At 70.3% G+C, this 114,113-nt stretch carries 100 protein-coding genes, 1 tRNA gene and 3 pseudogenes (2 of these 104 running past the window's edge); 45 read left to right on the plus strand and 59 right to left on the minus strand.

The features are described from left to right. From AB0K67_RS19990 to purD, 4 genes are all read right to left on the minus strand, one after another. A protein-coding gene (locus AB0K67_RS19990; protein WP_364061881.1) for a GTP cyclohydrolase IIa crosses the window boundary here: on the minus strand, window positions 1-391 show its start. The gene continues 899 nt to the left of window position 1, outside the view; 391 of the gene's 1,290 nt are visible here — the first part of the coding sequence; its start codon is at window positions 389-391; its stop codon lies beyond the left edge, outside the window. A 200-nt stretch (window positions 392-591) separates the two neighbouring features. After that, window positions 592-1,857 (minus strand): UDP-N-acetylglucosamine 1-carboxyvinyltransferase, encoded by a 1,266-nt coding sequence (gene murA, locus AB0K67_RS19995; protein ID WP_364061884.1) that lies wholly within the window; start codon window positions 1,855-1,857, stop codon window positions 592-594. Window positions 1,858-1,933: 76 nt separating this feature from the next. Beyond that, window positions 1,934-2,770: a phosphoribosylaminoimidazolesuccinocarboxamide synthase gene (locus AB0K67_RS20000; RefSeq protein WP_364061887.1), complete on the minus strand. Its 837-nt coding sequence runs from the start codon at window positions 2,768-2,770 to the stop codon at window positions 1,934-1,936. 133 nt (window positions 2,771-2,903) lie between these two features. Continuing rightward, window positions 2,904-4,124: a phosphoribosylamine--glycine ligase gene (gene purD, locus AB0K67_RS20005; RefSeq protein WP_364061890.1), complete on the minus strand. Its 1,221-nt coding sequence runs from the start codon at window positions 4,122-4,124 to the stop codon at window positions 2,904-2,906. A 974-nt stretch (window positions 4,125-5,098) separates the two neighbouring features. Here purD and corA point away from each other — a divergent pair. Continuing rightward, window positions 5,099-6,139 carry a magnesium/cobalt transporter CorA gene (corA, locus tag AB0K67_RS20010; protein WP_364061893.1) on the plus strand — a complete coding sequence of 347 codons (1,041 nt, stop codon included), beginning with the start codon at window positions 5,099-5,101 and terminating at the stop codon, window positions 6,137-6,139. A gap of 25 nt (window positions 6,140-6,164) precedes the next feature. Here the strand turns inward: corA and AB0K67_RS20015 are convergent, their stop codons facing one another. After that, on the minus strand, window positions 6,165-7,130 hold the full coding sequence (locus tag AB0K67_RS20015) for a glycerophosphodiester phosphodiesterase family protein (protein WP_364061896.1): 966 nt from the start codon (window positions 7,128-7,130) through the stop codon (window positions 6,165-6,167). Between the two features lie 49 nt (window positions 7,131-7,179). Here AB0K67_RS20015 and AB0K67_RS20020 point away from each other — a divergent pair, with 49 nt between their 5' ends. Beyond that, on the plus strand, window positions 7,180-7,827 hold the full coding sequence (locus AB0K67_RS20020) for a GNAT family N-acetyltransferase (RefSeq protein ID WP_364061899.1): 648 nt from the start codon (window positions 7,180-7,182) through the stop codon (window positions 7,825-7,827). A gap of 4 nt (window positions 7,828-7,831) precedes the next feature. On the opposite strand, the gene AB0K67_RS20025 is transcribed toward AB0K67_RS20020, so the two are convergent. From AB0K67_RS20025 to fbaA, 3 genes are all read right to left on the minus strand, one after another. After that, a complete protein-coding gene (locus tag AB0K67_RS20025) occupies window positions 7,832-9,115 on the minus strand; it encodes an adenylosuccinate synthase (protein ID WP_364061902.1) in 1,284 nt (427 codons plus the stop codon). 99 nt (window positions 9,116-9,214) lie between these two features. Further along, window positions 9,215-9,625, minus strand: coding sequence for a DUF3151 domain-containing protein (locus AB0K67_RS20030; RefSeq protein ID WP_364061905.1), 411 nt, complete (start codon window positions 9,623-9,625; stop codon window positions 9,215-9,217). A 34-nt stretch (window positions 9,626-9,659) separates the two neighbouring features. Next, on the minus strand, window positions 9,660-10,682 hold the full coding sequence (gene fbaA, locus AB0K67_RS20035) for a class II fructose-bisphosphate aldolase (RefSeq protein ID WP_364061908.1): 1,023 nt from the start codon (window positions 10,680-10,682) through the stop codon (window positions 9,660-9,662). Between the two features lie 187 nt (window positions 10,683-10,869). Here fbaA and AB0K67_RS20040 point away from each other — a divergent pair, with 187 nt between their 5' ends. Both AB0K67_RS20040 and AB0K67_RS20045 read left to right on the plus strand, forming a co-directional pair. Continuing rightward, window positions 10,870-11,583 (plus strand): DedA family protein, encoded by a 714-nt coding sequence (locus AB0K67_RS20040; protein ID WP_364061911.1) that lies wholly within the window; start codon window positions 10,870-10,872, stop codon window positions 11,581-11,583. Between the two features lie 73 nt (window positions 11,584-11,656). Beyond that, on the plus strand, window positions 11,657-12,124 hold the full coding sequence (locus tag AB0K67_RS20045; RefSeq protein WP_364061914.1) for a hypothetical protein: 468 nt from the start codon (window positions 11,657-11,659) through the stop codon (window positions 12,122-12,124). Window positions 12,125-12,293: 169 nt separating this feature from the next. Here AB0K67_RS20045 and pyrE read toward each other — a convergent pair whose 3' ends face one another. Then, window positions 12,294-12,827 carry an orotate phosphoribosyltransferase gene (gene pyrE / locus AB0K67_RS20050; protein WP_364061917.1) on the minus strand — a complete coding sequence of 178 codons (534 nt, stop codon included), beginning with the start codon at window positions 12,825-12,827 and terminating at the stop codon, window positions 12,294-12,296. Between the two features lie 688 nt (window positions 12,828-13,515). Here pyrE and AB0K67_RS20055 point away from each other — a divergent pair. Beyond that, window positions 13,516-16,065: a sigma-70 family RNA polymerase sigma factor gene (locus AB0K67_RS20055; RefSeq protein ID WP_364061920.1), complete on the plus strand. Its 2,550-nt coding sequence runs from the start codon at window positions 13,516-13,518 to the stop codon at window positions 16,063-16,065. 180 nt (window positions 16,066-16,245) lie between these two features. Further along, window positions 16,246-17,748, plus strand: a complete 1,503-nt coding sequence (locus AB0K67_RS20060; protein ID WP_364061923.1) for an NYN domain-containing protein — start codon at window positions 16,246-16,248, stop codon at window positions 17,746-17,748. 35 nt (window positions 17,749-17,783) lie between these two features. On the opposite strand, the gene AB0K67_RS20065 is transcribed toward AB0K67_RS20060, so the two are convergent. Both AB0K67_RS20065 and AB0K67_RS20070 read right to left on the minus strand, forming a co-directional pair. Next, window positions 17,784-18,413 (minus strand): response regulator, encoded by a 630-nt coding sequence (locus tag AB0K67_RS20065; protein ID WP_364061926.1) that lies wholly within the window; start codon window positions 18,411-18,413, stop codon window positions 17,784-17,786. A gap of 3 nt (window positions 18,414-18,416) precedes the next feature. After that, complete coding sequence (locus tag AB0K67_RS20070; protein WP_364061929.1) at window positions 18,417-22,637, minus strand: HAMP domain-containing protein; 4,221 nt, start codon at window positions 22,635-22,637, stop codon at window positions 18,417-18,419. Window positions 22,638-22,826: 189 nt separating this feature from the next. On the opposite strand from AB0K67_RS20070, the gene AB0K67_RS20075 reads away from it, so the two are divergent. After that, entirely contained in the window at window positions 22,827-24,305 is a 1,479-nt protein-coding gene (locus tag AB0K67_RS20075) for a SpoIIE family protein phosphatase (protein ID WP_364061932.1), read from the plus strand. A 126-nt stretch (window positions 24,306-24,431) separates the two neighbouring features. Here AB0K67_RS20075 and AB0K67_RS20080 read toward each other — a convergent pair whose 3' ends face one another. The 3 genes from AB0K67_RS20080 to rho all read right to left on the minus strand — a co-directional run bounded on the left by AB0K67_RS20080 (window position 24,432) and on the right by rho (window position 28,542). Beyond that, on the minus strand, window positions 24,432-26,198 hold the full coding sequence (locus AB0K67_RS20080) for a prolyl oligopeptidase family serine peptidase (RefSeq protein ID WP_364061935.1): 1,767 nt from the start codon (window positions 26,196-26,198) through the stop codon (window positions 24,432-24,434). Window positions 26,199-26,342: 144 nt separating this feature from the next. Continuing rightward, entirely contained in the window at window positions 26,343-27,383 is a 1,041-nt protein-coding gene (locus AB0K67_RS20085) for a putative RNA methyltransferase (RefSeq protein WP_364061938.1), read from the minus strand. A gap of 37 nt (window positions 27,384-27,420) precedes the next feature. Continuing rightward, window positions 27,421-28,542: a transcription termination factor Rho gene (gene rho / locus AB0K67_RS20090; RefSeq protein ID WP_364061941.1), complete on the minus strand. Its 1,122-nt coding sequence runs from the start codon at window positions 28,540-28,542 to the stop codon at window positions 27,421-27,423. A gap of 458 nt (window positions 28,543-29,000) precedes the next feature. Between rho and AB0K67_RS20095 the strand changes: the two genes are divergently transcribed. Both AB0K67_RS20095 and AB0K67_RS20100 read left to right on the plus strand, forming a co-directional pair. Beyond that, window positions 29,001-29,144, plus strand: coding sequence for a hypothetical protein (locus AB0K67_RS20095; protein WP_364061944.1), 144 nt, complete (start codon window positions 29,001-29,003; stop codon window positions 29,142-29,144). A gap of 9 nt (window positions 29,145-29,153) precedes the next feature. Continuing rightward, on the plus strand, window positions 29,154-29,897 hold the full coding sequence (locus tag AB0K67_RS20100) for an MBL fold metallo-hydrolase (RefSeq protein WP_364061947.1): 744 nt from the start codon (window positions 29,154-29,156) through the stop codon (window positions 29,895-29,897). A gap of 143 nt (window positions 29,898-30,040) precedes the next feature. Here the strand turns inward: AB0K67_RS20100 and AB0K67_RS20105 are convergent, their stop codons facing one another. Beyond that, window positions 30,041-31,945: a nitrate- and nitrite sensing domain-containing protein gene (locus AB0K67_RS20105; protein WP_364061950.1), complete on the minus strand. Its 1,905-nt coding sequence runs from the start codon at window positions 31,943-31,945 to the stop codon at window positions 30,041-30,043. 62 nt (window positions 31,946-32,007) lie between these two features. On the opposite strand from AB0K67_RS20105, the gene AB0K67_RS20110 reads away from it, so the two are divergent. After that, window positions 32,008-32,433: a hypothetical protein gene (locus AB0K67_RS20110; RefSeq protein ID WP_364061953.1), complete on the plus strand. Its 426-nt coding sequence runs from the start codon at window positions 32,008-32,010 to the stop codon at window positions 32,431-32,433. Here AB0K67_RS20110 and AB0K67_RS20115 read toward each other — a convergent pair whose 3' ends face one another. After that, complete coding sequence (locus AB0K67_RS20115; protein WP_364061956.1) at window positions 32,434-32,790, minus strand: hypothetical protein; 357 nt, start codon at window positions 32,788-32,790, stop codon at window positions 32,434-32,436. A 74-nt stretch (window positions 32,791-32,864) separates the two neighbouring features. On the opposite strand from AB0K67_RS20115, the gene AB0K67_RS20120 reads away from it, so the two are divergent. After that, window positions 32,865-33,392: a DUF6886 family protein gene (locus AB0K67_RS20120; protein WP_364061959.1), complete on the plus strand. Its 528-nt coding sequence runs from the start codon at window positions 32,865-32,867 to the stop codon at window positions 33,390-33,392. Here AB0K67_RS20120 and AB0K67_RS20125 read toward each other — a convergent pair. The 9 genes from AB0K67_RS20125 to xylA all read right to left on the minus strand — a co-directional run bounded on the left by AB0K67_RS20125 (window position 33,367) and on the right by xylA (window position 42,001). Then, window positions 33,367-34,329 carry a 2-dehydropantoate 2-reductase N-terminal domain-containing protein gene (locus tag AB0K67_RS20125; protein ID WP_364061961.1) on the minus strand — a complete coding sequence of 321 codons (963 nt, stop codon included), beginning with the start codon at window positions 34,327-34,329 and terminating at the stop codon, window positions 33,367-33,369. The genes AB0K67_RS20120 and AB0K67_RS20125 overlap by 26 nt on opposite strands. 19 nt (window positions 34,330-34,348) lie before the next feature. After that, window positions 34,349-35,077: a glycosyltransferase family 2 protein gene (locus tag AB0K67_RS20130; protein WP_364061964.1), complete on the minus strand. Its 729-nt coding sequence runs from the start codon at window positions 35,075-35,077 to the stop codon at window positions 34,349-34,351. A 60-nt stretch (window positions 35,078-35,137) separates the two neighbouring features. Next, window positions 35,138-35,680 (minus strand): AAA family ATPase, encoded by a 543-nt coding sequence (locus tag AB0K67_RS20135; RefSeq protein ID WP_364061967.1) that lies wholly within the window; start codon window positions 35,678-35,680, stop codon window positions 35,138-35,140. After that, complete coding sequence (gene lysS, locus AB0K67_RS20140; RefSeq protein ID WP_364061970.1) at window positions 35,677-37,296, minus strand: lysine--tRNA ligase; 1,620 nt, start codon at window positions 37,294-37,296, stop codon at window positions 35,677-35,679. The genes AB0K67_RS20135 and lysS overlap by 4 nt, the downstream gene beginning before the upstream one ends. 47 nt (window positions 37,297-37,343) lie before the next feature. After that, window positions 37,344-37,565, minus strand: a complete 222-nt coding sequence (locus tag AB0K67_RS20145; RefSeq protein ID WP_364061973.1) for a hypothetical protein — start codon at window positions 37,563-37,565, stop codon at window positions 37,344-37,346. A gap of 1 nt (window position 37,566) precedes the next feature. Then, window positions 37,567-38,904: a S8 family serine peptidase gene (locus tag AB0K67_RS20150; RefSeq protein ID WP_364061976.1), complete on the minus strand. Its 1,338-nt coding sequence runs from the start codon at window positions 38,902-38,904 to the stop codon at window positions 37,567-37,569. A gap of 105 nt (window positions 38,905-39,009) precedes the next feature. Continuing rightward, a complete protein-coding gene (locus tag AB0K67_RS20155; RefSeq protein ID WP_364061979.1) occupies window positions 39,010-40,110 on the minus strand; it encodes a Gfo/Idh/MocA family oxidoreductase in 1,101 nt (366 codons plus the stop codon). Continuing rightward, window positions 40,107-40,850: a sugar phosphate isomerase/epimerase gene (locus AB0K67_RS20160; protein ID WP_364061982.1), complete on the minus strand. Its 744-nt coding sequence runs from the start codon at window positions 40,848-40,850 to the stop codon at window positions 40,107-40,109. Before AB0K67_RS20160 ends, AB0K67_RS20155 begins: the two co-directional genes overlap by 4 nt. Then, window positions 40,847-42,001 (minus strand): xylose isomerase, encoded by a 1,155-nt coding sequence (gene xylA / locus AB0K67_RS20165; RefSeq protein ID WP_364061985.1) that lies wholly within the window; start codon window positions 41,999-42,001, stop codon window positions 40,847-40,849. The genes AB0K67_RS20160 and xylA overlap by 4 nt, the downstream gene beginning before the upstream one ends. Window positions 42,002-42,089: 88 nt before the next feature. Here xylA and AB0K67_RS20170 point away from each other — a divergent pair, with 88 nt between their 5' ends. Further along, window positions 42,090-43,202: an ROK family transcriptional regulator gene (locus AB0K67_RS20170; RefSeq protein WP_364061988.1), complete on the plus strand. Its 1,113-nt coding sequence runs from the start codon at window positions 42,090-42,092 to the stop codon at window positions 43,200-43,202. Window positions 43,203-43,232: 30 nt separating this feature from the next. On the opposite strand, the gene AB0K67_RS20175 is transcribed toward AB0K67_RS20170, so the two are convergent. Further along, entirely contained in the window at window positions 43,233-46,238 is a 3,006-nt protein-coding gene (locus AB0K67_RS20175) for a GH92 family glycosyl hydrolase (RefSeq protein WP_364061991.1), read from the minus strand. Window positions 46,239-46,363: 125 nt separating this feature from the next. On the opposite strand from AB0K67_RS20175, the gene AB0K67_RS20180 reads away from it, so the two are divergent. Together AB0K67_RS20180 and AB0K67_RS20185 are read left to right on the plus strand one after the other, a co-directional pair. Then, a complete protein-coding gene (locus AB0K67_RS20180; RefSeq protein ID WP_364061994.1) occupies window positions 46,364-46,792 on the plus strand; it encodes a hypothetical protein in 429 nt (142 codons plus the stop codon). Between the two features lie 260 nt (window positions 46,793-47,052). After that, window positions 47,053-47,652: a dihydrofolate reductase family protein gene (locus AB0K67_RS20185; protein ID WP_364061997.1), complete on the plus strand. Its 600-nt coding sequence runs from the start codon at window positions 47,053-47,055 to the stop codon at window positions 47,650-47,652. A 110-nt stretch (window positions 47,653-47,762) separates the two neighbouring features. Here the strand turns inward: AB0K67_RS20185 and AB0K67_RS20190 are convergent. From AB0K67_RS20190 to AB0K67_RS20200, 3 genes and pseudogenes are all read right to left on the minus strand, one after another. Further along, window positions 47,763-47,882 (minus strand): annotated as a pseudogene (locus AB0K67_RS20190) (hypothetical protein); the annotation flags it as partial. A 126-nt stretch (window positions 47,883-48,008) separates the two neighbouring features. Further along, window positions 48,009-48,245: pseudogene (locus tag AB0K67_RS20195) on the minus strand (serine/threonine protein kinase); the annotation flags it as partial. A gap of 197 nt (window positions 48,246-48,442) precedes the next feature. Next, a complete protein-coding gene (locus tag AB0K67_RS20200; RefSeq protein ID WP_364063230.1) occupies window positions 48,443-48,856 on the minus strand; it encodes a protein kinase in 414 nt (137 codons plus the stop codon). A 266-nt stretch (window positions 48,857-49,122) separates the two neighbouring features. Here AB0K67_RS20200 and AB0K67_RS20205 point away from each other — a divergent pair, with 266 nt between their 5' ends. The 4 genes from AB0K67_RS20205 (at window position 49,123) to AB0K67_RS20220 (ending at window position 55,371) form a co-directional block, all read left to right on the plus strand. After that, window positions 49,123-52,650 (plus strand): serine/threonine-protein kinase, encoded by a 3,528-nt coding sequence (locus AB0K67_RS20205; protein ID WP_364062000.1) that lies wholly within the window; start codon window positions 49,123-49,125, stop codon window positions 52,648-52,650. A 43-nt stretch (window positions 52,651-52,693) separates the two neighbouring features. Further along, a complete protein-coding gene (locus AB0K67_RS20210; RefSeq protein ID WP_364062003.1) occupies window positions 52,694-53,914 on the plus strand; it encodes a sensor histidine kinase in 1,221 nt (406 codons plus the stop codon). Further along, a complete protein-coding gene (locus tag AB0K67_RS20215; protein WP_364062006.1) occupies window positions 53,911-54,567 on the plus strand; it encodes a response regulator transcription factor in 657 nt (218 codons plus the stop codon). The genes AB0K67_RS20210 and AB0K67_RS20215 overlap by 4 nt, the downstream gene beginning before the upstream one ends. Before the next feature lie 111 nt (window positions 54,568-54,678). After that, window positions 54,679-55,371, plus strand: a complete 693-nt coding sequence (locus AB0K67_RS20220) for a hypothetical protein (protein WP_364062009.1) — start codon at window positions 54,679-54,681, stop codon at window positions 55,369-55,371. A 70-nt stretch (window positions 55,372-55,441) separates the two neighbouring features. Here the strand turns inward: AB0K67_RS20220 and AB0K67_RS20225 are convergent, their stop codons facing one another. From AB0K67_RS20225 to AB0K67_RS20255, 7 genes are all read right to left on the minus strand, one after another. Then, window positions 55,442-55,912: a lamin tail domain-containing protein gene (locus AB0K67_RS20225; RefSeq protein WP_364062012.1), complete on the minus strand. Its 471-nt coding sequence runs from the start codon at window positions 55,910-55,912 to the stop codon at window positions 55,442-55,444. Between the two features lie 352 nt (window positions 55,913-56,264). Further along, complete coding sequence (locus AB0K67_RS20230) at window positions 56,265-57,107, minus strand: hypothetical protein (protein ID WP_364062015.1); 843 nt, start codon at window positions 57,105-57,107, stop codon at window positions 56,265-56,267. After that, window positions 57,104-57,610: a SigE family RNA polymerase sigma factor gene (locus AB0K67_RS20235; RefSeq protein ID WP_364062018.1), complete on the minus strand. Its 507-nt coding sequence runs from the start codon at window positions 57,608-57,610 to the stop codon at window positions 57,104-57,106. The genes AB0K67_RS20230 and AB0K67_RS20235 overlap by 4 nt, the downstream gene beginning before the upstream one ends. A gap of 240 nt (window positions 57,611-57,850) precedes the next feature. After that, window positions 57,851-58,462 carry a hypothetical protein gene (locus AB0K67_RS20240; RefSeq protein WP_364062021.1) on the minus strand — a complete coding sequence of 204 codons (612 nt, stop codon included), beginning with the start codon at window positions 58,460-58,462 and terminating at the stop codon, window positions 57,851-57,853. 404 nt (window positions 58,463-58,866) lie between these two features. Beyond that, window positions 58,867-59,640: an MBL fold metallo-hydrolase gene (locus AB0K67_RS20245; protein WP_364062024.1), complete on the minus strand. Its 774-nt coding sequence runs from the start codon at window positions 59,638-59,640 to the stop codon at window positions 58,867-58,869. 548 nt (window positions 59,641-60,188) lie between these two features. Further along, window positions 60,189-60,262, minus strand: a tRNA-Pro gene (locus AB0K67_RS20250). A gap of 65 nt (window positions 60,263-60,327) precedes the next feature. Then, on the minus strand, window positions 60,328-61,191 hold the full coding sequence (locus tag AB0K67_RS20255) for a metallophosphoesterase (RefSeq protein WP_364063233.1): 864 nt from the start codon (window positions 61,189-61,191) through the stop codon (window positions 60,328-60,330). A 109-nt stretch (window positions 61,192-61,300) separates the two neighbouring features. Here AB0K67_RS20255 and AB0K67_RS20260 point away from each other — a divergent pair, with 109 nt between their 5' ends. Beyond that, window positions 61,301-61,759, plus strand: a complete 459-nt coding sequence (locus AB0K67_RS20260) for a GatB/YqeY domain-containing protein (RefSeq protein WP_364062027.1) — start codon at window positions 61,301-61,303, stop codon at window positions 61,757-61,759. A 324-nt stretch (window positions 61,760-62,083) separates the two neighbouring features. Here AB0K67_RS20260 and AB0K67_RS20265 read toward each other — a convergent pair whose 3' ends face one another. Continuing rightward, complete coding sequence (locus AB0K67_RS20265; RefSeq protein WP_364062030.1) at window positions 62,084-64,366, minus strand: transglycosylase domain-containing protein; 2,283 nt, start codon at window positions 64,364-64,366, stop codon at window positions 62,084-62,086. 243 nt (window positions 64,367-64,609) lie between these two features. Between AB0K67_RS20265 and AB0K67_RS20270 the strand changes: the two genes are divergently transcribed. Next, window positions 64,610-64,906, plus strand: coding sequence for a WhiB family transcriptional regulator (locus tag AB0K67_RS20270; protein ID WP_364062032.1), 297 nt, complete (start codon window positions 64,610-64,612; stop codon window positions 64,904-64,906). Between the two features lie 48 nt (window positions 64,907-64,954). Here the strand turns inward: AB0K67_RS20270 and AB0K67_RS20275 are convergent, their stop codons facing one another. Together AB0K67_RS20275 and AB0K67_RS20280 are read right to left on the minus strand one after the other, a co-directional pair. Beyond that, a complete protein-coding gene (locus tag AB0K67_RS20275; RefSeq protein ID WP_364062035.1) occupies window positions 64,955-66,082 on the minus strand; it encodes an ArsA family ATPase in 1,128 nt (375 codons plus the stop codon). Continuing rightward, on the minus strand, window positions 66,079-67,050 hold the full coding sequence (locus AB0K67_RS20280) for an ArsA-related P-loop ATPase (protein WP_364062038.1): 972 nt from the start codon (window positions 67,048-67,050) through the stop codon (window positions 66,079-66,081). Before AB0K67_RS20280 ends, AB0K67_RS20275 begins: the two co-directional genes overlap by 4 nt. Before the next feature lie 106 nt (window positions 67,051-67,156). Here AB0K67_RS20280 and AB0K67_RS20285 point away from each other — a divergent pair, with 106 nt between their 5' ends. The 4 genes from AB0K67_RS20285 to AB0K67_RS20300 all read left to right on the plus strand — a co-directional run bounded on the left by AB0K67_RS20285 (window position 67,157) and on the right by AB0K67_RS20300 (window position 69,429). Continuing rightward, on the plus strand, window positions 67,157-67,312 hold the full coding sequence (locus AB0K67_RS20285) for a hypothetical protein (RefSeq protein WP_364062041.1): 156 nt from the start codon (window positions 67,157-67,159) through the stop codon (window positions 67,310-67,312). Then, complete coding sequence (locus AB0K67_RS20290) at window positions 67,309-67,767, plus strand: RidA family protein (protein ID WP_364062044.1); 459 nt, start codon at window positions 67,309-67,311, stop codon at window positions 67,765-67,767. Before AB0K67_RS20285 ends, AB0K67_RS20290 begins: the two co-directional genes overlap by 4 nt. 64 nt (window positions 67,768-67,831) lie before the next feature. Further along, complete coding sequence (locus AB0K67_RS20295) at window positions 67,832-68,641, plus strand: NUDIX hydrolase (RefSeq protein ID WP_364062047.1); 810 nt, start codon at window positions 67,832-67,834, stop codon at window positions 68,639-68,641. Beyond that, window positions 68,638-69,429, plus strand: a complete 792-nt coding sequence (locus tag AB0K67_RS20300; protein ID WP_364062050.1) for an MBL fold metallo-hydrolase — start codon at window positions 68,638-68,640, stop codon at window positions 69,427-69,429. Before AB0K67_RS20295 ends, AB0K67_RS20300 begins: the two co-directional genes overlap by 4 nt. Here AB0K67_RS20300 and AB0K67_RS20305 read toward each other — a convergent pair. Beyond that, the gene (locus AB0K67_RS20305; protein WP_364063236.1) at window positions 69,426-70,061 is read right to left on the minus strand and encodes a Crp/Fnr family transcriptional regulator; all 636 of its coding nucleotides are present in this window, start codon (window positions 70,059-70,061) and stop codon (window positions 69,426-69,428) included. The genes AB0K67_RS20300 and AB0K67_RS20305 overlap by 4 nt on opposite strands. A 313-nt stretch (window positions 70,062-70,374) precedes the next feature. Here AB0K67_RS20305 and nth point away from each other — a divergent pair, with 313 nt between their 5' ends. After that, window positions 70,375-71,109, plus strand: a complete 735-nt coding sequence (gene nth / locus AB0K67_RS20310) for an endonuclease III (RefSeq protein ID WP_364062053.1) — start codon at window positions 70,375-70,377, stop codon at window positions 71,107-71,109. Between the two features lie 40 nt (window positions 71,110-71,149). Further along, window positions 71,150-71,797, plus strand: coding sequence for a CoA pyrophosphatase (locus AB0K67_RS20315; RefSeq protein WP_364062056.1), 648 nt, complete (start codon window positions 71,150-71,152; stop codon window positions 71,795-71,797). An 8-nt stretch (window positions 71,798-71,805) separates the two neighbouring features. Here the strand turns inward: AB0K67_RS20315 and AB0K67_RS20320 are convergent, their stop codons facing one another. Further along, a complete protein-coding gene (locus AB0K67_RS20320) occupies window positions 71,806-72,297 on the minus strand; it encodes a HEAT repeat domain-containing protein (RefSeq protein WP_364062059.1) in 492 nt (163 codons plus the stop codon). Window positions 72,298-72,400: 103 nt separating this feature from the next. Between AB0K67_RS20320 and AB0K67_RS20325 the strand changes: the two genes are divergently transcribed. Further along, window positions 72,401-73,591 (plus strand): MarP family serine protease, encoded by a 1,191-nt coding sequence (locus AB0K67_RS20325; protein ID WP_364062062.1) that lies wholly within the window; start codon window positions 72,401-72,403, stop codon window positions 73,589-73,591. On the opposite strand, the gene AB0K67_RS20330 is transcribed toward AB0K67_RS20325, so the two are convergent. The 4 genes from AB0K67_RS20330 to acs form a co-directional block, all read right to left on the minus strand. Then, a complete protein-coding gene (locus tag AB0K67_RS20330; protein ID WP_364062065.1) occupies window positions 73,588-74,031 on the minus strand; it encodes a DUF309 domain-containing protein in 444 nt (147 codons plus the stop codon). The genes AB0K67_RS20325 and AB0K67_RS20330 overlap by 4 nt on opposite strands. Then, window positions 74,028-74,948: an alpha/beta hydrolase gene (locus tag AB0K67_RS20335; protein WP_364062068.1), complete on the minus strand. Its 921-nt coding sequence runs from the start codon at window positions 74,946-74,948 to the stop codon at window positions 74,028-74,030. The genes AB0K67_RS20330 and AB0K67_RS20335 overlap by 4 nt, the downstream gene beginning before the upstream one ends. After that, entirely contained in the window at window positions 74,938-75,381 is a 444-nt protein-coding gene (locus tag AB0K67_RS20340; protein WP_364062071.1) for a phage holin family protein, read from the minus strand. Before AB0K67_RS20340 ends, AB0K67_RS20335 begins: the two co-directional genes overlap by 11 nt. Before the next feature lie 373 nt (window positions 75,382-75,754). After that, window positions 75,755-77,728, minus strand: coding sequence for an acetate--CoA ligase (acs, locus tag AB0K67_RS20345; protein ID WP_364062074.1), 1,974 nt, complete (start codon window positions 77,726-77,728; stop codon window positions 75,755-75,757). Between the two features lie 745 nt (window positions 77,729-78,473). On the opposite strand from acs, the gene AB0K67_RS20350 reads away from it, so the two are divergent. From AB0K67_RS20350 to AB0K67_RS20370, 5 genes and pseudogenes are all read left to right on the plus strand, one after another. After that, the gene (locus tag AB0K67_RS20350; RefSeq protein ID WP_364062077.1) at window positions 78,474-79,253 is read left to right on the plus strand and encodes an oxidoreductase; all 780 of its coding nucleotides are present in this window, start codon (window positions 78,474-78,476) and stop codon (window positions 79,251-79,253) included. 1,269 nt (window positions 79,254-80,522) lie between these two features. Then, window positions 80,523-81,566, plus strand: a complete 1,044-nt coding sequence (ssd, locus tag AB0K67_RS20355) for a septum site-determining protein Ssd (protein ID WP_364062080.1) — start codon at window positions 80,523-80,525, stop codon at window positions 81,564-81,566. A 176-nt stretch (window positions 81,567-81,742) separates the two neighbouring features. Beyond that, window positions 81,743-82,870 (plus strand): annotated as a pseudogene (locus tag AB0K67_RS20360) (TadA family conjugal transfer-associated ATPase); the annotation flags it as partial. An 888-nt stretch (window positions 82,871-83,758) separates the two neighbouring features. Next, the gene (locus AB0K67_RS20365) at window positions 83,759-84,472 is read left to right on the plus strand and encodes a type II secretion system F family protein (RefSeq protein WP_364062083.1); all 714 of its coding nucleotides are present in this window, start codon (window positions 83,759-83,761) and stop codon (window positions 84,470-84,472) included. A 678-nt stretch (window positions 84,473-85,150) separates the two neighbouring features. Then, a complete protein-coding gene (locus AB0K67_RS20370; RefSeq protein WP_364062086.1) occupies window positions 85,151-85,672 on the plus strand; it encodes a type II secretion system F family protein in 522 nt (173 codons plus the stop codon). A gap of 115 nt (window positions 85,673-85,787) precedes the next feature. Here AB0K67_RS20370 and AB0K67_RS20375 read toward each other — a convergent pair whose 3' ends face one another. From AB0K67_RS20375 to AB0K67_RS20385, 3 genes are all read right to left on the minus strand, one after another. Further along, on the minus strand, window positions 85,788-86,519 hold the full coding sequence (locus tag AB0K67_RS20375; protein ID WP_364062089.1) for a tyrosine-protein phosphatase: 732 nt from the start codon (window positions 86,517-86,519) through the stop codon (window positions 85,788-85,790). An 80-nt stretch (window positions 86,520-86,599) separates the two neighbouring features. Further along, window positions 86,600-86,971, minus strand: a complete 372-nt coding sequence (locus AB0K67_RS20380; RefSeq protein WP_364062092.1) for a VOC family protein — start codon at window positions 86,969-86,971, stop codon at window positions 86,600-86,602. Window positions 86,972-87,424: 453 nt separating this feature from the next. Further along, window positions 87,425-87,607, minus strand: coding sequence for a hypothetical protein (locus AB0K67_RS20385; protein ID WP_364062095.1), 183 nt, complete (start codon window positions 87,605-87,607; stop codon window positions 87,425-87,427). An 81-nt stretch (window positions 87,608-87,688) separates the two neighbouring features. On the opposite strand from AB0K67_RS20385, the gene AB0K67_RS20390 reads away from it, so the two are divergent. From AB0K67_RS20390 to AB0K67_RS20400, 3 genes are read left to right on the plus strand one after another with little or no spacing between them, the layout of a single operon-like run. Beyond that, window positions 87,689-88,171, plus strand: coding sequence for a DUF4244 domain-containing protein (locus AB0K67_RS20390; protein ID WP_364062098.1), 483 nt, complete (start codon window positions 87,689-87,691; stop codon window positions 88,169-88,171). Continuing rightward, complete coding sequence (locus AB0K67_RS20395) at window positions 88,168-88,548, plus strand: TadE family type IV pilus minor pilin (RefSeq protein WP_364062101.1); 381 nt, start codon at window positions 88,168-88,170, stop codon at window positions 88,546-88,548. The genes AB0K67_RS20390 and AB0K67_RS20395 overlap by 4 nt, the downstream gene beginning before the upstream one ends. Then, window positions 88,545-88,964: an Rv3654c family TadE-like protein gene (locus tag AB0K67_RS20400; protein ID WP_364062104.1), complete on the plus strand. Its 420-nt coding sequence runs from the start codon at window positions 88,545-88,547 to the stop codon at window positions 88,962-88,964. The genes AB0K67_RS20395 and AB0K67_RS20400 overlap by 4 nt, the downstream gene beginning before the upstream one ends. A gap of 2,736 nt (window positions 88,965-91,700) precedes the next feature. Here the strand turns inward: AB0K67_RS20400 and AB0K67_RS20405 are convergent. After that, window positions 91,701-94,406, minus strand: coding sequence for a DEAD/DEAH box helicase (locus AB0K67_RS20405; RefSeq protein ID WP_364062107.1), 2,706 nt, complete (start codon window positions 94,404-94,406; stop codon window positions 91,701-91,703). A gap of 349 nt (window positions 94,407-94,755) precedes the next feature. Here AB0K67_RS20405 and AB0K67_RS20410 point away from each other — a divergent pair, with 349 nt between their 5' ends. From AB0K67_RS20410 to AB0K67_RS20425, 4 genes are all read left to right on the plus strand, one after another. Continuing rightward, a complete protein-coding gene (locus AB0K67_RS20410) occupies window positions 94,756-95,106 on the plus strand; it encodes an STAS domain-containing protein (protein WP_043629845.1) in 351 nt (116 codons plus the stop codon). A gap of 1 nt (window position 95,107) precedes the next feature. Continuing rightward, complete coding sequence (locus tag AB0K67_RS20415) at window positions 95,108-95,554, plus strand: ATP-binding protein (protein ID WP_364062110.1); 447 nt, start codon at window positions 95,108-95,110, stop codon at window positions 95,552-95,554. A gap of 1,442 nt (window positions 95,555-96,996) precedes the next feature. Then, window positions 96,997-99,300 (plus strand): sodium-translocating pyrophosphatase, encoded by a 2,304-nt coding sequence (locus tag AB0K67_RS20420; protein ID WP_364063239.1) that lies wholly within the window; start codon window positions 96,997-96,999, stop codon window positions 99,298-99,300. Window positions 99,301-99,735: 435 nt separating this feature from the next. Then, entirely contained in the window at window positions 99,736-100,203 is a 468-nt protein-coding gene (locus AB0K67_RS20425; protein WP_364062113.1) for a histidine phosphatase family protein, read from the plus strand. A 4-nt stretch (window positions 100,204-100,207) separates the two neighbouring features. Here the strand turns inward: AB0K67_RS20425 and serB are convergent, their stop codons facing one another. From serB to AB0K67_RS20445, 4 genes are all read right to left on the minus strand, one after another. Then, window positions 100,208-101,428, minus strand: coding sequence for a phosphoserine phosphatase SerB (gene serB, locus AB0K67_RS20430; protein WP_364062116.1), 1,221 nt, complete (start codon window positions 101,426-101,428; stop codon window positions 100,208-100,210). Window positions 101,429-101,507: 79 nt separating this feature from the next. After that, complete coding sequence (locus tag AB0K67_RS20435) at window positions 101,508-102,065, minus strand: hypothetical protein (RefSeq protein ID WP_364062119.1); 558 nt, start codon at window positions 102,063-102,065, stop codon at window positions 101,508-101,510. Between the two features lie 98 nt (window positions 102,066-102,163). Then, the gene (locus tag AB0K67_RS20440) at window positions 102,164-103,174 is read right to left on the minus strand and encodes an S-adenosylmethionine:tRNA ribosyltransferase-isomerase (RefSeq protein ID WP_364062122.1); all 1,011 of its coding nucleotides are present in this window, start codon (window positions 103,172-103,174) and stop codon (window positions 102,164-102,166) included. Continuing rightward, a complete protein-coding gene (locus tag AB0K67_RS20445; protein ID WP_364062125.1) occupies window positions 103,171-103,827 on the minus strand; it encodes an SDR family oxidoreductase in 657 nt (218 codons plus the stop codon). The genes AB0K67_RS20440 and AB0K67_RS20445 overlap by 4 nt, the downstream gene beginning before the upstream one ends. A 94-nt stretch (window positions 103,828-103,921) precedes the next feature. On the opposite strand from AB0K67_RS20445, the gene AB0K67_RS20450 reads away from it, so the two are divergent. Both AB0K67_RS20450 and AB0K67_RS20455 read left to right on the plus strand, forming a co-directional pair. Further along, window positions 103,922-105,040 (plus strand): GAF domain-containing sensor histidine kinase, encoded by a 1,119-nt coding sequence (locus AB0K67_RS20450; protein ID WP_364062128.1) that lies wholly within the window; start codon window positions 103,922-103,924, stop codon window positions 105,038-105,040. After that, on the plus strand, window positions 105,037-105,657 hold the full coding sequence (locus AB0K67_RS20455) for a response regulator transcription factor (RefSeq protein WP_364062131.1): 621 nt from the start codon (window positions 105,037-105,039) through the stop codon (window positions 105,655-105,657). Before AB0K67_RS20450 ends, AB0K67_RS20455 begins: the two co-directional genes overlap by 4 nt. A 1-nt stretch (window position 105,658) precedes the next feature. Here AB0K67_RS20455 and AB0K67_RS20460 read toward each other — a convergent pair whose 3' ends face one another. Continuing rightward, a complete protein-coding gene (locus AB0K67_RS20460; protein WP_364062134.1) occupies window positions 105,659-106,375 on the minus strand; it encodes a hypothetical protein in 717 nt (238 codons plus the stop codon). A 68-nt stretch (window positions 106,376-106,443) separates the two neighbouring features. On the opposite strand from AB0K67_RS20460, the gene AB0K67_RS20465 reads away from it, so the two are divergent. From AB0K67_RS20465 to AB0K67_RS20480, 4 genes are all read left to right on the plus strand, one after another. After that, window positions 106,444-107,232 (plus strand): ABC transporter ATP-binding protein, encoded by a 789-nt coding sequence (locus tag AB0K67_RS20465; protein ID WP_364062137.1) that lies wholly within the window; start codon window positions 106,444-106,446, stop codon window positions 107,230-107,232. Window positions 107,233-107,317: 85 nt separating this feature from the next. Beyond that, window positions 107,318-108,241, plus strand: a complete 924-nt coding sequence (locus tag AB0K67_RS20470; protein WP_364062140.1) for an SPFH domain-containing protein — start codon at window positions 107,318-107,320, stop codon at window positions 108,239-108,241. Window positions 108,242-108,305: 64 nt separating this feature from the next. Then, window positions 108,306-109,061, plus strand: a complete 756-nt coding sequence (locus AB0K67_RS20475; RefSeq protein WP_364062143.1) for a sulfite exporter TauE/SafE family protein — start codon at window positions 108,306-108,308, stop codon at window positions 109,059-109,061. Between the two features lie 23 nt (window positions 109,062-109,084). Beyond that, entirely contained in the window at window positions 109,085-109,306 is a 222-nt protein-coding gene (locus AB0K67_RS20480; protein WP_364062146.1) for a hypothetical protein, read from the plus strand. On the opposite strand, the gene AB0K67_RS20485 is transcribed toward AB0K67_RS20480, so the two are convergent. From AB0K67_RS20485 to AB0K67_RS20505, 5 genes are all read right to left on the minus strand, one after another. Continuing rightward, window positions 109,303-110,121 carry an NAD(P)H-binding protein gene (locus AB0K67_RS20485; RefSeq protein WP_364062149.1) on the minus strand — a complete coding sequence of 273 codons (819 nt, stop codon included), beginning with the start codon at window positions 110,119-110,121 and terminating at the stop codon, window positions 109,303-109,305. The two genes, AB0K67_RS20480 and AB0K67_RS20485, sit on opposite strands and share 4 nt — an antisense overlap. A 28-nt stretch (window positions 110,122-110,149) precedes the next feature. Then, the gene (locus tag AB0K67_RS20490) at window positions 110,150-111,007 is read right to left on the minus strand and encodes a Rieske 2Fe-2S domain-containing protein (protein ID WP_364062152.1); all 858 of its coding nucleotides are present in this window, start codon (window positions 111,005-111,007) and stop codon (window positions 110,150-110,152) included. An 84-nt stretch (window positions 111,008-111,091) separates the two neighbouring features. After that, window positions 111,092-111,703: an HD domain-containing protein gene (locus AB0K67_RS20495; protein WP_364062155.1), complete on the minus strand. Its 612-nt coding sequence runs from the start codon at window positions 111,701-111,703 to the stop codon at window positions 111,092-111,094. A gap of 1 nt (window position 111,704) precedes the next feature. Next, window positions 111,705-113,885, minus strand: a complete 2,181-nt coding sequence (locus AB0K67_RS20500; RefSeq protein WP_364062158.1) for a molybdopterin-dependent oxidoreductase — start codon at window positions 113,883-113,885, stop codon at window positions 111,705-111,707. Window positions 113,886-114,073: 188 nt separating this feature from the next. Next, window positions 114,074-114,113, minus strand: the 3' portion of a protein-coding gene (locus AB0K67_RS20505; protein WP_364062161.1) for a hypothetical protein. 608 nt of this gene lie beyond the right edge of the window; 40 of the gene's 648 nt are visible here — the last part of the coding sequence; the start codon falls outside the window, past its right edge — the gene reads right to left on this strand; it ends in the stop codon at window positions 114,074-114,076.

A 114,113-nucleotide genomic window follows, 5' to 3' on the forward strand; every position in this document is an offset into this window, starting at 1 on the left:
CGTCCGTCGCGGGGATGCCGAGGTCGGTGTACGCCTCCTCGACGTCGGCCCTGGTGACCACGTCGATGCTGACCCGTTTCGGGTCGATGCGGGTGTCGAGCGCCGCCTTGGCGAGCGCCGCCACCAGTGCCGCTCCGCCGAGCTGCACGTACGTCGCGGGCATCGTCAGCACGCCTGAACGCCGGGCCAGGTCGTAGGGGACCGGGCTGGCGAACAGGCACGCGTCGACACCGGGACCGAGCCGCGTCACCTTGTCGGGCGCCTCCTGCTCGTCGCGGTAGGCCGCGGCGACCAGGCGACACGGCAGCGGCGCCGCGGCGTGACCCATCAGCATGACTCGCTCGACCAGGTCGTGGGGTCCGACCACGCCGATGGTGAGGTCCGGTGTCATAGCGCCCGGGCGTGACACTCGGGGAGTTTCTTCGGCCCTCTCGACCAATGTTCGTCCCATCCTGCCGTCCGTTGCAGTGCTCTCTTTTGGAACGATCGCTCGCGGGGGCCGTAATGTCACGCCCGACTTTTCCGGAAAGCCGTTCTGCTGGACCGTCCGACTACGTGTTTTGGCAGCTCAACGCCACTTTTCTGGCGTTTTTAGCGCTCAGAAATCTCTCGTGTAATGTCCGCTCCGAGAGCACGCATTCGCGCCGCGAGATGTGCGTGGCCGCGGTCGATCAGGTAACCGGAGTCGATCACCGTCTCGCCCTCGGCGGCCAGCCCGGCCAGCACGAGCGCGATGCCCGATCGCAGATCGTGAGCGGTCACGTGCGTTCCGGTGAGCGGCGTACGGCCACGGACGATGGCCCTGCTGCCCTCCACCTCGACGTTGGCGCCCATCTTGTTGAGCTCGCCGGCCAGCGCGAAGCGGCCGTCGAAGATGCGCTCGTGGATGTAGCTGGTGCCGTCGGCGAGCGCCGCGACGGTCATCATCGGCGACTGCAGGTCGGTGGCGAAGCCCGGGTAGGTGTCGGTGATGATGTTGATCGGGCGCAGCGGGCCGTCGCAGCGTACGTGCAGGACGGCGCCCTGCCGGTGGAACTCGACGCCCATCTGCTCCAGCTTGTAGCGCACGACGCCGAGGTCGAGGCCGGTGCCGACGAGGCTCAGCTCGCCCTGGGTGATCGCCGCCGCCATGGCGAAGACGCCGGCGTCGAGGCGGTCGGGCATGACGGTGTGCTCGACGGCGTGCAGCTCGTCGACGCCCTCGACGGTGATGAAGCCCGTGCCGCCGCCGCTGATGCGCGCGCCCATCTTGCCGAGCATGTCGATGACGTCGAGCACCTCGGGCTCAAGGGCGGCGTTCTCGATCACCGTGGTGCCCTTGGCTAGGCAGGCGGCCATGATGAGGTTCTCGGTGCCGGTGTGGGACGGGGTGTCGAGGTAGAGGGTGGCGCCGGTCAGGCCGGCCGCCTTGACGTGGATGACGGTCTCGCCCTCGTCGACGACCGCGCCCAGGCGCTTGTAGCCGAGGTAGTGGAAGTCGAGGTTGCGGCTGCCGAGGTTGCAGCCGCCGACGCCCTCCACGACGGCTTCGCCGAGGCGGTGCAGCAGTGCGGGGGTGAACAGCACCGACCCGCGGAAGCGCCGGGCGATCTCGGCGGGCAGGACGGGGCTGCTGACCTTGGAGGCGTCGATGACCAGCGTGCGCTCGGCTTCGTGCAGTTCGACGTACGCGCCGACCGCTTCGGCCAGCTCGACCGCGCGGCGCACGTCCTCGATGATCGGCACGTTGCGCAGGACGGTGCGGCCCTTGGCGGCGAGCAGGGCCGCACCGATCATGGGAAGCACGGCGTTCTTCGCGCCCTGGATGAACGCGGTTCCACGCAGTGCGTTGCCACCGCGCACGCGGTAACGGACCATTTCGTGCGGCTCCTTGATTTCCGGTGAGGCTCGGACGGGCCAACAGTAGTCGCTCACACCACTTGGCCCAGCCGAATCATCCGCTAAAGGGAGCCCCCGTGATGCGCTCATACGCTTCTAGGTATCGCTGCCGGGTGCGCTCGACGATGTGGTCCGGAAGGCGCGGTGGGGGGTTTCCGGTGGATTTGTCCCATCCGGATTCGGGCGATAGCAGCCAATCGCGTACAAATTGCTTGTCAAAAGAAGTCTGACTGCGGCCGGGCTGCCACTCGTCTGCAGGCCAGAACCGCGACGAGTCGGGAGTGAGCACCTCGTCGCCCAGCGTGAGCACGCCGTCGGAGTCCCAGCCCAGCTCGATCTTCGTGTCGGCCACGATGATGCCGCGCTCGGCCGCGATCTCCGCGCCGCGCTCGTAGACGGCCAGCGTGATCCGGCGCAGCTCCTCGGCGGTCTCCGCGCCGACCTCCGCCACGACCCGCTCGTACGAGATCGGCTCGTCGTGCTGACCCTGCGGCGCCTTGGTCGACGGCGTGAAGATGGGCTCGGGCAGCCTGGAGCCGTCCTCCAGCCCCGGCGGCAGCGGCACTCCCGACACCGTGCCCGTGGCGCGGTATTCGCTCAGCCCGCCACCCGTCAGATAGCCCCTGGCCACGCACTCGACCGCGACCATCTTCAGCGGCCTGCACACCACGCTGCGGGCGTCGTCGCCACGCTTGACGACGTGGTTGGGCACGACGTCCTTGAGCTGGTCGAACCACCACAGCGAGAGCTGGGTGAGGATGGCCCCCTTGTCGGGGATGTCGGGCTCAAGGATGTGATCGAAGGCCGAGATCCGGTCGGATGCGACCATCACCAGCAGGCCGTCGTCCGTCTCGTAGAGATCGCGGACCTTGCCAGAGTGCACATGCTTCACGGGTCAAGTCTGCCACCGGCCGCCCGCCCCGGCGGGCGAGGGGGCACGTCCGGCGGGCCCGGCGGGCGAAGGGCCATGCGGCCCCTCGCCCGCGGCGTCACATCACTTCACGGTCGCGAAGTTCATGCGGTGGTCACTTCACGGTGGCGATGTCCGTACGGTGGTGCGAGCCGCGCATCTCGATGCGGCCGACCAGCTCGTACGCCGCCCGCCGCGCGCTCTCCTGGTCGGGCCCGTGGCCGATGACGTTGAGCACCCGGCCGCCGGCCGAGACGATCTCGCCGTCCTTCCACGCCGTACCGGCGTGCAGCACGTACGCGTTGTCGGTGGACTGCAGGCCGCGGATCACGTCGCCCTTCACCGGCGAGTCGGGGTAGCCCTCGGACGCCACCACCACGCACACCGCCGAGCCGGCCTTGAAGACCGGGTCGAGCCCCAGCTCACCGGTGGCGCAGGCCATGAGCAGCCCGCCGAGCGGCGTCTCCAGCCGGTCGAGCAGCACCTGGGTCTCGGGGTCGCCGAAGCGGGCGTTGAACTCCACCACTTTCGGGCCCTTCGAGGTGAGTGCCAGCCCGACGTACAGCACGCCCTGGTACGGCAGCCCGCGCCGGGTCAGCTCGCCGATCGTCGGATGCACGATCTCCCGCATGACCTGCTCGGTCAGCCCGTCGGGTGCCCACGGCAGCGGCGTGTACGAGCCCATGCCGCCGGTGTTGGGGCCCTGGTCGCGGTCGTAGGCGCGCTTGAAGTCCTGGGCGAGCTGCAGCGGCACCGCCGTGCTGCCGTCGCACAGCGCGAACAGCGACACCTCGGGCCCGTCGAGGTACTCCTCGATCACCACCCGCTCGCAGGCCCGCGCGTGGGCGAGCGCCTTGTCGCGGTCCTCGGTCACGACGACGCCCTTGCCCGCCGCGAGCCCGTCGTCCTTGACGACGTACGGGGCGCCGAACTCGTCGAGCGCCGCCGCCGCCTCGGCCTCGGTCGTGCAGGTGCGCGAGCGCGCGGTCGGCACGTCGGCGGCCGTCATGATCTCCTTGGCGAACGACTTGGAGCCCTCGATCATGGCCGCGTCGCGCGAGGGACCGAAGCAGGCGAAGCCCGCCTCGCGTACGGCGTCGCTCACCCCGGCCACGAGCGGCGCCTCCGGCCCGATCACCACCAGATCGACCCGCAGTCTGGTCGCCAGCCCCGCCACCTGCTCGGGGTCGAGCGGATCGACGGGATGGACGGTGGCGACCTCCTCGATGCCAGGATTGCCTGGCGCACAGTGAAGCTCGCTGACCTGCGGATCGAGCTTGAGTGAACGGCACAGGGCGTGCTCACGCCCTCCGGAACCAATGACTAGAACGCGCACGCGCCCCATTCTCGCAGGCCCACCACCACCCACGAGTCCCCCGCCCACCCGCCGAGACGCGGCTCTTCGGCGGGGCGGGGTGCGTCCTTCGGTGGGGTCGGGGCTGCTGATCTTCGCTTCGGAGGGGTGTTGCCCCGGCTTCGCCGGGTCTGTCCCGCCGGCGGTGTGTCCGGCGGACTTCGCCGTGGTCGGGTGGGGCCGTCCGGCTGACCCTGCGCTCCGGCGCTCCCGCCGTACTTCGGTGCTGTCCTTCGGGAAGAGGAGGAGGTGGCAGCCGCTGCGTCGGGCCGTCCACGGCCGGGCGCTCGCGGTGGTCGGCGAGGGCCGTTTCGCCGACCCGCCGTCGCGACGCTCCCGCCGTATTTCGGTGCTGTCCTTCGGGAGACGGGGGCGGCAGGGGGGAGCCGTGCGGCTCGGTCGCTTCGGTGCTGCCCGGTGTGCCGGGTTCCGGCCTCGGAGGGGCGCCGCCCTGGCTTCCGCCGGGCCGCCGAGCCGCCGGGTCGGCTCCGTGCTCGGCGGACTTCGCCGGATGGGCCCCGAAGGACAGTACCGAAGTGCGGACAGGCCCTCGCAACGGCGGGCCCCGGGGTACGGCGGCGGGGATGGCGGAATAGGCAAGAAACTTTGTGGAGTTCTACATCGGCGGGGGCCTGGGGGCGAGTATCGTCAGATGGGTTCTTCCCGCCTGTGGTAGGTTAGGGCGGCTCTACGGCGTCTCGTGTGATTGGAGGTGGTCCGGGATGAATCCTGGTGATCCCAGCAGTACGTGCTCGCACACGTACACCGTGCATACCCCCGACCACTCCAATTCGGCAGCCTGATCGTGCCTCCACGCATGTGTGTTTGATTGAGGTGACTTCGTCGCGCGTGGAGCGTGCCTGGTCGGGCGGAAAGGGACTGCCATGCGCTCGTCCACCCTTTTCCGTCGCATCAACCGACACTCGTCCGTACCTACGCGTGCCAAGCATCAGCACGTGAAGCCCCCGGCACCGGTACGCGTGCCGCCGGGCGACTCCGTCGTCGAGTTCGGCGCCTACGTCCAGGGCAAGAAGATGCCCGCGCCCGGCATCGTCGAGGCGCTGGAGCTCGTACGCGAGCACAACGCGACCTCCGACGGCGCGAACGCCTTCGTCTGGGTCGGCCTGCACGAGCCCGCCGCTCCCGAGGTGGAGTGGCTGGCCGGCGTGTTCGGCCTGCACCCGCTGGCCGTCGAGGACGCGGTCAAGGCCCACCAGCGCCCCAAGGTCGAGCGGTACGGCGACTCGCTGTTCATGGTGCTCAAGACCGTCGCCTACCTCGACCACGAGCAGCCGGGCGACGGCAGCGAGATCATCGCCACCGGCGAGATCATGATGTTCCTCGGCGCGGACTTCGTGGTGACGGTGCGCCACGGCCGCCATTGTCCGCTCGGCGGGGTGCGCGAGCGCCTTGAGGACAAGCCGGAGCTGCTCAGCCGCGGCCCCTCCGGTGTGCTGCACGCGATCGCCGACCACGTGGTGGACCAGTACCTCCAGGTGGCCGACCTGATGCAGCTGGAGCTGGAGGAGGTCGAGGCGACCGTGTTCGCCGACGTCAGCTCCCGCGACATCAACCGCATCTACCAGCTCAAGCGCGAGATGCTGGAGATGAAGCGGGCGGTCACGCCGCTCCAGGCGCCGCTGCAGGCGCTGCCCCAGCGCCGCGTCATCCCGTCGGAGATGCGCGAGTACTTCCGCGACGTCGGCGACCACCTGTCCCGGGTGTGCGAGCAGGTGGAGTCGTCGAACGAGCTGTGCAACTCGATACTGCAGGCCGCGCTGGCGCGCTCCAACGCGCTCGCCAACGAGGACATGCGCAAGATCTCGTCGTGGGTGGCCATCCTGGCCGTGCCCACGATGATCGCCGGCATCTACGGCATGAACTTCGACTTCATGCCCGAGACCAACCAGGTGTGGGGTTATCCGGCGGTGCTGGGCGTCATGGTGACGGTCTGCGTGCTGCTGCACCGGGGCTTCCGTCGTAACGGCTGGCTCTGAAGCCTGAGCCACGCCCCGGTGCGGCTCACACGCCGACCGGCTTGAGCGGGCCGACCGGTTCGGGAAGCTCGAGCCCCCGCTCCCGCCACAGCTCCCGCATCCGGTCGGGGTAGTCGGTGACGATCCCGGCCGCGCCCAGATCCAGCATCCGCGCCGCCAGGGCGGTGTCGTTGACGGTCCACACCGCGACGTCGAGCCCGGCGGCCCGCGACTGCGCCATCAGCGTCTCGTCGACCATGATGTGCTCGGGCGAGAGCGTGGTGGCGCCCGCATCGCGCGCCGCCGCAGGCACATCGTCGCCGACGCCCTCGTTCCAGTGCAGGGTGTCGAGCTCGATCAGCGCGAAGCGCCGCGTGCCGGGCGCGAGCTTCTCGGCGTGCCTGATGATCCGCCAGTCGAAGCTGAGTATGGCCGCGTTGTCGAGCCTGCGGTGCCGTTCGAGCTCTTCGAGCACGAGCTCGGTGAACATGTGCGGGTCCGACGTCAGGTGCGGCCGCGTCGGGTCCGACTTCAGCTCGACGTGCACCCGTACGCCATCGGCCTCGTAGGCGTTGATCAGCCCCAGCACCGCGCCGAGCGTCGGCATGCGGGTCTCGGGCATGGGGACCTGAGTCATGGCGAACGGGTCGTTGGGGTGACGCGGCACGCGTACGCCCACGTCGAGCGTGCGCAGCTGTGCCAGCGTCAGGGAGTTGATGGGCTTGCCGACGTAGGGGTAGAGGGGATCGCCGGGATAGGCCGGACGCCGGTCGGCGCTGGTGACGGCCGACACCGTCAGGTCGTGCGTGAGCACGAGGCGGCGGTCGGCGGTGAGCGCGACATCGAGCTCCAGCGCGTGGACGCCCAGCTCCATCGTGCGGCTCATCCCGGGCAGGGTGTTCTCCGGCCAGAGGCCGCGAGCCCCCCGGTGACCATGTATCTCAACGCGCACACCCGGGACCCTACCTGGCCGGAGGCTCTTGAAGGCAGAGCCACGCCGTGTCCTTTTCATCCTGATACGCCCGGTCGGGTGAATCAGGCCAGACAATAGGCTGTTCGTCATGACGGAGGTTCTCAAGTCAGCCCATTTCCCGACAGTACGGGCGTGGGTTGACGGCTGGGTCATCTCCCGCAAAGCCCCCCGGCCCGTACGCGAACCGTGGGGCCTGCGCGTGGACGTCGGGCTGCCCGGCCACGTGGCCCGCCACATCGTCTCGGCGCCGACGCCCGAGATCCTCCGCCGCCTGACGGCCACCATCCGCACCCCGGGCACCTGGCTCAAGCTCTGCGCCCCGCCCGAGGCCGTGGCCCCGCTGCTGCCCGAGCCCTGGGCCGTACAGGACCCGGAGTTCATGATGACCGCCCGCCTGGTCCGCGACCCCGTGCCCGCGCCCGACGGCTACACGCTGGCCGTCACCACCCGCGCCGGCGTCACCGTCGCCAGGGTGCTGACCGCGGCGGGCGAGGTCGCGGCGCGCGGCCAGTTCGCCATCGCGGGCGAGACCGCCGTCATCGACCAGGTGGAGACCGCCGCGAACCACCGCCGCCGCGGCCTCGGCACCGTCGTGATGAAGACGATCGCGACCGCGGCCACCTCGATGGGCGCCACCAACGGCGTCCTGGTGGCCACCGCCCAGGGGCGCGCGCTCTACTCCACGCTCGGGTGGACCCTGCACACCCCCATGACGGCGGCCGTCCTCACGGGGTAGCGGCTCAGACCAGCGGGCGCACCACGATCGTCTGGTCGCGGCCGGGGCCCACGCCGATGGCCGAGATCGGCGCGCCGCTCATCTCCTCGATGGCGCGCACGTACGCCTGCGCGTTCGGCGGCAGGTCCTCGAACGACTTGGCGCTGGAGATGTCCTCCTGCCAGCCGGGCAGCTCCTCGTAGACCGGCACCGCGTGGTGGAAGTCGGTCTGCGTCATCGGGATCTCCTCGTGCCGCACGCCGTCCACGTCGTACGCCACGCACACCGGGATCCGCTCAAGCCCCGACAGCACGTCCAGCTTGGTCAGGAAGTAGTCGGTGATGCCGTTGATCCGGGTCGCGTACCGGGCGATCACCGCGTCGAACCAGCCGCAGCGGCGGTTGCGGCCGGTGGTCACGCCGTACTCGCCGCCGGTCGTGCGCAGCCACTCGCCCATCTCGTCCTCCAGCTCCGTCGGGAACGGGCCGGAGCCGACGCGCGTGGTGTACGCCTTCAGAATGCCGATGATCTTCGTCAGCCGGTTCGGCGGGATGCCCGCACCCGCGCACGCACCACCCGAGGTGGGCGAGGAGGAGGTGACGAACGGGTACGTGCCGTGGTCGATGTCCAGCAGCGTGCCCTGACCGCCCTCCAGCAGCACGAACTTGTCCTCGTCCAGCGCCTTCGACAGCACCAGCGAGGTGTCGGCGATGTGCGGCTTGAGCCGCTCGGCGTAGGCGAGGTACTCGTCCAGCACCGCCGCCGGGTCGATGCCGCGGCGGTTGTAGACCTTGGTCAGCACCTGGTTCTTCTCGGTCAGCGCGACCTCGATCTTCTTCGCCAGGATGCCCGGGTCGAGCAGGTCCTGGACGCGCACGCCCATCCGGGCGATCTTGTCGCCGTACGCGGGCCCGATGCCGCGCCCGGTGGTGCCGATCCTGGCCTTGCCCAGGTAGCGCTCGGTCACCTTGTCCAGGGCCTTGTGGTGCGGCATGATCAGGTGCGCGTTCGCCGAGATCAGCAGCCGCTCGGCGGAGATGCCCCGCTCGGCCAGCCCGTCGATCTCGCCGAGCAGCACACCCGGGTCTATCACCACGCCGTTGCCGATCACCGGTACGACGTCCGGTGACAGAATCCCCGTGGGGAGCAGGTGCAGCGCGTACTTCTGATCACCGATGACCACGGTGTGACCCGCGTTGTTGCCCCCCTGATAGCGGACGACATAGTCGACGTCGCCACCGAGCAGGTCGGTGGCCTTGCCCTTGCCCTCATCGCCCCATTGGGCACCCACGAGTACGGCAGCCGGCATGGTTCAGTCTCCCGAGCACAAAACGAAAACCCCTGGCGCAAGCGCGACAGGGGCTCTTGCGTAGAGAGACTACCCGAACGTGCCTATTCGTCCCAAGGGTCAGCCCTTGGTCAGCGCGTCGTATCCGCTCTCCGTGCTGTCCTTGAGGAACTGCAGGCAGCGTTCGGCCTCGTCCTTCTCGCCGATCGCCTGAGCGGCGCGGTGCAGCGCGTACAGGCAGCGCAGGAAGCCGCGGTTGGGCTCATGCTCCCAGGGGATCGGGCCGTGTCCCTTCCAGCCGTTACGGCGCAACTGGTCGAGCCCGCGATGGTAGCCCGTACGGGCGAAGGCGTAGGAGGTCACGGCGTGGCCCTGGGCGAAGTATTCCTCCGCCAGCGCGGCCCACGCAGCCGGGTAGGCGGGGAAACGCGCGGCCACGTCGGCCGCCTTGGCACCGGATTCCAGTGCCTGCCTGGCCTCGGGCAGGTCCGGCAGCTTGGTCGGGGGCGGCCCGGCGAGAAGGTTTTCCATAGGACAAGTCATACCCGCAGGGCCGCCCACATGACTAGGAGATCTTCGTCCCAGCGCTCTTGAGGTGCTGGCACGCCTCGACCACGCGGGCGGCCATGCCGGCCTCGGCGGCCTTGCCGTACGAGCGGGGGTCGTAGGTCTTCTTGTTGCCGACCTCGCCGTCCACCTTCAGCACGCCGTCGTAGTTGCGGAACATGTGGTCGGCGATCGGGCGGGTGAAGGCGTACTGGGTGTCGGTGTCGACGTTCATCTTCACCACGCCGTACGAGATGGCCTCGTGGATCTCCTCCAGCAGCGAGCCGGAGCCGCCGTGGAAGACCAGGTCGAACGGCTTCTCCTTGCCGTACTTGGCGCCCACCGCCTCCTGGATCTCCTTCAGCACGCTCGGCCGCAGCTTGACGTGGCCCGGCTTGTAGACGCCGTGCACGTTGCCGAACGTGGCCGCCAGCATGTAGCGGCCCTTCTCGCCCAGGCCGACGGCCTCGGCGGTGGCCAGCGCGTCCTCGGGAGTGGTGTAGAGCTTCTCGTTGATCTCGCCGACGATGCCGTCCTCCTCACCGCCGACGACGCCGATCTCCATCTCCATGATCACGCGCGCCTTGGCGCACTTGTCCAGGAGCTCCTTGGCGATCTCCAGGTTCTCCTCGAGCGGTACGGCCGAGCCGTCCCACATGTGCGACTGGAACAGCGGGTCGAGACCCTTGTTGACCCGCTCGATCGAGATGTCGAGCAGCGGCCGCATGTAGCCGTCGAGCTTGTCCTTCGGGCAGTGGTCGGTGTGCAGCGCCACCGTGACCGGGTACTTCGCGGCCACCACCCGGGCGTACTCCGCGAGCGCCGTCGCGCCCGTGACCATGTCCTTGACCGTGCTGCCCGAGAGGTACTCGGCGCCGCCCGTGGAGACCTGGATGATGCCGTCACTCTCGGCCTCGGCGAAGCCACGCAGGGCGGCGTTCAGCGTCTGGGAGGAGGTGACGTTGATCGCCGGGTAGGCGAATCCGCCGGCCTTGGCCCGGTCGAGCATCTCAGCGTAGACCTCTGGAGTCGCAATAGGCATGATTCATCTCCCTGAGAAGTTGCGGCTTCGCGCCAGGGCCCAGTATCCCGGCTCACTACCCGCTGTGGTAGAGACAACGCGCGCTTCATGGTCTGTAGTGGAGACAACACGTCTTTGACGGCAGATGACGGGGACAGCATCCTTGAAGGTCATCTGCCGCATCCCGGCTACAGGTAGGCTCTCCGCCGTGGACTGGCTCTTGAATCTCCTTGACCCGACATGGTGGCTGACCATTCTGGGCGCTTTCGCCACCATCGGCGTTCTCGCCATCATCTTCGCCGAAACGGGTCTGCTCCTAGGGTTCTTCCTGCCCGGCGACTCGCTCCTGGTGGCCGCGGGGATTTTCAGCTCGGCCTCGGTCGCGCAGGGCATGGGCATCGAACCGCTCTCCTTCCCCGTCCTGGTGATCGGCACACCGCTGTGCGCCATCGCGGGCGCTCAGCTCGGACATTTCCTCGGCATGCGTTTCGGCCGCAAGATGTTCGACAAACCCGATTCCCGGCTGTTCAAGCGCGAACACGTCGTCAGGGCCGAGGAGTTCTTCGAGAAGTTCGGTCCCGCCAGGGCGGTGATTCTGGCGAGGTTCGTGCCGATCGTCCGCACGTTCATGAATCCCGTCGCCGGCGTGCTGCAGATGAGCAGCAAGCGATTCTTCATCTGGAACGTCGTCGGCGGCGTCATCTGGGTCGAGGGCCTCATCCTGCTCGGCAACTTCCTCGGCGCCCAGGTCGATCCCAAGCAGATCGACAAGTACATCCTGCCGGGCGTCTTCCTGATCGTGTTCATCTCGCTGATCCCGATCATCGTCGAGGCCATCAAGCACCGCCGCGCCGGCAAGCGGCTCCCCGAGCCCAGCGGCAAGCACCACCGCGTGCCCTCGAGCTTCGACGGCCAATACTGACCGCTCGTGAGCCGGGCGGGGCGGATCGTCTCCAGGTACGCTGCCCCCTGTGGGACGCCACAGGTCTGAACCGATGGGCCTCGCCCGATTAGCGCTCCTCGTCGTGACCGCGCTGGCCGTCGTGGCACTCCTCTTCGTCGGCGGCCGCGCCCTGCTCGGCATGCTCGGCGACGCGGCCGGTGAGACCGCACGCGAACGCTCCTCCCCGGCGCCCGACGGGGGCACGGAGGCGGACACGCAGGCGGACGCAGAGACGGACGCAGAGACGGGCGCTGAGACCCCCTCTGCCAGTGCGCGGGTGCCCACCGTACGCATCGAATGCATCGCCGAGACCTGCCCCCTCGTCACAGTCCGCGTACCGGGTGGGGACGTGCTTCTGTACCGGGACATGGCGCGGGGCGAGGAGGTCAGCTACTTCGAGCCGGAGCTGGACGTGGTGCTGAGCGACGCCGCCACGGTCCGCGTCACGGAGAACGGCGAACTCCGCCCCCAGGGCGCCCCGGGCAAACGCGAAGCCTTCACCGCCACCGCCCCCGACTGACCCGAACCGCTGCGTCGGCCGCGACCTGGCGGTCTCGGCCGTTGTGCGCTCAGGTCCGAGATCGGGCCCCGGTCGGCCTCGGCAGCGGTGTGATCAGAGACCGAGATCGGCCCCGGCCGGGAGCGGTGTGCTTAGAGTCTGAGATCGGCCCTGGCCCGAAGTGGTGTGCTCAAAGTCCGAGATCGGCCAGCGTGTACGCCGAGCGGTATTCGAGCCCCTCGGCCGCGATCCGCTCGGTGGCGCCACGGTCGACGATCGTCGCGACCGCCACCACCTCGGCGCCCGCCTCACGCAGCGCTTCCACGGCCGTCAGCGGGGACGAGCCGGTGGTCGAGGTGTCCTCGACGACCAGCACCCGCCGTCCCTTGACCTCGGGCCCCTCGATGCGCTTCTGCAGGCCGTGCGCCTTCTGCGCCTTGCGCACCACGAACGCGTCGAGCGTACGGCCCCGCGCCGCCGCCGCGTGCAGCATCGCGACCGCCACAGGATCGGCCCCCATCGTGAGCCCGCCGACGGCGTCGTAGTCGAGGTCGCCGGTCAGGTCGAGCATCACGCGGCCGACGATCGGCGCCGCCACGCCGTCGAGCGTGATGCGCCGCAGGTCGAGGTAGAAGTCGGCCTCCTTGCCCGAGGACAGGATGACCTTGCCGTGCACGATGGCCTTCTTCGTGATCTCGGCCAGGAGGGTGTCGCGATCCGTCATGCGTCCAAGCTTAGGCTCCTGATCAAAACGGCCCTCCGCCGGTACGCCGCAGGCGCACCGCCCCCTGCTTCCGCCTGCTCGCCCCCGGTCGGTGACGCCCTCACGCCGCAGGCGCGGATCGCCCGCCCTCGCGGGTGCCCGCCGCCCGCACTCGCTGAGGTGCGCCGCCCGCGTTACGTGCCGCCCGTGCTGCGCGCCACTGCGCTTCGCGGTGGCCCGCTGCTCGCGCTTCTCGCCTTGCTCGGGCAATGGCCCTCGCACTTACCGGTGCCGCACAGCCACGCCTCACCTGCGCCTTCCGCTCACGTTGGCTGGTGTGCGCGGTGGGCGTGCGGTGGGGCGGCTTGTGTCAGCTCGTGTCGGTTCGTGGCGGCTGGCGTGCGCTGCGGGGGCGCGGCTCGCTTGTTCGCGCCGAGGCACGCGCGGCCGCCACGCTGCCTTGCTCGTCGGCGCACGTCCTCGCCACGGCGTGCGCCGGTGTTCGTGCTCGCCGGCGCATGCCCTCGCCACGGCGTGCGCCGGTGCTCGTGCTCGCCGCCCTGCCCGCGCCGCTCTCCCGTGGCCGCCGGTCCGCGGCTCGCCGATAGCAAGGCTGCGGTCGCGCGGAGTAAAGGGCCGTGCGCGGTTTAGTCAACAGGGGGAGTGCGGAATGATTGCGCGGGCAACCCCGCGTAATCGTGAGGTCACTATGGGTACCGTATCGGCACAGAGCGACGCAGAGCTCCTTCAGGCGGTCAGAGAGGGCAATGCCGCTGCTTACGGGCAGCTCTACGAGCGCCACGTGGTAGCGGCGCGTGCCATGGCCCGGCAGCTCGTCAGGAGTGCCGAGGCCGAGGACGTGGTGGCGGAGGCGTTCACGAAGATCCTCGACCTGGTGGGCAGGGGTGGCGGGCCCGACACGGCCTTCCGCACCTACCTGCTGACCGTCGTGCGCCGCACGGTCCACGACCGCTCCCGCGTGGAGAGCCGCCAGGTGAGCTCGGGCGAGATCGAGCAGTACGACCCCGGGGTGCCGTTCATCGATCCCGCGCTGGCGGGGCTGGAGAAGTCGCTGATCGCCAGGGCGTACCTGTCGCTGCCCGAACGGTGGCGGGCCGTGCTGTGGCACACGGAGGTCGAGCGGCTCAAGCCGGCGGATGTGGCGCCGCTGCTGGGCCTGTCGGCCAACGGCGTGGCGGCGCTGGCGTACCGGGCCAGGGAAGGGCTGCGGCAGGCGTACCTGCAGCTGCACCTGGGCGCGCCGCCGCAGCGCGAGTGCCGTCCTGTGCTGAGCAAGATGGGGGCGTACGTACGCGGCGGTTTGGCCAGGCGCGAGTCCAAGGCGGTGGACGAGCACGTCAAGTCGTGCGAGGAATGCAATGGGGTGCTGCTCGAGCTGACCGACGTCAACCGCGGGCTGCGCGTCATGGTGGGCCCGCTGATCGCCGGGCCGATGTTCGGCGGCTACGCGGCGGCGCTGGCCAAGGCCACGGCGACCGGCGGCGCGGGCGGTCTGCTCGGCATGCTGCGGCGGCTGCGGCGGACGCCCAGGCAGCAGCAGGCCATGATGGCGGGCGGCACGGCCGTGCTGGTGGCCACGGCGGCCGGGCTGCTGCTGGTCTCCGACGAACGTCCGCTGCAGGCCGCGCATCCGGCGGCCACGCCGGTCGCGCAGTCGCCGGTCACGCCCGATCCGGTGCCGGTGCCGGTCGATGCGCCATCCGATGCCGAGACCCCCGTGCCGGTACGGGCGCCGAGCCCGAGCGAGGCGCCGGCCAGGGTGCCGCCGCCCGTCAAGACGGCCAAGCCCGGCCCCGCCCGGCTGCGGGTCACGATCGAGCCGCTGGGCGCGCTCGTCCGGGCCGAGACCGGCCTGATCGCGCTGCGCCTGCGCAACTACGGCGGTTCCGCGAGCGCGAGCCTGTCCGCCGACGTACGCCTGCCCTCCGGCGTGACCCTCATCCCCGCCCCGGTGGCCCGCCCCGGCTTCGCGGTCCCGGCGGCTCACCCCTTCACGGGCTCCTCCGGTCGGCCGGCGTCGGGAGTTCCGTCTGCTCAGGGGGCCGCTGTCACGGCTCGTGGCGGGGGTGGTGCGGCGGTTGCTGAGGCGGTCGAGCGGGCGGCCGGGCGGAGGTCCGATGAGGCGGCCGGGGCAAAGTCCGACGGGTCCTCCGGTCCGAAGAGCACGATGGACGGGTGGACCTGCCGGCCGTCCTCCGGCGGGGCCACGTGCACGAGGAGGCCGCTGGCGGCGGGGCAGGGGACGGCGGTGTTCCTGCGGGTCCTGGTGGCCGAGAGCGCGCCCGAGGGCGGTGGCCCCTCGGTCCGGGTCGCGGCCGGGTCGCTGCGTGTGCGGGCTAAGGCCAAGCACGGCGTACGCGCGTCCGGCGCGCCCGCCAGGTTCGCCACCGACGGCCCTGTGACGGTACGCGCGATCGGCAACACCCTGCTGACCTGCCCGCGCGAGGTCGCGAGCTGCGCCGAGGCACGCAGGCGGGCGGGCGCCCAGCGCGACAACGACCTGTGGCCGATGATGGCGCTCGATCTCGACGACCGTTCCGAGACCAAGTCATCAAGCGGCGCGAAGCTGACGCTGCCGAAGGGCGGCAAGGTGGTGTGGGCGGGCCTGTACTGGTCGGCGACCGGCGACGAGGCAGGCCCGATCAAGCTGCGGCCCCCGGGGCGGCGGCGCTACGTGACGGTCAAGCCCGCCGACGTGGCGGTGCGCGAGCTGCCGCTCGGCCCGGTCTACCAGGCGTTCGCCGACGTCACCCACCTGGTCGGCAAGAGCGGCACCTACTGGGCGGGCGACGCCCCCATGGAGGAGGGCCCCGCCCGCCACGCGGGTTGGAGCCTGGTGATGATCGTCAGCGACCCGGACGAGCCGTACGGCCAGGCCATGGTGCTCGACACCGCCACCGTGATCGGCGGCGCGTCACGGCGCGTACGCTTCCCGCTCGGCGGACTCACGCCCGCCGCCGCGCCGGCCAGGGCGGAGCTGGTCACCTGGGAGGGCGACGTGGACCTGCGGGGCGACAAGGTCTCGCTGGGCACGGGCGCGCTGACCCCGGTGGGCGGCGACCGCGACCGCTCGAACGTCTTCGACGGCTCATCGCGCGGCGTGCCGGAGCTGACGTTCGGGGTGGACGTCGACACGGTCACCGCCGAGCTGGGCGCCGATCCCGGGCTGACGATCGTCACGGACAAGGACGTGGTGCTGTTCGGAGTGGCCGCGGTGAGCGTACGGGCGAGGCAGTGACCGTGAACGGGACAAACTGGTACGGTTCGGCTGATTGCTCTGGTGAGACGGCGAGTGCTATTCGAATCGTGGTGATTAAGCCTCGCGCGATCACCTGCTTTCATTACCCTGAGAGAGGGCCGCCGAGTCCGGTCTCTGACGGTGCAGAGCCAGCAAGGTCGGACCACCAGGAAAGGGGCGGTGTCAGTGGATCGCTGCGCGCTGTTCGTGGACGCTGGCTATCTGCTGGCTGATGGCGCGATGGCCGTGCACGGCACGCGTCATCGTGAAGCGGTCGCCTGGGATTACCCAGGGCTGCTCCAGCTGATGACCAGTCTGTCGCGTGAGCGCACCGGCCTGCCGCTGCTGCGCTGCTACTGGTACGAGGCGACGGTCGAAGGCCGCCGCACTCCAGAGCACGACGCGCTGGCCGACATCCCCGGGCTTAAGCTGCGGCTGTCGCGCATCAGGCCGGGCCGTCGCGAGGGCGTGGACGCCCAGGTCCATCGCGACCTGATGACGCTCGCCCGCAACAACGCCATCTGCGACGCGGTCGTGGTGAGCGGCGATGAGGACCTGGCGCAGGTCGTGTGCGACGCCCAGGACCTCGGCATCAGGGTCACCGTCATCCACATCGCCGCCGAGGGCGGCTGGGCCGTCTCGCGCTCGCTGCGCCAGGAGTGCGACGACCTCGTGGAGCTGGGAGCGGTCCATCTGCGGCCGTACGTCACGCTCGTCTCCGGTGCCACCGAGGCGTCCAACGGCCACCAGCCGCTCAGCAACGGGCAGGCCGCCCACTCGCTGCCGCCCGCCCAACCGGCTCAGGCCCAGGCTCAGCCCCACCCCGCTCAGCCGGCGCAGCAGCCGTCGCTGCCGGCGTCGTCCTCGCTGCCGCCCATGCCGCAGGCCCCGCAGCCCCAGCAGTCCCAGCAGTCCCAGCAGGGCCAGCAGTCCCAGCAGGGCCAGCAGCTTCAGCAGGGTCAGCAGCCTCAGCAGGCCCAGCAGCTTCAGCAGGGTCAGCAGCCTCAGCAGACGCCGCAGCCCACCGGCAGCCACGCCGCGGGATCGCAGTCGGGCTCCTCGTCCACCGGCAGCCACGCGGCCTCCAACGGGCCGTCGTCGGGCCAGCAGCAGTCGCAGCCCGTGCTGCCGGCGTACGCGAACTATCAGCCCGAGCAGCCGGCGCAGACGCCGCCGCCCGCGCCCGCCAACCCGACCGCCACCGCGCCGGTCCAGGCGCAGCCGCAGTCGTCGCAGAGCGGCAACGGCAGCACCGGCCAGTTCCCGGCCCAGCCGAGCACCTCCTACCAGCAACAGCAGCCGGCGCAGTCGAGCGGCTCCTACCAGCAACAGCAGCCCGCCCAGTCGAACAGCACCTACCAGCCCGCGCAGCTCGGCCCCTACACCGGGCCGCAGCCCGCCCCGATCAACCCGCCCCCCGCCGCCACGGCCGGTGCCACCACGCTGGCCGACGCCGTCAAGTCCGCGCACCGGGAGGGCCACGACTTCGGCGAGTCCGTCGCCCGCGACGCGCCCGCACTCTGGCTGGAGGCCGTGCTGGCACGCAAGCCCCGCATGCCCTCCGACCTGGAGGCCCGCCTGCTCCAGGGCTCGTCGCTGCCGATCGACTTCCTGCTGCACGACGAGGTACGCCACGCCCTGCGGCGCGGCTTCTGGGACGCTTTGGAACGCGCCCGCCACTGACCCTTTCCGGCCAGGGCCGTGGCGAGCGGTGGAGGTCAGGAGAGGGCGTCGAAGCCCGCGCGCAGCCGGGCGACGCGGTCGGCGAGATCGGCGAGCGGCACCGCCAGCGCCGGGTCCTGAGACTTGCGGGCCAGCTCGCGCACCCTGGCCAGCTCGTCCTCGACGGCCGTCAGCCGCCGCGACAGCTCGGGCAGCACCGACGCCTGGTCGCCCGCGCCGGGCGGCAGCTCGCCGCTGAGCCGGTCGCGCAGCATGCTGGCCTGCTCGGCGAGCCGCTTGTTCATGTTGTACAGCTCGGTGAACACCGACACCTTCGCCCGCAGCACCCACGGGTCGAAGGGCTTGGTGAGGTAGTCGACGGCGCCCGCCGCGTAGCCGCGGAAGGCGTAGTCGGGCGCGCTGTCGACCACGGTCAGGAAGATGATCGGGATGTTGCGGGTACGCTCGCGCCGCTTGATGTGGGCGGCCGTCTCGAAGCCATCCATGCCGGGCATGCGAACGTCCAGCAGGATCAGCGCGAACTCGGTGTTGAGCAGCGCTTTCAGCGCCTCCTCGCCCGATCTGGCGCGTACCGGCACCAGGTCGAGCGAGCTGAGGATGGCCTCAAGGGCGATCAGGTTCTCCTCGCGGTCATCGACGAGGAGGATCTTGGCACGCTCCGGCATCGATCACGACCCTTCGGATGGCGGTGCGGACGTGTCGGCCGAGCCGCCGCTTCCCCGGCTGAGCCAGCCGCGCAGGCGCTCGAGCAGGCGGTCGACATCGACGGGCTTGGGAACGTAGTCGGACGCACCCGACGCGATGGACTTCTCCCTGTCGCCGCGCATGACCTTGGCGGTCAGCGCGATGATCGGCAGGTCGGCGAACTGCGGCATGCGGCGGATGGCCGAGGTCGTGGCCCAGCCGTCCATCTCCGGCATCATGATGTCCATCAGCACGAGCGCGACGTCCTCGTTCCGTTCGAGCTGTTCGATGCCTTCCCGCCCGTTCTCAGCGTAGACCACGGTGGAGCCGTGGCGTTCGAGCACGCTGGTCAGCGCGAAGACGTTACGGATGTCGTCGTCGACGATGAGGATCTTCGCGCCGTTGAGCGGGTCGTCGCCCTGCCACTTGCTGGGCGTTTCGACGGGCGGCTCGACCAGCTCGGGCATGGGCAGGTCGAGCGGCAGCGGCGGCTCGGGCACGGTGGTGGCGGCGGTGGTCGTCGCGGCGGTGGCGGTGCCGGTCACCTCCTCCGGCGGCGGCGTCATGAGCTGGCGCCGCGAGGCGGAGCTTCCGTCGGTGGCGGCCAGCGGGCCGGTGTAGGAGGCGGGCAGGTAGAGGGTGAACGTGCTGCCCTTGCCCAGCTCGCTGTCCACGTGGATCTCGCCGCCGAGCAGCCGCGCGATGTCGCGGCAGATGGCGAGGCCGAGGCCGGTGCCGCCGTACTTGCGGCTGGTGGTGCCGTCGGCCTGGCGGAACGCCTCGAAGATGACGTCGCGCTTGTCGGGCGCGATGCCGATGCCGGTGTCGATCACCTGGAACGCCAGCAGGTCCTCGGCGTCGTGCAGCGAGTCGTCGTCGTACTGCACGCCGGGCGGCGCGGTGGAGACGCGCAGCTTGACCTCGCCGCGCGGGGTGAACTTGACCGCGTTGGACAGCAGGTTGCGCAGCACCTGCTGGAGCCGCTGCTCGTCGGCGCGCAGTTCCTGCGGCACGTCGGGCTCGATCTCCACGCTGAAGGCCAGGCCCTTGTCCTGGGCCACCGGCGCGAAGGCGGCCTCGAGCAGCTCGACCATCTTCGGCAGCGACACCTGGATGGGGTGGATGTCCATCCGGCCGGCCTCGACCTTCGACAGGTCGAGCATGTCGTTGATGAGCTGCAGCAGCGCCGAGCCCGCGCTGTGGATGGTCCGCGCGAACTCCACCTGCTGCGATGTGAGGTTGCCCTCGGCGTTCTCGGTGAGCAGCTTGGCCAGCACCAGCAGGCTGTTGAGCGGCGTGCGCAGCTCGTGCGACATGTTCGCGAGGAACTCGGACTTGTAGCGCGAGGACACCGCGAGCTGCTCGGCGCGCTCCTCCAGCGTGCGGCGGGCCTGCTCGATCTGGAAGTTCTGGATCTCGATGGCACGGTTCTGCTTGGCGAGCAGCGCCGCCTTGTCCTCCAGCTCGGCGTTGGACCTGCGCAGCTCCTCCTGCTGGCGCTGCAGCTCGTCGGAGCGCTCCTGCAGCTCGCGGGTGAGCCGCTGCGACTCCTTCAGCAGGTCCTCGGTGCGGGAGTTGGCGATGATGGTGTTCATCGTGACACCGATGGTCTCGACGAGCTGCGTCAGGAAGTCGAGATGCACCTCGCCGAACGGCGTGAACGAGGCCAGCTCCAGCACGCCGAGCACGCGGTTCTCGAACAGGATGGGCAGCACCACGATCTGGGCGGGCGTGGAGCGGCTGAGCCCGCTGTCGATGGTGATGAACTCGGGCGGCACGTCGTCGAGCACGATGTGCCGGCCCTCGGCGGCGGCCTGGCCGACGATGCCCTCGCCGATGGCGAAGCGCCGGCGCGGACCCCGGTCGGGGCGTACGCCGTAGCCGCCGATGAGGATCAGCTCGTTGTCGGCGTCGGGGTCGATGCTGTAGAAGGCGCCGTAGCGGGCCGAGACCAGCGGGGTCAGCTCGCTCATCGTGAGCTTGGCGACTTCGAGCAGGTCGCGGTGGCCCTGCATGAGCCGGGAGATGCGGGCCAGGTTGGACTTGAGCCAGTCCTGCTCCTGGTTGGCCTGCGTGGTCTCGCGCAGGCTGGCCACCATGGAGTTGATGTTGTCCTTCAGCTCGGCCAGCTCGCCCTGCGCCTCAATGGAGATGGAGCGGGTGAGGTCGCCGCGGGCGACGGCGCTGGTCACGGTGGCGATGGCGCGGATCTGCGTGGTGAGGCTGCTCGCCAGCTCGTTGACGCTCTCGGTGAGCCGCTTCCACGTGCCCTCGACGCCTTCGACGCGGGCCTGGCCGCCGAGCTGGCCTTCGGTGCCGACCTCGCGGGCGACGCGGGTGACCTCGGAGGCGAACGACGAGAGCTGGTCCACCATCCGGTTGACGGTGGTCTTGAGCGCGAGGATCTCGCCCTGGGCGTCCACGTCGATCTTGCGGGTGAGGTCGCCGTTGGCGACCGCGGTGGTCACCTCGGCGATGTTGCGCACCTGGTATGTCAGGTTGTTGGCCATCGAGTTGACGTTGTCGGTGAGGTCCTTCCAGACGCCCGACACGCCCTTCACCCGCGCCTGGCCGCCGAGCTGGCCTTCGGTGCCGACCTCGCGGGCGACGCGGGTGACCTCGTCGGCGAAGGACGACAGCTGGTCCACCATCGTGTTGAGGGTGTCCTTCAGCTGGAGCATCTCGCCCTGCGCGTCAACGGTGATCTTCTTCGACAGGTTGCCCTGCGCCACCGCGGAGGACACGGCCGCGATCTGCCGCACCTGCGAGGTGAGGTTGTTGGCCATGGAGTTGACGTTGTCGGTGAGGTCCTTCCAGACGCCCGACACGCCTCTTACCTGCGCCTGGCCGCCGAGCTGGCCTTCGGTGCCCACCTCACGGGCGACGCGGGTCACCTCGGAGGCGAACGACGACAGCTGCTCGACCATCGTGTTCATCGTGGACTTCAGCTCGAGGATCTCGCCCTGGGCGTCCACGTCGATCTTGCGGGTGAGGTCGCCGTTGGCGACCGCGGTGGTGACCTGCGCGATGTTGCGCACCTGGTACGTCAGGTTGGCCGCCATGGAGTTGACGTTGTCGGTGAGGTCCTTCCAGACGCCCGACACGCCCTTGACCTCGGCACGGCCGCCCAGCTTGCCCTCGGTGCCGACCTCGCGGGCCACGCGGGTGACCTCGTCGGCGAAGGACGACAGCTGGTCCACCATCGTGTTGAGGGTGTCCTTCAGCTGCAGGATCTCGCCCTGCGCATCGACGGTGATCTTCTTCGACAGGTCGCCCTTGGCCACGGCCGTCGCCACCGTCGCGATGCTGCGCACCTGCGAGGTGAGGTTGTTGGCCATGGAGTTGACGTTGTCGGTGAGGTCCTTCCAGACGCCGGACACGCCGGTCACCCGCGCCTGGCCGCCGAGCTGGCCTTCGGTGCCGACCTCGCGGGCCACGCGGGTGACCTCGTCGGCGAAGCCGGAGAGCTGGTCCACCATCGTGTTGACGGTGTTCTTCAGCTCGAACATCTCGCCCACGGCGTCGACCGTCACCTTGCGGCTCAGGTCGCCCTTCGCCACGGCGGTGGTCACCACGGCGATGTCGCGCACCTGCGCCGCCACGCGCGAGGACATCGTGTTGACCGCCTCTGTCAGGTCGCGCCAGCTCCCTGACATGCCGCGCAGGTTGGCGCTGCCGCCCAGCCGGCCCTCGGTGCCCGCCTCGCGGGCGACCCGCAGGACCTCGGAGTTGAACAGCGCGAGCTGGTCGACCATGCCGTTGATGGCCTTGCCGAGCCTGCGCACCTCGCCGCGCGCCGACCTGTCGAGGTCGATGCGCCGCGACAGATCGCCCTTGGCGACCGCGTCGATGACGTCGGCCGCGCCGCTCACCGGGCTGACCAGGGCGTCGATGAGCTGGTTGACGGACTCGACGCTCTCCGCCCACGCGCCGACGCCGGGCCCGGGCGTCAGACGCTCGCTGAAGCGACCTTCCTTGACCACTTCTTTACGTACGCGCGTCAGCTCTTTGGCCAGGTGCTCGCGACGGTCGGCGATGTCGTTGAGCACCATCCGCACTTCGCTGAGTATGCCGGGAGGAGCATGAGGAACCCGACGCCGGAAGTCGCCGTCACGCCAAGAGTAGAGAGTCTCCAGGATGGGTACGAGATCCGACTCCGTGTACGTCCTCTCCTTTGGACTTGGCGCAACTTTGGCCGTGGTCATGGGGCCTCCTTCACTCGCGGCTGGCTCCAGCGAGTGATTCAAGTCTGTCACGATGAGTAGCTTGTAGTCCTGTCCTTGGATTTACCCCAAGTCAGCGGGAAGTGTGGTAGGCACGTGAGGATGACTGCTTCTCCCCATGCGGTGCTCGCTGCGACGTTCGCGCCGGGCGAGTCCGCTGCGACGGCTGCGATGAGGTTCACGCGCGAGGTGATGACCGCGTGGGCCACCGGCGGCATGCTCCATACCGCCGAGCAGGTCGCCGGAGATCTCACCGCGCAGGCCGCCGATGAGCCGTTCGAGGTGATCTGGAAGCATTTCGGGGACGCAGTCCAGGTCGAGCTGCGGCAGCGAAACCTCTCCCAAGGTGATCTGAAGGCTCCTTCCGTGCACGTCGAGGAGTGGGGAGTCACCTTCTCGGGCGACTCCCGTGTCCACTGGGCCAGACTCACGCTACCCGGCTCCCCGGACACCATGGCCGCCGAATGGACGGAGGAGAGCAACAGAGGCCCCCACTGGCTGGGCTTCCTCGCCGACGCGAGCGACCTGCTCGCGGGCACGCTCGACCCCGACATGGTGCCGGCCATCATCGCCCAGGTCGTGGTGCCGCGCCTGGCGAGCTGGTGCGCCGTCTACACCTCCGACCACAGCGCGCCGCCGCGGCTGGTCTACCTCTGGCACGCCGACGAGGCGCGCATCGACGGCCTGCGCGAACAGCTCGGCGAGATGGATGTCGCCGCCGCGGCCGACACCCAGGTCACCTCCACCATTCACCTCGCCGAGTGGCAGGTGCTCGCGGTGCCGCTGATCGCCCGCGGCCGCACGCTCGGCATGATGTGCCTGGGCCGCTCCGACCGCTTCCCTGACGAGGTCATCCAGTTCGCCGACGACATCGGCAGGCGCGCGGCGCTGGCCATGGACAACGCCAGGCTCTACGCCCAGCAGGCCGCCGCCAACCGGGCGCTGCAGCGCAGCCTCCTGCCGCCCAACGAGCCCGAGGTGCCCGGCCTCGACTACGGCGTCATCTACGAGCCCGCCGGCGAGGCCAACGAGGTCGGCGGCGACTTCTACGACCTGTTCAAGGCCGGCGACGACTCCTGGCGCTTCGCGATCGGCGACGTGTGCGGCACGGGCCCTGAGGCCGCCGCCGTCACCGGCCTGGCCCGCCACACGCTGCGGCTGCTGGCCAGGGAGGGTTACGGCGTGGCCGCCGTGCTCGGCCGGCTCAACCAGGCGATCCTGGAGGAGGGCGAGCGGGCGAGGTTCCTCACCCTGCTGCACGGCGACATCACGCCGATGCCCGAAGGGGGTCTGGAGGTGCGGCTGGTCTCGGCGGGCCACCCCGAGGCGCTGCGGCTCAAGCCGAGCGGCAAGGTCGAGGCGGTCACCACCCCGCAGTCGCTGCTCGGGGTCTTCCATGAGGTGACGTTCGAGGCCGACACCGTCAGGCTCGACCCCGGCGACGTGCTGCTCGCCGTCACCGACGGGGTGACCGAGCGCCGCTCCGGCGGGCGGCTGCTCGACGACGACGGCGGGCTGGCCAAGATGCTGGCCGAGTGCGCGGGCCTGTCGGCCAGGGCGGTGGCCGAGCGCATCCGCAGGGGCGCGGCCGAGTTCGCCTCCGAGCCCAGCGCCGACGACCTGGCGATCGTGGTGCTGCGCGCCCGCTAGGGCTCGTCCGATCATGGCGGGCTCGTGTTGTCGCTGCTCACGTACGTTCTTTCCGGGTGGGTACGGGGTGCCGTGATGCTGACACGCCGGATGACCGAAGGTCAAGCCCTTGGTAAGAAAGCGCGATCAGATGGGCCCGGCGTGCTTGCGCGCGAAGTCGAGCTGGATGGCCGTCTGCGCGATGCGCTCGGAGACCACCAGCGAGCCGCGGATCGCGTCGTAGGTGTAGACCTCGTGCTCGACGCCGTGCTCGGCCAGCCGCGCCACGTACTTCTCGATCTGCCGCAGCGGGCAGCGGGTGTCGTTCTCGCCGGCCAGGATCAGCAGCGGGGCCTTGATCCGGTCGACGTACGTGATCGGGGAGCTGGCCGCATACCGCTCGGGCTGCTCGTCGGGTGAGCCGCCGAACAGCGCCCGGTGGTAGGCGCGCAGGCTCTCGGCCTCGTCCTCGTACGACGTCTGGTGGCAGGCGATCGGTACCGCGGCGATGCCGCAGGCCCACAGGTCGGGCTGGGTGCCGAGGCCGAGCAGCGTGAGGTAGCCGCCCCACGAGGTGCCGGCGAGCACCGTCCGCGAGCCGTCCACGATGCCGTGCTCGACCACCTGCTCGCGCACGGCCGCGACGTCTGCCAGCTCGATGTGGCCGACGTCGCCGTGCAGCGCGTCGCGCCAGGCCGAGCCGTAGCCGGTGGAGCCGCGGTAGTTGACCCGCACGACCGCGAACCCGGCGTCCACCCAGGCCGCGACCTCCGGCGAGAACTCGTCGCGGTCGTGGCTGGACGGCCCGCCGTGCAGCAGGAACACCGCAGGGTAGGGGGCGGTGCCGACCTCCGGCCGCGACACCAGCGCGTGGATGCGCCCGCCCGCGCCCTCGACGTCGATGTCCTCGACCGGCACACTCGGCGGCGCGGGCGGCCCGAGCGAGTTGAGCACGACCTGGCCGCTGGTCGAGCGGATGACCGGCGGGCGCGACGCGCTCGACCACAGGTATTCGACGTGGCCGCCGGGCCTGGGCGCGGCCTCCTCGATCACGCCGTGCGGGGTCTCGATGGGGGTCAGGCCGCCGCCCCTGAGGTCGTAGCGGTGCAGGTACGTGCGGGCGCGGTGGTCGCGCAGGATGAGCAGGCCGCGGCCGTCGTCGTACCACTCGGCGGCGAGGTCGCCGGAGTCGCGCAGCCAGATCTCGCGCTGCTCGCCGGTCACCGGGTCCCACACCAAGGGCTCGCTGCGCTGCCTGCGCTCGTGCAGGGCGAGCAGGCGGCGGTCGCCGGCGACGGGCGCGAAGCTCAGGCCGGTCACGCCCTTGCGCGGGCCGTCGTACAGCTCGCCGACCGTGCGGCCGTTGTGGCGGACCACGCGCAGCGCCGGGTGGCGGAAGTCGCCGTACTCGCCGTGGTTGATGGCGATGAGCGAGCCGTCGAGCGACATGGCGGCCACCCAGGCGGCCTCGGTGTGCTCGTACAGGGTCTCGGTGGGCTCGCCGGGGCGTACGAGGTGCACGCGGAACTTGTCGCCGCCGGCCAGGCTGATGGCGGCGGAGCCGGTGATGGACAGGCCGATGCCGCTGGGCTGTCCCGGCTCCAGGTCGGTCGCGATGGGCTCGCTCGCACCGCCGGTGAACGGCTGGCGCCACCATCCGCCGAGCTCGTCGCCGTCGGTGTCGGCGAACCAGTAGATCCACTGGCCGGTGGGGTCGATGGCCGCGTACCTGGTGCCCTTGGGCTGGTCGGTGACCTGACGGACGGAGCCGGTGACGCGGTCCCAGGCGTAGACCTCCCACTTGCCGGTGGCGTTGGAGCGGTAGATGGAGCGGTTGGGGGCCTGTCGCGCCCAGGACGGCAGCGTCATGCGCGACGCACGGAACCTGGCCTGCCAGCGTTCCTCCGCCTTCATCCGGTGCGCCCCCTCCCATAGATGTCCCGCGCTCCGGGGCGTGGGATGTCGTCCAGTATTGCGCCTGCGCCGGGGAAATTCTCCGAGAATGTGGGGGAATTTCGGACTAAATGCCCCATCAGTAACACCGGTCGCACCTGCCCGTCAAGAAACGGCGCTTGAACGGGGTGCCGGTTCGAAGATGGACAGATGGAATGCCGCACGGGTAACTACACCGTGTTTTCCTGCGGCGACATTTCTTGCCACAAATGCGGCAATTCGCTCATCGAGCGTGGCCGGGTCGTTATGCCATGCATTCGGTCCCATACCGACGACCTGGGTGATGTCTCCATGCCCCAGCTCCATCTCGAAATCGATCGAGCGCCGGTCGATCTCCACGAAACCGTCGAGGCTGCGTGCCACCCTGCGCTCCTTCTCCTCGTCCACCGAGAGCAGCCCCAGCTCCTCGACCAGCGGACTCAGGTGATGCGGCGCCGGAGTGACGACCACGGCAGCGCCGCCGGGACGCAGGATGCGCCGGAATTCGGGCCCGTTTCTGGGCGCGAACACGTCGATCACCACATCGGCCACCCCGCTCCTGATCGGAAGCGGGCGCCACACGTCGGCCACGAACGCCCCTGCCCTGGGATGCACCCGCGCCGCCCGGCGTACAGCGTGCTTCGACACATCGAACGCCATCCCGATGCCATCGTTCATCGCATTGAGCACGGCCGCCAGATAATGTCCGGTGCCCGTGCCCGCGTCGACGACCACCGGCGAGATCCTGCCCTTCACGCCACGGTCATCGACGGTGTCCGGTTTCCGCCCGGAATCACCAAATCCCGGGCCGTCGCCGGCCTCCACTCCCGCCCCACGGTACGCCCTCAACTCCGCGCCGTCATTCGTTTCGGTAGAGGACTCATGTTCTGCCGCATCGATCCTGGTCAGGACGGCCTCGGCGAGCGCATTCGCGAGCGGCGCGTAGTGACCCTTGTCGAGAAACGCGGCCCTCGCCGCCACCATGGCGGCGGTGTCGGCGGTGCCCGGCGGTCGCGAGCCGACCAGCAGGCTGACGTATCCCTGCCGCGCCACGTCGAAGGAGTGCCCGGCGGCGCAGCGCAGGGCGCCGGCGTCGAGCCGCAGCCCGGCCTGGCGATCGACCCCGCAGACGGGACAGATGAGATGTTCGACGATGTCGGCCAGCATGCGGCCATTCTGGTGCACGCACAGGTGGGGTGCCGGATCAGGCCGCCGCGGCGGCGTCCATGAGAAAGGCGGCGTTGGACGGCGTCGAGCGCAGCCGCTCCACCAGTACCTCCATCTTGCGCGCCGGCTCCATCGCCGACAGCGAGCGGCGCAGCCGCCAGACGATCCGCCGCTCCTGCTCGTGCAGCAGGATCTCCTCGCGGCGGGTGCCGGAGGCGTCGAGATCGACGGCGGGAAACAGCCGCCGCTCCGCCAGCTCGCGGGTCAGGTGCACCTCCATGTTGCCGGTGCCCTTGAACTCCTCGTACAGGTTGTTGTCCATCCGCGAGCCCGTGTCCACCAGCGCGGTGGCGAGGATGGTGAGCGAGCCGCCGCCCTCGACGTTGCGCGCGGCCCCGAAGAAGCGCTTCGGCGGATACAGCGCGCGGGCGTCGATGCCGCCCGTCAGCACGCGCCCGCCGCCGGGCGCCACGTTGTTGTACGCCCGCCCCAGCCGCGTCAGCGAGTCCAGCAGCACCACCACGTCGCGGCCGGACTCGACGAGCCGCTTGGCCCGCTCGATGACCAGCTCGGCGAGCGCCGTGTGGTCGCGGTCGGGGTGGTCGAAGGTGGATGCGTACACCTCGCCGCCGATGCGGGCCCGCATGTCGGTGACCTCCTCGGGCCGCTCGCCGACGAGCAGCACCATGAGGTGGACTTCGGGGTGGTTACGGCTGATGCCGGCGGCCAGCGCCTGCATGACCATGGTCTTGCCGGCCTTGGGCGGGGCCACGATGAGGCCGCGCTGCCCCTTGCCGATGGGAGCGAACAGGTCGATGACGCGGGTGCTGAGCGACTCGGTCTCGATGCGCAGCCGCTCTGTGGGGTGTACGGGGGTGAGCGCGGCGAAGGCGGGCCGCTCGCGCCAGTCGGACAGGCCGTTGACCGCGTCGACGGCGATGAGCTTGTTGCCGGTGAAGCGCGCGGTGACGTGGTCGCCGGGGCGCAGGTCGTACTGACGGATCTTCTCCGGCGGGACGCGGACGTCGCCGGGTCCCGGCAGGTGGCCCGCCCGGATGAAGGCGGACTTGTCGCGTACGTCCAGCAGGCCGCGCTTCATCGAGCGGGCCTGGGCGGACGTGCGCTGCGCGGGAATGGTGTGCGCGGACGTTTCGAGCATGGTGAGCCCCTTGAGGGAGATACGCCTGATCGTGCCAAGGCGATCGGCTGGTGATGAAGAGAACGAAAAGAGCAGGGCCGCGCGCCGTACGGAAGACAAGCAGTCCGGAAGAGAAGGGCGGAGCCCGAGGTGAGAGCCAAGCGGAGCTGAAGCTCAACGCTTAGTCGGAAGATACCACACGATCTGGCTCATACAACGCCTAGCCCTGATGGGCTATTCCCGGGCTGTTCTCGTGTCTTCGCACGCGCGCGAGTGTCTTGAGGGTGACAATGTTCTTGCGACACCGGCTCGCGAAGAAAATGACCGCAGCAGGTGTTCTCAACGACACAGAACCCACATCGGGCCCGGATCGGGGCCCCATCAGCGTGCCGCCATCGTGTTCAAGCGGCATGCAGGGACCCTGCAACCCGATGAGGGTTTGTATGACATAGGAAGAAAGACTCCTCAGGAGAGCACCCATGAAGACCGTCAACCGCTGCCCGCGGTGCCACCACGAGCTCGACGAGGGCCCGATCATCTACCGTTGCGCGCACTGCCGGCGCGCCGTCTACGCCGCCGACATCGAGAACGAGTACGTTCCGCGGGAGCCCGTCGCCGCCTAGGCTGGTCGGGTGCCACACCCTCCGATCAGCACCACCTCCGGCGTCGAGGTGACACCCCTCTGCGACGCCGTGGGACCCATGGGGCCGTCCATCGCCCGCCCGCCGGCCGAGTTGTTCCCCGGCTCCGGGCTGCCAGACGAGCCCTGGGTCCTCCACTTCCACTGCTATCTGATCCGCGACGCCGCGGGCCGGCTGACCCTGGTCGACACCGGCATCGGCGCCGCGGACTCCCCGGCGTCGAGCTGGGCCCCGGTTCCCGGCACGCTGCCCCGTGAGCTGGCCGCCGCCGGCGTCACGCCCGCCGAGATCGACACGGTCATCCTCACTCACCTGCACAGCGACCACGCCTCAGGCGCGGTCGCCGACGGCAGGCCGGTGTTCGAGAACGCGCGCCACGTGCTCCAGCGGGCCGAGCTCGACGCCGCGGGCGGCCGGATGCTCGACGAGATCGTCACCCCGCTCAAGGGACAGCTCCACGTCGTCGACGGCGACGCCGAGGTCGCGCCCGGCATCCACGTGCACGCCACGCCGGGACACACCCCCGGGCACCAGATCGCCCGCGCGGGAGAGCTGGCCATGACCGGCGACCTGGTCCTCCACCCCGTGCAGCTCGCCGACCCGGCCATCCGCTACCTCTACGACCAGGACCAGGAGACCGCCGCGCGCACCCGCGCCGAGATGCTCGCCGAGCTGAGGGCCGAGCGCGCGATCCTCGCCACCGCGCACTTCAGCGAGCCGTTCCACCGGCTCTGACACCGGCTCTGTCACCGGCCTGCTCGCAGGCCGGCTCCCACGTCTCGGTCGGGCGCTGGTCGAAGGGCTCCCACGTCGCGGCCGGGCGCTGGCTGAAGGGCTCCCACGTCGACGCCGGGCCCTCTGGTCGAAGGGTCCGGCGATCAGTTGTGCCCGGCCAGGGCGGGCTGGTCGGCGAGCAGCGACGACGGCAGCGCGACCCTGGCGGTCAGCCCGCCGTACGGCGAGGACACCAGCATGACCTTGATGCCGTGCCTGGCCGCCAGCCTGGAGACCACGAACAGGCCGAGCCGGTCGCTCTGCGCCAGGTCGAACTCGGGCGTGTTGGCCAGCCGGTCGTTCAGCTCGTCCAGCTCGGTCCTGGGCAGCCCGAGCCCGCGGTCCTCCACCTCGACCACCATGCCGTGCGGGCTGAGCGCGCTGCGCACGTCCACCCGGGTCTGCGGCGGTGAGAAGAGGGTGGCGTTCTCGATCAGCTCCGCCATCAGGTGGGCGACGTCGGTCACGGCCGAGCCGACCAGGAAGACGGGTGGCGGCGAGAGCACCTCCACCCGCTCGTACTCCTCCACCTCGGCGACGGCGGCGCGCAGCACGTCGAGCACCGGCACCGGCTTGCGCCAGGCCCGGCCGGGCGCCTGATCGGACAGGATGATGAGGCTTTCCGCGTGGCGGCGCATGCGGGTGGTGAGGTGGTCGAGCTTGAACAGGTCGGCCAGCGTCTCCGGCGCCTCGGTCTCCCGCTCCATGCTGTCGAGCTGCATGAGCTGGCGGTGCAGCAGCGACTGGTTGCGCCTGGCCAGGTTCACGAAGACCTGGCTGACGCCGTGCCGCAGCCGCGCCTGGTCCACCGCCGCCTCCACGGCCGTGGCCTGCACGTCGTTGAACGCCTTGACGATGTCGCGGATCTCCGTGGTGGTCGCCTCGACCTCAAGCGGCGTGATCTCGGCGGACGTGGGCGGCTCGGTGTTCGTCCGCAGCCGCTTGACCAGCCCGGCCAGCCGTACCTCGGCCAGCTCGGTGGCGGCGTCGCGCAGCGCGGCCAGCTCGCGTACCAGCCGCTTGCGGAAGCGCAGTGAGAACAGGATCGAGGCGACGACCGCGATGAGGCCGGCGCCGGCCGCCACGCCGATCTTGACGAGCATGCCGACCGCGGTCGGCCGCACCCGCTCGGCCAGCGCCCGCGTGCTCTCGGCCTGGTTGCGCTGCACCGCGGCCCACAGGTTCTCGCCGTCGATGGGCCAGGTGGCCGCCGCCGCGGGCAGGCCGTCGTTCGGCGACTGGTCCTTGACCGCGTCCTCGGTCGTCATCCACTCCTTGTAGACCGGCGAGCCCGACAGCCGCTCGTACGGCCCGCGCAGCCCGCCGTCCAGGTACGACATCGCCTGCGCGAACAGCAGCCGCCTGGTGGCCACCATGCCGGTGAACGCCTCGCGCTCGCGCCCGTCGAGGCGGCCCCTGGCCAGCACGGCCGCGATCACCGCGCGCTCCCTGGAGAGCACCTCGGTGGCCTCGCCCATCATGATCATCGCTCGTGCCTGCTGGTAGAGCGACTGCTCCGGCACCATGATCATGGCGTCGTACAGGCGGAACGAGGCGTCGGCGATCTGGTTGTAGTCGTCGATGACGTCGATGGGCTCGACGACGTTGACGTCCACCTGGCGGCGGATCTCGGAAAGCTGGTCGAGCTTGACGTTCAGCGCCTGGAGCTGGGTGGTCATCTCCGGCGGCAGGTCGCGCACGCCGCCCGCCGACGCGCGGAAGCGCTTGATCGCCTCGTCGGTCTTGCCGCGCTCCTTCTTCACCTCGGCGGCGTCGCGGTGGCCCATCATGTACTCGACAGAGGCCAGCCGTTCGTCCTGCAGCGCGACGTTGACCTGCGTGGACGGTCCTGTCAGGTGCTCCGCCATCTCGTTGGCCTCCAGCAGGCGCAGGCCGTCGCCGCCGGTCAGGCCGGCCGCGAACGCCCACAGACCCACCAGGGACAGCAGCGGAACGAGCAGGAGGACGAGCAGCTTGACGGTGATGGGGCGGCCACGCGTGGGGGGCATGCGACCTCCGGGTGCATGATGAGACCGCCTCGCAGATTACACCCCCCTTTGAGAGGATTTCCGTGCGTCTTCCGCGTTCTTTCTCCGGCTGGACCATAGGCGTCTTCGGCGTCCTCGCCTTCGCGCTGGGTCTGCTGGGCCTGATCTCGCCGGGCACGCTGCTCGCCATGCTCGGCTTCGAGGTGCCGGACGTGCGGCCCGCCGGCGACTACACGCTGGTCTACCTCGCCGCCTCATCGATGGCGGCGGTCAACATGGGCGCCTACTACGTCTTCGCCGCCGCGCACGACTACGCGCCGTTCTTCCGGTGGACGGTGCCGTTCCGGCTGGTCACGTTCACGGTCTTCACCACGCTGGTGGTGACGGGGGCAGCGCCGGGCGAGTTCTTCGGCGTCGGGCTGTGGGAAGGGCTCGGGGCCGTGATCACCGGGGTCGCGCTGTGGCGCGAGGGCAGGCTGCTGCCCCCGCGCCACGAAGCCACCGCCTGACTACCGGCGGTCCTCGGCGCGGCCGGCCACCAGGTGGTCGCCGTCGCCCGCGCGCTCGCGTTCGAGCCGCCGTTCCAGCTCGCGCTTCTCGTCCTCCAGCCGGGCGACCCGGTCGGAGGCCTCGGCCCGCGCGCTGCGCAGCCGGCGCCGCTGCCTGGCCGTCCTGCGCGAACCCGAGCCCATCAGCCAGAGGCCCACCAGCAGGAGCGCCGCCGCGGCGGCCCCCGTGAGGAACATCTCGACGTAGCCGAGCTCGAAGGTCTGGCCGAACAGGACGTACCTGGAGCTCTGCTCGACGAGCACCAGGGCGAAGGCGGCACCGGCGAGCAGGATCATGAGCAGTCCCAGCACGATCATCCAACTCACCCCTTGTCGGAAAGAGAGGCTTCCCACTGCCCGGAGATCGGCGGGATATGCGCGAGGATGGCGCTATGAGACCAGCGCCTGGGGAGGTTCTGCACTTCTCGGAAGACCCGACGATCACGCATTTCGCGCCGCACGTGGCGCCGACCAGCCGGCACAGCGAGGCGTACGTGTGGGCGGTCGGCCCCGACCGCTGCCCCGACTTCTGGTTTCCGCGCGCCTGCCCGCGGGCGATGGCCTGGGTGGGACCGCGCACCACCGAGCACGACGCGGCCCGCGTCCTCGGCGCCGGCTGCGGCCCGCGCGTGCACGCCATCGAGTACGGCTGGCTCAAGCCGATCATGAACGTCCGCCTGTACGCCTACCGGCTGCCCGCCGGCACCTTCAAGCCCATCGGCGACCCGCCGACGGCCATGGTCTCCACGGTGCCGGTGACGCCGCTCGGCCCGCCTGAGCCGGTGGGCGACCTGCTGGCGCTGCACGAGGAGGCGGGCATCCAGCTCAGGGTGCTGGACAACCTCTGGCCGTTCTGGGACGAGGTGATCACCAGCACCCTGGAGTTCAGCGGGATCAGGCTGCGGAACGCGCGTCGATGAGCGCGCGCACCTGATCAGGGGTCATCGAGCCGGGGGCGAGCCGCTCGCGGGCGACCCTGTTGGCCTCGCGCCGCAGCGTCTCGTTGACCGGCGTCGGCACGCCGTGCTGCCGGCCGATGAGCACGATCTCGCCGTTGAGGTAGTCGGACTCGATCGAGCCGCTGCCCCTGGCCAGGCTCTGCCAGGACGATCCGCCGGCGCGCTCGACGCCCTCGATGGGCCTGGCGTCCACCTTGTGGCCGCGGACCTCGGCCTCCTCCTCGGGCGTGTTGTAGGCGATGCCGGCCCGGTCGAGCACGGTGCGCGCCTCGGCCCTGGCCAGCTCGGCGAGGTCGGACATGCCGGGCACGTGGCCGACCAGCGCCTCCACGGCGTTGGCCAGGTTGCCGAGCAGCTTGCCGTACTTCCAGCGCATCACGTCGGGCGAGGTGCGCCCGACCAGGCCGTGCTTGCCGAGGTCGGTGGCGATCTGCTCGGCGAGGTCGTCCACACCCTGGGGATAGCGTCCGACGTGCAGCATCCCCGAGTACGGGTACCCGTGCGCCGCCACGGTGCCCGGTGCGGGGATCTGGGCCGGCAGCCACACGCACATGCCGTAGACGCGCTCGAAGCGCCGCAGCGCGATGCGCTCGTTGGCGACGCCGTTCTGGGCGCACACCACGGGCAGGTCGGGCGACCACGGGGCCAGCGCGGCGATCGTGTCCTGCGTCTTGGTGGCCACGACGAGCACGTCGTCGTCGCGGGTGGGGATCGGGCCGTCGGCGGCGGGGATGGGCAGGGTCTCGGTGGAGTCGGGGGTGATCAGGCGCAGGCCGTCACGCTTGAGAGCCTCGTAGTGTGCCCCGCGCGCGATCAGGACGACCTCGTGCCCGCCTTGGAACAGGCGGCCCCCGATCGTGCCCCCGACCGCTCCTGCTCCGATCACTATGTAGCGCATTGTTCGAGGATGTCACTCCTCATTTCGCCAGCGCCACCTGGGTCCTGCCCGTCACGGCGGCCCCGCGCGACCGCTCGCGCCAGATGGTCCGCAGCACCCGCCAGCCGTCGCGTACGGCGTGCAGGTTGCTGGCGCCGTGGATGCGGGAGCGCTCGCGGCTCGGGACCTCGCGGATGACCAGGCCGGCCTGGGCGGCGCGGACGTTCATCAGCGTCTCGATCTCGAAGCCGTCGCAGTCGAGGTCGAGCACCTCCAGGTGGCGCCGCCAGAAGGCGTTGTAGCCGTAGCAGAGGTCGGTGTAGCGGGTGCCGTAGAGCAGGTTGGTGACCGCGGTGAGGAACCTGTTGCCGAGCGAGCGGATCGGGCTGAGGTCGTCCGAGCCGCCACCAGGGGCGTACCTGGAGCCCTTGGCGAAGTCGGCGCCGTTGATGAGGGTGGCGACGAAGGAGCGGATCTCCCTGCCGTCGGTCGAGCCGTCGGCGTCGATCATGACGATGATGTCGCCGCGGGCGGCCTGGAAGCCCTCGATGAGCGCGTTGCCCTTGCCGCGCCCGCTCTGGGTGACGACCCGGAGGTCAGGGCGCAGCCTGCGCGCGACGGCGACGGTGTCGTCGGTCGAGTTGCCGTCGACGAGGATGACCTCGTCGATCCAGTCGGGCAGCGTGGCGAAGACGTGAGGAAGGTTCTCGGCCTCGTTCATCGCGGGGACGATGACACTGACGCTCGCGGCGAAAGGCGGCTTGTTCATGCCACAAAGCTTTCCCCGTGCACATGCAAGCCGCTTGATGATTTCTTGCAGCGGCGGTGGTTATTCCGGCGCGCCCGCTATTTGCGCCTCTCCGGCCCTGGAAATGATCTCGTCGATGGTCTCGTCCGGCGTTTGGCGCGAGGTGTCGAGCCACAGGCCGATGCGCGGCGTCTCCTCCCTGAGTACGGCGTCTAGCTGGGAGATCGTCCATCCGCCGCCGTAGCCGGTCTTGGCGCGGGCGGTCTCGCGGCGCTCAACGGTGGCGGGGTCGGGAGCCAGTACGATCACATAAAGCGGCCGTGATCGTATTATTTCTGTAAATAGCTGTAAATCGCGGCCAAGAACGACATCTTGAACGATTGCCGTAAATCCGGCATCGCAATAGGTATCGGCCGTTGCGGCCGCCAGGCGATAACGCATATGAAGCTGGCGCACCGCCTCGGCATCCGCCTCCGGCGTCATCTCGGCGCGCCCGCCGACCACCATCCGGCGGAACACGTCGCCCCGTACGTGCGCCGATCGCGGCAGCCGCTCGGCCAGGCGCTGCGCCACCGTGGACTTGCCGGCCGCCGAGATGCCGGTGATGAGGATGACTCCCCTCATGCACCCACCAGCTTGCGCACCCGGTCGGCGCCCACCGCCATGAGCAGCGTGGGCAGCCTGGGGCCGGTGTCGCGGCCGACCAGCAGCTTGTACAGCAGCGCGAAGAAGGCCCGCTGCGCCGCCTTCAGCTCGGGCGTGGCCTTCGCGTCCGGCGGCAGGCCCGCCTGGATCTTGGGCACGCCGTACACGAGGTCGGTCAGGCCGTCGAGCGTCCAATTGTCGAGGCCGTCGGCCAGCAGCCGCAGCGCCTCGCGCTCCTCGTCGCCGAGCGAGCCGAGCAGCTCGTGGTCGGGCGACTCGCGCACCCGCGTGCGCTGGTCGGCGGGCAGGTGCTCGGCCACCCAGCGCTGCGCCCTGTCGAGCCGGGGGCGCGCCGCGTCGAGCGACTCAACGCCGTCGAGGTCGCGCAGGATGCGCAGGGTCTGCTCGGCGTGGCCGGTGGTGATGTCGAGCACCGAGGCGAGCGTGCGGTAGGCCACCGGATGCGGCGTCATCGGCAGCGGGCCCGCGGCGGTGGACACGGCCCTGGTATAGGCCGCCAGCTCGGCGGGCTGCGCCCGGCCGCTGTCGACCTTGCGGCCGAGCGCGTCCCACTCGTCGTACAGCCGCTGGATCTCGTGGTCGAAAGCGATCTTGAACGACTGGGCGGGCTTGCGGCGGGCGTACAGCCAGCGCAGCACCGGCGCCTCCATGATGCGCAGCGCGTCGGACGGCGTCGGCACGTCGCCCTTGGAGCTGCTCATCTTGGCCATGCCGGTGATGCCGACGAACGCGTACATCGGCCCGATGGGCTGCTCGCCGCCGAACACCTCGCGGACGATCTGCCCGCCCACGACCCACGCCGACCCCGGCGAGTGGTGATCGACGCCCGACGGCTCGAAGATCACCCCCTCGTAGGCCCAGCGCATCGGCCAGTCGACCTTCCAGACCAGCTTGCCCTTGTCGTGCTCGGCCAGGCGCACGGTCTCGCCGAAGCCGCACTCGCAGGTGTAGGCGAGCTCGGTGGTCTCGTCGTCGTACGCGGTGACCGTGGTCAGGTCGCGCCCGCACAGCTCGCAGTACGGCTTGTACGGGAAATACTCGCCCTCCCGCGCCGGCTCGCCCTGCTGCTTGGTGCGGTAGCGGGAGAGCACGGCGTCGATCTTCGCCCGCTCGCGCACCGCCAGCAGGATCTGCTCGCGGTAGGCCCCCGACGTGTACTGCTCGGTCTGGTTGATGGCGTGGACCTCGACGCCCAGCTCGGCCAGCGCCTCCAGAAACGGTGCCTTGAAGTGCTCGGCCCAGGTGGCGTAGGGGCTGCCCGGCGGAGCCGGCACCGCGCTCAGCGGCTTGCCGATGTGCTCGGCCCACGACGGGTCGATGCCCGCGGGCACCCTGCGGAAGCGGTCGTAGTCGTCCCACGACAGCAGGTGGACGCACTCGTGGCCGCGCCGCCTGATCTCGTCGGCGACCAGGTGGGGCGTCATGATCTCGCGCAGGTTGCCCAGGTGGATCGGGCCCGACGGGCTCAGCCCTGAGGCGCAGACGATCGGCCGGCCGGGCGCGCGCCGCTCCGCCTCGGAGATCACCTCGTCTGCGAACCTGGAGACCCAGTCGGTCTCCCTACTGTCAGCCATCGCAGCATTGTCGCGGCTCCGCGAGCCGTAAGCCAACGCAATACGGCTCATGAGGAGTCATCGGGCTCGATGCGGGGGTCGGCGAAGACCTCGGCCAGCTCGTGGCTGACCCGCCGCGCGGCCTCGTCGGTGACCCTCAGGACGTGGCGTCCGGGGGCGACGGGCACGAGCCCGAAGCCGGCGTCGGCGTCGTCGTCGGACAGGCCGAGCAGGCGCAGCGCGTCGCCCAGGGTGGCGTCCGGCGGCAGGCGTACCTGGATCATCGCCATCTCAGGCAGCGCGGGTGCGGTTCTGCCTGGCGAGCGCGGCGAGCACGGCGGGCGGATCGATGACGCCGAAGCCGTAGTCGTAGTCGAAGCCGACCGTGCTGCGGTCGTCGGCGGTGCGGTGGAGCAGCGTACGGAGCTGGGCGGGCGACAGATCGGCGGCCGAGCGGCGCGTCCTGACGGCGGCCACCACGCCGGCCGCGACCGGGCAGGACGCCGAGGTGCCGGTGTCGGCAGGACCGACCGCGCCGGAGCCGGCGAAGTGCGTGTAGGCGCACAGGTCGGGCTTGCGCTCCGACAGCCTGCCGGGCCCCTGCGAGGAGTAGCCGACCCGCTCGCCCCGCGTGTCGACGCCGCCGACGGACAGCACGGCGGGGTGCGAGTTGGCGCCCACGATCGTCCTGTCGGGGTAGCCGCAGCGCCCGTCGGGGCACTCGCGGCCGCAGTTTCCCGCCGAGAACAGGATGTCGGCGCCCGTGCCCTCCAGGCTGCCCACGATCACGTTGAACGGGTGCGCCGGGTTGTCGGAGTAGTTGCCCGGGTGACCGGGCGGGAAGTCCATGTCGGGCGAGAACAGCCCCCAGCTGTTGCTCACCACCAGCGCTCTGGACTCGGCCGGCATGGCCCGCAGCACGCGGTCGAGGTGGGCGTAGGCGGCCAGCGCGTCCGACAGCAGGCCGTCGGCGAGCGAACCGCCCTCGCGCCTGCTGAGCAGCACGGGGATGTCGAGCAGGGTCGCCTTGGGCGCGGCGAGCAGCACGTCGAACGCGCACATCGTGCCGTGGTCCACCGGGTGGCGGCCGGGCCGCGCGGGCACGCCCGGCGGGCTCCAGCTCCGCTGGGCGTCGAGCGTCACCTCGTGGCCGATGCGGGCGGCGACGTGATCGGCATTGACGCCGCCGTCGACGATCGCGACCGTGACGCCCTCGCCGTCGTGGCCCGCCGACCACAGCTCCTCGGCGTGCAGCAGCCGCCTGACCTCCTGCCAGTCGCCCACGGGGCCGTCGCCGCCGCAGACGGGATGGGGCTGGATGTGGGGGTCGGCGAAGACGCCCGCGACCTCGCGTACGGAGGAGGTCAGCAGCGCCGACCTGGTGGCCAGGTCGCCGTCGGCGATCTCGCCTCTGACGAGCACCGAGGCGTCTTCCGGCGCCATTGAGAACTGCATGCGCTGATAAGGCGAGAGCGAGACCGGGCGGGGCACCGCGACGGGCTCGAACGCCTCGTCGATGGCGACTCCCGGCAGGTCGCCCGCGACGTCGCCCGCCGCGCTGGCGGCGCCGGTGTCCATCACCGACGCGACGACGTCGGGGGCCGGCCGGAGCTGGATCATGACACGCATGGGCATCCCCTTGAGCTTTCGGTTACCGCATGATTACCCATCGTAATCATCGAGGATGCCTGTGTGACCGGACCCGGCATCGGGCCCGATCACACGCGATCTTCTTTACAGGGTGGCGGCGTACGGGTCCCAGTCCTCCGGCAGCGGCGCCGGAGCCTCGGGAGCGGAGTCGATGTCGCGGAACTCGGACCGCTCGCCCGACTCCGTGATCGCCGACATCAGTTCGAGCACGTGGTAGGTCAGCTCGCCGGACGCGCGGTGCGGCACGCCTGCGCGGATCGACCTCGCCATGTCGAGCACGCCGATGCCCCGCCCCGCCGTCGTGCCGGTGACCGGCAGCTCACGCCAGTCGGCGTCGGCCGGCCCGCGCACCAGCAGCGGCCCCTCGAACGTGTTGGGATCGGGCAGCGAGAGCGCGCCCTCGGTGCCGATCACCTCGATCATCCGCTTGCTGATCGGCGAGTCGAAGCTGAACGTGGCCGACGCCGTCGCCGTGCCGGGGAAGTCCAGCAGGGCGTTGACGTGGGTGGGCACGTCCACCGGGAAGAGCTTGCCCGCCTTCGGCCCCGAGCCGACCACCCGCTGGTCGCGGGCCTTGCGCGTGCCGGCCGCCACCCGGACGGCGGGACCGAGCAGCGCGACCAGCGCCGTCAGGTAGTAGGGACCGAGGTCGAACAGCGGGCCGCCGCCCGGCTGGTAGAAGAACTCCGGGTTGGGGTGCCACGACTCCGGCCCGAGGCTCTGCGTGGCCGCGGTGACGGCCACCGGCTTGCCGATCGTGCCGGAGGCGAGCGCCCGCAGCGCCGACTGCAGGCCCGCGCCGAGGAACGTGTCGGGCGCGCCGCCCACCCGCAGCCCGCGGTTCGCCGCCTCGGACATGACCTTGGAGGCCTCGCCGGTGGTCATCGCCATCGGCTTCTCGCCGTACACGTGCTTGCCGGCGCGCAGGCTCTCCAGCGCGACGGCCGCGTGCGCGGACGGGACGGTGAGGTTGACGACGATCTCCACCTCGGGCACGGCGAGGGCGTCGGCGAGCGTGCCGGACACCTCCACGCCGTGCTCGCGGGCCACGGACGCGGCCCTGCCGGTGTCGATGTCGGCGACGGCGAGCACGCGCACGTCGGGGAAGGAGGTGAGGTTGCTGAGGTACTGGCCGCTGATCACACCGGCGCCGACGATCGCGACGCCGACCGGGCCGTTGCTCAAGAGCCCTCCAAGGAGGTGAGATACGTGTGGCTGTCCGCCAGGGCGGCGAAGACGTCCGTCGCGCACTCGTCGAGCTCGACCACGCGCCGGGCGCCGGGGGCGGCGGCCAGGATCGCCGGCACCGGCATGGCGCCCGCGCCGACCGCCGTGTGCGGCTCGCCCTTGACCACCGGGCCGTCCTTGACGTGCAGCGCCTCCACCCGGCCCGCCAGGCGGCCGAGCAGGGCGGGCACGTCGGCGCCGCCCACGGCCGCCCAGTAGGTGTCGATCTCCAGGAACACCTCGGGCGCCAGCAGGTCGGCGAGCACCTCGATGGCGTGCCTGCCGTCCACCTGCGGCTCGATCTCCCACCAGTGGTTGTGGTAGCCGAGCCGCACGCCGTGCCGGGCCGCCTGCTCGGCCAGGCCGTTGAGCAGGTCGGCGGCCCGGCCGAGGCCGTCGCGGGAGGTGAACTCCTCCTGCGCGATCCCGGCCGGGACGATCACCTTGTCGGTGCCGATGGCGGCGGCCGCGTCGAACACCTCGGCGGGTTCGCGCTGCAGCAGCGCGATCGCGTGCGTGCCCGACACGCTCAGCCCCAGATCGTCGGCGACCGCGCGGAAGCCCTTCGGGTCGTTCAGCGGGTCGAAGGGCTCGACGGCGCGGTAGCCGGCCTCGGCGACGCGGCGCAGCGTGGCGTCGCGGTCTTCGGCCAGCGCCTCGCGGACGGTGTAGAGCTGGACGCTGAGCGGCCTGCTCATCCGCGCACCCCGAGCAGGTGCTCGAGGGCGAGCTGGTTGAGCCGGGTGAAGTGGAAGCCGCGGGCGGCCGCCTCGTCCACGTCGAAGTCGTCCTTGGCGAGGTCCTGCCAGGTCTCGCCCTCGGCGAGCGTGGGCTTGCCCAGCTCGTCCACGCGCGAGGCCTTGAGCGCCTCCTGCACCTCGGGGTCGGCGCGGAAGGCGCGCGACTTCTCCTTGAGGATCAGGTACGTGCGCATGTTCGCCGCGGCGGAGTCCCACACGTCCTGCTTGTCCTCGGTGCGCAGCGGCTTGTAGTCGAAGTGGCGCGGGCCGTCGTAGCCGCCGTTCTCCAGCAGGTCCACCAGGAAGAACGCGCTCTTCAGGTCACCGTGGCCGAAGATGAGGTCCTGGTCGTACTTCGGGCCGTGCTGGCCGTTGAGGTCGATGTGGAAGAGCTTGCCGTGCCACAGCGCCTGGGCGATGCCGTGGACGAAGTTGAGCCCGGCCATCTGCTCGTGGCCGACCTCCGGGTTGAGGCCCACCATCTCGGGGTGCTCCAGCTCGTTGATCAGCGCCAGGGCGTGGCCGATCGTGGGCAGGAGGATGTCGCCGCGCGGCTCGTTCGGCTTCGGCTCGATGGCGAAGCGGATGTCGTAACCCTTGTCGATGACGTACTGGCACAGGAGGTCCAGGCCCTCCTTGTAGCGGTCCAGCGCGGCCTTGACGTCCTTGGCGGCGTCGGACTCGGCGCCCTCGCGGCCGCCCCAGCACACGTACGTCTTCGCGCCGAGCGAGGCGGCGAGGTCGAGGTTCCGCATGACCTTGCGCAGCGCGTAGCGGCGGACGTCGCGGTCGTTGCTGGTGAACGCACCGTCCTTGAACACCGGGTGGGTGAACAGGTTGGTGGTGGCCATCGGCACCTTCATGCCGGTCTCGTCGAGCGCCTTCTTGAAGGCGGCGATGGCCTTCTCGCGGTCGGGCTCGACGGCGAGCAGGTCGTCGTCGTGGAACGTGACGCCGTACGCGCCGAGCTCGGAGAGGCGGTGGACGGTCTCCACCGGGTCGAGCGGCGGGCGGGAGGCGTCGCCGAACGGGTCGCGGGCCTGCCAGCCCACGGTCCACAGGCCGAAGGTGAAACGGTCCTCGGGAGTCGGCGTGAAGGAAGCGGTCATTTCGGGCCCCTGTAACTTTTAGTCCATAATCTGTACTTATCCTGAGGAGGTGGGCACCGTGTCGTCAAGAGGGGTCAGGCACGATTCCATGCGTGCCCGTAACCTGGCCGTAGTGCTGGCGACCATCCACCGATCAGGACCTCACACCCGCGCGGCGCTGGCCGAGCGGACCGGGCTCACCAAGACCACCGTATCCAGCCTGGTCGCCGACCTCCTGGAGGCGGGCGCGGTGACCGAGACCGGCGCCGTGCGCGCGGGCGAGCGCGGGCGGCCCGGCGTGGCGGTCAGCCTCAGCGGGCACCGGGTGGCCGCGCTCGGGCTGGAGATCAACATCGACTACCTCGCCGCCTGCGTCGTCGATCTCACCCGTACGGTCCGGGTGCGGCACATCATCCCCGCCGACAACCGCAACTCCGACCCCGCCGTCATCCTGGAACGCCTGCGCGGCCTGGCCAAGGAGATCACCGCCGAGGCCGCCGCCGAGGGACTGCGCGTCATCGGGGCGGCGCTGGCCGTGCCCGGCCTGGTCGAGGGCGGCATGCTGCGCAGCGCCCCGCACCTCGGCTGGCGCGACGTACGCGTGGCCGATCTAGTGGACGTGCCCCTGGAGATCGACAACGAGGCCAACCTGGCGGCGCTCGGCGAGCTGTGGTTCGGCCCGCGCGAGAGCGACTTCCTCTACGTCTCCGGCGAGATCGGCATCGGCGCGGGCCTCGTCGTGCAGGGCGGCGTGTTCAGGGGCACGTACGGGCTGGCCGGCGAGCTCGGCCACGTCGTGGTCGTGCCCGACGGGCCCGGCTGCCGCTGCGGCGGGCGCGGCTGCCTGGAGGTGTACGCGGGCCAGGACGCGCTCCTCGGCGACCTCGGCTCGGTGACCGAGCTGGTGCGCGTGCTGGAGTCGGGCGACGAAGCGGCACTTGAGGCGTGCCGGCGGGCGGGTCACGCGCTCGGCGTCGCGCTCACCTCGGCCGTGCACCTGCTCGACCCCGGCACGATCGTGCTCGGCGGCATCTTCGCGCCGCTGTTCCCCTGGCTGTCGGAGCCGGTCTCCGCCGGCCTGGAGACCAGGCTCGGGCAGATGCGCGGCGCGCCGCCCGCGCTCGCCGTCTCGTCCACCGGCTCCGACGCCGCCGTGCTGGGGGCGGCCGGGCTGGTCATCCAGCAGATCATCGCCGAGCCCGCCAAGCTGCTCGGCCTCTGACCGGCCTATGAACGCCCGGCCGCGCTTGCTTCAGCCGCGTGCGGTGAGCGCGAAGACCTTCAGATTGGGCACCGCCGTGCTGGTGAACGAGACCGCCTCGCGGGAGGCGTCCACCGGCACCGAGACCCGCCAGATCGTCACCTTGCGGCCGTCGGCCGTGCCATTGACGTTGTAGCGGGTGTCTGCGGTCAGCGCGGGCTCCTCGCCGAAGTGCGCCGACGAGGCCGCCCAGTCCGTCACCTTCAGCGGTGCCGTGGAGGTGGTGCCGTCCGCGTACGCGATCGTCAGCTCCGTCTGCTGGTCCCCGTTGACCGCCGTGACCAGCAGGTCGAGCGCGCTGTAGCGGCCGGGCGTGAGGTAGGTGCGCTGCCCGCGCAGGCTGTGGAAGTTGCCCGCCGTCCCCTTGGTCTCGGGGATGAGGAAGCCGTCGCGCACGCCGGGCTCGGGAAGCTGCTCGGCGGGGAAGCTCCAGCCCTTGCCGTCCAGGTCGCCCTGGTCGCGCGCGTCGGTGGTGGCGACGCCGTCCACGTCGTACTGCAGCCGCTGCGCGCAGCCGTCGCCGACCGGCTCGCACGCCTCGGGCAGGTTCGGGATCGGCTCCCGCGCCGGCTCCACGTGGTCAACGGGCAGGTCGGACTCCGCGGTCGCCCACTCCTTGTTCGGCGTCGTGCCCACGTTCACCGTCACCTCGCCGCCCTTGAGCAGCAGCGACTCGGGCAGCCACGACTTGCCGTACGGCTTGCCGTTCAGCCTGACGCTCTGCACGTAGATCGCGTCGGGGCCGGCCTGCGGCGCGTTCACCGTGATCGTGCGGCCGTCGCCGCGCTTGATGCGCGCCTTCGGGAACATCGGGCTGGACAGCAGCATCTCGGCCCTGCTGGGCGTCTGCGGATACATGCCGAGCGCGGCGAAGACGTACCAGGCCGACATCGTGCCGAGGTCGTCATTGCCCGGCAGGCCGCTCGGGCCGGTCTTGTAGACCAGCGACGCCATCGCGCGCACGGTCTCCTGGGTCTTCCACGGCTGCCCGAGCGCGTTGTACAGCCACGGCACGTGGATGCCGGGCTCGTTGGTCGGGTCGTAGCGGAAGCCGTCGCCGCCCGTCGCCCACGAGCCGTCGGGCTTGTGGAAGAACGCATCCAGCCGCGCGGCCGCCGCCTGCCTGCCGCCCATCGCGGCGGCCAGTCCTGACACGTCGTGCTGCACCATCCACGTGTACGTCGCGCTCGTGCCCTGCGCGAACCCGGTCTCCGAGGTCGGTGAGAACGGCCACACCCAGCTTCCGTCGGCCTTGCGCGCCTGCTGGTAGCCGCCCTCGGCCCCGGCCGACGGGTTGAACGTGCTGCGCCACCAGCTCGCCCTCGGCAGCAGCACGTCGCGCTCCTTGCGGCGGCCGAGCCGGGCGGCCCAGTCGGCGAGCGCGAAGTCGGCGGTCGCGTCCTCCAGCGTCTCCGCCGCGCCGCCCCAGCAGTGGCAGGTGTCCTGCGGGGCGTAGTGCAGGCGCAGGTACTCGGCCAGGTTCGGCCGCTGGCCCTCGCACTGTCCCGGGCAGCCCTTGTCCGACAGGCCCGACTCGTGCGGCACCGTCGCCTGCTTGTACAGCGAGTCGAACGCGCCGCGCACGTCGAAGTTGCGCACGCCGAGCGCGTAGAACCCGGCCAGCGCGGGCGCCGACGGGTCGCCGGTCATGACGTGCGTGGGGCCGTTGATGTGCACCCAGCGGTCCCAGACGCCGCCGTTCTGCCTGGCCAGGTTGTACAGCGACTGGGCGTAGTCGCCGGCCACCTGCGGTTCGAGCAGGGCGAGGAGCTGGGTGTGCGCGCGGTACTGGTCCCAGCCGGAGAAGTTGCCGTACTGGACCTTCTGGCCCTTGGCCAGGCGGTGCACCTCGCCGTCGCTGCCCAGGTAGGTGCCGCCCACGTCGCTGGTGACGTTCGGCTGCAGGTAGGCGTGGTACATCGCGGTGTAGAACGTGGTCAGCAGGTCGGGCGTGCCGCCCGTCACCTCGATCGAGCGCAGCGCGTCGTTCCAGGCGCGGCGCGCCCTGGCGGCCACCGCGTCCACGTCGTCGCGGCGCGAGATCTCCGCGTCCAGGTTGCGGCGGGCGGCGTCGAGGCTCGTGTACGAGATGCCGATCCGCATCCGCACGCCGGCGTCCGTTGAGGTGTCGAAGCTGACGTACCCGCCGGAGCCACGGCCCGCACGGTCGGCGCCCGTCGCGTAGCCCTCGCCGCCCGAGGCGGTCTTCGCGCCCTTGCGCAGCTCGCCGTTCACCCACGTGCCCTGGCCGGAGAACGCGCGGTCGAACGCGGCCACGAAATGCAGGCGGTAGTAGCTCTTGCGGTTGTTCTCGCCGCCGTTGGCGCGGCGGCCGCAGAAGGCGCCGGTGAGGACCGAGCCGGTCACCGTACGCGCCTTCGGGTCGATCGTGATCTCGGCGTCCTCGCTGCCGTTCAGCGAGTTGGACACCCGGAACAGCAGGTTCGCCGGCGAGCCCTTCGGGAACGTGAACTCGCCGATCCCGGCCCGGGTGGTGACCGCGAGGTCGGTCTTCACACCGGAGTCGAGCGTGACCGTGTACCGGCCGGGCACGGCCTTCTCGTCGGCGTGGTCGAACGAGCTCGCGTAGACCGCGTCGGTCGTGTCGGCCGTCGGCGACGAGGTCACCTCGCCGGCGAACGGCATGATCGGCACGTCGCCCGCCGCCCCGGGGTGGCAGCCCGCGCCGTTGACGTGCGTCAGCGCGAACCCGCGTACGCGCGGCGTGTTGTAGGAGTAGCCGTTGGAGCCGGCGGCGTTCGTCTGGTCGCCCGCCGTGTTGGTCGGGCTCCACGAGATCATCCCGAACGGCACGACGGCCCCGGGATAGGTGTTGCCGCCCCCGGCCGAGCCGATCAGCGGATCGACGTACGCGACGGGGTCGGTGACCTTCGGAGGCTGGGAGGGGGTGCTTGCTGCGTCGGCCGGCACGGCGAGCCCGGTGGCCAGGACGGCACCTGCTAACGCCGTGGCGAGCCACGAACGGGGAGAGAACACCTCGTGATCACACTGCTCCACCTTAACCACACGGTGAACGCCCTTGTAAGACCGGAGAAATCTTCAACTTCGGGGCGTTATCTGGCATCTTCCGAGTCTTAGATCCGCATTACACGGTGCCTTCTATGGTGACGGCCGAGACCGTACCTCGGGAGCAGCCCATGTCAGAGAGAAAGGCGAAGCGCAGGCGGGCCGCGATGCGGCGCGAGGAAGCGAAGCGGCGTGAGCAGCGCCGGCGTCTCAGACGGAAGATCGGTTACGGCTCCGCCGCCGTGCTGTCGGTGGTGTTCGTGGCGATCGGCGTGCTGGCGTATGTGACGGCCGACGGCCCCTCACCCGCAGCCGGCACGGCACCCTCCACGACGGCCACTCCCACGGCCACAGCCTCACCCACCGCAACGCCGTCCGCCGAGAAGTCGGATGCCGAGAAGTCGGATGACGGGAAATCGGACGGCGGGAAATCGGACGGCGGAAAGCCGGATGGCGAGAAGGCTGACGACGGGAAGTCGGACGGTGGGAAACCGGAAGGCGAGAAGCCGGGCGGCGAGAAGTAGGGCTCGTCCTCGTCCTTTCCTCGTCCTCGTCGTCGCCCGAACCGTCGTCGTCCGGAGACAAGTAGCGTCCCGCGGCGCCGGCCCGCCGCCCGCCTTGGCTGATGCGGGCGGCGGGGCCCGCGCGATGCGCGCCTGTGCGTACCGATGGACACGAGCCCGTGCGTACCGATGAGTTCGGCCGATGAGCTTCGACCGATGAGTTTTGGCGGCCCGCGTGGTCCATATCGGCACACACCGGGAACTTCCTGAAGGAGGCCGATATGCGGAAGATCACCGCGCAGCTGTTCATCTCGCTCGACGGCGTCGTGGAGGCGCCCGACCAGTGGCACTTCCCGTACTTCAACGAAGAGATGGGCGCGGCCGTCTACGCGGGGCTGAGCAAGGCGGACACGCTCCTGCTGGGGCGCAAGACGTACGACAGCTTCGCGGGGGCCTGGCCGGCGCGCGAGGAAGCGGGCGACGTGGACGCCTCCTTCGCCAAGGTGCTCGGCGACGCCCGCAAGATCGTCGTGTCCCGGCAGCGGCTGGAGTTCACCTGGCGCAACAGCGAGCTGCTGCAGGGCGACCTCGTCGAGGCCGTCACCGCGCTGAAGAACGAGCCGGGCGGTCCCATCGGGATGAGCGGCTCCGTCTCGGTCGTCCGCCAGCTGCTCGCCGCCGGGCTGCTCGACGAGCTGCACCTGATGGTCCACCCCATCGCCGTGCGCAAGGGGATGCGGCTGTTCGACGAGGGCGAGCCGGTGCCGCTGCGGCTGGTGTCGTCCGAGACGTTCACGACCGGCGTGCTGAACCTCCTGTACGCGCCCGCCCCCTCGCCCGGCACCGTCGGGTACGACGACGTCAAGGAGCGCATGTCGTAGCGAGCCCCGGGTGGATCTGAGCGCGGCGGTAGTGGCTCGGCGAGACGCCGTACTCGCGGCGGAAGGCGCCGGAGAAGGCGAACTCGGTCGATCCGCAGCATGACGAAGTCGTCGTTGCCGGCGGTGGCGATCATCGATCCGTCCGGGCTGTAGGCGATGTCGTGCACGGTGGCGTCGTGCCCGCGCAGGGTGAAGCGGAGCCCGTTCGTCGTGGCGTCCCAGACGAACACCTCGCCGGACGCCGTCCCGGCCGCGTACGTGGTGCCGTCGGGGGAGAAGGCGGCCCCGTACATCTCCTCGTTCGCCTGCGGGTAAAGCTCGGTCATCATGGTGCCGGGCACCACATTCCACCTGCGGACCGTCACATCACCGGCGGTCACCAGGGACTCCCCGTCGGGGGTGAACGCCACCGCGTGCACGTTGCCGAGGTGCCCGGTCAGCGTCTTGACGTGTTCTCCCGTGGCGGGGTCCCACAGCCGGACGGTCCTGTCCCCGCTCGCGCCGGCCAGCAGCTTGCCGTCACGGCTGAAAGCCAGGTCCTCGATTGCGGCGGGGTGCCCGGGCATGGTCCGGACACGGCGGCCGCTGCGCACGTCGTACAGGCAGATGCCGTACGGGCACGGACCGGCGAGCAGCGCGGCGACCCCGAGGGCGGCGCCCAGCGCGAACAGCGCTCCCCTGCCGCGCTTCGCGGGATCGGCTTTCGTGGAAGCGTGCGGAGACTCGACGAGGGTCTCGCGCAGCGTCCGCCCGGGGCCGCCGCCGTGCCCGCCCTGGCTCGCCGGGGTGGTCAGGGCCGCCGGGTCCGCCGGGGCCGGGCTTCCCGAGGGAGTCGGGCCTTCCGGCTCGTCTTCGGGCTGAGCGGGCGGCAGACCTCCAGGACGTGGTCGAGCTCCGGCCGGGCGTCCGGGTTCTTCTCCAGGCAGGAGGCGATCAGCTTGACCAGCGGCTCGGGCACGCCGGACAGGTCGGGCTCCTCGTACACGATGCGGTGGGTGATCGCCCACGGCGGGCCCTCGCCGAACGGGCTGCGCCCGGTCGCCGCGTACGCCAGCACGCAGCCCAGCGAGAACACGTCGGCGGCCGGCCCCACGGGCAGAGCCGTCACCTGTTCGGGGGACATGTACGCGGCGGTGCCGAGGACGGTGGAGGTGCGCGTGTACGAGGTGGCGTCGAGAGCGCGGGCGCCGCCGGAAGTCGGGATCGTCGGCCAGCTCGGGGCGCACCACCTTCAGCGCGACGTCCCGCCCGCCGGGCGAGCGCCCGAGGTGGACCTCGCCCATGCCGCCGCCGCCCAGCTTGCGCACCACCTGGTAAGGGCCGACCTGCTCCAGCGTACGGGCGCCCGGGATTGCGGAGCGTCCGCGAGACCCGCGCGGGTGGTCCGAATCCCCGGCGGAATCGGGGTTTCCGAACCAACGGCGGTGCGGTCGCGTCAGACGAAATGATCACGCTTGCCCGGGAGACCGCATGAGTCTGACGCCGCTCACCCACGACGATCCGACCCACATCGGTGCGTACGCGCTGGCCCGCCGCGTCGGCGCGGGCGGCCAGGGGGTCGTGTACGAGGCGTACGACCCGGCGGGCGTGCGGGTGGCGATCAAAGTGCTGCATCCGGGAGGCATACGCCGCCCACCGGCCAAGGAGGTGGCGGCGGCGCGGCGGGTCTCGTCCTTCTCGACCGCCAAGATCCTTGAGGTCGATCTCGACGCCGAGCGGCCGTACATCGTCAGCGAGTTCGTCGACGGTCCCAGCCTGCGCGCGGCGGTGGCGCAGGCGGGCCCGTACGAGGGGGACGCGCTGCACCGGCTCGCCATCGGCATCGCCACCGCGATGGCCGCCATCCACGGCGCCGGCGTCGTGCACCGCGACCTGAAGCCCGAGAACGTGCTGCTCGCGCCGGACGGCCCGCGCGTCATCGACTTCGGCATCGCGCGCGTCCTTGAGGCGTCGTCGACGATGACCAGCGGCCTGGCGGGGACGCCCGCGTACATGGCCCCGGAGCTGTTCCGCGGCGAAACCACCCCGCGCCCGGCCGCCGACGTCTACGCCTGGGGCATGATCATGGTGTTCGCCGCGACGGGGCGGGTGCTGTTCCAGCGGAACAACATGGCGGCGACCATACACGAGGCCCTGACCGCCGAGCCCGACCTCGACGGCGTGCCCGACTCGCTGCGCCCGCTGGTGGCCAAGGCGCTGTCCAAAGACCCGGACGAGCGGCCGCCCGCGCCCGACCTGCTGCTCTCGCTGGTCGGCTTCGGCTCCGCGGGCGTGGTCGAGCCGCCCGCCGGGCTGGAGCAGCGTACCCCTGAGCTGGGGGAGATCGCCGAGGACCTCTACCTGTCGCTCAGCGAGGACGAGCAGGCCGCGCTGCCCCTGGCCATGCTGCGGCTGTACGGCGCCGACGGCGAGCCGCGCACGGTGGACCTCGCCGACCTGGGCCCGATGCCGGCACTCGACAGGCTGGTGGAGCGCGGCCTGCTCGTACGCGAGGGCGGATCGATGCGCCCGGCGAGCGCGGCCCTGGTCCACGGCTGGCCGCGGCTGCGCGGCTGGCTCGCCGCCGAGAGGCCAGGCCACGCCGTGCACCTGCGGATCAGCGAGGCGGCCCGTGAGTGGGAGGCCAACGGCCATAAGGACGGCGACCTGCTCGGCGGCTCCTCACTCGACGCGGCCACGCGCTGGGCGGCCGAGCCGCACCCGTACATCACGCTCAACGTGCGCGAGAAGCGTTTCCTGGACGCGAGCATGCGCGCGGCGGGCAGGCGCGCGAGGCGGCGTCGCGCCACCGTCATCACGCTCGCCACGATGCTCGCGATCTCGCTGGCGCTCGCCGGGGTGGCGCAGACCCAGCGCGCCATCGCCGAGGAGCGCCGCGTCGAGGCCGACAAGCGGCGTGACGAGGCCGTCGCGCTCAACGTCGCCACCCGCGCGAACGACCTGCGCCAGTCCGACCCGGCCACCGCGATGAAGCTGAGCGTGGCCGCGTACGCGATGGCGCCCCGCGTCGAAACCCGCTCCGCGCTGCTCGCCTCGTCCACCCAGACCGAGACGAAGGTGTTCAGCCCGCCGAGCGTGGACGTGCACGCCTTCAGCGGGGACGGCGGCACCGAGGCAGTTCTCCTCGGCCAGGAGGTGCAGATCTGGGACACCGTGAAGGGGACGCTCAAGCGGACGTTCCGCGTCGAAGGCGTGAACCCCGAGGACTCCGAGCTCCAGCTGAGCGCCGACGGCGGCGTCCTGCTGATCAAGCCGATCCGCGAGGGGGAGACCCAGGTGTGGAACGCCGAGGCCGGCGAGCGGCTCGATCCGCCCGCAAAGACCATGAGCCTCGGCTGGCAGGGCCGCTACCTCGTGGACGGCGACGGCCGTACGTACGACCTGCCGAGCCTGACCGAGGTGCGGTCGCCGCACCTGGAGGCGGCGATCAAGGGCAGCAAGGTACGGGTCACCCGGGTGGGCGCCACTCGCGAGGACGTCGCGGTCATCGACCTTTCCAAGCAGAAAGTGGAGGAGCTCAACGGCCCGGTGCCGGCCGCCATGAACAAGACGGGAACTCTCATCGGCGTGGCCACGGGCGAGACCGTCGCGGTCGCGAGCATCAGCGGCGACACGCCGCCCAAAGTCGGCACCCTGCCCGAGCACATGGGCCCATCCGGCGACGGCGGTCTGGTGCTGCCCGTCTTCGATCCGACGGGGACGGTGCTCGCCACCGCCTCCAATTGGGCGGTGCAGCTCTGGGACGTCAAGAGCATGACGGCGCTCAGGCAGTTCTCCTATCCCGGCTTCGCGCCCACTCATCTGGTGTTCCGCGACGGTGGCGACACCCTCATGGTGGGCGGGCTCGACGGCAGCGTACGCATGCTCGACGTCGGGTGGTTCACCCGCCCGTCGTCGCTGCTCACCGCGGCTGGAACGCCGAACGGCCTGGTCCGAGGCGCGGTCTTCAGCCCTGACGGCCGCACACTGGCGACCATCACCGGGGACGCCATCCGGTTGTGGGATCCGGCCACCCGCCGGCAGCACGGCGGCGACATCAAGGGCAAATGGAACGTGCAGTGGCAGGGGCTCAACGCCACCACCATCACCAGGCCGCCGCTCGCCTTCTCACCCGACGGCACGACCATCGCCACCGCCCGCGACCTGCTCACCGTGTCCCTGATCGACGTGGCGACGGCGAAGGAAAAACGCACGCGGGCCCTGCCGAAGGATCCGGACAGCGTGAGCGAAGTGCTCTCCGTGGCGTTCAGCCCGGACGGCCGGCGCCTGGCGATCGCCACCAGCGACTGGCGCGTGATGATCCTCGACGCCGACACCCTGCGCACCGTCGCACAGGCGGGCACCCCCGGCGAGCTCCTGGCGACGGTCGTCGAATGGGACCCGAACGGGCACGTCGTGGCGCTCGGCAGTCCCACCGAGACCCGTTTGTGGGAGGTCGGCTCGGGTGACTCCTCCGCCGCGTCGCCCGCGGCCGTGCGCAAGCCGGGCAACCCGATGGCGCGCGAGCACAGCAGCGAGCCGCTGGCGTTCAGCCGCGACGGCAGGCTGCTCATCGTGCGCGGCGAGAACGAGTGCGCCTGCGCCACCCAGATCGGCCCCGAGGTGGACGCCCGCGTCTGGGTGTGGGACATGGAGCGCCGCACGCCGGTGAACCCGCCGCTCGCGGGCCACACCATGCCGGCGTACGCGGCCGCGTTCTCCCCGGACGAATCGATGATCGCCACCGTGAGCGCCGACAGCACCCTGCGCCTGTGGGACGCCGCCGACCACCGCCCGGTCGGGCTGCCCATCGACCGGCACCGACATGAGGCGCTCGCGCTCTCCTTCTCCCCGGACGGCAAGTCGATCACCACGGTCGGCGCCGACAGCTCGATCCGTACGCTGCGGCTCGACGAGGCCGAGGTGACGGCGGCCGTGTGCGCCCGGGCGGGCGGCGGCCTGACCGAGGCCGAATGGGCGCGGCACATCCCGGAGGTCCCCTACCGTCGCACGTGCTGACGGTTAGGCTCGCTTTGTGCCGGGCGCCGGGTCCTTACGGGAGATGAGCCGCTGGGCGGGCTTCACCGATGACCGCCCTCCTCTGGTGCTCAGCGTGTTCTTCTGGGGTTCCGCGTTCATCAGCGCCGTGACGGTCGCGGGTGCGCTGTGGAGGCTGGACGAGTTCGGCTGGCCTCTGGCGAAGGCGTTCCCACTGGCCGGCGCCGGTGCGCTGCCGCTGATCTGCGTGCTCTGGCCGCTGCTGCCGTGGCGGCGGCGGCCGGCGCCGCCGCGCAGGGCGGTCACCGTGGCGTTCCTGGCCGCGAGCCTGCTGCTCCTTCCCGCCGGCGGCATCGTGGCGCCGCTGATCGTGAGCGTGGCGGTCGGCAACGCGCTGATCGTGTTCGGGCGGCGCGGCAGCATCGGGTACGTGGCGACGGCCGCGCTGTTCGGCGTCGTACTCGGCCTGCTCAACCCCGGAAGGTCGGCGCTCGGGGCCGTGATCGACGGAGTGCTGGTGCTGCTCCTCGGTCTGATCATCATGGTCGTGGTGGCCGCGATGATCGAGTCCCAGCGCCGGGCCGAGGAGACCCGGCGGCTCCTGGCCGACCTGGAGGAGGCGCACGCCGAGCTGCGGCGCTACGCCGCCCGTACGCGTGACCTCGCCATCGCCGAGGAACGCGCCAGGATGGCCAGGGACATGCACGACTCGGTCGGCCACTACCTGACGGTCATCAACATGGGCCTCGCGAACGCCGAGCGCTTCCGCACCGCGCGCCCCGAGGCCGCCTGGGACGAGGTGCGCCAGGCCAAGGAGCTGACCCTGGAGGCCCTGGCCGAGACCCGCCGCTGGGTGCGCGCGCTCAGGCCGCTGCGCATGGAGGGCCGTACGGGCGTCGAAGCCCTGCGCGCCCTCGCGCGGTCGTACGGCACCGACGTGGCGTTCACCGTGACGGGCACCTGGCCGGACCTGGACGAGGAGCGCGTGCTCGCCTGCTACCGCGTCATCCAGGAGGGCCTGACCAACGCGCTGCGTCACGCCAAGGCCGGGCACGTCGCGGTCGCACTCGACGGCACACCCGAGCGGGTGCGGGTGACGGTCTCCGACGACGGCGAAGGAGCCGAACCGGACACGACGGAAAGCGGCTTCGGGCTGCGCGGCCTGCGGGAACGCCTGGAGTCGATCGGCGGCACCCTGGACGTGCGCAGCGAGCCCGGCGCCGGCTTCACCCTCCAGGCCGTGGTGCCGGTGCGAGCGACCGAGATGGGGAGTACGCCGACGTGATCCGGGTGCTGCTGGTGGACGACCAGGTCCTGATGCGGGAGGGCCTGCGCAAGCTGCTGGAGATCGAGCCGGGCATCGAGGTGGCCGGATCCGCGCAGAACGGCGCGGACGCGCTCGCGCTGCTGTCGCGTACCCCGCCCGCCGAGCACCCCCACGTGGCGCTCGTGGACGCCCGCATGCCCGTCATGGACGGGGTCGAGCTGGTCTCGCGGCTGCGTACGGAGTATCCGGACATCGCGCCGGTGATCCTGACGACGTTCGACGATGACGACTACATCTTCGGCGGCCTGCGGGCAGGGGCCAAGGGACACCTGCTCAAGGACACCCCGCCCGACGAACTGGTGTCGGCGATCAGGCGGGTGGCGCGCGGCGAGACCGTGCTGGGCGGTGCCGCTACGGAACGCCTGGTCGCGGCCGTACGCGAGGGCGCCGTCCCCCGTACCGGACCCTCACCGGATGAGCCGCCCTGCGGGCTGACCGGCCGCGAGTACGAGATCGCCCTGCTGGTCGGCTCGGGCGCCACGAACAGGGAGATCGCGCGCCGCCTCCACATCACCGAGGGCACCGCCAAGAACCACATCTCGAGCTGCCTGCGCAAGCTCGGCCTGCGCGACCGGACCCAGCTCGCGGTCTGGGTCACCCGGCACCGATAGGCGTACGGCGGTGCCATGACTCCGGTCATGCCCGCCCGGCCGTCAGGACATGACCTGATCCATGTCGCGCGGTGGATGCCGCGTTCGAACCCCGCGATCTACGGTGCTCGCATGCAGCACCACGAGCCCGCCGGCCCCCGTGCGGTGCGCCCGCCATGGGCCGGCGTCATCGTCTCCACCGCCGGTTTCCTCGCCATGATCGCGATCGCCTGGGCGCTGTGGGACTCCCTGCCCGAACACATCGTCACCCGCGAGGCCACCGATACCCGCGCGGGCGCCACGGTGCCGCGGCTCGTCATGGCCGGCGCCCTGCCCGCGGGGCTGCTCATCGTCGCCGCGCTCACGCCCGTGGGGTTGATCGTCCAGCGCAGGCTGGCCCGTCACTTCCCTCCCTTGCTCATCGCCCCGCCGCACGCGCAGGCGCGGGCTCTGAACGTGCTCTTCGTCGTCCTGCCCCTGCTGCTTGTGACGCTCCAAGCCGTAGCGCTGGCCAAGGAGGCGGGATACGACATCCCGGTGGAGCGGGTGATGGGGGTGGCGCTCGGGATCGTACTGATCATCCTGGGACGCGCGCTGCCCGCGATGGGCTCGTCCGATGCCGTGCCGGACGGCTCGATCGGCAGGCTGATCGCGGCCTGGCAGCGGTCGCACCGCGAGGGCGGCCTGGCGCTGACGGCTCTCGGCGCGGCCTGCGCGGCGGGCTCCCTCTTCCTCCCGCCGCTGCTCGTCGGGGTCGCCTCGGCGCTGCTCGTGGGCGCGGTCTTCGCCCTGATGGCCGTACTGGCCGTCGTCCGTACGCGCTGATCGGGACCGCGCATGCCGGACCGCCGTCCCCCTCCAGAACGGCGGTCGGCTCCCTACATGTGGAACGGGCTCAGCAGATCTTGTAGTCCTGCCGCGACGAGTTGTACGAGCAGGAGTCGATCAGCTTCCCGGCCGGGTTCCGCAGGTAGGCGGTGTCGCTGACCTGGTTCCAGATGTAGGCGAGGGTGCCGCCGCTCCTGCCCCAGTAGCGGGTGGTGCTGGTGTTCGTGCCCTTGCCGGTGCGCAGGGTGACCGTCTTGCCGGGCTTCAGGACGAACTTGCCGAACGTGTAGACGTGGTCCGGCCGCCGGGTCGCGTCGCGGATGGTCCAGCCCGCGAGGTTGACGGCCTTCTTCGTCATGTTCCTGATCTGGACGTACTCGCCGTTCAGGCTACGGTTCCCGCCGTTGTCCGGCGAGCCGGGCGAGTCGTAGTGAATCTTTGTGATCTTGACGGCAGGCGCGGCGGCGTACGCCGGCTGCGCGACGGCGACGACGGACGCGGATAACAGGGCGGCGGTCAGCAGAGATCGAACACTCACAGGGACGCCTCCTGGGGAGTGAGATGGAATGGAACGATCCTATTGATGTTGCTGAGAAAGGAATGGACCGTTCCGTATCGGTTTGATGTCCCATGCGCGTCCTGACTCTGAGTCGAGGAGCGGACGGGACAATGTCGCGTTGATCGGCCGCCATCCGCCCAGGTGATCCTGCGACCATGCCCCTGGGGCCCTGGAAGATCGTCTTCATGCCCGAGGATCTCGCCCGTGTCCGGATCGCTCCCCGCCCCGACCCCTGTGGGAGATGATGCCGAGCCTGGCCGGGACGGTCCGGGGCAAGCCGCCCTCCCTGAAAGAGGGCGGATGCGCTTCAGGTCGTCACCTGGGCGGTGGTTCAGCGTGATACCGGACCGAGAGGTGCGTACGGTACCTCTGCCCTGCGGTCGATGACCTCGCCCGTCTGGTCGTACGCGGTCACGGTCACGGCGGGGGTGTCGAGGTGCTTGCCGTCCGCGTTCACGCGCGCGGGCACCCGCCCGATGAAGAAGCCGCCGGCCACCGCGGCGTCCGTGCGCCTGCCGTCCGCCCAGTCGATCTCGACGCGGGTCACCTCCCGCGCCACGCGCCCCGCCACGACGCGGTAGCGGCCGCCGCTCTGGTCGTCGTCCGACATGGCGTTGGAGTCGGTCTCCGTCGTGTACGCGTCCACGGTCAGCGGCCCGGAGACGCCCGCGTCGAGGTCGCCGGGCAGGGCGGACCCCCACGGCGTGAAGACGGGGGAGCTGGGGAACGCTTCCTTGTCCTTCTGCGGCGTGCAGAGGACGAAGCCGGTCTCGCTGCCGACGAGCGCGGTCGAGCCGACGTCGTCGCGGTACACCACCAGCTCGCGGAAGTCCTTGACGTCGGCGTCCGCCGGGTATCGCTTGCGGGTGTCCATGCCGTCCACCGGCCCTCCCAGCGGCATGCAGTCCCGTACGGACTGGAGCTGCGCGGAGGTGTTGGCCGGCAGGCCGGCGGGACCGCTCGCAGGAGTCGCCGTGGTCGTGCCCAGGGTGAGCGGGACCGCGATCAGCGCGCCGGCGGCGACGGCGACCGCGCTCGCGGCCAGCGACCAGGTCAGGCGGCGGCGTCTCGCCCCTGCGACGGCCCGCGCCACCATGGCCTGCTCGTTCACGGGACGGGAGGCGTCCGCCAGCCGCCGCAGCTCAGCGGCGATGGTCTTCTCATCGACGTTCATTTCCAGGCCTCCAGCATGACGGGCTTGCGGACCAGCTCGCGGAGCCGGGTGATGGCTTGATGGGTCTGGCTGCGTACGGTTCCCACCGAGCAGCCCATGATCGTGGCGACCTCGGATTCCGGGAGATCCTCGTAGTAGCGCAGCACCAGCACGGCGCGCTTGCGCGGTGGCAGCGCGCGCAGGGCCTGCTGCAGGGCAAGATGGTCGTCTACCTCGGCCGTACGGTCACTCGCCATCCGCTCAGGGGGCGAGTCCACCAATTTCTCCCTGCCCCAGCGGGGACTTCGCCAGCGGCTGACCTGTTCGTGGTACATGACCTTCCGCACGTACGCCTCGGGGTTGTCACGGATCTTGTTCCAGCGGCTCGTGGTCTTGGTCAGCGCGGTTTGGAGCAGGTCCTCGGCCGTGGCCTGGTCGCCGGTGAGGACGTAGGCGAGCCTGATGAGGCTGTCCGATCGAGCCGCTACGAAGTCTGCGAAGTCGCGTTTCTGCTCGTTGTTCAACACATCTCCTCGGTTCGCCTCCTAAGACGCGACGCTTCACCGGACCTATGGCGTACCGGCGAACAACCCTTGCGGCGGGGCTGCTCCAAGGTGCGGATGCGGAAGTCAGGCGCCGAAGCGGCGGCGGGACGTCTCGATGCCGGCAGGGAGGAGCCGGCGCGGGCCATGTCCCCGAGCACCTGGTCGAGATCTGAAGCCACCGCCGTCCTCAGCTGGAGGCCACGCCTGGGAGGACGGCCGTCAGTCCAGGCCCGCGGAGATCCACTGGAAGGTGCCGCGACAGGGTAAGGAGTCGGTACGCCGCGCGGTGAGCCGCACGAATCGGGCGTCGCGCGGCGGAGTGCCGGTGACCTCGTGGTCTCCGCTGCCCGCCGTGACCGTGCCCTGCGCTATGGCTTTGCCGTCCACCAGTAATGACCAGTCCACCACGGCCGGACAGTCCCGGACCTCTTGCTGCTCCTCGATGAAGAGGCGCGCATCCAGGCGGAACCAGCCTCGTAGTTTCGTCCGGTCGTGGATGTCCTCGCGTTCGAACCGGGTCCGGATGACGCCTGAAGCGGGCACGGTCCATTTGAAGCCGGGCGGTGGGCAGGGACCGGAGTCGGAGTAGCAGAGCGCCCTCTTCATTTCCACCGGTGCATCGCCGGACGCGTAATCCAACCCGTCGGTCGGGTCCGAGCTGACGATGAAGTAGCCGAGGACGGCGCTTATCGCCAGGAGGAAGACCAGGCATCCGGACCCGGACGACCCGCCGTAGTCGTATGAATGGCTACGCCCGGCCACATGCCCTCCCTCGGTCATGCTGCCTTTCGCTTCATGATTCCAGAGGGCGCCGCAGAGGTCACCGGACACCGCACCTGACGTCACATCCGCTCAGTGCACTCACGAACCGGCCGGCTCAGCAGCAGGAGTCTCATAGACCGCTCGGCGGCCACGGAGGCTTCTCGACTCCGTTCATGACGATCCCTACGAATATCGCGATGAGGAGCGCTAAAAGGAGCGCCCAAAAGGCGAACACGAAAATCCTCCTCATCGTTCACCCCCTTGGCCCAGCCATCGAATACCCATGCACGCCGACCGGGGTACTCGTGGTGGGCGCGGCGGAGTGCGCGGTGTGGCCAGGACGGACTCGATCTCGTCTTTCGAAGTGTCCGCCGGCCTGAGGGGAGGGAGGAAGTCCGGAAAGTGTGGGGCGTGCCTCTTTTCCCTCCTTGAGCGGCTTGGTGACGCGGTGGTTTTCCGCTGAATGAGCGGCGTCAGCAGCAGGTGGGTGTTGAGCGGCCGGACGCGGCCTTCTGCTGGTCCTGGAGGATGCGGCCGCGCAGCATCGTCTCCATGACCTTCATGAAGCGCTGCGTCCTGGCCGGGCCGATGATGAAGGGGTTCTTCGTGGCTCCCGCACGGAGTTGCTCGATGCGGGTCAGGCCGTAGTCGGCGCCGCCGTGGTTGTTCAGCTCGACGTCCACGCCGGCCTTACGCATCGCGACGGCGGCCGTACGTACGGAGGACAGGTGCGTTCGCTTGGCCGCCGTCGTGGCGGGCGGGTTGGTGCCGCCCCACAGGATCGCGGTGTGGCGGCGGCCCTTCCAGCGGACCGGGAAGACGGGCGAGACGGTACCGGGGGTGTGGCCCGGCCTGTGGTGGAAGACGATCGTGGCGTCGCCGAGGGTCAGCTTCTGGCCGTCGGTGATCTCGAGGTCGCGCTTGGGGGCGTGCTCAGGGCGTTCTTTGGCGATGAGGTCCCAGTCGGCCTTGTGCATCATGACCCGGGCTCCGTACGTGTCCGCGAGGTACTGTGCGCCGCCGAAGTGGTCGTCGTGACCGTGGGCGGCCACCACGTACTTGATGTGGGTGGGGTTCACGCCGACGGCACGCAGGCCGGGAATGATGATCTTTCTGGCGTCGTCCGGTGAGCCCATCGCGTCGATGAGGATGACGCCCTTCGAGGTGAGCAGCGCCATGGCCTGGACGAACGTGGTGCCGACCACCGCGACGTTGTCGAAGATCTTGAACGGCTTGACAGGCTGCACGGCCGGCATCTGGAGATCGGGGAGAGCGCCTTGACCAGGGCCTTCAGTACGGGGTCGTCGCCGGCGAGCTTGGCCGCGCGGTCGTAATAGTCCTGCGCGGTCTTGGGCGCGGCTGATGCCGGGCGCGCGCCTCCCGCCAGCGGTAGCAGGGCGGCGGCCAGCACGGTACGACGGGACGGCATCAACCAATACCTGCTTTCTCGAAAGACGGTTCGGACAGCGAAGCAGACCTCGTTTCCGCATGTCCAATAGCGATCTTCATCGCCGACCGATAAGGGAGCCGATATCGCGCCAGGTCGGACCTGATCCCACCCCCGGGTGGACATCATCGGGAAGGACCGTCACCTAGATGCGCATCCTCGCGGAGACGCGCGTCATCCCCAGGTTGGGGAAGCCGAAGCTGTGGCAGCTGCGTGCGGATCACGTGGATGAGTGGCTGGACGCATTCTCCGGCGACCTGGCCACCAGGACGCTACCCATCGACGTCCAGACACGGAAAAGGGCCCGACCCGTTGTGCGGATCAGACCCTCTGCCTGCGGCAACTGTGTCGGGGTGGCGGGATTTGAACCCACGACCTCTTCGTCCCGAACGAAGCGCGCTGCCAAGCTGCGCTACACCCCGGTGCACGCCCGTCGTGTGCGTGCTTGTAAGAGTCTAGCGGACTTCCCAAGTGCTTGTGACCGCCTTTATCTCCGGGGCACGAGCGTCAGCAGCGTGGCCTCGGGGAAGCAGGCGAATCGGGCGGGGGCGTAAGGGGAGGTGCCGAGGCCGGCGGAGACGTGCAGCCAGGCGTTGTCGTGGCGGCTGAGGCCCTTGACGCGGGCGCGGTCGATGCCGCAGTTGGTGACCAGGGCGCCGTAGAACGGGATGCAGAGCTGGCCGCCGTGCGTGTGGCCGGCCAGCAGGAGCTGGTAGCCGTCGGCGGCGAAGCGGGACATGTTGCGCGGCTCGGGCGAGTGCATGACGCCGAGGCGCAGGTCGGCGTCCGCGGGGGCCGGGCCGGCGACGAGGTCGTAGCGGTCGCGGTTGATGTGGCTGTCGTGGATGCCGGCCACGGCCACGTCGAGGTCGCCGACCTTGATGCGGGCCGTGGTGTTGTTCATGTCGAGCCAGCCTTCGGCGGCCATGCCGGCCCCCAGCTCCTCCCAGGGCAGGTTGGGCGTGTGCTGGCGGCGGTCGTTCTTGGAGGTGCGCCACAGGTAGCGTGCCGGGTTCTTCGGCTGCGGCGCGTAGAGGTCGTTGGAGCCGTACACGAACAGGCCAGGACGCGACAGCAGGGGCTCCAGGGCGTGCAGGAGCGCGGGAACGGCCTCGGGGTGCGCGATGGAGTCGCCGGTGTTGACCACGAGGTCGGGCTCCAGGGCGCCGAGCGAGCGCACCCAGTTGATCAGCATGGTGCGGCGCGGCGTCAGGTGGAGGTCGGACAGGTGCAGGACGCGTACGGGACGCTGCCCCCGCTCGAGAACGGGCACGTCGAAGCGGCGCAGCCGGAACCAGTTGCGCTCGACGACGGACGCGTAGCCCAGCCCGGCCAGGCCGAGACCGAGCATGGACAGGGGCACTGCGACGGCTTTCCTCACACCTTCATGATGCCCGACATCCGGCCAGCGGAGTCCGGATGGCGACGGGGTGGTCCGCGCAGGCGGCAAGATAAAGCGCATGAGCGCATTGAAGGACAAGCTGAAGGCCGACCTGACGGCCTCGCTGAAGAGCAAGGACGAGGTACGTCTGCGTACGGTCCGCATGGCCCTGGCCGCGATCAACGTCGAGGAGGTCGCGGGCAAGGAGGCCAGGGAGCTGACCGACGACGAGGTCATCAAGGTCCTGACCAAGGAGGCGAAGAAGCGGCGCGAGGCCGCCGAGGCGTTCCGCAACGCGGGCCGCACGGAGCAGGCCGAGGCCGAGCTGGCCGAGCAGGCGGTGCTGGAGGAGTACCTTCCCGCGCAGCTGTCCGACGAGGAGCTCGCCGCGCTGGTCGACGCCGCCATCGCCGAGACCGGCGCCTCGGGGCCGCAGGCCATGGGCCAGGTCATGAAGGCGGTCAACCCGAAGGTCGCCGGCCGGGCCGAGGGTGGCAGGGTGGCCGCCCTGGTGCGTGCCCGCCTCACCGGTAAGTAGGGCCTACGGGGCTTCTGGTACGCGGTCTCGGTTCAGGGCCCCTTTCGGCAGGGCTCCTTTCGGTCCTACCGGGCTTTCGGCACGCGGCCCGGGCTTCGCGGGTTCGGTACCGGGTGACGGAACTCGCCGCACGGTGTCCCGGTCCACGGCCCGCTGTACGGCTCTGGTTCGCCCGGAGCGTCCCCATGCCTCCCCGTACGGCCTCCGGCGCCTCTCTGCGCCCCAGCGGCCCGTCAGGCGGCATTCGTAGGCATTCAACAGCTTTGAGGCCTCCACCCGCGAAGGGAGGAGGCCTCAAAGCGTCTCAGGGCGTCTCAGAGACTCTCAGCGTCGGCCGTCGGGCATGGTGAACGGCGGCCCGTTGTCGCCGGCGCGCCCGCGGCCACGGTCGTTGTCGCCCCAGCCGCCGCGCCCGCGGTCGCCCCGGTCCTGCGGCCCGTCACCGAACTGGTCGCGGTCGAAGAAGTCGAACGGGTTGCCGCCGTCGTCGTCCTTCTTCTTTTTCTTCGGCTTGGGCGCGCAGTGGTCGGTGCACCCGCCGAACCGCGACTTGTCGACCGGCTTGAACTCGGCCGGCTCGATCCCCTTGAGCGCCTGGATCATGGAGTCCTTCCAGATGCGCCCGGAGATCGACGAGCCGTACACGTACGGGTAGTAGCGCCCGCCGATGGTGACGCCGATCAGCTTGTGGGCCGAGGTGCCGCGCGGGTCGCCCAGGCTGACGGCGGAGGCGAGGTTGGGGGTGTAGCCGGAGAACCAGGCCGACATGTAGTTGTCGGTGGTGCCGGTCTTGCCGGCCGCGTCGCGCCCGATGCCGCCGACCTCGGTCATCGTGCCCTTGGTGAACACCCCGGACAGGATGCCGCTGACGGCGTCGGCGACCTCCTCTTCGAGGACCTGGTTGCACTTGGGCTTGTACTGCTTGACCTTGCCGTTGCGGTCCTTGATCTCGGTGATGGCGAGCGGCTTGCAGTACTTGCCGCGGGAGGCGAAGACGGCGTAGGAGCTGGCGATGGTGACGGGGTCGACCTCGTTGACGCCGAGCGTGAACGTCTCGACCTCCGACAGCTTCTGCCCGTCGGCCCGCTTGACGCCGAGCTTCTTGGCCATCTTGACGACGTCGCAGAGCCCGACCTTCTCCTGCAGCCGCATGAAGAACGTGTTGACCGAGCCCCAGGTGCCGGTCTCCAGCGTCTTGAAGCCGCCGCCGCCCTCGCTGGAGTTGCGCACGGTGTGGGACGGGTCGCCGACGTTCTGGCCCTTGCAGTTCTTGAACGTGCTGTAGCCACGGGCCTTGTAGCCGGCCGGCGAGGGGAAGCCGTCGCCGTACTTGAGCCCTTCCTCCAGGGCGGCGGCCAGCGTGTAGACCTTGGCCGTCGAGCCCTGCTGGAACCCGTGGCCGCCGCCGTGCGCGGCGTCGGCCACGATGTTGTAGCTCATCTCGTTCTTCTTCTTGCTGCGGCCGAACTTCCGCGAGGCGGCCATGGCCTTGATCTCGCCGGTGCCGGGGACGACCATGGCCTGCGAGGCCACGGGCTTGTCCTTGGGGCTGACGTACTTCCTGATCGCCTTCTCGGCGGCCGCCTGCATCTTGGGGTCGAGCGTGGTCTTGATCTGCAGGCCGCCGCGCTGGAGCAGCTTCCTGCGCTCCTCGCGGTTCTTGCCGAAGTCCTCGTTGTTGAGGATCTCGTACTGGACGTAGAGGCAGAAGTACGGGTATTTGCTGGCCTCGCAGCCGCCGGGCGCCTTGACGTCCTTGAAGCCCAGTTTCTTCTTCTTGGCCTTCGCCGCCTCCTGCGGCGTGATCTTGCCGAGCTCCGCCATCCGGTCGAGCACGATGTTGCGCCGCTCCAGCAGGCGCTGCCGCGACTCGGCGCTGACGTTGGGGTCGGTGCGCGCCGGGTTCTGCACGGCGCCGGCGAGCGTGGCGGCCTCGGTCAGGTTGAGCTTGGAGGCCGGCTTGTCGAAGAACCTCTTGGCGGCGGCTTGGATGCCGTGGGCGCCCGCACCGAAGTAGGCGATGTTGAGGTATTTCTCCAGGATCTGGTCCTTGGTGTACTTCTCCTCGATCGCCATGGCGTAGCGCAGCTCGGTCAGCTTGCGCGAGATCGTGGGCGCGATGGCCGCCGCCTGCTCCTCAGGCGTCTCGGCCTTGTTGACCAGCACCTGCTTGACGTACTGCTGGGTGATCGACGATCCACCCTGCGTGACGCCGCCGCTGGTGAGATTCTTCATCAGTGCTCTGGCCGTTCCCTCCACATCGATCGGCCCGTGCTGGTAGAAACGGAAGTCCTCGATCGCGATCAGGGCTTCGCGCATGATCGGGGCGACCTTGTCGAGGGTGACGGACTCCCGGTTCTCGAAGTAGAACTGGGCGATCTTGTTGCCGTCCGCGTCGTAGAGTTCGGTGCGCTCCGGCAGAGGAGGTTCGTCGAGTTCCTCGGGCTTGAGGTTGAGTCCCTCGACTGCGGTCTTGGTCGACATGCCCACTCCGCCTACCGCCGGAAGGGCCACGGCGGCGGCGAGCACCCCAGCCGCCGAGCCCGCGATGAGGAGGCGCAGGACGCTGAGGATGGGGTTGGAACGACGTTTGCCCTGGGCTTGCACGTCTCTAAGAGTACGTCGAAACCCAGACCGAATCGGTAGCAGGACACCATTTCACCTTGACTGACGGGGGTGACTAGTCATTCCCGGTCAACATCACCCGCGAGAAATTGGTCCTCTGGGGTCTGTCGGCCCGAACGTCTGGTTGCGTACGTTCTCCCTGCGGCAACTGAATACGGAGGCTCGGCGCCCGCGCCCGTCGGCCCCAAATGACGACTGACCACCTAAGGGGAGTGGGGTCGAAAAATGTGGATCACGGATTGGACCTCCCGTGCCGCCTGTAAGGGTGCGGATCCGGATGCCCTGTTCGTGCAGGGCGCCGCGCAGAACAGGGCGAAGCTCATCTGCCGGGGTTGCCCGGTCCGCACTGAGTGCCTCGCCGATGCGCTGGACAACCGCATCGAGTTCGGGGTGTGGGGCGGCATGACCGAACGGGAACGTCGCGCGCTGCTTCGACGGCGCCCTGACGTCACCTCGTGGCGAGACCTGCTCGAGTCCGCCAAGAACGAGTACGAACGCACCAATGAGCTGATCGCGGGCTGATCCCAGCCCGGCGACCGTGTACGGCCGGCGCCGCCGCCGGCCGTACTTCTATGCGGTGGCCAGCAGGTTCCCGATCTGGCGCAGCCCCGCCAGGTCGTGGACGTCCTCGGACATGGCGCGGACCTGCACCACGGGCACCGTGGGGTGGGCCGAGACGAAGTGCTCCTGCTCGCGGTTCTCGCGGGCGGCGAGCTGCATTCGCCCGGCGTGCAGCCGCAGCACGGCCGCGGTGAGCTCGTGCTCGCCCCTCGACTCCAAGTCCTCCGCGGCGGCGGCGCTGCGGGCGGCTGAAAGCCCGGCTGCGGGCGAGACGTGCACCCGGTTGACCACCAGACCGGCCAGTGGCATGCGCTCCTCGGCCAGGCGCTCCACGAAGTAGGAGGCCTCGCGCATCGCGTCGCGCTCGGGCGCGGCGACCACGAGGAAGGCCGTGCCAGGGGCCTGGAGCAGCCGGTACGTCATCTCGGCCCGCTGCCTGAACCCCCCGAAGACGGCGTCGAGCGCGGAGACGAACGTCTGAAGGTCCTTGATCACCTGCGCGCCCAGCAGCTTGGTCATCGCTCCCGCCATGAGCCCGAATCCGGCGTTGAGCAGCCGGAACGCACTGCGTCCTCCGGCTTTGGCAGGCGCGGTCAGCAGCCGGATGAAGCGGCCGTCGAGGAACCGGCCGAGCCGCTCGGGCGCGTCGAGGAAGTCGAGCGCCGACCGCGACGGCGGCGTGTCGACGATGATCAGGTCCCACTCGTCCGAGCGGCGGAGCTGGCCCAGCTTCTCCATCGCCATGTACTCCTGGGTGCCGGAGAAGCTGGACGACAGGGACTGGTAGAAGGGGTTCGACAGGATCTGGCGGGCCCGCTCAGGGTCGGCGTGCGCCTCGATGATCTCGTCGAACGTACGCTTCATGTCGAGCATCATCGCGTAGAGCTGGCCGCCGCCCTCGGGCGAGCTGACCAGGCGCGGAGTGTTGTCGAGCTCGGTCAGCCCCATCGACTGCGCCAGCCGCCTGGCCGGGTCGACGGTCAGCACGACCACGCGGCGGCCGCGCTCGGCGGCCCGCAGGCCGAGCGCCGCCGCGGTCGTGGTCTTGCCCACGCCGCCGGCGCCGCAGCAGACGATGATCCTGGTGCCCCGGTCGTCGAGGATGGCGTCGAGGTCGAGTGCTGGGGGCTTTTTCACGCTGCTCCCTGGGTGCGCATGCTCTCTGCCAGCTCGTACAGGCCGGCCAAGTCCACGCCGTCGGCGAGCAGCGGCAGCTCGTAGCGGGGCAGCCCGGCTCCGGCCAGCGTCTCGCGCTCGGCACGCTCAAGCTCGGTGCGGTGCGCGTGCTCGACGACCTCCTCGCCCAGCGCCCTGGCCAGCTCGCCGGCCTGCGCGCCGTCGGCCACACCCGCGGCCTTGAGCCCGAGCACCAGCTCCTCGGGGTCGAAGCGGCCCTGGGCGGCGGCGTCGAGTACGGGCTGGGGGAGCTGCGACTCGCGCACCATGTTGACGAAGACGCCGCCCGCGGGCAGCCCGGCGGCGCGCAGCTCGGAGATGCCGTCGAGGGTCTCCTGGACCGGCATCTCCTCCAGGAGGGTGACGAAGTGCACGGCCGTCTCGGCGGACTTCACGACGCCCTTGACGAGCTCGGAGTGGTTCTTGATGGGCCCGACCTTGGCCAGGCCGGCCACCTCTTCGGTGACGTTGAGGAAGCGGGTGATGCGGCCGGTGGGCGGCGCGTCCATGACGACCGCGTCGTAGACCCTGCGGCCGTTCTTGCCGCGCCTGCGCACGGCCTCGCTGGTCTTGCCGGTGACCAGCACGTCGCGGAAGCCAGGGGCCACGGTGGTGGCGAAGTCGACGATGCCCATCTTGGTCAGCGCCCGGCCGGCCCGTCGCATCCCGTAGAACATCTCCATGTACTCGAGCATGGCCTCTTCTGGATCGATGGCCAGCGCGTAGACGTCGCCTCCGGAGGGCGCGACGGCGATCCTGCGCTCCTCGTACGGCAGCGGCGGCAGGTCGAAGATCTGGGCGATGCCCTGCCTGCCCTCCACCTCGACGAGCAGCACCTTGCGGCCGCCCGAGGCCAGCGCGAGGGCGAGGGCGGCGGCGACGGTCGTCTTGCCCGTGCCGCCCTTGCCGGTGACGACATGAAGCCGCACGTCGGCCCAATGTGTGTCCGTCGAGTCCACGACTTGAGGCTACCGAACGGTCACTTGTCGAAAGCCTGCGACCACCATTTGAGATTGCTCACAATAAGCTGCCCCCATGAAGAAGTGGGAGTACCTGACAGCACCCGTGCTGATTCACAACACCAAGATGATCCTCGACAACTTCGGCGCCGACGGCTGGGAGCTCGTCCAGATCGTGCAGGGCGCCAATCCCGAGCAGCTCGTCGCCTACTTCAAGAGGGAGAAGCAGTGACGCCTGAGCAGAAGCTCGAGGAGCTCGGATACACGCTGCCGCCGCCCGTCACGCCGGTCGGCTCCTACCTGCCCACCGTGCGCACCGGCGACCTGCTCTACACCTCGGGCCAGGTGCCGATCCTGGAGGGCAAGCTGCACCAGACCGGCAAGCTCGGCGCCGACCTGGGCGTGGACGAGGGCAAGGCGGCGGCCCGCCAGTGCGTGCTCAACGCCCTGGCCGCGCTGAAGGCCGAGCTGGGTGAGCTGTCGCGGGTGCGGCGGATCGTGAAGGTCGTGGTGTTCGTGGCGAGCGCGCCGGACTTCGTGGATCAGCCGCAGGTGGCCAACGGCGCCAGCGACCTGCTCGCGGAGGTGTTCGGCGAGGCGGGCAGGCACGCGCGCAGCGCGGTGGGCGTGGCGGCGCTGCCGCTGGACGCTCCCGTCGAGGTGGAGCTGATCGCCGAAGTCGGCTGAATGGGCATATGTCACCATGACCGAGTGAAGTTCTAGAGGAGGTCATGTGACCGCGATGCCGGGAATGCTGCTACCAGCCGAGCTCGCCGCCCGGGCCAGGGAGGTCATGGCCGGGCGGCTCCAGCCGGTTCCGGCGCGGGACGCCGCCACGGTGGTGCTCCTGCGCCCGGGGCCCGGGGGCCATCCACAGGTCTATCTGCTGCGGCGCAAGGCCACCATGGCCTTCGCCGCCGGCGCGTACGTCTTCCCCGGCGGCTCGGTCGACGCGCGCGACACCGACCAGGCGGTCGCATGGGCCGGGCCGTCGCCCGCCGAGTGGGCCGAGGTGCTGCACGCGGACGAGGCGGTGGCGCGCGGGCTGGTGTGCGCGGCGGTGCGCGAGACGTTCGAGGAGTCGGGCGTGCTGCTGGCCGGTCCAGGACCTGACTCGGTCGTGGACGACACGACGGGCGACGACTGGGAGGCCGACAGGCTCGCGCTGATCGACCGCTCGCTGTCGTTCGCCGAGTTCCTGTCCCGGCGGGGGCTGGTGCTGCGTACGGACCTGCTCAAGGCGTGGGCGCACTGGATCACGCCGGAGGTCGAGACCAGGCGGTTCGACACCCGGTTCTTCGTCGCCGTGCTGCCCGAAGGCCAGCGCACCCGCGACGTGGGCGGCGAGGCCGACCGGGTCGTCTGGCAGCGGCCGGCCGAGGCCGTCGAGCTGGCGCACCGGGGCGAGATCTTCCTGATGCCGCCGACGTACCGGACGCTGAGCGAGCTGGCCGGCTGCGCCGACGTGGCGGAGGTGCTGGCGACGCCGCGCGACATCGTGACGATCATGCCGAGGGCCGTCGAGGTGGACGGCGAGCTGCGGCTGGTGGTGGCGTCATGAGCGGCCTGTACATCCCGATCGGCTCGCCCGACGGCTCGCGCACCGAGCACGCGGAGAACCTGCTCGCGCCCAACCCGTCGGTGATGACGCTCGACGGCACCAACACGTGGGTGATCGGCACCGGCGACGAGGTCATCGTGGTCGATCCGGGGCCGGACGACGAGGGCCACCTGCGGCGCGTACGCGACCATCTGGGGGAGCGGCGGGTCACCACGATCCTGCTCACCCACGGCCACTTCGACCACAGCGGAGGGGCGAAGGCGTTCGCTCAGATGGTGAACGCGCCCGTACGCGCCCTCGACCCTCGTCACCGCCTCGGCGACGAGGGGCTCGCCGACGGCGACGTGGTGGCCGTCGGCGACCTGGAGATCCGGGTGTACGGCACGCCCGGCCACTCGTTCGACTCGCTGTGCTTCTGGCTGCCCGCCGACCGGGCGATGCTGACCGGCGACACCGTGCTGGGCAGGGGCACCACGATCGTCGCCCGCGACGGCGGCCTCGCCGACTACTTGCGCAGCCTCGACAAGCTCAGGGCCGCCGCCGAAAGCCTGGAGGCGCGGGCGCTGCTACCCGGCCACGGCCCGGTGCTGCCCGACCCGATCGGCGCGCTCGACGGCTACATCGCACACCGCAGGCAGCGGCTCGACCAGATCAGGGCGGCGCGCGAACAGGGCGCGCGCACGCCGCGCCAGATCGTCAAGATCGTGTACGCCGACGTCGACCGCTCGCTCTGGCCGGCCGCCGAGATGTCGGTGGCCGCCCAGCTCGACTACCTCGACGGGCGCTAGCGCGAACGGTTGCGCAGGCGCTCGACGTCGAGGATGACCACGGCCTTGGCCTCGATGCGCAGCCAGCCGCGTCCGGCGAAGTCGGCGAGGGCCTTGTTGACCGTCTCGCGGGAGGCGCCGACGAGCTGCGCCAGCTCCTCCTGGGTCAGGTCGTGGTGCACCCGCAGGCCGTCCTCGGTCTTGGTGCCGAACCGCTCGGCGAGGTCGAGAAGCTGCTTGGCCACCCGCCCGGGGACGTCGGTGAAGACCAGGTCGGCCAGCACGTCGTTGGTGCGGCGCAGCCGCTGGGCCAGCGCGCGGAGGAGGTGGAGCGCCACCTCGGGACGGCCGGTCAGCCAGGGGCGCAGGTCGTCGTGGCCGAGGCCGGCCAGGCGGACCTCGGTCAGCGCCGTCGCCGTGGCCGTACGGGGCCGCGGGTCGAACAGCGACAGCTCGCCGAACATCTCGCTCGGCCCGAGCACGCTGAGCAGGTTCTCACGCCCGTCGGGGGAGGTGCGGGACAGCTTGATCTTGCCTTCGAGCACGACGTAGAGCCGGTCGCCGGTCTCGTTCTCGTGGAAGAGCGTCTGTCCCTTGGACAGCTGGACCTCGGTGATGCTCGTGCGCAGCGCCGCGGCGCTTTCGCGGTCCAGCGCGGCGAACAGGGGGGCCTTGCCCAGCACATCTTCGGTGTTCACTCTGCCTCCTCTGCTGCCATTGTGACTCACCCCACTCCAGGCGTGCGTCTACAGGTTAGGGGAACGCCAGAGTGGTTGTGCCTTGTCCGGACTTGTGAAGTCCGGGAGGGTCAGGAGGGAAAGGTACCGGACGTCCGTTCCCGGATCGTGACCGGGACCACCTTTCGAGCTCGACCGGCCGTGTGCCACGGGTCGTCGGCCGAGGCCGCCGCCGTTCTGAGCGCCTGACATGGGTTCAACCGTCCCCGGAAGCTTCTACTCTTGCGGCATGGCGACGAACGCGGCGACGAAAGCGGCGGGGCGCAAACCGGAGAGCCGGCTCGCCCTGGTCCGGCGGGCGCGCAGGATGAACCGCATCCTCGCGGAGACCTACCCCGACGCCCATTGCGAGCTCGACTTCTCCAACCCGCTCGAGCTGCTGGTCGCGACCATCCTGTCCGCGCAGTGCACGGACAAGCGGGTCAACATGGTGACCCCCGTGCTCTTCGCGAAGTACCCCACGGTGGAGGACTACGCCGCGGCGGACCGCGCGGAGATGGAGGAGATCATCCGCTCCACCGGCTTCTTCCGCGCCAAGACCAACAGCATCATCGGCATGGCGCAGGCCATCTGCGAGCGCTACGGCGGCGAGGTGCCCGGCAGGCTGAAAGACCTGGTCACGCTGCCCGGCGTGGGCCGCAAGACGGCCAACGTGGTGCTCGGCAACGCCTTCGGAGTGCCGGGCCTGACCGTCGACACCCACTTCCAGCGGCTGGTACGCCGCTTCGGCTGGACCGAGGAGACCGACCCCGTCAAGATCGAGCACGCCGTGGGCGAGCTGCTGCCCAAGAGCGAGTGGACGATCTTCTCCCACCGGGTGATATGGCACGGCCGCCGCATCTGCCACGCCCGCAGGCCCGCGTGCGGGGTGTGCCCGCTGGCCGCGCTGTGCCCCTCGTACGGCACCGGGCCCACCGACCCCGCACAGGCGGAGAAGCTCGTCAGATCCGGCCCGTTCTCCTGACCCGGGGAAGTGATCGGTACCACCGCGTGTTGGAGGATGCGTGACCCACGTGCCCGAATGGCTGGAGCGACTGGCGGCGCAAGCGCAGCGGATCAGAGTCCCACTCCCCCTCCGGCCACCGGACGGGCGCGGGCGGGCCGCCGCGGTGCTCATGCTGTTCGGCGAGGGGCCCAACGGCCCCGACGTGCTGCTCATCCAGCGCAGCACGCGCGGGCGCAATCACGCGGGCCAGCCGGCCTTCCCGGGCGGCGGCGTCGATCCCGAGGACGCCGGGCCGATCGAGGCCGCGCTGCGCGAGGCCGAGGAGGAGACCGGCGCCGACCCGCGCGGGGTCCACGTCATCTGCACGATGCCCGAGCTCTACCTCACCTACAGCGACAACCGCGTCACGCCGGTGATCGCCTGGTGGCGCGAGCCGTCCGCGGTGCACGCGGCCTCGCCCGACGAGGTCGACTCCGTCGAGCGGGTGCCGATCGCCGAGCTGGTCGATCCGGCCAACCGCCTCATGCTCCGCCACCCGCGCGGCGGCCTGCCGGGGCCCGCGTTCCGGGTGCGGGGGATGCTGGTGTGGGGGTTCACCGCGATGATCCTCGACACCGTGCTGCGCGAGGGCGGTCTCGAACGTCCGTGGGACTCGACGCGGGTTGAGGAGCTGCCGCCCGATGCCGTCAGGCTCAGCACCCGCTGAGTAGCCGCCTAGGCTCCCGACCTGAGCGCCACGCCCAGGGCCGCCCAGCCGGCCACGTCGGCGTCCTCGTCGCCGGCGAGCGCCCGCAGCGTCTCAAGCCCGGCGCGGTCCGGCGGCTCGCCCAGCACGTGCTGCAGCGCGTACGCGGCGCCGTACCGCACCCTGGGATCGTCGTGCGCCGCCAGCTCGATCACCGACGGGAGCGAGCGCGGGTCCGCCAGGTGCCCGAAGGCGATCAGCACCGAGTACAGCACCATCGCGTCGTCCTCGCTGGCCGCCAGATAGCGCAGCACGGGAAGCGTACGGTCCACGAAGGGGCGCAACTGGCCCATGATGTCCACGCCGAGCAACCGTTCGGCGACGCTGTCGGCGGCGCACAGCCGCCTGGCCTCGATGAACGACTCCAGGTCGCCCCGTTCGCGCAGCAACGAGATCACGTGCCAGCGCAGGGCCCCATCGGGATCGGTGTCACGCAGAGCTGCCTGGATGAGTTCGCGCACTGTTCCCCCGTCCGGCGGCATACCGCTCAAGGTAGCCAGCGGGGTGACGCCATCCTGATCGAACACGTGCACACTTGACCCACTTGCTGGTTAGCTTTGAAGCGTGCGCGGTGATCTGCTTGACCTCATTCTGATCGGCCTGGTGATCGCCTTCGGCGTCTCGGGTTACCGCCAGGGCTTCATCATCGGGGCGATGAGTTTCGTGGGGTTCGTGGGCGGCGCCGTGCTCGGCGTGTTCATCGCGCCTCCCATCGCCAAGGCCCTGGTCGATGGCGACACCCCGCAGGCGCTGCTGGCCATCGTGATCGTGTTCCTCGCGGCGACGATCGGGCAGTTCGCCTCGTCCACGCTCGGGGCCGTCGTCCGCAGCCACGTCACGTGGGAGCCCGCCAAGGTGGCCGACGCGGTCGGCGGCACGTTCGCCAGCGCGCTGTCGGTGCTGGTCATCGCCTGGCTGATCGGCTCGCTCATCGTCTCCACGTCCTTCACCCCGCTCGTCGACCAGGTGAAGAACTCCGCGCTGCTGACCACCGTCGACGACGCCATCCCGCAGGCCGCGCGCAATTGGCAGCAGCCGTTCAAGAAGTTCATCGACCGCTCGGAGTTCCCGCCGGTCTTCGACGCGATCGGCGCCGGCCGGCTCATCGACGTGCAGCCGCCCGACCAGAGCGTGCTGCAGGGCGCCGAGCTGCGGCGCGCCCGCCGCGCCATCGTCAAGGTGCAGGGCAACGCCGAAAGCTGCAACAAGCACATCGAGGGCACCGGCTTCGTCTACGCGCCCGGCCGCATCATGACCAACGCCCACGTCGTGGCCGGCGTGACCCGCAACCTCGAGGTCATCGACGCCTCCGACAACCGCCACACCGCCACCGTCGTCCGCTACAACCCGCGCCGCGACATCGCCATCCTCTACGTGCCCGGCCTCGACCTGCCCCAGCTCGCCTTCGACGGCGACGGCTCGCGCGGCGACAGCGCCATCGTCGCCGGCTTCCCCAAGGGCAAGGGCTTCACCGCCGAGCCCGCCAGGATCGGCGGCCAGCTCGACGCCGAGGGCCCCGACATCTACCGCGACACCACGGTCAGGCGGAAGGTCTACGTGATCCGCGGCCAGGTGCTGCCGGGCAACTCCGGCGGCCCGCTGCTCACCCCCGAGGGCAAGGTCTACGGCGTGATCTTCGCCGCCGCCATCAACGAGGAGCAGACCGGCTACGTGCTGACGGCCGAGGAGGTCGCCCCCGACGCGGCGGCCGGCCGCAACGACACCACGCCCGCCAGCACCCGTAAGTGCGACTAACGGGGCAGCTTGGCCAGGATCAGCGCGATGGCCGCGCCGGGGTCGCTGTCCTGGGTCAGGTTCGAGGCCGCCTTGCCGACCTCGTCGTACGCGCCGCCGTACGACTGCGTCTTGGCCGCGCCCCTGCTGAACAACGTCACCGCGCCGCGCCCGTTGCCCCGCTGCAGATGCGTCAGCCCGACGCAGATCTGCGCGAGCCCCTGCCACAGGTCACGCTCGTCGTCGGGCGCGCACTTCCAGCGGCCCTCGAACACCTCGTGCGCGTTGAACGGCAGGCCCTGCTCAAGGAAGCGGCGGCCGTCGGCCAGGGCCTGCTCGGTGGTGGGGGCGTAGTCGTCGGGGACGCGCGGCATGCCCTGCGAGCCGTAGGGCAGCGGCCGGCCGTACGCGTCGCGCGGCCTGGCGTTACGCGGCCTGCCGTCGGGATCGCGGTCTCTCATCGGTCGGGCTCCGGGTCGTTCAGCCAACCGAGCAACTCGGTGTCGAACACGTCGGGGATCTCCTCGTGGGGGAAGTGGCCGGCGCCTTCGAGCAGCCGCCACCGGTAGGGAGCCGCCACGTAGCGGCTCGACCCCTGCGCCGTGCGCGGCAGCACGCTCGGGTCGAGCGCGCCGTGCAGCTGCAGCGTGGGGGCCTCGATCTCGGTACGCATGAGCCGGGCGTAACGCCGCCCGTCGGGGCGCAGCTGCGAGCGGCCGAACCAGCGGTGGTACTCCAGCGCCGAGTGCGCCACGGCGGGGATGCGGAACGCCTCCCGGTACGTACGCGACTCATCCGGCCCCGGCCACCCCGGCCGCGACCAGGTGTCGAGCAGCCGCCCCACCAGCGCCGCGTCCCGCCGGGTGAGCCGGTACTCCGGCAGCAGCGGAAGCTGGAAGCCCAGCCGCCACGCGCTGACCTTGAGCTGACCGAACGGGTCGGTGACCAGCGCGCTGCGCAGCCGCAGCGGATGCGGGGCCGAGACCACGACCAGGCGGCGCACGCACTTGGCGTCGAGCACGGCCATCGTCCAGGCCAGCAGCCCGCCCCAGTCGTGGCCCACCACGATCGCGCCGGTCTCGCCGAGCGCCCTGATCAGGCCCGTCGCGTCGGTCGCCAGCGTCGGCAGGTCGTAGCCGCGCGGCGGCTTGTCGCTGCCGCCGTACCCCCGGAGATCGACCGCGACCGCGCGATAACCCGCCCGCGCCAGCGACACGAGCTGGTGCCGCCACGTCCACCAGAACTGGGGGAACCCGTGCAGCAGCAGCACCAGCGGGCCTTCGCCCGCCTCGACCACGTGGAAGCGGGTGCCGCCCGCGTGCACCGCGCGGTGCGTCCACGGGCCCTCGATGTGGACGACCGACTCGTCAGGTGCCATCGCGGGTCACCGGCTCCCGATCGGGGGCGAGCGCCGGCTCCCGCTCCTGCTCGTCGGGCGTGGCGATCTCCTTCAGCCCCTTGATCGATCTCGTGGTCCGCTTCATCCCGGCCAGGCCCTTGAGCCGGCGCACGCCGAACAGCACCGCCAGGCCCGCCACCAGCAAGTACAGCACCGTCACGATGAGGAAGGCCAGCCAGTGCGGCATCACCTGGGCCAGCGCGTACGCGATCGTGAACGAGGCGAGGATCAGGCACAGGTGCGCCATGAACGCGGCTCCGGCGAACATCCCCACCGCCGTGCCCACCCGTTTGGCGTCGAACCTGAACTCGGCCTTGGCCAGCTCGATCTCCGAGCGGATCAAGGCCGAGATGTGACTGCTCGCCTGGGCGACCAGCGAGCCCAGCGATTCTTCCTCGGGAGTCTGCGGCATGAACGTCTCCTATCGAGGCCGGTTGGCCGTGTCAAACATCATCAGCGCGACGCTTGCGTACCCGCGTGTCAAGCAGCACCGCCGCCGTGCCTGCTCCTTCGACAGTCTCGCCAGGCCGGGCCACGAGGGCCGCCAGGCGCCGCCGAACACGCCGAGGAACTTACCGAGCACGGTTCCGCCATCACTCCCAGAACTACCTGATCGGACAAGATAGCGCTCGGGGCGGCGGGCTGCGGCTTCGCCCCCTCAGTGGGGTTCGACGTTCTGATCAGTGGGGTTCGACGTTCTGAGAAACCGCGACGGCCGCTGCCCGGCGCGCGCTGTGCTGCTGCGTGCGCCGGGAGCGGCCGTTTCACGTGGAACCTGAGGAGGCTCAGTCCTCGGACTTGGCGGACGGGAGCTTCTGCGAGATCAGGTCCATCACCGTGCTGTCGGCCAGCGTGGTGACGTCGCCGATGCTGCGGTTCTCGGCCACGTCGCGCAGCAGGCGCCGCATGATCTTGCCGGAGCGGGTCTTGGGCAGCTCGGGCACCACCAGGATCTGGCGCGGCTTGGCGATCGGGCCGAGCGTCTTGGCCACGTGGTTGCGCAGCTCGGTCGCGATGTCCTCGCTCTCCTCCGCGCCGCCGCGCAGGATCACGAACGACACGATGGCCTGGCCGGTCACCGGGTCGGTCGCGCCGACCACCGCGGCCTCGGCCACCTTCGGGTGGCTGACCAGCGCGCTCTCCACCTCGGTGGTGGAGATGTTGTGGCCGGAGACGAGCATGACGTCGTCCACGCGGCCCAGCAGCCACAGGTCGCCGTCCTCGTCCTTCTTGGCGCCGTCGCCGGGGAAGTACATGCCCTCGAAGCGGCTCCAGTACGTGTCGATGTAGCGCTGGTCGTCGCCCCAGATCGTACGGAGCATGGACGGCCACGGCTCGCGGACGACGAGGAAGCCGCCGCCGCCGTCCGGCACGCTGTTGCCCTGGTCGTCCACCACGTCGGCGCTGATGCCGGGCAGCGGGCGCATGGCGGCGCCCGGCTTGGCGGCGGTGACGCCGGGCAGCGGGCTGATCATGATGGCGCCGGTCTCGGTCTGCCACCAGGTGTCGACGACGGGGCAGCGGTCGCCGCCGATGTGCTTGCGGTACCAGACGTACGCCTCGGGGTTGATCGGCTCGCCGACCGAGCCCAGGATGCGCAGGCTGGACATGTCGTACTTGGCGGGGATGTCGTCGCCCCACTTCATGAACGTCCTGATCGCCGTCGGCGCCGTGTAGAGGATCGTGATCTTGTACTTCTGCACGATCTCCCAGAACCGGCCGCGGTGCGGGGTGTCCGGCGTGCCCTCGTAGATGACGCTGGTGGCGCCGTTGGCGAGAGGGCCGTACACGATGTAGGAGTGGCCGGTCACCCAGCCGATGTCGGCCGTGCACCAGTAGATGTCGGTCTCCGGCTTGAGGTCGAAGACCGCGTGGTGCGTCCAGGCCGTCTGGGTCAGGTAGCCGCCGGTCGTGTGCAGGATGCCCTTCGGCCGGCCGGTGGTGCCGCTCGTGTAGAGGATGTACAGGGGGTCCTCGGCGTCGTGCGGCTGCGCCTCGTGCTGGTCGCTCTGGCGGTCCACCAGGTCGTGCCACCAGATGTCCTTGTCGGTGGTGGAGATCTCCTGGCCGGTACGCCGTACGACGACGACGTGCTCCACCTGCGGGCACTCGGCGACCGCCTCGTCCACCGTCGGCTTCAGCGCGGACGGCTTGCCCCTGCGGTAGCCGCCGTCGGCCGTGATGACCACCTTGGCGTCGGCGTCGTCGATCCGGCTCTTCAGCGCCGTGGCCGAGAACCCGCCGAACACCACCGAGTGGATCGCCCCGATGCGGGCGCAGGCGAGCATCGCGATGGGCAGCTCGGGGATCATCGGCATGTAGATCGCCACCCGGTCGCCCTTGCCGACGCCCAGCTCCTGCAGCGCGTTCGCGGCCTTGCTGACCTCGCGCTGCAGGTCGCTGTAGGTCAGCGTACGGGTGTCGCCTTCTGGCTCGCCCTCCCAGTAGTAGGCGACCTTGTCCCCGCGCCCCTCCTCGACGTGGCGGTCCACGCAGTTGTAGGCGACGTTCAGCTGACCGCCCACGAACCACTTCGCGAACGGCGCGTTCCACTCAAGAGTCTTGTCCCACTTCTTGGCCCAGGTGAGCCGATCGGCCGCGCGCTCCCAGAACGCGAGACGATCCGCTGCGGCCTCGCCGTACGCGGCTTCGGTCACGTTCGCGGCCGCCGCCAGGTCAGCCGGCGGTTCGAACCGGCGATTCTCCTGCAGCAGGTTGGACAGCGCCTGGGTTTCGTTACCAGCGGTCTCCGGGGCCACCTCGTGCTCCTTCTATGGCCAGAATGGATAGGTTCGTGTCCCACTTCACCAGCTCACGGCCTCCGTACACAAGAGGTCTAGACAGGTCCGTACCGTGCGGCGCGGCGGGTCGGCGGGTTATCTGCGCGCATGACAAACGCTATTGAAACGTTGTCATCCTGAAATCTTCAGAATGCGGGGACCGGGGAATCAACATCCTTTATGGGTCCCCCTTGTGGTGGTTTTCGGGGATCCGGACAACGGTGCGGGCGTGGCGCGGGTAATGCCTGGATCGTCGGTCATGGGCGCTCTGCGGGCGTTTCTCGGGCCCGTTCGACCTTCCCATGGGCCTACCGTACGCAACGGTAGCCACTCCGGTCCGCACCGCCTCGCCCCGCCTTGCTCTGGCCCATGTCCCCACTGAAACCAGGGGAAACCCCCCGTCCGAGGGCCCGCCTGCACATCGTGGTGCGACCCATCCCCGGCTTCCTGCGCACCTGCCTCCCAGCTTCCTGCGCGCCAGCCTCCCAGCTTCCCGCGCACCTCTGACAAGCGGCGATGCACATGTGCACCGCGAGGCGTGCACCTGCGCGCATGCACGTCTGCATACCCGCCACGCGTCAGTTACACGTCGGCCGGGCGTCGGCTACACGTTCGTGCCCGCGCGCCTGCATGATGTGGCGCCCACCGGTCCGTACGGCTGCACATGAGCACAACGCACCACGCGAGGTCCTGCAGGCCCTTACTCGCAGGTAAGGTCGGGGACGTGAGTGACCCATTGGCCGTCATCGCCCAGTTCCCCGGCGTGCCCGAGGCGGTGGACGAGGCCCGGCAGGCCGTGGACCGGCTCTACCGGCACCGCGTCCTGCGCCGCGCCAGCCCGGCGGTGTCCGCGGAGTCGTCCCTGCGTGGGGCCCGTGCGTCGGCCGCCATCGAGGGCACGGACGTACCCCTCGACGCCCTGCGCCGCGACGAGGTGCACGACCCGCTGGTCCAGGGGGCGCTGCGCGCGTCGGCCGAGATGGGCCGCCTGGGGCAGACCTGGCGCAAGGCTCCCAGGCAGGTGCTCGCCAGGCTGCACACGGTGGCCGCCGCCGGCCTGACCGACCAGGAGGGCCTGGGACGTCCCCGATCGGTGGACGAGGCCCCGGATCCGCTCTCGCTGGGCCCGGCGCCGGGCGTCGTGGACACGACGGCCCGTATGGAGACCCTGTTCACGCTGCTTGAACGCCCCACGAAGGCCCCCGCGATCGTGCTCGCCGCCGTGGTGCATGGGGAGCTGGCGGTGCTGCGCCCCTTCGGCACGGCCGACGGCGTCGTCGCCCGGGCGGCGGGGAGGCTGACTCTGGTCGAGTACGGCCTGGACCCCAAGTCGCTGGTGGCGGTCGAGGTGGGGCATCTGGAGCTGCCCTACGCGGACGCGCTCAGGGCGTACCTGACGGGCACCAAGGAGGGCGTCGCCGCCTGGGTACAGCACTGTGCCTCTGCGGTAAGCCTGGGCGTTCGCGAGACGACTGCAATCTGTGAGGCCATGCAGCGGGGCTGATCCGGCACCAAGGGGGATCGCACATAGCGGACGGCGTCCCTGTCACGAGACGCCGTCGGCCGTGCATCGCACCGGGTTACCAAGCGTGCACCTTCTTCCGTCGGAGCGGGACAAGCCCGTCACGACGCGCCTCCCGCGGCTGGTCGCGCGTGGGTACCCGGTCGATGCACCCGGACAAGGTGGTCCGTAACACCGTTCTATGTCCAATCCGCGCAGATGGGAAGCCCTGGCCCCAAGACCTTTACTCATCCATGGGTCGCGCCAGCCGTTCGGTCACTCTCCGTGACCATCTTTATGTGATCGTTATGCCAGGACGAAAAAACTTGGCGGAAATTCCAGATTGCTCCTCGACGAAACTCGAGTGGATCGGGCAGCATACGGTGGTATCGCCCGAAACTGGAGCGGTCTTGCTCGGGATGGCTTTGCGAGTCCCTTGCCAGGCTCCGGTCTAGTGATGAAAGCTTTCTTCTGAAACGGGACCGGCTCTACCCCCCCGGAGCCGGACCGATCAGGCGACCCCCGCTCTCCCCCCCGGCGGGGGTCGCCCCTTTTCCTCGGGCCTCCTGACGCCTTTCCCGCTGCCTTGCCGCCGCGCGCTGCGCCCCGCTCGCCCGAGCGATGCGGCGCTTCCGCTTTCGCGAGCCGAGCCGTTCTTTCGTACGGAGGGGCGTCCCAGAGCTTTCGTACGGAGGGGCACCCTGGAGCCCCTGAGCCGCCGCGCCAGGACCGACACGGTCCCACGGAGAACACTTCAACCTGCGGGGACCGACACCGTCTTCACGAGCACGAGCACGAGCACCGCCACCACTGCCACCGCGGAGGACCTCCGTGCCGCGGGAACCGCCGTGCCGCGGAGGACCGCCGTGCTGCGGGAACCACCGTGCTGCGGGAACCACCGTGCCGCGGGAACCGCCATGCCCCCGGACACCCCTATGCCTGCGGACACCCGCACGCCCGGACGCATCCACAGGGGACAGACGCATCCACAGGAGAGGGAGACCAGCCAGGCCGCCATCCCCAGAACCCCGTTCGGCCCTACGCAACCCCGCCCCGCTCGACGAAGCTCGGACCTCCCACGACGAGCACCACCCGAGACCACCCGAGCGATCACCCGAGCGATCACCCGAGACAGCCCGAGCGGTCACCCGAGATCGCCTGAGACCACCCGAGGTCGCCCGAGATCGCCCGATGTCGCCCGAGACCACCGAGACCACCTGAAACCACCCGTAAGAACCACCCGTAAGAACCACCCGGGAGGCCGACCCGACCATGCACCGCCCTCTGGTCATCACCGAAGACCACGCCCTGCTCGACGACCTCGTCCGCATAGCGGCCGCCGCCGGAGCCCAGCTGGACGTGGCACACGCCCCAGCCGCCGCCCGCCCGTTCTGGAACCTGGCCCCGCTCATCGCCATCGGCGCGGACCAGGCGGACGCCGTGGCCGCCACCTCACCTCCGTCCCGCGACCAGGTCCTGCTGGTCACCAGAGCCCCGGACGACCCTGACACGTGGCGAAAATGCGTGGCGGTAGGAGCGCAGACCGTCCTCACCCTCCCCGCCGACGAACGCCGCCTCGTCGACCGCCTGGCCGACGCGATGGAGCCCGACCCTCGATCTGGTTCGATCATCTGCGTGATCGGCGGCAGGGGAGGGGCGGGCGCGAGCGTCCTGGCGGCCTGCCTGGCGCTTCGAGCTTCGGGCGACCGCCTCCGTACCCTCCTGATAGACGCCGACCCGCTGGGCGGAGGCATAGACGCCCTCCTGGGCCACGAGGAGGCCAAGGGTTCCCGCTGGGGCGATCTGGTGGCGCGGGAGGGCAGGATCAGCTCCAGCGCCCTCCAGGCGGCGCTCCCATCGTTCGGAGACCTGGCCGTGCTCTCCTTCCACCGGGGCGAGGTCGCCCCGATCCCCGCACAGGCCATGCGCTCGGTCCTGGAAGCGGGCCGGCGGGGGTTCGACGTTGTGGTCGTCGACCTTCCCCGGCACCTCGACCCCGCCGCGACGGAGGCCCTCGCCAGGGCCAAGACCACCCTCGCGGTGGCGCCTGCCGACGTACGCGGCATCCTCTCCACCGTCCAGGTGCTTTCCGAGGTACGCAAGCACACTCTCGACGTCCGCGCCGTCCTGCGCCCCGGTGTGCTGGACGAAGACCTGGCCGTCTCCTCCTTGGGCATCCCCTCCGCCGGCACCCTCGCCGACCAGCCCAGACTCACCGCCACCCTCAATCGGGGCGAGCTCCCCAGACTGGGCCCCCGTACGGTGCTCGGCGCACTGTGCACGTCCCTACTCCGCGACCTACTCCCACCCGCATGAGCACCGCCCCGACCACCGCAGGCCGCCTGAGCACCGCCCCAACTGCTCTCCGCCGCACGAACGCCGCCCAGACTGCTCCCGACCACATGAACGCCGACTTGCCCGCACCCGGCCGCATGACCGTTGACCCGACCGCTCCCCGTGGCATGAGTACCGCTCCCACCGCTGGTGGCCGCATGAACGGTGGCCCGGCCGCTCCTGCTGAGTCCGTCTCTCCCGAACTGGTGGAGGCCGTTCGCGTACGCCTGGCCAGGGCAGGCGTCGAGCCGACCGCGGCTCAGGTGGCGGTGGCGCTCAGAGCGGAAAAGGCCGTCTACGGGGACGCCGAGATCCTCGCCGTGGCCCGTGCCCTGTGCGCCGACCTCATCGGCGCCGGCCCTCTGGAGCCGCTGCTGGCCCGACCCGACGTGACGGACGTCCTGGTCAACGGCCCCCGCGAGGTCTGGATCGACGACGGCGCCGGCCTGCACCGCACCGCCATCACGTTCGCCGACGACGGAGCCGTACGCCGCCTCGCCCAGCGCCTCGCCACGGCGGCGGGCAGGCGCCTCGACGACGCCTCCCCGTACGTGGACGCCCGCCTCCCAGGGGGAGTACGCCTCCACGCCGTGCTCCCACCAGTGGCCCCCGGCGGCACCTGCATCAGTTTGCGCCTACCGCCCCGCCGCACCTTCACCCTGTCCGACCTCGTCCAAGCCGGCACCATCACCCCACCCGCCATCCCGATCCTGACCGCCATGGTCACCGCGAGACTCGCCTTCCTCGTCACCGGAGGCACCGGAACCGGCAAAACCACCCTCCTCTCCGCCCTGCTCTCCCTCGCCGACCGGGGCGAACGCCTCCTCCTGGTGGAAGACTCCGCCGAGCTGCGCCCCCTCCACCCCCACGTGGTGCGCCTGGAAACCCGCCCACCCAACCTGGAGGGTGCGGGCGAGGTGGGCCTGCGCGATCTCGTACGGCAAGCGCTCAGAATGCGCCCTGACCGCCTGGTGGTGGGCGAGGTGCGGGGCTCGGAAGTGGTGGATCTCCTGGCCGCGCTCAACACAGGCCACGAGGGCGGCTGCGGCACCCTCCACGCCAACACGGCGGCCGACGTACCGCCCCGCCTCGAAGCCCTAGGCTGTGCGGCCGGCCTGACAAGGGAGGCGGTCCACAGCCAGCTGGCCGCCGCCTTGGACGCTGTCATCCACCTGACCCGCGACCGCCAAGACGGCAGAAGGCGCATAGCCGAAATCTGCCTGCTCACCAGAACCCCCTCGGGCCTGGTCGAATCCATCCCCGCCCTGACCTTCACCGCCCAGGGCACCGCCCACCCCGGCCCCGCCTACGAAGCCCTGGCCACCCGCACCCAAACTTCACAACACCGACCCACCAGCACCGCATCAGCAACGCCACAAAGAACTCCGCTATCGCAAGCCACTGCTGGTCAGCCACAACCGGCCTATCCGGCACAAACGCGTGTGACGTCGCGGGAGAACGCATGTCGCCCAGGGGAAGCTGCCGCACCGTCACCAGCCAGGCTCGTACCAGCGGCACCGCTATCAGCTTCACCGGTACCAGCGGCACCGGTGCAGGCCGCACCACCACCTCAGCTCACACGCTGGCAGCCCCCTGCACCACCACCTCAGCCCACGCCCTCGCAGCCCCCTGCACCAGCACCCCAGCTCACGCCCTCGCAGCCCCCTGCACCAGTACCCCAGCCCACGCCCTCGCCACCCTTTGCACCGCCGCCCCGGACTACGGCCTCACAGCACCCTGCATCACCACCACCACCGGCTTCACCCCCGAAGCGGGCGACCGAACCAGCGCCTACCGCGACCGTGCCTACCGCGATCGCGGCTACCGCACTGTCGGCGCAGACCGTCGCTGTAAGGCGGCCCGGTTCACCACCGTCGGCCAACCCACCGAGGCCCGGTGGCCGCACCGACACCGACCGCACCGTGGGGGCAACCCGCTGAACCAGCGCGGCTCGGCTCCTGAGCCGACCACGTCGCTGACCGCGCAGTTCCGCCGAAACCGGTAATACCGCCGGGGCCCGCTGTCGCACCGGCGCAGTAACCACCACCCGCAGACGACCACCACCCGCGGACGACCACCACCCGCGGACGACCACCACCCGCGGACGACCACTACCCGCGGACGACCGCTACCCGCGGACGACCACCACCCATGGGACGATCTGGAAATCGCCGATGATCAACGCCCTGCTGGCCGCGCTGTCTACAGCCTGTGCACTCTGGCTGTGGACAGCCCCCACCACAGCCACCACCCGCCTGACAAGACTGCTGACCGCGAACCAGCCTGCACACCGCCCCCGACCATCGCTGTCCAGGCTGTTCGCTCGCCCCAGCCCCACCCGCCGAGCCGAAGCCTGGCGAAAGGCGTGCATCGAACTGTGCCAGGCGTTGTCAGCAGAGCTCTCCGCTGGACGCACCCCGGCAGAGTCGATGACCAGAGCCATAGCCGCAGTGGATGTCCCCGACCCCGACCTCCTCCGCCCTGTCATCGCCGCAGCAAGAGACGGCGGTGACGTCTCAGCAGCCCTCAAAGCGGCCGCTCCACCGCAGGGCGGCGAGGGCCTGCATCAACTGGCAGCGTGCTGGGAGGTCGGCACCACGGTGGGCGCGGGCATGGCCGCCCTCATCGACAGAGTGGCGCAGACCCTACGAGCCGCCCAAGCCCACCGCGAGGATGTGGCCGCTCAACTGGCCGGTCCCCGCACCACGGCCAGGATGCTCGCCATCCTCCCGGCCCTGGGCCTCCTCATGGCCGCCGCGCTCAACATGCATCCGTTGAGCTTCTTGTTCGGCAGCATCCCGGGCCTGATGTGCCTGGTAGCCGGCGTGACCCTGGACGTCTGCGGCCTGTTGTGGACCAACCGCATGGCCACCCAAGCCCAATCCTGACCTCAACCCGTAACACGGAAGCTCAACCCGTAACGCTCAAGCTTGTCCTGAGCCTGCAACGCTCAAGCCTGACCACAGCCGCAACGCCCAAGACTCGACCCCAGCCCTCAACTTCGGAGGTCTGACCCCAGCCTGCGACGTCCAGCCGACCCGACATCTAGCGCAACCTCAGAAGCCTGAAGCCCCAACCTCAATCTCCAGCCCTGCCTAAACCTCGATTCCAGCCCCTGCCCAGACCCGCAACCTGCAGCTCTTGCTCGGACCCCGCGACCTTCACCTCTTGCCGGACCCATGGCCTCCAGCCCTCGCTCGACCCGCGACCTCAAGCTCTCAACCCAGCAGCACAACTTCAACCGCACACTCTTAGCTCACTTGACCGCGACTACCGCCCATCCGCCCAACCTGGACCCACCGATGCTTTCTCTGCTGTCAGCCCTGTGTGCCGCCATGTCCGCATGGCTCTGGGTCTCCCCACGGACACCCGCTGAACGCCTCGCCCGCCTACGCCCACAACCGAGCAGCGCCCACCCCGTACCCGAGCAAGACCCCGCCCATCCACCAGCCCCAGACCCCACCTGGTCGGAGCCCACCAAGCGCCGCCTCACGAAGAGAGCGACCCTCCCGGCAGCAGGCACGGGACTGCTCGCCGCAGTCCTGATCGGCGGCATCCCGGGCCTGGTGGCCGGCGCGCTCATCGCCCCGGCCGTGGCCCTCTACCTACACCGCAAAGCCCCACCCCACTCCAAGGACGATCAGCGCAGGATCACCGCCGACCTCCCCTTCGCCGCCGACCTGATGACGGCCTGCCTCCGAGCAGGACGCCCGGTGAGCGCCGCCACCGAGATCGCCGCGACCGCAATCGGCGGCCCCTTGGGCGAGCGCCTGATGTGGGTCAGCACCCAACTACGCCTGGGCGCCGATCCGGAACCCACCTGGGCCTACCTGGCCAAAGAACCGTCGATGGGCAACCTGTCCAGAGCCATGAGCCGAGCCGCTCAGAGCGGCGCCCCAGTAGCCGACGTACTGACCCGCCTGGCCGACGACGCCAGAGAAGCATCCAGAGCAGCCTCGGTCGCCGCCGCGAGAAAAGTGGGCGTGAAAGCAGTGGCACCGCTGGGCCTGTGCTTCCTACCGGCGTTCGTACTCCTCGGCATCATCCCAGTGGTGGCCGGCCTGGCCTCGACCATCGTCCTGCCGTGAACACGCCAACCGTCCAACCGGCCGGGGGAAGCGAGGTTGAGCGACGGATCGAGCGCCAGCCGGTGCAGCCCGGAGCACAAGCACCAGACAGTCGCCCCAGCAGTGCAGCGCAGAGCTAAGAGTCAGGCAGACCGATCAGCCGTGCACGAAGCGCAGCCACATCCCCATCGGTAAGCCCCGCTGCCCGCAGATGCTTCTCCACATCCAGCCCGTCCAACGCGTCGAGAAGCGCATCCCGAGCAGTAGTGCCCTTACGAGCAAGAATCCGCCGGATCTCCTCAGTTTGATCCGCCATACCAAGGGCCCGGAACAAGGGAGGCAGTCGAGCCGCACTCAACTCATAGTCAGCGGCGATGTCCTCAGGCGCGACTCCGGTCAGCGCCAGCACCAGCATGACGATGAGCCCGGTCCGATCCCGCCCGAGCCCGCAGTGCACCAGCACCCCTCCAGGCCGGGCACGTGCGATGGCCGCGACGGCAGCGGCGCACAGCCGCGCCTTCCGCTCGATGAAGACCCGGTAGTAGAGCGGAGACCCGTCGAGCTCGTTCTCCCAGATCTCGTTCCAGAACGCCGTGTCCGCGGAGTCGTCCAACGGCACATGAACGGTCGTCAGCATCTCGGGCCGAGGATTCAAGTCACCGTGGCGCTCATCCTCGTTGCGCAGATCGACGATGGTCCGAACGCCGTAATCGACGAGAGCCCGCCACCCCTCCGGAGTAAGCCGCTCCGGGTTATCAGACCGAATCAGAGCCCCTGTGCGGATGGCCCCACCGCCACGCACGGCGACCCCGCCAAGGTCCCGTACGTTGAAGCACCCTTCCCATTCGACGTGCCGTCCACCACGCACAGACCCTCCCAGAGGCGAGACCAATGGGGGAGAAGACCGCACTTCGCCCGCCGCTGCCAATCGATGAGACAGAGCCGCCCTCACTTTGGTTCTTCGCCACCTGGACGTTGATCGGCCGCCATGCCACCGAAGCTGATCTCATTGCCTTCGGGGTCTTCGTAGATGACCTTGGTGACGCCGTTCTCGTACGTTTCACGCTTGACGGGCTCGATGCCACGCCGCGCGATCGCCGCCACCCGCTCGCCCAGGTCGTCGGAGAACGACACCACCAGCGCGTTCCCGGCGCGCTCCGGGGCGTGGACGACGTAGACGTACCGATGCTCCGCGAGCTCCCACACCGCCTCGATATCGTTCGGCACGAATGACGGCGGCTCACCGAACAGCCGCTCGTACCACGAGAGCGCCGCGTTGTAGTCGGTAACGGGGATGCCGACGAAGAGGTCCAGCGCCATGTCACCCTCCACGGGGAGTCGAGTGTCGCCGTTGTAGACCCCGGCAACAAGAAAAACTCATCGCCTCCCACACCGCGCCCACCCAGGGCCATACGTCCCCATGCACCAGGAGGCCGGACTTCCCGAGTAGCGCCCGCCAAAGCGATGTACGACACCTCGGGCCACAGGCACCGCAGGCGCGGCATGCCGGCGTCCGTAGTCGTCGGCCTGGCAGTACACCGGCGGGCGCAGCTGTGTGAACCGCTCGTAGGCGGGGCGAATGCGTGGGCAGGGCGAACTCCTGGGACTGGGCAAACTCGTGGGGCGGGCGAACTCGTGGGCGGGCGAAGGAGCGCTGGCCGCCCGCACGGAAGAGCGCATCCTCGCCCGCACCCTATGCCCGGCAGACGAATACGCGTACTCGGCAGATGAGAAGGGCCATCCCCGCGATGCCCATCGTCACGCCGACCACGGTCACCCCCGATGACGATGGCGGCGACCACCGTCACTCCCGATGAGGATCGCGACGAACACCGCGACCCCCATACGGATCGTCACCAGCTTGAGCCGCGTCGCGAACCGCAGCACCGGCGATCCACAGACCTTCACCGTCTGGCGGGCCATCCACAGAACGCCGCTCGGGCCATCGCCCGCCACCCCGCCTCCGCCACCCTTTGAACCCCCGCCGGACAACTCCGGCCCTCAACACCTGGAGGCACGATGCCAAGTCCCGCCACCATGCCAGACGACATCAAAGCCACCCCAGACCACCACAGGCGCACCCCGTCCGCCAGACTCGGGCAAGCGGGTCAAGCCACACAGCACAACACGCGACGAGCCACCCAGCCGCTCAACACCGCGCCGCCCAGCCCAACCCGCACCCACCAAACCGCGTCCTCGACCAGCACTGCGGCACCCCACCCGACAAGCCACCGATCCGCAGCACCTAACCCGCAGAGCAGCGGATCACCCCAACTAACAGAAGCCTCGACGTCCACGCGCACCCGTAGCACCGCCAGACGTTCCTGGCCCAGCGTCGCCCAGTGGCTCCATTACGCGGCCGTCAACCGCGAACGCGGCATGTCCACCGCCGAGTACGCGGTAGGCACGATCGCGGCCTGCGCGTTCGCCGCGCTCCTGTTCAAGGTGGTGAGCAGCTCGGAGGTCCAGGAGATGCTGACGTCGCTGATCAACCGAGCCCTCAACACGGCCAAGGAATGATCCTTCGCCTCGCGCGGACGCGTAGAGGCGCTCGCGGGCAGGCATCGCGGGGTTCGGTCACCGCCGAAACCGCCGCGATGCTGCCCGCCCTCATGGTCGTCCTGGCCGCCGCCCTGTGGGCGATCCAAGCGGTCGGCGTACAGCTCGAATGTGTGGACGCCGCCCGCGCCGCAGCCCGGGCGGCCGCCAGGGGAGAGCCGCTCGATCAGGTCCGTGACTACGTCCGTGCAGCCACAAGACCGAACGCCGAGATAGCCGTTACCCGCGACCCCGACCTCACCAAGGTGCAGGTCACGGTCGAAGTCCGCCCGCCCTGGGCGGGGTCGCTGCCCGCCGTCCAGGTATCAGCCGCCGCCACCGCGGTCACCGAGCCATGACCATCCCTACCGAACCGGAGAAAGCCGAACCGGAGAACCCAGTGACCAATGTCAAGGAACGCGGATCAGCCACCCTCTGGGGTGTGGCCCTCATGGGCCTGCTGATGGCGGTCGCCATGGCGTTCGCCACGGTCGGCTCCGTACGCGTGGCCCAGCACCGCGTCAACAGCGCCGCCGACCTCGGCGCTCTGGCAGCGGCCAAGCTCGCCCTGATCGACCCGGAGGGCGCGTGCGTCCGGGCCACCGAACTCGCCGCCCAGAACGGCGCCAAGCTGACCAAGTGCAAGATCACAGATGACAGAGCCGACGTCTGGACCACCCTGCCCCTGTCACTCCCGCTATTAGGCCAGATAACGCTGAACGGAAGATCCCGAGCCGGCCCAGCACCTCCTACACCCCCGAACAACCCTCACTAGCCAACTCCACCCTCCCGCCCAGAGCCCAGGGACGGGCGCGGGGAGGCCACGAGCCCGCGAAGCACCTTGGCAACGACCCGAAGGGCGTGCCCCTGAACACCAAATTGCGTAGCGACCTGAAAGCCGGCAGGGCCACCAGCCCGCACTGTTGCTCGTCCAGCGAGCCCGCGGAATGACAAGGCAACCCCGACTCAAGTTCACCAAGCCCGTACGAGAGTTCAGCATCGCCGACCCGGAAGTCCATCAGGTTGTGGACGCGACCGTGAGCAAGAAGCGCCGCGGGACCACCAGGCACGGACGTTCCACCGCTGCCAAGAGCCGAGCTCACCCGGCCAGCAGTGTGCTGCGCTACGACGAGCTCCCCGCGTCCACACCCAGCTTTCGGCAGGGCGGGCCGCCGATTTGGTCGGGAGGGGGTGAGCCCATCGGCGCTGCGACGCACCGGGACGCTCCACGACGGTTGGCTGCCCTACACGCCCGGTCGGTGACCGTTGTCTGCCGGGCGGACTGCACTTCCGGTCGTCCCATGGGCGCCCCGAGGGTGCTTGAGCGGCGCGAGGCTCTCGGCGGAGGGAAGCGTCGTGACGGTAGTCGCCAGAGTGGCGGTCACAGGAGCGATCGCAGCCGGTTTCCTCACGTTCGGCGTCCCTGCTCACGCAGCCGTGACGTGCAAGCCCGCAGGCCCACCCAACCTCACCGTGCAAGCAGGGCGCGGCGGGCGGGGCGGCCCTTCCCGGGGAGATCACTTCGCCGCCCGCCGGTGAGGTGGTCACAAGCTCATCGGTGCCGGTCTGCGCGCGGGCCGGACTCATACAGCTGAAGGTGGGTCTGTACGTCGAGGGGCCCTCCACGCCCAGCCAAGTGATCGGCACCGGCGGCGGCAATCAGACGATCTCCGGGACCTTCGATGCCGGCGACACCCCCGCTGGAACCTTCACCGTTCCCCTCAAGGGCGAGATCACCGGCACCACGTACGCCGGCAGCACGTTCACTCTGCGCAGACCCGCCCCGGTGCCGACGGAGGTGAACGTCAGCAGAAAGTGGACGAGGAAAGTCCTCGTGACCTGGCGCAAGGGGCCAGGGCCGGACCTTCCGTCGTACGAGGTGTCCAGCACGCTGTCCGGAGTCAGGGGGCGGTTGCCTGTCGAACGTGCGTGCTCGCTCCGGGGATTCGTACAGGGCAGAGCTGGCGGTGCCGGCCGGGGCGGTGGGCAAGAAGGTCGGGTTCGCGGTCGAAGCGTTCAGGGGCGACGGAAGCGGCGGATCGATCGGGTCGGGGGAGTCGGCGATGGCGTACGTCAGCTTCCCGCCCGCGCCCTCCGCCAAGCCGGCGAAGAAGAGGTCGGCCGACACAGGTGGGCCGCCAATCGCGGAACGACGGACCGACGGAGGTGGACCCGCTGCCCGTGCTGCCGGGAAAGCACAGGCTCAGCCGTCGGACAAGCCGGCGAACCGCGCATCGGCGACGCGCCCCGAAACGCCCGAAGCCGATCGGAACGTGAACCTTCCCCCTCGCTCCGATGTGAGGCGGGGCGGAAAAGACGGCTCGGATGCGGGCACGGGCGAGCCCAGGGGCGGAGCGGATTCGGCTGCGGGGCGGAGCGACGGAATGAACGCCGCGTCGGGTGAGTCCTCGCTCGGAAGCGTCGGTCGGTACGGGCTGTACGTTGCGGTCGGCGTCGCCTTGGCACTGCTGGGGCGCATGCAGGTGCCTGGGCTCGACGGCGCTCTCTGGCTGCGGGGGTGATGGGTGGCCGTCACGAGTCCTCATCGGCAGCGCGGACGGCAGGGCCAGATGGTTCTGCAGTGCGGACGGCAGCGTCAGATCGTTCGGCAGGGCCGAATGGTTCTGCAGTGCGGACGGCAGCGTCAGATCGTTCGGCAGGGCCAGATGGTTCTGCAGTGCGGATGGCAGCGTCAGATCGTTCGGCAGGGTCAAATGGTTCGGCGGTGCGGGCGGCGGGGCCAGATGGGTCGGGGCAGGTGGTTCAGGGGCAGGTGGTTCGGCATAAGGGTTTCTTGCCGCCTGTGTCCGAGTCTCTAGAGGACAGTGCATTCTGGGCGTTTTCCTCGGGAGAAAGTCGATGTATCCGGCGAGGTTGACCACGGCGGCTATAAGGCGGAGGGCAAGGAGGGGTGGGCACTAGCCGCTTTCCGGAAAGATGCGAAGGGTCCGGGAGAGCAGGGAAAGGGGTATTCCTGCTGATGGGGAGTGAGGCTTTGCGGTGAGTTGTTCGGTGCAAGCGTCAGGTAGGTGCTGTAGTCGTCATGGCCCTGAGGGCGCGGTCCTCGCACCCGTTGTTCAAGGCGGTGCACAGCGGTGGCGTTGACGTGAGCGCGCTGAAGCTGGTGCACCGGAGGGCCTGGAAAGTGGTGCACCTTAGGGCATGGCCCTAAGGTGTCGTCGTCCTCTGTGCCCTGCGTCGCGGGCTGCGGTCCCTCATGCCCCATGGCGAGACGGCGCTTTTGTCGCCGTCCCGAAGCAATAAGGGAAGTCAGGCATCGGACGCATCTGCGTCATGACCGTCCTCACGCACCTGGACATGTCACGCGAGCTGCGCCACTGGTCCGGTCGCGAGAAGGATGTCCTGGTCTATGAAATGAGCAGTTCAGCGGTGAGCTGAAATGTCCAGCACCGGTGCTGGTGGAGGGGTTGGTTGGCATAGAGTTTAGGGCACGGGGCAGGGTGTTGTGGCGAGATTCAGTGAGCTACTTCTTACGGGATTTCTTTTTCGATCATTGTGGGGATAGCAGAGTGTTGAGGAGGCGGATTGCGCCTCTTTTGTCCAAGGGTTCGTTGCCATTGCCGCATTTCGGGGATTGGATGCAGGAAGGGCAGCCGCGTTCGCATTCGCAGGACAGGATGGCTTCGCGGGTGGCGGTGAGCCAGTCGGTGGCGCGGGCGTAGCCGCGTTCCGCGAAGCCGGCGCCACCCTCGTGGCCGTCGTACACGAAGACGGTGGGCAAGCCCGTGTCGGCGTGCAGTTCGGTGGAGACGCCGCCGATGTCCCAGCGGTCGCAGGTCGCGAACAACGGGAGCAAGCCGATGGAGGCGTGTTCGGCGGCGTGGGCGGCGCCGCCGAGATCGATGCCGGCCTCGGCTAGCGGGGCCACGGCCGAGGCGGGCAGCGTCCACCAGACGGCGCGGGTCCGGAGCGTACGGGGCGGCAGCTCCAAGGGCTCGTCGCCGAGTGATTCGCCAGATTGGAGGCGCCTCTTCAGGTAGGAGACGACTTGCCGGGTCACCTCCACCTCGCCGAAGTGGAGGGTGCCGGTGCCGAGAGGTTGGGAGCGTTCTGTGGAAAGGATGGAGATGTCGGTGATGTCGCGGGCGAAGGTCGTGTAGTCCGGGTTGGCGCTGGAGACCAGGGCCACTCCGGCCTCCAGGTCCAGGAGCTCCACCAGGAAGGTCTCGCCCTGGTGCAGGTAGATCGCGCCCGTGTGCACGGTGGTGTGCGCGGAGGGCTCGTCCACGCTGCCCAGGAGACGGCCTGTGGACGACTCCACGACCTGGATCGGGTTTCCTCCACCGCCTCGGATGTCGGCGAGGTCCGTGGCCCGCTCGCGCTTGGTCCAGAACCATCCCGCCGGACGCTTCCTGAGAATGCCCTCTGCCACCAGGTCCTCAAGGACCTTGGCGGTGGTGGGGCCGAAGATGGGCAGGTCGTCCTCGGTCAGCGGGATCTCGGCCGCGGCTGCGCAGAGGTGAGGGCCCAGGACGTACGGGTTGTCGGGGTCGAGGACGATCGCCTCCACCGGGCGGCCGAACAGCGCCTCCGGGTGGTGCACGAGGTAGGTGTCCAGCGGATCGTCCCGGGCGATCAGTACGGCCAGCGCGTCCTGGCCGTCGCGGCCCGCCCTGCCTGCCTGCTGCCAGAACGAGGCGCGGGTGCCCGGCCAGCCGGCGATCAGTACGGCGTCGAGGCCTGAGACGTCCACGCCGAGCTCGAGGGCGTTGGTGGTGGCCAGGCCCATGATCGTGCCTTCGCGGAGTGCCTTCTCCAGGAGGCGGCGGTCCTCGGCGAGGTAGCCGGCCCGGTAGGCGGCGATCTTGTTGGGGAGGTCGGCGAGGTCGTTGAAGTCCGTCTCGGCCTGCTCCGGGATCGCCCAGGTGAGGGACGACGGCGGTTGCCCCGGCTGCGTGGAGGGTTGATCCCCGCGCTCGCGGGGGCGGCCTGGATGCGCGTCTGCGGTCGTCTCAGGGTCTGAAGGGGTGCCCGGGTCCGCGGTGGCGCTCACGTCTGCGGGTGGCTCAGGGGGCAGGGCGGCCCCCGTGTACGTGGCCTCCGCATGCGTGGCCAGTGCGGGTGTGTCCGGGGTTGAACCGGTCCTCGGGTCTGTGGGTGGTGCAGGGGTGGGGGTGGCCTGTGCGTGCGTGGCCGTCGTTGGGTGTGCGGGTGTGTCCGGGGTCGGACCGGTTTTCTCGTCTGTGGGTGGTGCAGGGGTCGGGGTGACCTGTGCGTGTGTGGCCGTCGTTGCGTCTTCGGGTGCGTTCGTGGTCGGCCCGGTCTTCGGGTCTGTGGTTGGTGCAGGGGTGGGGGTGGTCTGTGCGTGTGTGGTCGTCGTTGGGTGTGCGGGTGGGTTCGCGGTTGAACCGGTCTTCGCGTCTGTGGCCGGCCCAGTGTGGGTCGGGGTGTAGGGGAGGGAGAAGGCTACGTCGGCCAGCTTGGCGCGGGCGGTCAGGGCGACGGTTTCCGCGCCTCGGCGTGAGCGGACGAAGGCGAGCGTGCGTACGTCGGCCAGGACGAGGTCCGCCAGCAGGTCGGCGGCCTCCGCCGTGGCCGTCCGGCGTACGGGAGCGCCTCCCTCGCCCCGGAGCTCGGTCAGAGGCGGCTCCCAGAGCGCGAAGGTGGTGGCGCCCTTGGGGGAGGCGTCCACGGTCACCTCGTCCATCTCGAGGCCCGTCAGCCTCCTGCCGAAGACGCCGGGCTCGCTGGCGGTCGCCGAGGCGAGGATGAAGGTGGGGTGCGAGTGGTAGCGGGCGCAGGCGCGGCGGAGGCGGCGCAGGATCTGGGCGACATGGGAGCCGAAGACGCCGCGGTAGCCGTGGCACTCGTCCACGACGACCAGGCGCAGGCGGCGGAAGAACGACGACCACTGCGAGTGCCGGGGCAGGATGCTGCGGTGCAGCATGTCGGGGTTGGTCAGCACGTAGTTGGCGTGCTGGCGTACCCAGGTGCGTTCCTCGAACGGGGTGTCGCCGTCGAAGGTGGCCGCGCGAAGTTGCGTGATGCGCAGCTCGCGCAGGCTGCGGAGCTGGTCGGCGGCAAGGGCCTTGGTGGGGGTCAGGTAGAGGACCGTGCCGCCGTCGAGGCAGGCGGCCACGGCCGGGGTGAGGTACGCGAGCGACTTGCCCGACGCCGTACCCGTGGAGATGATCACGTTTCGGCCACGGAATGCCAGGTCGGCGGCCTCGTACTGGTGGGGCCAGAGTCCTGTCACCCCGCGGTTCGCCAAGCGCGTAACGAGGACTTCCGGAGCCCAGTCCGGCCAGCGCACTTGACCCGCCTGACGTGCGGGAACATGCTCCACATGGGTGACACGCTCACGACGCGAGGGCACTCCTAGAAGGTGGCGGAGGAGTGATGCCGTCTGTTCTGGGGAGGATCCGGTGGAAGTCACTGTTTCCAGTCTTGCATCCGTGGGCAAAGTCGCCGGGAATCGTGATTTCGTATAGACACAAGCCAGGCGCGTGGTTGAATGCCGCGCGTCAGGGTCGGACAGTCTGGGGCTACGCTCCAGATTGCCAGGCCGGCAAGAGTACTTTCGCAGGCGAGGCGCTGGAGGATCTGTGGATCTGAAGTTGGATCACCGCACCGAGGACCGACTCACCATCGTCGAGGTCGAGGGTGAGATCGATGTCTACACGGCGCCGAGATTGCGTGAGCTCCTCATCGATCTGGTCAACAAGGGCAACTTCCACCTTCTTGTCAACATGGAGAAGGTCGACTTCCTCGACTCCACGGGCCTCGGTGTCCTGGTCGGGGGGCTCAAGCGGGTTCGCGCGCATGACGGCTCGCTCGAGCTGGTCTGCACGCAGGAGCGCATCCTCAAGATCTTCCGGATCACCGGTCTGACCAAGGTCTTCGGGATCTACGCTTCGGTCGACGAGGCCAAGGAAGCTCACGGCAAAGACAAGTAGCATGGCTACCGTCGAGCTCACGTTCAGCGCTCTCCCCGCACACGTGCGCACCGCACGGCTGGTCGCGACGGCGATCGCCCGCCGCACCGGTGTGGACGAGTCGATGCTGGACGAAGTCCGGCTCGCCGTGGGTGAGGCGTGCTCCCGGGCAGTCGAGGCGCATCGAGCGCACTGTCCGGGCGAGCCCATCCGCATCGAGCTACGTGACGATTCAGGGCGTTTCGAAGTCACGGTCAGTGATTCGGCCCCCAGCGAGGAGATCAAGCAGGAACAACCGCTCGATCTGGGCATGCTCTCCGACTCGTTCATGTCGAACTTCGGTATCGCGGTCATCGAAGGGTTGGCCGATGATGTCGAGGTCTATCCCACCCCAAAGGGGACGAACATCCGGATGAGCTGGCCGGCCGCCGTCAACACCGGAACCGGCACCGGCACCGCCGCCTTCTGACCCAGGTTCAGGTCACGCAGTTCGCCCTAGGGTGCAGTTCGCCTCGTTCGCCTTGAGGTTCGGGTTCGTGTCGGTGCTCAGGGTCTGAGTGCCCGGTTCTGCGTCCCGATGCTCAGGGTCTGAGTGCCCGGTTCTGCGTGTTGGTGCTAAGTGTCTGAGAGCGCGGTTCTGCGTCTTCGTGCTCAGCGTCTGAGTGCACGTTCTGCTTTGGGCGGCTGAGGGCGTGGTTCTGCGTTGCGGCGTCTGAGGTTCGGTTCCCTGCGCGGCCTCTGAGGGCTGCGGGGCATAGGGGGTTGGTTGGTTCGGTCAGGAGCGGGCGTTCGGCTCCTCTGAGGGCGCTTTGGGGGCCTCTGGTAGGGCATTCTCGGGCTCTCTAGGGGCTTTCCGGTTGTAGTTGGGCTCTTGATTTCTCCTGGCGAAGCTCGCGAGGTTTCTCGTGGCGGCCGCTGGTGGCTGTCCGTGGCGGGGACCTGCGGTAGGGCGGTTCGGAGGTTGCGTGTGGGTGAGCGTCTGTGATGGAGGCGGCGGCTTACCAGGGGCTGCTGTGGTGGACGGTTGCGGTACGTCCGCGTTCGGGGTTGGTCGAGGCTGAGGGCTGATCGTGATGCGGCGGCCGGGATGACCAGTGGGTGCGTGGGTGCGGGCTTGGGACCGGCGACCGGCGCATGAGCGCGGGCGTGGCGATGGCGTGAGAGAAGGAGCGCCTGGTCATGGCGTGAGAGAGGGAGCGGGCCTGACCGTGGCGTGAGCGTGAGTGGCTGGGGCGTGGTGTGAGCGTGAGTGGGGCCGGATAATCGCGTGAGCGCGAGCGTCGGAGGGGGCCTGGCACGGAGGGCGGCTCGGGCGGTGGCCCGGTTCGTTCGTACGTGGTGGCGCCGTGACGCCCATCGTCCCGATTGACGGTCGAACGGGTGGGTGCCGTCGTGCGTAGTCACGAGTGAGGGGCTGCGCGGGCTTTTGGGCGGTGGCCGGGAGCGGGCCACCGCGCGGCGGGGGCGGGGCGCGGACGGCGAGCGGGAAGGGCCAGGGCGCGTACCGGGACGCCGCAGGGACGGGCGGAGGCGGCCGCAACGCGGTCGCCGACAGGCCCCGGAGCGGGGCGCGCGAAGCTCGGGAAGGCCGAAAAATACGGGGTTCCGGGCCGCCCGAAATCATGGCTTGCAGTGACCGTAAAACCTTGGAAATTTATCCTGTCAGATCCCAAACCCGGGCACTGTCAGGGGATTACCAGACACTCGCACAATTAGCGAGCCTCAGAGCCTTCATATCCGCCGACTGCCTGCGTAGACTCCCGGCACCGGCCAAGGTGATCCGGCGGAACGCGGATTCAACCGGAAGCGGCACCCACAACCCGGACGGTGCCGCGAACACCCGCCGAGGAAAACTGCAGCACCGCCCGGGCAGGACGACCGGTCTTGCCGAGGAGAACGATGAGCAGGCACATGCTGGCACTGGAGCCAGCGTCCAATCTGGTTCTGAGCGGAAACAATCTCACCATCGTGATCGTGGTCGCCGCGGTCGCACTCATCGCGCTAGCCGTCGCCGGTGGCCTGGTGCGCGAAGTGCTGTCCAGCGGCCAGGGCACCGAACGAATGCAGAACATCGCCCGCGCCGTCCAGGAGGGCGCCGCGGCCTACCTCGCCCGTCAGTTCCGCACGTTGGCGATCTTCGTCATCGTGATCCCCTTCCTGCTTCTCCTGCTACCGGGAGAGATGGACGTACGCATCGGCCGCTCCATCTTCTTCGTGGTCGGGGCGGTCTTCTCCGCGCTGACCGGGTTCATGGGCATGTGGCTGGCGGTACGCGGAAACGTACGCGTCGCCGCAGCCGCCAAGGAGGCGGGCGAGAAGCGGGCCATGCGCATCGCCTTCCGCACCGGCGGCGTGGCCGGCATGTTCACCGTGGGTCTCGGCCTGCTGGGCGCGGCGGTCGTGGTGTTCATCTACCAGGGCGACGCGCCCGGCGTGCTGGAGGGCTTCGGCTTCGGCGCGGCGCTGCTGGCGATGTTCATGCGAGTCGGCGGCGGCATCTTCACCAAGGCCGCAGACGTCGGCGCCGACCTGGTCGGCAAGGTCGAGCAGGGCATCCCTGAAGACGACCCGCGCAACGCCGCGACGATCGCCGACAACGTGGGCGACAACGTCGGCGACTGCGCCGGCATGGCGGCCGACCTGTTCGAGTCGTACGCGGTCATGCTGGTCGCGAGCCTGATCCTGGGCCGGGTGGCGTTCGGCGAGGAGGGTCTGGTCTTCCCCCTCATCGTCCCGATGATCGGTGTGATCACGGCGATCATCGGCATCTTCGTCACCGGCCTGCGCGACCGCGACCGCAACGGCATGGCGGCGATCAACCGCAGCTTCTTCATCTCCGCCGGCATCTCGGCGGTGCTCGTGACGGCTGCGGCGTTCTGGTACCTGCCGAGCAGCTTCTCCGGCCTGAGCGGCTCCGCCGTGCAGTCCGACGCCGACCCGCGGCTCATCGCGATCGGCGCGGTGCTGATCGGCCTGGTGCTGGCCAGCGCGATCCAGCTGCTCACCGGCTACTTCACCGAGACCAACCGGCGCCCGGTCAAGGAGATCGGCGAGAGCTCGGTCACCGGCCCCGCCACCGTCATCCTGGCGGGCATCAGCGTCGGCCTGGAGTCGGCGGTGTACTCCGCGCTGATCATCGGCGGCGCCGTCTACGGCGCGTTCCTGCTCGGCTTCGGGAACGTGACGATCGCGCTGTTCGCGGTGGCCCTCGCGGGCACCGGCCTGCTGACCACGGTCGGCGTCATCGTCTCGATGGACACCTTCGGCCCGGTCTCCGACAACGCGCAGGGCATCGCGGAGATGTCCGGCGACGTCGAGGGCGAGGGCGCGCGGGTGCTGACCAGCCTCGACGCGGTCGGCAACACCACGAAGGCGATCACCAAGGGCATCGCCATCGCCACGGCGGTGCTGGCGGCGACCGCGCTGTTCGGCGCGTTCCGTACGGCGGTGGAGACCGAGCTGACCGCGGCCACGGCGGCGGTCAAGAACGCGCTGGGCACGTTCTCGACCTTCAGCCTCAGCATCGACCAGCCGAACGTGCTCGTCGGCCTGGTCATCGGCGCCGCGGTGGTGTTCCTGTTCTCGGGCCTCGCCATCATGGCGGTCGGCCGGGCCGCGATGCGGGTGGTCTTCGAGGTGCGCGACCAGTTCCGTAACAAGCCCGGCATCATGGACGGCACCGAGAAGCCCGAGTACGGCCGCGTCGTGGACATCTGCACCCGCGACTCGCTGCGCGAGCTGGCCACCCCGGGTCTGCTGGCGGTCATGACGCCGATCGCGGTCGGGTTCGCGCTGGGGTACGCGCCGCTCGGCGCCTTCCTGGCCGGTGCGATCGCGGCCGGCACGCTGATGGCGGTCTTCCTCGCCAACTCCGGTGGCGCCTGGGACAACGCCAAGAAGCTCGTCGAGGACGGCCACCACGGCGGCAAGGGCTCCGAGGCGCACGCCGCCACCGTCATCGGCGACACGGTCGGCGACCCGTTCAAGGACACCGCCGGCCCTGCCATCAACCCGCTGATCAAGGTGATGAACCTGGTGGCGCTGCTGGTGGCGCCGGCCGTGGTGCTGTACGCGGGCAACCCGGCCCTCCGCATCGGCATCACCGTGATCGCGGTGGCGGTCGTGGTGGGCGCGATCATCGTGTCCAAGCGCCGGTCGGCGGCCGTCGCGCCGGCGAACGACAACAACCGGGAGCACGAGCCGGTCGCCTCGTGACGCATCCGGTGGCAGACGCCCGTCCCCGTGGCTCGGGGGCGGGCGTCCTTTTGTGGGGGTGGGGGTGGAGCACGGACTCGCCGGTGGGTGTGGTGACGCGTAGGTGTGGGGTGAGGGGCGGACGGTTCCGGGAGCGGCGGGCGGGTGTCCCTTTGCGGGGTGAGGGGCGGACGGTTCCGGGAGTGGCGGGCGGGTGTCCTTTTGTGGGGTGAGGGGCGGACGGTTCCGGGAGCGGCGGGCGGGTGTCCTTTTGCGGGTCCGTACGCCGGACAGGCGGGGAAGGGACCCAAGGGCGGCGGTGGGAAACTGGGCGCGTGAAGGATGACAAGCAGCAGCCCAACGGCGGCAGGGCCCTGGGCTTGATCCTGCTGGCCATGGTCGCCATCCTGGCCGTGATCGTGGGCCTGGCGGTCTGGGCGTCGAGGGGATGAGTTCGTGCGTACGTTGATCGTGCTGCGGCACGCCAAGGCCGCCCACGTGCCGGGCCTGGCCGATCGCGAGCGCCCGCTGACGGACCGGGGCGAGCGGGACGCCAAGCGCGCGGGCGAGGAGATCAGGGCGGCCGGGTTCGTCCCCGATGTGGTGCTCTGTTCGCCGGCGGTCAGGACGCGGCGCACCGCCGAGCTGGCCTTCCCCGGCGTCGAGGTCAGCTACGAGCGGGACATCTACCAGGCGTACCCGGACGAGCTGCTCGAGCTCGTACGCCGCTGCGACCCCGAGGCGGCCACGGTGGTGCTGTGCGGCCACAACCCCGGGGTGCACGAGCTGGCGCTGGGGCTGGCGGGCGGCGACTACGGCTTCCGGCCGGGGTCGTTCGCGGCGATCGCGGTGGAGTCGCCATGGGAGGAGCTGTCCCCGGGCGAAGGCCGCCTGATCTCCCGGTGGGCGCCGGAGAAGGACTGAGCCGTCAGGAGGCGGTCAGCACGCCGTCCTCGGCGTCGGCCGCCTCCACCTCGTCACGCGAGATCCCGAGCAGGTAGAGGATCGAGTCGAGGTACGGCGTGTTGACCGCGGTGTCGGCGGCCTGCCGGACGACGGGTTTGGCGTTGAACGCGATGCCGAGCCCGGCCGCGGCGATCATGTCGAGGTCGTTGGCGCCGTCGCCGATGGCCACGGTCTGGGAGATGGGCAGCCCGGCCTCGCGGGCGAACCGCTCCAGCGCCCGCGCCTTGCCGGGCCGGTCGACGATCTCGCCGACGACGCGCCCGGTGAGCTTGCCGTCGACGACTTCGAGGACGTTCGCTGCGGAGTAGTCGATGCCGAGCTCTTCGACGAGGGCGTCGGTGATCTGGGTGAAGCCGCCGCTGACGATGGCGAAGCGGTAGTCGAGCCGCTTGAGCGTGCGGACGAGCGTGCGGGCGCCGGGCGTGAGCACGACCTGCTTGCGCACCTGCTCGAACACGGACTCGGGCAGCCCTTCGAGCAGGGCGACGCGCCGCTTGAGCGACTCGGCGAAGTCGAGCTCGCCGCGCATGGCCTCTTCGGTGACGCGGGCGACCTCTTCCTGGCAGCCGGCGTGGGCGGCCAGCAGCTCGATGACCTCGCCCTGGATGAGGGTGGAGTCGACGTCCATGACGATGAGCCGCTTGGCCCTGCGGGACAGGCCGGTGCGCTGGACGGCGACGTCGACCTCCTGCTGGGCGGCCTCGGCGGCCAGCTCGACGCGCAGCGCGGCCGGGTCGGCGCCGGAGACCGACAGCTCGATGCAGGTGACGGGCCACTGGGCGAGGCGCTCGATGCGGTCGATGTTGGCGCCGGCGGCGGCGATGCGGCCCGCGATGCCCGCGATGGCGGCGGGGGAGAGCGTGGTGCCGAGCACGCTGACCGACAGCCGGCCGCGGCGGCGCTGCTCCTTGGCCTGGGAGCCGGTGGACAGCTCCACCTCCATGCCGAGGTCTTCTGCGACGCGCTCGACGGCGGTCCACATGGCTCCGAGCGTGGTGCCGGTGCCGGTGGAGGGCCCGCCCGCGTACGCGACGAGCACGCCGAGCGTCAGCCGGCCTCTGATGACGACCTGCTCGATGTCGGCCACCGTCACGGGGAACTGCGACAGCACGGAGAAGAGCCGGGAGGTGACCCCGGGGCGGTCGGGGCCGGTGAGCGTGATCAGGAGGGTGCGCTGGTCCACATCCAGTCACGGTACTGCGCCCGATCCGATGCTCGCGCAGCAGGGCGCGGATTCGGGGTCGGGCGCAGTGCGGCCGGAGCTAGCGGACGACCTTGGTCTTGACCGTCTTGGCGTAGCCGTGGACGGGGATGCCGAGCCGGTCCAGCTCCTCCTTGCTCATGTCCTCCATGCCCGTCTGGACGTCGTAGGAGACGATGCCGAGCCTGGCGGTCTGGGTGCCCCTGGCCTTCTTGGTGAGCCGCACGTCGAAGATCATGGCGATGGCCTCGCCCTTCTCCACGACCTTGGGGATGAAGCAGTAGAGCGCCCGGCCGTCGAGCTCGCACTCGGTTCCCTTGACGCTGGAGCGGTAGTAGACCTTCTTCAGGTCGATGCCCTTGGGGAACTGGCCGCCGAGGAAGTAAAAGTCGGCGTAGTGGGGGCCCTTGTTCTGGGCGATGACGGTGTAGGAGATCTTTCCGCCGGCCTTGACCTTCTTCGGCGCCTTGACCGACACGTCGAAGACGGAGAAGGGCTCGGCCTGCGCGGCGGCGGCCGACGCGGTGGCTGACGTGGTGGCCGACGCGGGGACGGCGGTGAGCAGCAGGGCGCCGGCCGTTAACGCGACGGTGGCGACCTTCGGCAGTGTGTTTCGCATGCAAACGTCTCCGTTGCGGACGGGAAACGGGGACGTGTCACCTAAGGCCCCCGTAAATGTTGGCTTTTCCTATCACGCAGGCAAAAAACATGTAAAGCCTATTCCTGCAGGATCAGATGCGTGTCGCCGAACTCGTGCCACAGGTAGCCCGCGCGCAGCGCCTCGTCGTACGCCCGCGCCAGCGCCCGCTCGCCCGCGATCGCGGCCAGCATCATCAGGTGGCTCGACCGCGGCTCGTGCAGCCCCGTGATCAGGCCGGTGACCGCCCGTACGCCGCCCTGAGGCGTCACCACGTGCCTGGTCCACCCCCTGGCGGCGGTGACCTTCCCCGAGGCGTCCGCGGCCGTCTCAAGAGCCCGTACGACGGTCGTGCCCGCCGCCACCACGCGGCCCCCGCCGCGCCTGGTGACGTTGACCAGCCGGGCCGTGGCGGCGGGCACCTCGTACCGCTCGGCGTAGGGCGGCTCGTCCTTCTCCGGCGAGGCCACCCCCGTGTGCAGGGTGATCGGCGCGATCCCGATCCCGCGCGAGACCAGCGCGGTCACCAGCGCGTCGCTGAACGGCCGCGCCGCGCTGGGCATCTCCGCGCTGCCCGGCACGGTCGCGAAGACCGTCTGGTACGCCTCGATCGGCCAGTCGCGCTCCACGTACGCGTACCGGATCGGCACCCCGTGCATCCGCAGGTACGCCTCCACGTCCCGGTCGAGCGCGGCCCGCCACAGCCGGGGCGTGGCCCGCTCGATGAGCCGCAGCGTGGCGCGTCCCGGCAGCGGCAGCCACTCGCCGGGCTCGCCGCCCGCGTACGGCTCGGTGGCGATGCCGGCGCGGCGGCGCAGCTCCACCAGCCAGGTGCCGTCCTGCTCGGCGGTGGAGAAGTGCACGGCGAGCCGGTCGAGCCGGACGGCGGCGGGCAGCGTCGCGGAGTTGTTGACCACGATGAGATCGCCGGGGTCGAGCAGGTCGGGCAGGTCGTGGAAGCGGTGGTGGCTCGGGGCGAGGTCGCCGCGCGTCAGCAGCAGGCGTACGGCGTCCCTGGGCGTGCCGCGCGCCTCGGGCGGTTCGTGGGCCGACAACTCGGGCGGCAGCGAGAAGTCGAGCGCCGCGGTCATTGCAGGCTCACCTTGCCGCTCGCCGGGCGCGAGCTGATCAGGTCGTACAGGGCCGCGGCGACCTTGGCGGGGTCGGTGGCGTTCGCCGCCTCGCCGGCGCCGACGGCGTCGGCCAGCATGCGGGTGTTCATCTCGCCGGGATCAACCCACCACACGCGTACGCCGGGCTCCTCGGCGGCCAGCACGTTGGAGAGCTGCTCCAGCGCGGCCTTGCCGGCGCCGTAGCCGCCCCAGCCCTCGTACGCGCCGGTCGCGGCGTCGGAGGTGACGTTCACGATCGAGCCGCCCGCGGCCCGCAGCGCCGGCAGCGTGGCCTGGATGAGCGCGAGCGGCGCGGTCACGTTCGTCTCCAGCGCTCGTCTGAAGGCGTCCAGCGGATAGTCCGCGAGATGCGGCAGTGGCGTCGCGCCGAGGTCGCTGGCGTTGTTGACCAGCAGGTCCAGCTCGGGCGCGGCGGCGGCGAGGCGCGCCACGTGCTCGGGGTCGGTCACGTCGCCGGGGATCGCGGCCGCGCCCAGCTCGGCGGCGGCGCGGTCGAGGTCGGCGGCCCCGCGGGCGGTCAGGACGAGTTTCCAGCCCGCCGCGCCCAGCGCCCTGGCCAGGGCCAGGCCGAGTCCGCGTGAAGCTCCGGTGATGAGTGCGGTGTTCGTCATGTGACCGACGCTAGGAACGGGCGGCGCTGCGGACATCGGGCCGCGGGCCCGCCCCCGCCTGGGCACTTCGTCCTAGGACCATAGAGTGAGGCACGTGCCATCCGACAGAGACGCGATCCTTCAGGCGGTGAGCTCGGCCGTGCTCGCGGTCACCCGCCACCTGTCGGTGCGCGAGGTGCTGCAGGTGATCGTACGCTCGGCGCAGCGCCTGCTCGACGCCCGCTACGCCGCGCTCGGCGTGCCCGACGACGACGGCTCGTTCGCCGAGTTCGTCGCCGAGGGGCTGACCGACAAGCAGTGGGAGGCGATCGGGCCGCTGCCCCGCCAGCACGGCATGCTCGGCGCGATGCTCCGCGACGGCAGCCCGGTCAGGCTCCCCGACCTGCGCAAGGACGAGCGGTTCGAGTGGTGGCCGAAGGCCCACCCGGTGATCAAGGACTTCCTCGGCGTGCCGATCCGCGACGGCGACGAGGTGCTCGGCATCATCTTCCTCGCCAACAAGCGGGGCGGCGGCGGGTTCACGGAGGCCGACCAGGAGCTGCTCACGCTGTTCGCCGCGCACGCCGCGATCGCGCTCACCAACGCCCGCCTGTACGAGCACAGCCGCGAGCTGGCGATGCTGGAGGAGCGCAACCGCGTGGCCAGGGAGCTGCACGACGCGGTCAGCCAGAACTTGTTCTCGCTGCGGCTGTCGGCGCAGGCGGCGGGCGCGCTGCTGGACAAGGACCCGGGCAAGGCCGCCGCCGAGCTCGACCGGGTCCAGCGGCTGGCCGGCGAGGCGATCTCGGAGCTGCGGGCCGTCATCGTGGAGCTGCGGCCGGCCGAGCTCGACCGGCACGGGCTGAGCGAGACGCTGCGCAAGCAGGTACGCTTGCTCGACCGGTTGCACCCGCCCCTGGTGGTCTTCGAGTGCGGCGAGCTGCCGCCGCTGGCCGCCGAGGTCGAGGTGGCGGTGCTGCGGGTGGCCCAGGAAGCGCTGCACAACGCGCTGCGCCACTCCGGCGCCGAGACCGTACGCGTGCGGCTGGCCTGCGAGGACGGCACGCTGGTGCTGACCGTGCGCGACGACGGCAGTGGCTTCGACCCGTCGCAGCCGCAGCGCGGGCTCGGGCTGGCGTCGATGTGCGACAGGGCCGAGTCCGTCGGGGGCGTGCTGACGGTCGAGTCCGCCCCCGGCCAGGGGACGACCGTACGCATGGAGGTGAGCGCGTGATCCGGATCCTGATCGCCGACGACCATCCGGTGGTGCGGCAGGGGCTGCGCACGTTCCTCGACCTTCAGGACGACATCGCGGTCGTCGGCGAGGCCGGCGATGGCGCGCAGGCCGTCGAGCTGGTCGCCGAGCTCTCGCCCGACGTGCTGCTGCTCGATCTGAAGATGCCGGTGCTCGACGGGCTGGGCGCGCTCGAACGCCTCACCGGCACGCCGACCAGGGTGGTCGTGCTGACCTCGGTGAGCGACCCGGCCGACGTCGGCCCCGCGATGCGGGCGGGCGCCGCCGGCTTCCTGTACAAGGACGTCGATCCCGAGGCGCTCGTGCAGGCCGTACGCGCGGTGCACGGCGGCCAGGTGCTGCTCGCCCCCGAGGCGGCCGAGGCGATGCTGGCCTCACCGGGCAACGGCCCCGCCCCGGGCCCCGTGCCGCTGACCGAGCGCGAACGCGAGGTGCTGGCGCTCATCGCGGCGGGCCGCTCCAACAGGGAGATCGCGCGCAGCCTGGCGGTGGCGGAGAAGACCGTCAAGACGCACGTGTCCAACGTGCTGATGAAGCTCGGCGTGCAGGACCGCACTCAGGCGGCGCTCTACGCCGTACGCCACGGGCTCGGCTGAGTCACTGGTAGGAGACGGGCTCGAAGATGGCGTGGTGCGCGGCGATCAGCGCGCGGCGCACGGCACGGTCCAGCTCGCGCAGCGCGCGCTCGCGTACGGCGAGCTGCCCGGAGGTGAGCCCGCGCGAGTCGGCCAGGCGCAGCACGGCGGCCAGTCGCGTGGCGAGCGCGGAGACCCGGTGGGCGCGTGCGGGATAGCCGGGGGCCAGCTCGCCGCCCCCGCCCAGGCGGCCGGGGCGGTCGCCCGCGGGCCCCTCGACGGACGTCAGGGCCTCGGTGGCGGCGCGCATCGTGTCGGACAGCTCACGCTCGGCCTCGGCCAGCGAGGGCAGGTCATGGCGTACGGGGCCGGCGTCGTGCACCTCGAAGCGCACGCCGGCGTACGACGAGCCGCGCAGGTCCGGATGGGGCACCAGGCCGAGGTTGCGGTCAGCGAGCACCGCGATGACGGCCTGCCCGGCGTCGACCGCGGCGGAGTTGAACGCGGGCGGCCCCGACAGCCCCAGCGGGTCTCCGGGCACCGGCAGGGCGAGCCGCAGCTCGCGCAGGCCGTCGGCGCGCAGGTTCGCGAGATGTTCGCGCAGCCGCAGCTCGCCCACGACGGCGGGCCCGGCCGCGGCTTCCACCTGGTCGGCCGCCTCGTCGAGGCCCACGTGACCGGACAGCCACGCGTTGCCCCAGGCGACCAGTGATGGGCTGACAGTCGATTCAGGGCGCACCGGTCCACGATAAGCGGTCGCCCTGCAATAGGTTTGTCCCCAGGGTCACTCCTAAGGAGGTATCGGGGATGGGTGGTCAGGTGCTGCGGCTCCAGGACGTCGCCGTCAGGCGAGACGGAGCGGCCCTGCTGCGCGGCATCGACTGGACGGTCAACGCCGACGAGCGGTGGGTCGTCATCGGGCCCAACGGCGCGGGCAAGACGACGCTGCTGCAGGTCGCGGCCACGCTGCTCTATCCGAGTGAGGGCGTGGTCGAGGTGCTGGGCGAGCGGCTCGGGCAGGCCGACGTGTTCGACCTGCGGCCGCGCATCGGGCTGGCCAGCGCCGCGCTGGCCGAGCGCATCCCGCCGGAGGAGAAGGTCATCGACCTCGTGCTGACGGCCTCGTACGCCATCATGGGCCGCTGGACCGAGGAGTACGACTCCAACGACGTCACCAGAGCCGTCGAGCTGATCGACATGATGGGCGCCGCCCACCTGATCAGGCGCAGGTTCGGCACGCTGTCGGAGGGCGAGCGCAAGCGCGTGCAGATCGCCCGCGCGCTCATGCCCGACCCCGAGATGCTGCTGCTCGACGAGCCGGCGGCGGGACTCGACCTGGGCGGCAGGGAGGATCTGGTGCGCCGGCTGTCGCTGCTGGCCGGCGACTACCGCTCGCCGACGCTGGTGCTGGTGACGCACCACGTGGAGGAGGTGCCGGCCGGCTTCACCCACGGGCTGCTGCTGCGGCACGGCTCGGTGGTGGCGCAGGGGCCGCTCGACCACGTGATGACGGCCGACAACCTGTCGCAGACGTTCGGGGTGCCGCTGTCGCTTGAGCGCAGCGCGCAGGGCCGCTGGTACGCCAGAGCCCACTGATCGCCGTTTCGTACGGTAAAGAACGCCCCAAGAGGAAACCCCCTAGGATCTACGGAGTCGGTTTCCTCGGCTTCGGAGCGTCGCCATGTCCGTCGAGCAGCTCGTCGTCGCCCTCGTCGTGGTCGCGGCGGTGGGCTTCGGGGTGGCCCGTACGATCCGCATCATCCCCCAGGCCACGGCCGCCATCGTCGAGCGGCTCGGCCGCTACCACCGCACGCTCTCACCCGGGCTCAACCTCGTGGTGCCGTTCATCGACCGCATCAAGGACGTGATCGACCTGCGCGAGCAGGTGGTCTCGTTCCCGCCGCAGCCGGTGATCACCTCCGACAACCTCGTGGTGTCCATCGACACCGTCGTCTACTTTCAGGTCACCAACCCCAAGGCGGCCACGTACGAGATCGCCAACTTCCTGACCGGCGTCGAGCAGCTCACCATCACCACGCTGCGCAACGTCGTCGGCGGCATGGACCTGGAGCGCACGCTGACCTCGCGCGAGGAGATCAACACCGCGCTGCGCGGCGTGCTCGACGAGGCCACCGGCAAGTGGGGCATCAGGGTCAACCGGGTCGAGCTGAAGGCCATCGACCCGCCCGCCTCCATCCAGGACTCGATGGAGAAGCAGATGCGCGCCGACCGCGACAAGCGGGCGGCGGTGCTGAGCGCCGAGGGGCAGCGCCAGGCGGCGATCCTGGCCGCCGAGGGCGAGAAGCAGGCGGCGGTGCTGCGGGCGCGCGGCGAGGCGGAGGCGGCCGTGCTGCGCGCACAGGCCGAGGCCGAGGCGCAGGCGATGCGGGCCAAGGGGCAGGCCGACGCGATCGGCATGGTGTTCAAGGCCATTCACGAGGGCAACCCGACCCAGCAGCTCCTCGCCTACCACTACCTGCAGACCCTGCCGGAGATCGCCAAAGGCGACGCCAATAAAATCTGGATCGTCCCATCCGAAATGGGAAAGGTCCTGGAAAACCTGGGCGGCCTCTTCACACCCCCCAAGGGTTCGGACACCCAGTGAGAGTCCGGCGGGCTGCGCGGTCCTGACCGGGATGATGTGACGGCAGTCCGATCGGGAGGGTCGTGTGACGGGGTGGGAGCTGGCCGTCGTCGTCGGCGTCGGTGTGATCGCCGGCGCCATCAACGCGGTGGTGGGGTCGGGCTCGCTGATCACGTTCCCCACGCTGGTGGCGCTCGGCGTCGATCCCGTCGTGGCGAACGTCTCCAACACCGTCGGCCTGGTCCCGGGCTCGTTCTCGGCCGCGTACGGCTACCGCGCCGAGCTGCGCGGGCAGCGTGACCGCCTGCTGCGCCTGGGCGCGGCCTCCACGATCGGCGCGCTGATCGGCGGCGTGCTGCTGCTGTTCCTCGATCCGAGCGTGTTCGAGGTCGTGGTCGTGGCCCTGATCGCGCTCGCCTGCGTGCTGGTCATGGTGCAGCCGAGGCTCAACACGTGGATGGCCGCCCACCGCGATATGCCGCACCCGCACGGCGGTCCCGCGCTGTGGCTGGGCGTGCTGGGCGCGGGCGTCTACGGCGGCTACTTCGGCGCGGCGCAGGGCGTGCTGCTGATCGGGCTGCTCGGCATCTTCCTCGACGACGGCCTGCAGCGCATCAACGCGGCCAAGAACGTGCTGGCGCTGACCGTCAACGGGGTGGCCGCGCTGCTGTTCGTGATCGTGGCGGACGTGGACTGGCAGGCCGCCGCCGGGGTGGCGTTGGGCGCGATCGTCGGCGGCTGGCTGGGGGCGCGGCTGGGCCGCCGCATCCCGGCGCCGATCCTGCGCGGCATCATCGTGTGCGTGGGTAGTGTGGCGATAATCGTACTGGTGTACGGATAACTCCACCTGGGTATGACTTTGTCATGAAAGGTGACCGGGTGGAGATCGTCATCGACGCGGGTGGCTCGTCACCCCGCACATACGAGATCACGGCCACCCGCGCCGGACGGCGGGTCGAGGTGGCCACCCGGCGCGGGCTCGTCGAGGTGAGCGAGGTCACCAGGAGCGGCACGCCGGTGCGCACCGCGCGGTTCATGTCCAGCCGCATTCTCGCCCTCGTGGAGCATCCCGCCGACGAGTCCTAGCGGAAGTCGGCCGCGTGGTCCTCGGCCCACTGGCGGAACGTCAGGGCCGGGCGGCCGAGCAGCCGCTGCACCGTGTCGGTGGCCCGCTCGGGGGCGTCCACGAAGGAGCCCCAGGCGGTCAGCGCCTGCTCCACGAACGCCGCGTCGCCCCACGCCTCCATGAGCTGCTCGCGGGCCTCCGCTGGCGGCTGCTCCTCCCAGCGCACCTCGCGCCCGATGACCTCGCCGATCACGCGCACCTGCTCGATCTGGGTCAGCTCGGCGGGGCCCGTCAGCGCGTACGCGGCGCCGCTGTGCCCGGCGGAGGTGAGCACGTGCACCGCGACCGAGGCGATGTCCCGCTCGTGGATGAGCGCCCGCGACGCCTGCCCGAACGGCCAGCGCACGACGCCGCGCCTGATCTGCTCCGCCCACACCAGCGTGTTGGCCGCGAAGCCGCCGGGCCGCAGGAACGTCCACTTGAGCGGCGTGCGCCGGATGAGCCGCTCGATCGCCGCGTAGTGGGTGTTCTCGCCGCCCGGCACGTGCGCCGACAGGTAGACCACCCGCCGCGCGTGCCTGGCGATGGCCTCCACCACCTCGCCGGCGTCGCCCACGTTGAACTCCGGCCAGAGCAGGAAGACGCTCTCCACGTCCTTCAGCGCGGGCTCCAGGCTCTCGGGGACCGTCAGGTCACCCTGTACGGTCTCCACGCCCGCCTGCACCTTCTCCGGCCGCCTCGCGAACGCCCGTACGTCCAGACCGGCTTTGGCGAGCCGGGACACCACATGTCTGCCCACATTGCCGGTCGCACCGGTCACCAGGATCTTTCCCATGCTGCGACCGTAGGACCTCAACCAAAGTTCAGGTCAACCCCGGCCGCACCTGAATCGTGCCGTCGCGCCTGATCCGGGTCTCGAACACCGGGGCGGGCGCCGTCGCCGGCCCGTGCTTGACCGAGCCGTCCTTCAGCCGGAACGTGCTGCTGTGCCACGGGCACACCACGCACGCCTCGCCGTTCTGCATGACCAGCCTGCCCTGGTGCAGCGGGCCCGCGAGGTGCGGGCAGCGGTCGCCCAGCACGGTCACGCCGTCGCCCTGGCGCAGCACGAAGAGCTGGATGTAGCCGAGCCGCCGCGCCACGGGCCGCCCCTCGGGCAGGTCCTTGATCGGGCACAGGTCGTGCCAGCCCAGCGGCACCAGGTGCGTCACCTGCGGCGCGTGGTTGGCGCCCGCCGCCTGCCGGTGCGCCAGGTGCCCGCCCAGGTACGCGCCGAGCCCGCCGACGGCCAGGCCCGCGTACGACAGCATCCGGCCGGGCCGCTCTTGCCCGCGCAGGCGGGCCAGCAGCGAGGCGGTGAACAGGCCGAGCGCGGCGGTGTTGGCCAGCATGTGGACGAAGCCCACCCGCTGCTGCTCGCGGTGGAGCATCGACCAGTCGGTCACCCCGGAGGCCGTCGTGGGCAGCGCGTTGACGATGCCGGTCGCCAGCAGCAGGCGCGCGGCCCTGGGGTCGGCGTTCGCGAGGTCCAGCACGGCGGTGGAGAGCCAGCAGCCCAGGCTCACCGTGGCCAGCGACGGGTGCACGGGCTCGCCGAGCGGCACGCCGTGCAGCATGTCGCGCAGGCGGCCCTGGCGCAGCCGCCGGCGTACGACCTTGGCGAGCGCGCGGATCGGCCGGTCCAGGCCCTTCGACTTCTCGAGCCGATCGGCGAGGGCCACCGGCCCGGCGAAGCCCCGAAATTGCCGACGCTTCGCACGTACTGTCTCTTTCACGACAAGTCCCCTACCCCGGGCATGAGGGGATCACTCGGACAGGTGTCCCCTGGCCACGGAGAGTTCGACCAGCTCGAGGGCGTACTTGCCCAGCGACGGCGAGCCTTCCTCGATGATCCGCACCTTCTCCCGAACCTGCGCCGCCGTCACCTTGAACAGCGGCCAGGTGCCCCCTTCGGTGTGGTGGTTGGCCAGGATCGGGGCGAACCTGTCGAGCGCCTTGGCGAACTTCGCCTCCGGCGTCTTGCGCTCCTCGAACTCCTCCCACAACTCCCGCAGCCGCGCTCCCTGCTCGGCGGGCAGCAGGCCGAAAATGCGGTCGGCGGCGGCCCGCTCGGCCTCCGCCTGCGCGGCCACCTCCACCGGGTCGTAGATGAACGTGTCACCCGCGTCGATCTCCACCAGATCGTGCACCAGCAACATGGCCACCACCCGCTGCAGGTCGGTTCCGGGTGGGGCGTGCTCGCCGAGGATCATCGCCAACGTGCCCACGTACCAGGAGTGCTCGGCGGTGTTCTCCCGTCGCGAGCCGTCGATGAGGTGGTTGCGGCGGATGATCCGCTTCAACTTGTCGATCTCGATGGCGAAGGCGATCTGGGCGTTCAGGCGGTCCTCTTCTGGCACGATAGTCACGCGCGACACCCTAATGTGCGGTGATCACCCCGGTTGGTGAAATCGTGACCGGAACTCCGTTGAACACTGCGTTACCACTTGGGGCGTCGATCGCCGTTTCGTCCGTGAGCGCGTTGGCGCTGACGCCCGCGTGATCGGCCGCCACGCGCTGCGCGCTGTCCGCGTGGCCCCAGCCGTGCGGCAGGCTGACCACGCCCGGCATGATCGTGTCGGTCGGCTCCAGCACGACCGTGACCTCGCCCTTCGCCGAGCGCACCACCGCCTCGCCGTTCAGCCCGAGCCTGGCCACGTCGTCGGGGTGGATCTGCAGCGTGCACGTGTTGCTACCGCCCACCAGCGGGGCGACGTTGTGCATCCAGCTGTTGTTGGAGCGCAGGTGCCGCCGGCCGATGAGCACCATCTCGGGCGGGGCCTGCTCGAGCTTGGCGCGCAGCCGCTCGACGTCCTCGATGATGTGCGGGGGAGCCAGCTCGATGAGCCCCGACGCGGTCCGCAGCACCTCGCCGAGCCGCGGCTGCAGCGGGCCGAGGTCCAGGCCGTGCGGGTGGTCGAGCAGTTTGCGCAGCGACAGCTCACCCTTGCCCGACCACTCGCCGTACGGGCCGAGCCGCAGCATCATGTCCAGCCGCCGCTCCGCGCCCGTCTCACCGTCCAGCAGCGCGCGCAGCTCCGCGACGTCCCGGCCCTCCACGCCGGACCCGGGCGTCTGCGTGGCCTTGCGCAGCGTCTCGTCGATGACGTACGCGTCCAGGTCGCCTTCCAGCCCCGAGGCGATGCCCGCCAGCCTGGCCAGGATCTCCGCCTCCGACGGCCGCCCGTCCAGCGGCAGCACCGGCCGCGAGTACCTGGCGTAGTTGCGCACCGCGAGCCCGAGCAGCGAGAAGTCGTAGTGGCCCGACTGCAGGATGCGCGGCGGCGGCAGGATCACGTCGGCGTGCCTGGTCGTCTCGTTCAGGTACGGATCCACGCTCACCATGAAGCCGAGCCGACCCAGCGCCTTGTCCAGCCGGGCCCCGTTGGGCGCCGACAGCACCGGGTTCCCGGCGATCGTCAGCAGGAACCTGACCTGGCCCTCGCCCGGCGTCTCGATCTCGTCGGCCAGCGTGGCCACCGGCAGCTCGCCGTTCGCCTCCGGCAGCCCGCGCACCCGGCTGCGCCAGCGCCCCACCTGGTACGGCCGGCGCCGCCCCGGCGGCTCCGTCGCGGGCTTGGCGAACATCACGCCGCCCGGCCTGTCGAGGTTGCCGGTCAGCACGTTGAGCACGTCCACCAGCCACTGGGCCAGCGTGCCGAACTCGGCCGTGCAGGTGCCGATGCGGGCGTACACGGCGGCCCGGTCCGCCGCCGCCAGCTCCCTGGCCAGCCGCGTCACCACCTCGGCCGGAACCCCCGTACGGGCCGCGACCGCGTCCGGCGGGAAGTGCTTGGCCGCCTCGCGCACCTCGGCCAGCCCGTTCACCTCGTGCCGCAACCTGACCAGGTCCTCGGCGAACAGCGTGTGCACGATGCCGAACAGCAGGTACGCGTCCGTGCCCGGGCGGATGAACACGTGCTCGTCCGCCAGCGCCGCGGTCCGCGTACGGCGCGGGTCCACCACGACCAGCCGGCCGCCGCGCCGCCTCAGCGTCTTGAGCCTGCCTGGGAAGTCGGGGGCCGTGCACAGCGAGCCGTTGGACTCCAGCGGGTTCGCGCCCAGCATCAGCAGGTAGCCGGTCCTGTCCAGGTCGGGCACCGGAATGGCCATCGGGTGGCCGAACATCAGCCCGGCCGCCACGTGCTTCGGCATCTGGTCGGCGGTGCTGGCGGAGAAGACGTTGCGGGTGCCGAGCGCCTTGACGAGCGGGGCGACGTACAGGGCGCCCGCCATGGTGTGCGCGTTGGGGTTGCCCAGGTAGACGGCGGTCTCGCGCCGGTCTTTCACCTGGTCGAGGCCCGCTCGTACGGCGCTGAACGCCTCCTCCCAGCTCGCCTCGCGAAACCGGCCGTCGCGTTTGACGAGCGGGGCACTCAGGCGATCGGGGTCCTCGTCGAGCCGGCCCAGGCTCGCGCCCTTCGGGCAGATGAACCCCTTGCTGAACGGGTCGTTCTTGTCGCCGCGCACGCCCGTCACGCGCCCGGCGTCGTCGAGGGTGAGCGTCAGGCCGCAGACGGCTTCGCAGAGGGGGCAGGTCCGGTGCACGGTGGACGGCATCACGACTCCTGAGTTCGCCAGATGAACTCATCTTCGCGCGGACCGCGCGCATGGGGAAGCCCCGGAGATCGCCGGATCTCCGGGGCCGGGCCGTGTGGGCCGGGCGCACGGGGTGGGAGCATGGGGAAGCCCCGGAGCCCCCGCGGTCTCCGGGGCTTCGCTTCCTAGGGACCCGGTTCCCTAGGTCTTCACGCCGCCCTCGGCAGCACCACCTCGGTGCGCAGATCA

Source organism: Nonomuraea sp. NPDC052634, assembly GCF_040678535.1.
Taxonomy (GTDB): domain Bacteria; phylum Actinomycetota; class Actinomycetes; order Streptosporangiales; family Streptosporangiaceae; genus Nonomuraea; species Nonomuraea fastidiosa.

What these genes read in the sequence shown, in the direction of transcription:
- AB0K67_RS20120 (WP_364061959.1), top strand. Translation starts at nt 32,865, where the DNA reads ATGAGACCAGCGCCTGGGGAGGTTCTGCACTTCTCGGAAGACCCGACG.
- AB0K67_RS20145 (WP_364061973.1), bottom strand. Translation starts at nt 37,565, where the DNA reads ATGGCGATGATCCAGGTACGCCTGCCGCCGGACGCCACCCTGGGCGAC.
- AB0K67_RS20445 (WP_364062125.1), bottom strand. Translation starts at nt 103,827, where the DNA reads ATGACGAACACCGCACTCATCACCGGAGCTTCACGCGGACTCGGCCTG.
- AB0K67_RS20295 (WP_364062047.1), top strand. Translation starts at nt 67,832, where the DNA reads ATGCTGCTACCAGCCGAGCTCGCCGCCCGGGCCAGGGAGGTCATGGCC.
- AB0K67_RS20330 (WP_364062065.1), bottom strand. Translation starts at nt 74,031, where the DNA reads ATGAGAGACCGCGATCCCGACGGCAGGCCGCGTAACGCCAGGCCGCGC.
- AB0K67_RS20340 (WP_364062071.1), bottom strand. Translation starts at nt 75,381, where the DNA reads ATGCCGCAGACTCCCGAGGAAGAATCGCTGGGCTCGCTGGTCGCCCAG.
- nth (WP_364062053.1), top strand. Translation starts at nt 70,375, where the DNA reads ATGGCGACGAACGCGGCGACGAAAGCGGCGGGGCGCAAACCGGAGAGC.
- AB0K67_RS20170 (WP_364061988.1), top strand. Translation starts at nt 42,090, where the DNA reads ATGCGTGCCCGTAACCTGGCCGTAGTGCTGGCGACCATCCACCGATCA.
- ssd (WP_364062080.1), top strand. Translation starts at nt 80,523, where the DNA reads ATGCACCGCCCTCTGGTCATCACCGAAGACCACGCCCTGCTCGACGAC.
- AB0K67_RS20220 (WP_364062009.1), top strand. Translation starts at nt 54,679, where the DNA reads ATGCAGCACCACGAGCCCGCCGGCCCCCGTGCGGTGCGCCCGCCATGG.
- fbaA (WP_364061908.1), bottom strand. Translation starts at nt 10,682, where the DNA reads ATGCCTATTGCGACTCCAGAGGTCTACGCTGAGATGCTCGACCGGGCC.
- AB0K67_RS20465 (WP_364062137.1), top strand. Translation starts at nt 106,444, where the DNA reads ATGGGTGGTCAGGTGCTGCGGCTCCAGGACGTCGCCGTCAGGCGAGAC.
- AB0K67_RS20285 (WP_364062041.1), top strand. Translation starts at nt 67,157, where the DNA reads ATGAAGAAGTGGGAGTACCTGACAGCACCCGTGCTGATTCACAACACC.
- AB0K67_RS20055 (WP_364061920.1), top strand. Translation starts at nt 13,516, where the DNA reads ATGGGTACCGTATCGGCACAGAGCGACGCAGAGCTCCTTCAGGCGGTC.
- AB0K67_RS20070 (WP_364061929.1), bottom strand. Translation starts at nt 22,637, where the DNA reads ATGACCACGGCCAAAGTTGCGCCAAGTCCAAAGGAGAGGACGTACACG.
- AB0K67_RS20150 (WP_364061976.1), bottom strand. Translation starts at nt 38,904, where the DNA reads ATGCGTGTCATGATCCAGCTCCGGCCGGCCCCCGACGTCGTCGCGTCG.
- AB0K67_RS20085 (WP_364061938.1), bottom strand. Translation starts at nt 27,383, where the DNA reads ATGCTGGCCGACATCGTCGAACATCTCATCTGTCCCGTCTGCGGGGTC.
- AB0K67_RS20335 (WP_364062068.1), bottom strand. Translation starts at nt 74,948, where the DNA reads ATGGCACCTGACGAGTCGGTCGTCCACATCGAGGGCCCGTGGACGCAC.
- AB0K67_RS20095 (WP_364061944.1), top strand. Translation starts at nt 29,001, where the DNA reads ATGAAGACCGTCAACCGCTGCCCGCGGTGCCACCACGAGCTCGACGAG.
- murA (WP_364061884.1), bottom strand. Translation starts at nt 1,857, where the DNA reads ATGGTCCGTTACCGCGTGCGCGGTGGCAACGCACTGCGTGGAACCGCG.
- AB0K67_RS20030 (WP_364061905.1), bottom strand. Translation starts at nt 9,625, where the DNA reads ATGGAAAACCTTCTCGCCGGGCCGCCCCCGACCAAGCTGCCGGACCTG.
- AB0K67_RS20125 (WP_364061961.1), bottom strand. Translation starts at nt 34,329, where the DNA reads ATGCGCTACATAGTGATCGGAGCAGGAGCGGTCGGGGGCACGATCGGG.
- AB0K67_RS20115 (WP_364061956.1), bottom strand. Translation starts at nt 32,790, where the DNA reads ATGATCGTGCTGGGACTGCTCATGATCCTGCTCGCCGGTGCCGCCTTC.
- AB0K67_RS20270 (WP_364062032.1), top strand. Translation starts at nt 64,610, where the DNA reads ATGTGGATCACGGATTGGACCTCCCGTGCCGCCTGTAAGGGTGCGGAT.
- xylA (WP_364061985.1), bottom strand. Translation starts at nt 42,001, where the DNA reads ATGACCGCTTCCTTCACGCCGACTCCCGAGGACCGTTTCACCTTCGGC.
- AB0K67_RS20205 (WP_364062000.1), top strand. Translation starts at nt 49,123, where the DNA reads ATGAGTCTGACGCCGCTCACCCACGACGATCCGACCCACATCGGTGCG.
- AB0K67_RS20260 (WP_364062027.1), top strand. Translation starts at nt 61,301, where the DNA reads ATGAGCGCATTGAAGGACAAGCTGAAGGCCGACCTGACGGCCTCGCTG.
- AB0K67_RS20255 (WP_364063233.1), bottom strand. Translation starts at nt 61,191, where the DNA reads ATGCTCGGTCTCGGCCTGGCCGGGCTGGGCTACGCGTCCGTCGTCGAG.
- AB0K67_RS20480 (WP_364062146.1), top strand. Translation starts at nt 109,085, where the DNA reads ATGAAAGGTGACCGGGTGGAGATCGTCATCGACGCGGGTGGCTCGTCA.
- AB0K67_RS20015 (WP_364061896.1), bottom strand. Translation starts at nt 7,130, where the DNA reads ATGAAAAGGACACGGCGTGGCTCTGCCTTCAAGAGCCTCCGGCCAGGT.
- lysS (WP_364061970.1), bottom strand. Translation starts at nt 37,296, where the DNA reads ATGGCTGACAGTAGGGAGACCGACTGGGTCTCCAGGTTCGCAGACGAG.
- AB0K67_RS20470 (WP_364062140.1), top strand. Translation starts at nt 107,318, where the DNA reads ATGTCCGTCGAGCAGCTCGTCGTCGCCCTCGTCGTGGTCGCGGCGGTG.
- AB0K67_RS20500 (WP_364062158.1), bottom strand. Translation starts at nt 113,885, where the DNA reads ATGCCGTCCACCGTGCACCGGACCTGCCCCCTCTGCGAAGCCGTCTGC.
- pyrE (WP_364061917.1), bottom strand. Translation starts at nt 12,827, where the DNA reads ATGACGGATCGCGACACCCTCCTGGCCGAGATCACGAAGAAGGCCATC.
- AB0K67_RS20180 (WP_364061994.1), top strand. Translation starts at nt 46,364, where the DNA reads ATGGTGACGGCCGAGACCGTACCTCGGGAGCAGCCCATGTCAGAGAGA.
- AB0K67_RS20135 (WP_364061967.1), bottom strand. Translation starts at nt 35,680, where the DNA reads ATGAGGGGAGTCATCCTCATCACCGGCATCTCGGCGGCCGGCAAGTCC.
- AB0K67_RS20065 (WP_364061926.1), bottom strand. Translation starts at nt 18,413, where the DNA reads ATGCCGGAGCGTGCCAAGATCCTCCTCGTCGATGACCGCGAGGAGAAC.
- AB0K67_RS20230 (WP_364062015.1), bottom strand. Translation starts at nt 57,107, where the DNA reads ATGAACGTCGATGAGAAGACCATCGCCGCTGAGCTGCGGCGGCTGGCG.
- AB0K67_RS20395 (WP_364062101.1), top strand. Translation starts at nt 88,168, where the DNA reads ATGATCCTTCGCCTCGCGCGGACGCGTAGAGGCGCTCGCGGGCAGGCA.
- AB0K67_RS20105 (WP_364061950.1), bottom strand. Translation starts at nt 31,945, where the DNA reads ATGCCCCCCACGCGTGGCCGCCCCATCACCGTCAAGCTGCTCGTCCTC.
- AB0K67_RS20130 (WP_364061964.1), bottom strand. Translation starts at nt 35,077, where the DNA reads ATGAACAAGCCGCCTTTCGCCGCGAGCGTCAGTGTCATCGTCCCCGCG.
- AB0K67_RS20160 (WP_364061982.1), bottom strand. Translation starts at nt 40,850, where the DNA reads ATGAGCAGGCCGCTCAGCGTCCAGCTCTACACCGTCCGCGAGGCGCTG.
- AB0K67_RS20485 (WP_364062149.1), bottom strand. Translation starts at nt 110,121, where the DNA reads ATGGGAAAGATCCTGGTGACCGGTGCGACCGGCAATGTGGGCAGACAT.
- AB0K67_RS20390 (WP_364062098.1), top strand. Translation starts at nt 87,689, where the DNA reads ATGCCAGACGACATCAAAGCCACCCCAGACCACCACAGGCGCACCCCG.
- AB0K67_RS20400 (WP_364062104.1), top strand. Translation starts at nt 88,545, where the DNA reads ATGACCATCCCTACCGAACCGGAGAAAGCCGAACCGGAGAACCCAGTG.
- AB0K67_RS20415 (WP_364062110.1), top strand. Translation starts at nt 95,108, where the DNA reads ATGGCTACCGTCGAGCTCACGTTCAGCGCTCTCCCCGCACACGTGCGC.
- AB0K67_RS20025 (WP_364061902.1), bottom strand. Translation starts at nt 9,115, where the DNA reads ATGCCGGCTGCCGTACTCGTGGGTGCCCAATGGGGCGATGAGGGCAAG.
- AB0K67_RS20045 (WP_364061914.1), top strand. Translation starts at nt 11,657, where the DNA reads ATGGGCCTCGCCCGATTAGCGCTCCTCGTCGTGACCGCGCTGGCCGTC.
- AB0K67_RS20300 (WP_364062050.1), top strand. Translation starts at nt 68,638, where the DNA reads ATGAGCGGCCTGTACATCCCGATCGGCTCGCCCGACGGCTCGCGCACC.
- AB0K67_RS20210 (WP_364062003.1), top strand. Translation starts at nt 52,694, where the DNA reads ATGAGCCGCTGGGCGGGCTTCACCGATGACCGCCCTCCTCTGGTGCTC.
- rho (WP_364061941.1), bottom strand. Translation starts at nt 28,542, where the DNA reads ATGCTCGAAACGTCCGCGCACACCATTCCCGCGCAGCGCACGTCCGCC.
- AB0K67_RS20420 (WP_364063239.1), top strand. Translation starts at nt 96,997, where the DNA reads ATGCTGGCACTGGAGCCAGCGTCCAATCTGGTTCTGAGCGGAAACAAT.
- AB0K67_RS20185 (WP_364061997.1), top strand. Translation starts at nt 47,053, where the DNA reads ATGCGGAAGATCACCGCGCAGCTGTTCATCTCGCTCGACGGCGTCGTG.
- AB0K67_RS20380 (WP_364062092.1), bottom strand. Translation starts at nt 86,971, where the DNA reads ATGGCGCTGGACCTCTTCGTCGGCATCCCCGTTACCGACTACAACGCG.
- AB0K67_RS20440 (WP_364062122.1), bottom strand. Translation starts at nt 103,174, where the DNA reads ATGACCGCGGCGCTCGACTTCTCGCTGCCGCCCGAGTTGTCGGCCCAC.
- AB0K67_RS20365 (WP_364062083.1), top strand. Translation starts at nt 83,759, where the DNA reads ATGATCAACGCCCTGCTGGCCGCGCTGTCTACAGCCTGTGCACTCTGG.
- AB0K67_RS20020 (WP_364061899.1), top strand. Translation starts at nt 7,180, where the DNA reads ATGACGGAGGTTCTCAAGTCAGCCCATTTCCCGACAGTACGGGCGTGG.
- AB0K67_RS20080 (WP_364061935.1), bottom strand. Translation starts at nt 26,198, where the DNA reads ATGAAGGCGGAGGAACGCTGGCAGGCCAGGTTCCGTGCGTCGCGCATG.
- AB0K67_RS20075 (WP_364061932.1), top strand. Translation starts at nt 22,827, where the DNA reads ATGAGGTTCACGCGCGAGGTGATGACCGCGTGGGCCACCGGCGGCATG.
- AB0K67_RS20435 (WP_364062119.1), bottom strand. Translation starts at nt 102,065, where the DNA reads ATGCGAAACACACTGCCGAAGGTCGCCACCGTCGCGTTAACGGCCGGC.